The following is a 115,343-nucleotide window of genomic DNA, read 5'->3' on the forward strand; positions in this document are numbered from 1 at the left end:
GGTAATAAGTGGTGTTCACAAGTAGAATAAACAGTAATGTTTTTTTCTACCAGCATTTCGCCATACTTATAATTATTGTCGAAAGTAGAAGCTTTTGGCTGTTTTGAAGGGTTGAGGCCACCAAAAATCTCTTTTACAAACATTTTTGCAACTCTGTTTGGAGTTCCCTTTATGCTGTCGTCTGTCAAATCCATTCCAAGAGTTTGTAGAATGTTTTCAACATCTTTTTTTATTTTTTCTATTTTTTCTTCATCGCTTAAGACAAAGGCGTCTTCTCTTAATGGGTTTTTTGCATTACTGCTGAAATGACTGTCACCTATTTCGTCTAAAAAATCTTCGTTATTTATCATTAAAAACTACTATTATAGTGGGTATATCTTTTTAAGACGGTAAAGATAATTAATAAATAGGAAACCTTTTCAATCGTTTTTATTATTAATTACTCCTTTTTTGTATAAATATTAAATTAAAGCTAAACCAGGTTTCTTTAAAAACACAAAAGACAATAACTTAATTAGTTATTGTCTTTCAAAGTCCGTATTTAACTCTTGTTATTTTTTGTTGTAAGCGGTAAGTGCTTCTTTTAATATATTTACAGCGGTTATTAAATCTTTTTTATTTAATACATAAGCAATTCGAACCTGATTCAAACCCATTCCGGGAGTCGAATAAAAACCTGCTGCCGGTGCTACCATTACAGTTTCTCCGTTCAAATCATAACTTTCCAGAAGCCATTGCGCAAAATCTTCAGAGTTGTCTATTGGCAACTGTGCAATACAATAAAAAGCGCCTTTAGGCTTGGTTACGATTACACCTTCAATTTTGTTTAGTTCCGTAATCAAAGTATCGCGACGACTTTTATATTCTGAAATTACTTCATCAAAATAACTTTGAGGCGTGTCTATTGCAGCTTCACAAGCTATTTGTTCAATTGTTGGCGGACTCAGACGTGCCTGGGCAAATTTCATTACTGTTGCTAAGACCTGCTTGTTTTTTGTTACTAAACAACCTATTCTGGCACCACACATGCTGTAGCGTTTTGAAACAGAATCGACCATGATCACATTTTGCTGCACATCTTCTAGATTCATTACAGAAAAATGCTCATCATCTCCATCATACAAAAATTCACGATAGACTTCATCGGCAATTAGATACAAATCATGCTTTTTTATTAAGCCTGCCAATTGTTTAATTTCTGCTTCTGTATATAAATATCCAGTCGGATTTCCGGGATTGCAAATCAGAATGGCTTTTGTCTTAGGTGTAATTAATTTTTCAACCTCATCAATACTTGGCAAGGCAAATGCAGTTTCAATTGTAGAAACAAGTGGGACTACAGTTGCACTTGTTGAGGATGCAAAGGCATGATAATTCGCATAAAAAGGTTCCGGTATAATGATTTCATCTCCGGGATCTGTAATTGTGGCCAGTGCAAAAAGTAAAGCTTCAGAGCCACCTGTAGTTACAATGATGTCTTCTGTATTAACGTTTACATTTTGGCGCTGGTAAAATTGAGCTAATTTTTTTCTATAGCTTTCATATCCTGCAGACGGACTGTATTCTATAAGAGTCAAATCAATATTTTTTACCGCCTCGATGGCCACTTCGGGTGTCTTGATATCCGGTTGACCAATATTTAAGTGATACACTTTGCGCCCTTTTTTCTTTGCTAAATCTGCAAAAGGAGCCAGCTTTCGTATCGGAGATTCGGGCATATTTCTACCCTTGTGTGAAATTGTTGGCATGAGTATAAATTATTGAAGTGCAAATTTGCATTTTTTTTTCGGATTTAAGGTAAACAATAGATGGAGTTGTAAAAATGTAACAATAATCAGTTTTTTTAGTAATTTTATAATAAAAATTGTCAATGAAAAAATATATCTTATTGTTTTTTTTGCTTTTGACATCTTTTATATCAGATGCTCAGGATGATTTTTTAATTGAGAGGAATAAAAAGAAAGTAGTAATCCCTTTTAAACTAATTAATAATTTAGTTTTTATTCCAATTAAGGTGAATGGCATTGAATTGAACTTTTTATTAGATTCTGGGGTTGATGAAACAATTTTATTCAGCATGGAAGATAAAAAAGAGGTTAGTTTTAAAAATGTAGAAAAAATTAAACTTCGTGGATTAGGGAGTGAAGAGGAAATTGAAGGCTTAAAATCAACAAATAATATTCTGGTAACGCACGGTTTAAAATCGATTAATCATTTGGTTTATATTATTTTAGATCAGGACTTCAATCTGTCTTCACATGTTGGAATTCCGGTTAACGGAATAATAGGATACAAATTTTTTAAAAATAATGTAGTAGAAATTAATTATCAAAAGAAAAAAATTTTCGTACATCAAAATAATGAGAATGTTAGAAATAACTTTGATAAAAACTTTAAAACAATACCTATTACTATTGAAAGGTCTAAGCCTTACGTTATGGCTTCGGCGATGGTTTCAGGTAAAAATATTCCGGCAAAACTACTTATAGATATTGGTAATAGCGATTCATTCTGGGTTTTTGAAAATGACAAAATTAAATTACCAAAAAAGAATTTTCCTGATTTTCTGGGAAAAGGGTTTAGTGGTGACATAGAAGGTCATAGAGCCAAAATTTCTAACTTTTCGCTTGCTGATTTTACATTTAAAAATCCAATTGTTTCTTTTCCGGATTCAAGCTCTATAAAAAATGTAAAGATGGTTGCAGACAGGGTCGGTTCAGTTGGAGGCGAAATTCTAAAAAGATTTACTATTGTTTTGGATTATGCTGATAAAAAAATGTATCTGAAAAAAAACAATAAATTTAACGAACCTTTCACTTACAACAAAAGTGGAATCACAGTTCAGCATAATGGTTTGCAATGGGTGCAGGAAACCGTACATTTAGAGACAGTACGTGTAGGTAACGCAACAGATGAAAATTTTAACGGTAAAAACAATAATGATTTCAGGTATAAATTTCAATTGAAGCCAATTTTTGAAATTGTTAATGTACGTAAAAAATCTGCAGCGGAAAAAAGTGGAATACAAAAAGGAGATGTTATCATTAGTATTAATAATACTAAGCCTTATAAATATACATTGCAACAAATTAATAACCTTTTGAAATCAGAAGAAGATATCTGGATTAATTTAGAAGTTGAACGTAACAGTGTATTGTTAAAATTCCGTTTTCGATTAGAGGATGAATTGTAGTTTTTCTTTTTTTATTTTGTTTTGTATTTGATAATAAGAATGTTATCGTTTTGTTTTGTAAGATTAAATAGGTTTGTTAAATAATTTAAGTATTTTTAACGAAAATTTAATTAGTCTATGATTAAAAAATACTTTTCCTTCATTGCTTTTAATCTTTATTTCCTTGTTTTTCTATTAAATCCGACTAAATTTTTTTCTCAATGTGCGGGCGTGGATTCTTCGGCTCCTTTTGAAGTTTGTGATATTGCTAATAGCAGCAGTCAGGCAATAGATTTGTTTCCCTTATTGGGAGCTACTGCTGTTCCGGGTGGTACGTGGTCAGATGATGATAATTCAGGAGGTTTAAATGAAACTACTGGCGTTTTAAATGCGCAGAAGATTCTTGTTAGTGGACTATTTCATTATACCTATACGGTTGAAGGGATTAATGGCTGTTCAGATAATTCATCAACTATCGAAGTCATTATTGGTGGATACGCAGGTTTTGCAGAAAAAGCTTCAGCGTGTAGCGATGATACTGGATTTAATCTTTTTCAGATATTCAATGGGAATAGCCATTTGAGTCCTCAGTCTGAAGGAAGCTGGTATAATGATACGAACAATACCCCATCACCAAGTGTGATCAATGCGACAACCTTTTCTCCCGGAACTTATAAATTTACATACACCATTGCAGCTATTGGAAGCTGTCCTGCAGTTTCTTCAACAGGGTTTGTAACTATTTTTAGATCTCCGGAACCCGGAAAAGCTACGCCATTAATATTATGTGAAGACAGTGATTTCTCAATATATTCTAATCTTGATCTGAATGATAGGATTTCTGGAGAAGATCCAGGAGGAATATGGACTGATAATAACGGTGTAGGGCAGATTACTTTTACAAAAGATCATAATATAAATGTGCAGCAAATATTTGATACTTATGGCATAGGTGAATATTTATTTACTTATACTGTTTTGCCTACAAGTCCAGTGTGTAAAATAGAAAGTGCTGGTGTAAGGATTAAAATTGAAAAGAAATATGATTTTACAGGAGCAAAAATTGAAGTAAAAAATGATATTTGCGAATCTGACATTCAAACAGCCACCTATTCAGCCACAATAACTCAGGGAGTTCAAAATATTCTTAATGGACAATTTTATGTTACCTATAATGTTTCAGGTCCTAATGGTGAAACCAAAACCATACTAGCCGGATTTACTAATGGGGTTTTAACTTTTCCCCTAAGCTCAAATTATTTTCGACAGCCAGGCAGTTTTACAGTCAGAATTATAAATATTGAGGCGTTTGGCAGTGAAAAGGGCTGTGTAAACATTATCAATGACCTATCAGATGTTTTACATGTTTATAAAATACCTGTTTTAAACGGAGCTGTTTTAACACCGGCCGTAACCTGTCAAAATAAAAGTACTCAGGCAATAATTTCAAATGCTTCGGGGTTAGAAGATGGTGATTATAGTATTAAGTATAATGTTTCAGGGTCAAATACAGCAACAGGTCAATCTGCTGCCATTACTGTTTTAGGAGGGAACGCAAGTTTTACAATTCCTTCAAACTTAAATTCTAATAGTGGGAATTCAATTATTACGATTACCAATATTACTAATGCTGCAACACCATACTGTACCAATACGGCTAATATAAACGGGAATTTAATTATAAATAAATTACCAGATGCATCGAATCTTAAGGTTGAAGTGTTGGATGATTGTATTAATAAACCTTTTAAGGCTTCAGTTTCAGGCTTAGGTACGCTTACAGATGTTACTATTTCATATCTTTTATCAGGCAGTAATACTGCAGCCTTACAAACTATTAGTTTAGCGGCTACAAATGGAAAAGCAGACTTTATAATCCCGGCTGTGTTATTGCCCAATACAGGGCCAACTGCTATATCGATTGTCAATCTGGTAAATAATGACAATTCCTGTGATGTTGATTTGACAACAGTTTCTGATGCTTTTGCGCTAAATCCTATTCCGGTTGCCCCAACTGCAGCGGACCAGTCTTTTTGTAAAATTGAAAGAGCTACAATTGCAAATTTAGTCCCAAACGGAAGTAGGTACAAATGGTATAATTCATCAGCTCTTACCACACCTTTGGCTAATACGTATGTTTTAAAAACAGAGGATTATTGGGTAACTGAAACTTCAGCAGCGGGGTGTACCTCACCTGCTACTATGATTAAGGTTACAGTAAGCGATTCATCAGCACCAGTTTTAGATGCTGATGGACAAAATTTTTGTGGTTTAGAAAATCCTGCTATTTTAGATTTATCTAATAACACCAATGTGGCATCAACAGTAGTCTGGTACGATGCTTTAAGTAATGGTAATTTGCTTGCTGCGTCAACGCCCCTAACAGACAATACAACTTATTATGGTTTCGACATATCAGCCTCTACAAATTGTATTTCAGAGGATCATTTAGAAGTGAAGGTTTCCCTGAGTCATTGTGATGAAACCGAATACGAAACATTTTTTGTTCCGGACGGATTCTCACCAAACGGAGATAATGTAAACGATACTTTTAAAATCCTTAAAATCGATTTTTTATATCCAAATTATTCTCTCGAAATTTATAATCGGTACGGCAATGTTATGTTTAAAGGAAATAGAAATAAACCGGATTGGGATGGTAGAAATTTAGAAGGAGGAGGTTTTGGTGACGGAGTAGCGCCAAATGGGGTCTATTTTTATGTTATCCATTTTAATAAAGATAATAAACCGCCTCAGCAAGGTCATCTTTATTTAAATAGATAATCCTTCATTTACTTTTAATATCATCTCAATGAAAAAAATAATACTTTATATAAGTTTCCTTTTTTACGTTACATTCTCATCTGCCCAGCAAGATCCCGAATACACACATTATATGTATAATATGAGTGTTGTGAATCCGGCTTATGCAACCGGTACTGCTGCTATGATGAACTTAGGAGGTTTATACAGGACACAATGGGTTGGAGCAGTAGGTGCACCAAAAACATTTACCTTTTTTGGTCATACCGCTTTAAGCGAAAAGATTGAAGTTGGTGCTTCTTTAATTTCAGATGATATTGGGGATGGCGCAAAAAAAGAAAATAATTTCTATGCTGATTTTGCTTATGTACTTCAATTACAAGGAAAAAATAAACTTTCTTTAGGGTTGAAAGCTGGGTTTACTTCTTTGCAGACCAATTTTAACGGATTTCGTTTTACAGATCCCTCAACAGATTTGGCTTTCGCCGAAAATATAAATGTTACAAAACCCAATATTGGAGCAGGTGCGTATTATTTTACAGATAAATATTATATAGGGTTGTCTGTTCCGAATTTATTGAGTTCAAAACACATTGAAGAAAAATCAGGGATAAATGCTTTAGGGTCTGAAGAAATTCATACTTTTTTAACCGCAGGATATGTTTTTCAGATTAATGATGCCTTCAAATTAAAACCTGCATTTATGTCCAGATTTGTCTCCGGTGCCCCCATTTCAGTGGATATAACAGCCAATGTTTTGTATAATGATAAGTTTGAACTGGGAGCTGCATACAGATTAAATGATGCCGTAAGTGCTTTGATGAATATAAATATTACTCCGTCTCTTAGAATTGGATATGCTTATGATTATACTGTTTCAAATTTGGGACAGTTTAATTCAGGGACTCACGAGATTATGCTGCTTTTTGACTTAGATTTATTAGGAAAAGGATACGATAAATCACCAAGATTCTTTTAAAATGAAAAATATGAACAAACTACTCGTTATTATATTCGTATTTTCTATACAGTTTATAAAAGCCCAAGATCAGGATTTGAGCAGGGCTAGGCGTTTTTTTGACAGAACTTTTTATGCTGAAGCTATTGTTTTATATGAGAAATTAGCTGATGAAAAACCTTCGCAGGAAGTCATTAAAAACCTCGCGGATTCCTATTATTATACGAACGATTTGATAAAAGCGCAGCGTTATTACAGACTTTTAATTAAAAATTACGATAAAGATTTAGACCGAAATTACTATTTCAAATATGCCCAAACCCTTAAAGCTACAGAGAATTTGGCAGAAGCAGCCGAAGCTTTAAAAACATATTATTCAAAGTCTTCCAATACTGAAGATGTATCGAATTTTGAAAAAGAGATCAAAACATTAGAAAATGTTGCTGCAATTGGAAACCGTTTCGAAATTAAAAACTTAGCCATCAATACCCCAAATTCAGAGTTTGGAGCTGTAAAATACAACGACAGTCTGGTTTTTGCCGGAGTGAAACTAAAACCGGGATTGTTTGATAAAAAGTACAAATGGGACAATGCCACTTATCTGAATCTGGTTGCTGTTCCAATCAAAAATATAAATTCTGAGAATCAGATTACGCATTATTTTTCGAATGAATTAAAGACCGGAATGCATGAGTCGAATGCTGTTTTTACGAAAGATGGCAAAACAATTTATTTTACCCGTAATAATTCTAAAAACGGCAGCAAAAGAAAAAATGAAGAAAAAATTTCGAACCTGCAGATTTTTAAAGCGGAACTGGTTAACGGAAAATGGACTAATATTGTTTCGCTTCCTTTTAACAGTGACAATTATTCTGTAGAACATCCGGCATTAAGTGCTGATGAAAAAGTATTATATTTTGCTTCTGATATGCCGGGAACATTCGGCTCTTTTGATCTTTATTCGGTAAACATAAACCAGGGTGCTTTTGATACACCAAAAAATTTAGGTCCGATTATCAATACAGACAAAAGAGAACAATTTCCGTTTTTGTCCAAAGACAATAAACTTTATTTTTCTTCAGATGGGCATTTAGGATATGGATCTCTCGATATTTTTGTTTCTGAAATTGAAGGAAAAGAATACGAGAAACCTGTAAATATTGGATTGCCTGTTAATTCTAATTTAGATGATTTTTCATTTTACTTTAATTCCGATACTAAAGAAGGCTATTTTGCTTCAAACAGAAAAGGAGGAAAAGGAAGCGATGATATTTATCAGTTAAAAGAAATTAAGGATCTGGTAGTTGAAGATTGTAAACAGTTTATTACCGGAATCATAACAGATGCTGATACAAAACTAGCTTTAGAAAATGCAATTGTAGAACTTCAGGATGCAGAAAAAAATCAGCTGAACTTATTAAAAACAACTGCTGACGGAAAATTTAGCTTTACTGTGTCATGTGAAGCTTCTTATACGGTGTTAGCTTCTAGAGAAAATTATACGAGCAACTCAAAATCGTTAACCTCAGGCAAGACCAGAAACGTGAATAACGATGCTTCAATGACATTAAAATCGTTGGATATTATAAAGCAGGAAGAAAAGCAGATTGCAGAAAATAAAAGGAAACAGGAACTTATTATAGAAGAAGAAAATAAGAAAAAAGAAGCCCTTGTAATAATCGCTTTAAAAGAGGCAGAAAAGAAAGCCAAAGCTGACAAAATTGTTGCAGACGAAGTAAAGAAAAAAGAAAAAGTCAATCAGATTTTAGCTCAGGAAAAAGATGTTGTAAGGGATAAAGACAGACTTATTATTAAAACAGATCCTATTTATTTTGATTACAATATGTGGTATATCCGAAAAGAATCAAAAGTAGTTTTAGGAAGGGTAGTGGAGTTAATGAAGAAATATCCAGGAATGATTATCGAAATTGGATCACACACCGATTCGAGAGGAAATGCTAAATTCAATGAAGATTTATCTCAAAAGCGAGCGACTTCCACCAGAGAATTCATCATACAATCTGGTATTGATGCTAAAAGAGTAACAGCCAAAGGTTATGGTGAATCTGTACCAATTATAAAATGTAAAACAGATGATGCCTGTTCAGAAGAAGAACATGAGTTGAACAGAAGATCTGAATTTGTCATTAAAAATTTGTAGATTTCTGAATAATAAATTTAAAAAAGAAGCCTTTCCATGGCTTCTTTTTTATTAATTTTATGGGATAACCATGAAATTAAAAATATCAATTTATGAAAAAGCTAGTTTTATCCTGTCTGATTTTGTCTTTATCCGGACTGCAAAGTTGTAAAAATGAGGAAAAACAAAAAGAAGCTGAAGCAATAAATGCTGAAGCTGAAAAAGTGGTAAGTATACAATGTTATAAAGCAGTTTATGAAGACGATACTATTGATTTAAAATTGAATACTTTAAAAAATGGCAAAATAAGCGGAAACATGTCAATGAAAGTTTCGGGCGCCGCAGAAAGAATTGGCGAAATCAAAGGGGAATTTCATGGAGATACTTTATTTGCAGATTATACTTTTACAGAGAGAACAAATAAAAAAAACTTCAAAAATCCAATGGCATTCTTGAAAAAGGACAAACAGCTTATTTTAGGAAACGGAACCATGCAGACTACAATGGGCGTAACATATCTGGTTAAAGACAAACCGATTGACTTTGAACGTGTAAAATATAAGTTTGACAGCATTGATTGTGCTGGTAAGTAAAATGTTCAGGAAGTAAAAAGTGAAATGATTTTGCTTACTTCTAAAATAGTAAAGCCGTTTCAAACTAAATGAAACGGCTTTACTATTTCTTTAAAAATTATTTTTATAAAACTTCACCTTTAATTTTTAAGGCAACCCTTCCGTCAGGATAATTAACGGCATTAGTTTCAACAGTAATCGTTTTACGGATTGGTCCAGTAGCCATGTTATATTTTACGTCAATTTTTCCTTTTTTTCCTGGCTGAATAGCACCAGAGGGTTTTGTGACAATAATTGAACTCAATGTAGACTGAGCATCAATAATTAATAAGGGTGCATTTCCGGTATTGGTAAATTCAAACGAACGGACTGCGTTATCGCTCTTAGAAATTTTTCCGTAATCAATAGTGTTGTCCGGAGCTGAAAACTCAATTTTTGGACCGCTTTGAGAATAACCTGCTACGCTAAACAATACGATTACAATAAATTTAATAACATTTTTCATTTTGAAATTGTTTTTAAGATAGGAGTAAATATACTTTCTTTTAATTAATACACAAATTATTAATTCGTTTTTTATAGTGTACTTTATTATTTACTTTTGCTGTCAGTTACAAATACAAAAATTAAACCATTTTTTTATTTAATTGTTTAACCGTTAATTCGTTTAACCGAAAAACAGTAAAAACAATTAATAAGTGGTAACAAAACAATTAAACAGTTAAACGAATAAACAACCTATAAATGACAATTCCAGCACAATTTGACGCTAAGACGATTGAGAATAAATGGTATGATTACTGGATGAAAAACAACTATTTTCATTCAGAACCAGATCATAGAACACCGTACACCATTGTAATCCCACCGCCAAACGTCACTGGAGTCCTTCACATGGGACATATGTTGAATAATACCATTCAGGATGTTTTAATTCGTCGTGCACGTCTTAAAGGATTCAACGCTTGTTGGGTTCCGGGAACAGATCACGCTTCTATTGCAACTGAAGCAAAAGTGGTAGCAAAATTAAAAGCAGAAGGAATCAATAAAAACGATTTGACCCGCGAAGAATTCCTAAAACATGCCTGGGAATGGACAGATAAATACGGCGGAACAATCTTAGAACAACTTAAGAAATTAGGTGCTTCATGCGATTGGGAACGTACTAAATTCACGATGGATCCGGATATGTCTGCATCTGTAATTTGTTCTTTTGTTGATTTATACAACAAGGGATTAATTTACAGAGGCTACCGAATGGTAAACTGGGATCCGGAAGCCAAAACGACTTTATCTGATGAAGAAGTAATTTACGAAGAACAACAAGGAAAATTATTTTTCTTAAAATATAAAATCGAAGGTTCAGAAGATTTTTTGACTATTGCTACCACTCGTCCAGAAACTATCTTCGGAGATACTGCCATCTGTATCAATCCGAACGATGAGCGTTTTACACATTTAAAAGGTAAAAAAGCGATCGTTCCAATTTGTGGAAGAGTTATTCCAATTATCGAAGACGAATATGTAGATGTAGAATTCGGAACAGGATGTTTAAAAGTTACGCCTGCACACGATATGAACGATAAGACTTTGGGTGAAAAACACAATCTTGAAATCGTTGATATTTTTAATGAAGACGCAACTTTAAATAGCTTCGGATTACATTATCAGGGAAAAGACCGTTTTGTAGTTCGTACCGAAATTGCAAAAGAATTAGAAGAAATTGGAGCTTTAGCAAAAACAGAAATCCACTTAAATAAAGTTGGGACTTCTGAAAGAACCAAAGCCGTAATCGAACCAAGATTATCTGACCAATGGTTCCTGAAAATGGAAGAATTGGTTAAACCAGCAATCAAATCGGTTTTAGAAACCGGAGATATTAAATTACATCCTAAACGTTTCGAAAACACGTATGCGCACTGGTTAAACAATATTCGTGACTGGAATATTTCACGCCAATTATGGTGGGGACAACAAATTCCAGCATATTATTACGGAGACGGAAAAGAAGACTTCGTAGTTGCAGAAAACATCGAAGATGCATTAGCATTAGCAAAAGAAAAAACCAACAACCAACAACTAACAACCGACAACCTAAAACAGGATGTTGATGCGCTTGATACATGGTTTTCATCCTGGTTATGGCCAATGTCTGTTTTTGGCGGAATAATGGATCCGGAAAGTCCAGATTTTAAATATTATTATCCAACAAATGATTTAGTAACAGGTCCTGATATTTTGTTTTTCTGGGTTGCGAGAATGATTATTGCAGGTTACGAATATGCTGGTGAAAAACCATTTACGAATGTGTATTTAACGGGATTAGTTCGTGACAAGCAACGTCGTAAAATGTCTAAATCATTAGGGAATTCTCCTGATCCTTTAGATTTGATCGATAAATTCAGTGCAGATGGTGTTCGTGTAGGATTGCTTTTAAGTGCTTCTGCAGGAAACGATATTATGTTTGATGAGGAATTGTGTAATCAGGGAAAAGCATTCTCAAACAAAATTTGGAATGCGTTCAAACTGATTAAAGGATGGGAAGTTTCAGATACTATTCCACAACCAGAATCTTCAAAAGTAGCAATCGAGTGGTATGAAGCAAAATTACAGCAGACTTTAGTTGACATTGAAGACAATTTCGAGAAATACAGGATTTCAGATTCTCTTATGGCCATTTATAAATTGGTTTGGGATGATTTCTGTTCCTGGTTCCTAGAAATGATTAAACCGGCTTACCAACAGCCAATTGACAGCGTAACTTTCGCGAAAGCTATCGAAATGTTAGAAAACAACTTGAAGTTACTACATCCGTTTATGCCTTTCTTGACAGAGGAAATCTGGCAGTTAATTGCAGAAAGAACACCAGAAGAAGCTTTAATTGTTTCAACATGGCCTGAATTAAAACCTTTTGATGCAAAATTAATTGCTGATTTTGAAAACTCAATTGAAGTAATTTCCGGAATCAGAACGATCAGAAAAGACAAAAATATTCCGTTTAAAGATGGAATTGAATTAAAAGGAATCAACAGTGAAAATGTTTCAACGTATTTTGATTCAATTATAACGAAATTAGGAAACGTTTCTGCTTTCGAATATGTTTCTGAAAAAGTGGATGGCGCATTGTCTTTCCGTGTAAAATCAAACGAATACTTTATTCCGATTACAGGAAATATCGATGTTGAAGCTGAAATTGCAAAATTGACAGAAGAATTAAACTATACAAAAGGATTCCTGAAATCTGTTGAAGCAAAACTTTCAAACGAAAAATTCGTTAACGGAGCTCCGGAAAAAGTTTTAAATATTGAAAAACAAAAACAAGCCGATGCATTGGCAAAAATTGCTACAATCGAGCAAAGTTTAGCCGGTTTGAAGTAAAATCCAAACTTAGTTTTTAAATACAAAACCCGACAGATTTTTTAAAATTTGTCGGGTTTTATTTTGGACTAAAATGACTAGTTTTTATTCAAAAAATATATTCGACTTTTATGATTTTATATTTCAAAATGATATAAATTTAGTACGATTTTACACGGTCTAATTTTTGTTTTTCTAATGAAAAAAATCCTCTTTTTTGCCTTTATTTTTTGTCTCTTTTTATCTTGCTCGAATAAAATTGAGAATGTTGAAAAATCTATTTATTATTGGAAAAGCGATAGCTGGGATCTGAACCCGAAGGAAAGAGAGATTTTAAACAATTTAAAAGTCAGGAAACTTTATATTAAGTTTTTTGAAATTGATCATAATGAAGCTTATGGGGATTTTCCTGTTTCCAAATCGTCTCTGCACTTTTATCAGAAAGAAGATTTCGTTATTGTTCCAACTGTATATATTAAAAATGAAGTTTTTAAAAATACTAACAGAGAAAAGCTAGATACACTTGCAAACAATATTAATTTCCTTATTACTAAATATGTAAAAGATAAATTTGAAAGGGCAAATCCTGTAAAAGAATTTCAAATGGATTGCGACTGGACACTGACAACAAAAGAGAATTATTTCTATTTTTTGAAAAAACTAAAAGCTATTTCGAAGAAAGAAATTAGTTGTACATTACGATTGTATCCTTATAAGTATCCCGAAAAAATGGGCATTCCACCAGTTGATAAAGTGACATTGATGTGCTATAATTTAATCAATCCTTTAGAGGATCACTCTAAAAACTCCATTTTAGATATTGAAGAATTAAAGCTTTATCTCAATAAAAAAAGAAAGTACCCATTGCATTTAGATATTGCATTGCCAACTTATTCCTGGATGCAGGTCTACCAAAATGATCACTTTTATAAAGTAATTTACGGTGGACAGAAAGAGATTTTAAAATCTTTAAAAGAGATAAAACCTTTATGGTATGAAGTTACAAAAGATACTGTGGTTGATGACTTTTACTTAAGAATTGGCGACAAGATTAAATATGAGAATTTAACTCCTTTGAAAATTAATGAAGCAATCGAAATAATCAAAAAAAATGTAGATTTTGATGCTAATACTACAATTACCTTATTTCATTTAGACGAAGAACAATTAAGTAATTATAACAATGAAGAACTTTCTGCTTTTTATAGCAATTTTAGTAAATAACAGCATTTTTGCCTGCGGTTTTTATCCGTTTGGAGAAGATATCAGATACTCTTTTTTAAGTCCTGCAAATTTCAACTACTATTCTTATTCTGAATTTAATTATTCGTCTAATACATTTTATCCAAATGCAAACGGAGTTTATCCTGAAGGTACCATTGAAGAAAATGAAAAGCTTTGGATGGAATATTGTCACAATAAAATTTCTGTTGAAGCTATAAGAAATGTTTTATATAGTTTGAAAGAAGAGGATATTAATGAAAAATCTACGAATGAAATGCTTCAGTATTTTTATAAAACTAAAAATATCGAGGCTATTAATTATTTAAAGTTTGCTAAAACCTGCGAATTTTTTAATGGCGTATATGAAGATCCATGGGAAAGAAAGGAAGGTGCTTCGTTGCCAAAAAGAGAGGAGCTAATTGATAAAGCCATTTTTAATTCGAACAAAATAAAGAATAGGACACTTAAGTTGCGATATACCTTTTTAGCGATAAGACTTGCTTACTATAATAATGATTTCGATCAAATTAAATCCTTATTCGATACCGTTTTTAAATCTCAGAAAAAAGATATCCTATATTATTGGAGCTTGTATTTTAGGACATTTGCAGAAAAGGATAAGGCTTTGTCAAATTTTTACGCAGCTCAGGTTTTTGTAAATGCACCGGATAAGCGTTTTATGATTGCGCAGCAGTTTGATTCTAAAATTTCCTTAGATACTGTTTTAAAATATGCTAAAAATAACGAAGAAAGAGCAAATGTTTATTTTTTGGCAGGAATTAAAAAAAGTGATCAGGCTTTATTTTGTCTAGAGCAGGTATATAAGTACAATCCAAAGTTTGAGGGTTTATCTTTTTTGCTATTAAGGGAAATCAATAAAATTGAGGACTGGGTTTTTACACCCTATTATTCTTTGTTTAATCCATCGGTTTCAAAGTATAATTATTGGGCAGAAGAAGATAAAGATAATTCAATACAGGATATTCTAAATCGTGTACAAAATGACAGAGCTTACGCCGGCAAAGTATTACAGTTTGTAAATAATATAAAATTGAAAAAGATTAATGATCCGGTTTTATGGAAAATCGGCAAAGCGTATTTGTCATTTGTAACCCAAAATCATCAAAGCTGTTTAAATGAGATTACGGCTGTAGAAAAAAGTATTTTTGAGAAAGATTCTCTTTATGATCAAATTCAGATTATAAAAGCATTGGCATTAACTGCAAATCAGGAAATCGGAAAAGCTCTAATTTTAGAAGAAGTGAAACCAGTCCTTCTTAAAAATCAAAAAAATAAGAAATTCCTTTTTGCTATCGGGAGGGAATTAGAATATAAAAAGAATAGGACTGAGGCTGCTTTTCTGTATTCTAAACTTAACCATGAAAATACTGAATATGTTGGATATTACGATTCTGCCACAGCTGTTTGGAAAACTTTACAAAACAGAAAGAGTTCTTACAGGGATTTTTATACAGATTACTTTGATTATATTGATGTGATTTATTCCCCTGAAGATGTACAGGAAATAGTTGCGCAATTTGAAGATCAAAATAACATTTTAGATTCCTTTTCTAAATGGAAGCAAAGTTACATTAAAAATGAAATTCCAAGATTGTACGATCTGATTGGTACAAAGTATATTCGACAGAATAATTTAGAACTTGCTGCTGAATATTTTGGTAAACTTGATAAAGATAAATTAGCGAACTATTCTGACTGTCTGTGGGAAAAACCAAATTGCAAAGAATCGGATATGTTTGATGCAAATCCTTTTTTTGTGCTTAAATATACTCCTGAGTTTATCAGTCAGGACAAAATTTTTAAATTAAACAAAAGAAGTATTACAGAACACCTGATTTTGTATCTTAAAAAAGCAGCTGAGCCGAAGGAAGAAAATAAAGATTATTACTATTTCCTTGTAGCGAATGCTTATTACAATATGACACAAAATGGAAATTCATGGATGATGCGCCGCTACTATTGGCATCATTACACAGATGATGCTCCGTTTGAAGATGAAAGGGAATTTTATGAAAGCAACCTGGCGCAAAAATATTATCTTCTGGCATTAAAAAATGCAAAGACAGATCAGTTTAAAGCACTATGCTTAAGGATGATTGGGCGTTGCGAAAAGAATAAGCTTGAATATCAGAATCCAAATAATTATGATAACACAATCGAGAATTATGATGATTTTCTGTTGAGTAAAAACAAGTATTATCAGGACTTAAAATCAAACTATGCAGATGACTATGAAATCTTAATGTCTAGCTGCAGTTCTTTTGAAGAGTATTTCAAATCCAGAAGATAAAAAACAAACCCCGACAGATGCTTTAAATCCTGTCGGGGTTTTGTCTTTTTCAAAAACGTTTATTTTTTATTAAGCTCTGCAGCTTTTTGTTCCCAAAATGTTTCAAGTTTATTATAATCAATCGCAGCTGCGGGTTTTTGGTAAGATAACCTGCCGGATTCAAATGCCCGGACGAGAATGGTTTCTATCAGATAATCTTCGTTGACTTCAAAAGGTTTGTATTCCCGTTTTAAACTAATGTCAAACATATTCGCGGTAGCATTTGATACAAATGCCTTAAAACCGCTTTTTAAAGTTTTTACTAATTCGTATGTTGTTATTCCGGTCTGTCGATGGATAAGTTTCACTAAAATTTGTCCTTGTTTTCTGGAAAGCTTTTTTAATCTTGCTTCGAACTCATTATTGAGATAATCTTCAACTATTTTGAAATATTTTTTCTTTTCCCGGCTGGTTTTCAAACGCGCCATTCCGTTGTTTAAAGCCGTTAATCGGTCTGCCGCCAGTTTTGCATAAGGATAAACTTTGTAAACCCTGTTCTGAAGAATCAGAAACTGTTTTTTAGCTTCAGGATCCAGTTCTCCTTTTGAAATAACAATTTCCGCTAATTCAATTGTATCATTCAGAATCGAATCATTTTCAGTAAGCGTGTAGCCCATTTCACTTTCTTTTGGCGTAATCTGTGCTTTAGCAGCAAAAGAAATTAAAAGAAAACATAAAATACAGGTTGTAAATCTCATCGAATATATATTTAAGTGTAAAATTATACATTATATACACAACTGTAATACCAAATTTTTAATTTAGCAAAAAAATATTTTTATGAGTACAAAATCTATACTGAATGATACCTCAATTGCTTTTTTAGAAAGCTACCTAAATAACGCTTCGCCGACAGGTTACGAGAGCGAAGGACAAAAAATCTGGATGAAATACCTGGAGCCTTATGTAGATACTTTTATTACGGATACGTACGGAACTGCTGTTGGAGTTATAAATCCTGACGCTCCATTTAAGGTGGTGATTGAAGGTCATGCAGATGAAATTTCGTGGTATGTAAATTATATCACAGATGATGGTTTGATATATGTTATTAGAAATGGAGGTTCTGATCACCAGATTGCACCTTCAAAAAGAGTAAATATCCATACCAAAAAAGGAATTGTAAAAGGCGTTTTTGGATGGCCTGCCATTCACACCCGTTTGCGTGATAAAGAGGAAATTCCGAAACTGAGTAATATTTTTATTGATTTAGGATGTGAGACCAAAGAGCAAGTTCTGGAAATGGGGGTTCATGTGGGTTGTGTAATTACTTATCCGGATGAATTTATGATTTTGAACGAAAATAAATTTGTCTGTCGCGCCATTGACAACAGAATGGGTGGTTTTATGATTGCTGAGGTAGCTCGTCTGTTAAAAGAGAATAACAAAACACTTCCGTTTGGTTTGTATATTGTAAACTCAGTTCAGGAAGAAATTGGTCTTCGCGGTGCCGAAATGATTTCACAGCGAATCAAGCCAAATGTTGCTATTGTGACCGATGTTTGTCATGATACTACAACACCAATGATTGATAAAAAGGTGGAAGGCGATCTTAAAATGGGTAAAGGTCCTGTGATTGCTTACGCACCTGCGGTTCAAAATAATTTAAGGGATTTAATTGTAGATACTGCCGAAGAAAAAAATATACCTTTTCAGCGTCATGCTACTTCCAGAGCTACGGGGACAGATACAGATGCTTTTGCTTACAGTAATGGTGGTGTGGCTTCAGCATTGATTTCACTGCCATTGCGTTACATGCATACGACTGTAGAAATGGTTCATAAGGAAGATGTAGAGAATGTAATTCAGCTGATTTATGAATCATTATTGAAAATCGAAAACAATGAAACTTTTTCTTATTTTAAATAAGATGATTTAAAACGTTAATTTATTTTCAATATAGTACAAAGTATTCGTTTTTAAAAACAAGCATTTCCTCTTACTACAAATTACACAAATTACAGCAAATTTAATAATAGAATGTTGGTTAGTGATTACAGAACAACTAAACGACATTCTATGATTTGTGCAAATTTGCGTAATTTGTGGTTAAAAATATTTTGCCGCAAAACTGATTAAAATAAAAGTTAAAATAGATTGTTTTGAAAATGAATTAACTAAATAAAAAAAGCATGAAAATTTTACTGCTCGAAGACGATTTTACTTTATCCAAAGAAATAGCTGTATTCTTTGCTTCAAAAGAATTCGAGTGTGTGCCGTATTATGATGGAGCATTGCTTTTAAGGAAATATTTTCCTTATGAATATGATCTGATTATTCTCGATATCAATGTTCCCGGTATAAACGGAATCGAAGTTTGTGAAAAAATTCGCGAAACAGATAAAAAAACACCCATAATCATGCTGACTGCTTTCAGCGAAATCGAAGATAAACTGGCTTCTTTTGATAGTGGTGCCGATGATTATCTGGTAAAACCTTTCCATTTTGAGGAATTGTATGCAAGGATTTCTTCTCTTTTAAGGCGAAAAGAAATTCCACAAAAGGCAGAAGATAAGATTGAGATTCAGGATCTGGAAATTACAGAATCAGAAATGAAGGTATTCCGTGGAGGCGAAGAAATTAAATTGACACCTAAAGAATTCAAACTGATTTTGATTTTGGCTCAAGCCAAAGGGAAAGTGCTTTCAAAACAATTCATTGCTGAAAAACTTTGGGATTATCATATTGAAACCAATCAAAATACCATTGAAGTTTACATTAATTTTCTTCGAAAAAAAATTGACAAAGACCACGAAACCAAACTAATCCGAACAAAAATTGGTTATGGGTATTATTTAAGCGATCAGGAATGACATTAAAAAACAGGATATCACTATTAGTAAGTCTGCTCTTTACAATTCTTTTTGGGCTGGCTTCTACTGTGATTTTTGTTTTGTATTCTAATTTCAGAAAAGAAGAATTTCGGGATCGTTTAGAAATAAAAGCGCTTTCTAATATTAAACTTCTGGTAAATGTACAAGAAGTTGATGATCAGCTTTTAAAAATGATTGATCAGAACTCTATCAATAAATTGTATGATGAAAAAACACTGGTTTTCGATTCGCATTTCAAACTCATTTACAGCAGTATTGACGATGCCAAGATTGACTGGTCTGTCGACGATTTAAAATACCTGAAAAGGCACAAAACGTTTTTTAAACAACAAGGCGATTACGAAGTATATGGTGTTTTTTATGATACCAAAGACAGGGATTTTTACGCCTTAATATCGGCCACAGATGATTATGGCAAACGAAAATTGCTTTTTTTACGATATACCTTAATCATTTCTTATATCTTTTTTACTTGCATTTGTTGGGTTTTAACTTCTTTGATGGTAAAAAAAGCCATGAACCCGTTAAATATTTTTCATCAGAAGATTAAAAATATAAATGAGAACAATCTGGATACCCGCGTAGAATCGAAAAGTAATAAAAACGAAATTGACCTAATTGCAAATGAATTCAATTTTATGATGGACAGAATCGAGGTTTCGTATCAAAAACAAAAAGAATTCACTGCTCATGCTTCACACGAACTCAGGACTCCTTTGTCGAGAATAACATCACAAATTGAAAACACAATTGCGGATCCGGAAACATCCAGTAAAGGAAAAACTTTTTTAAACACTATTTTATCAGATGTCAATCATTTATCGGAACTGATCCATTCTTTACTGGTGTTGTCTAAAATTGATACAAAAACTTCTGCCAACGATGAAATACAACGAATGGATGAAATTCTGTTTTCGGCCATTGAAAATTTGAATAAAACCTTCCCGGATTTTGTTATTCTTTTTGAAATAGAAGAAAGTGATAATCTCGATACGGCTTTAGAAATCAAAGGAAATAAAAACCTTTTGGAAATTGCTGTGAGTAATGTCCTAAAAAATGCCTGTGTGTACTCTGATAATAAACAGGCAAAAGTAAAAATTAGTACGCAGGAAAATCATTTGATAATCTCGGTTTTAAATACCGGAAAAACGCTGAATGAAAATGAACAGAAAAATCTTTTCCAGCCTTTTATGCGTGGTGAGAATTCAAAAGGCACTTCTGGTTTCGGACTTGGGCTGCGTATTGTAAACCGCATTTTAATACTTCATAATGCAAAAATCAGGTATAGCGTACCTGTAGAAAAGACTAATTTATTTGAATTAATTTTTCATTAAATTAAGTATTCTTAATTTTTTTAAGCACTTTTTAAGGTCTTTCTTAAGGTGTCTTAAAGTCCTGCAATAGCATATTTGTATCAAATAAAAATGATACGATGAAAAAGTTATTTGCATTATTGCTGCTGATTGCCATGAATCAGATGGTTCTGGCTCAAAAAACCGTCACTTTAGAAGATTGTGAAAGTCAGTTTTTAAAAAACAACCTCTTCCTGCTGGCTTCGCATTACAATGTCGATGCTTCAAAAGCACTTACCATTCAGTCACGAATTTGGGACAATCCAGTGATTTCTGCAGAACTGAACTCCTACAATCCGGATCGGGATAAATATTTCGATATCGGGAAACAGGGACAGAAAGTATTTGGTATCGAGCAGCTGATTTATCTGGGAGGTAAAAAACGCAACGAAATAAAATTAGCACAAACCAATGAACAGCTTTCAGAACTGCAATTCAATGATTTGCTCAGAACCCTCAAACTGCAATTGCGTAAAAGCTTTTATACTGTTTATTACAATACTAAAAGTCTGGAAACCACAGACAAACAATTAGCTCATATTGAAGATTTAATTAATTCCTATTCAGTTCAGGCGCAAAAAGGCAATATTCCTTTAAGAGATGTTGTTCGTCTGCAATCGCTTTATCTGAATTTTAAAAATGAGCGAATGGAAGTAGTAAATAGCAACATCGAAGAACAGGCGAATCTGAAATTGCTTTTAAATTCTACTGATGAAGTTGTTCCGAATGTTTCAAAAGACGAATTCAGTAAATATTTAAAAACGATTGATTTCAACTTAAAATCTTTCGAAAATGAAGCTATTGCAAACAGACCTGATTATCTGGCAAAACAAAAAGAAATAGATGCCAATGAGCTAAATGTAAAATGGCAAAAATCACTTTCGGTTCCGGATATAACTTTAGGTGCGAAATACGATCAGCGAAGCGGCGCTTTTAATAATGAAGCGAATTTGACTGTTGGAATTCCATTGCCGCTTTGGAATCAAAACAAAGGAAATATCAAGTACGCAAAGACTATTCTGGAACAGTCAAAAATTGAAAAACAAAATTTTGAACTGCAGCTTCAGACTGAAATTACATCTGCCTGGAATAAATGGGACGAATCCCGTAAAAATTATGTTTTGATAAAACCAACAGTAAACTCCGATTTTGAAGCCGTTTACAACGGAATCTTAACCAATTTCCAGAAAAGAAATATCAGCTTATTAGAATTTACGGATTTTATGGAAAGCTACAATCAGGCAAATATTCAGGTAAACGAGTTAAAGAAAAAACTGGCGCTGTCTGCAGAAGAATTAAACAGTACAATCAACAAAGACTTATTTTAAAACCAAATAAAATGAAACATAAACTAATTATCGGAATTGCAATTGTGAGTTTATCCATCGCAGGCTGTAAAAAAGAAGTAGAGAATCCGCAGATCAATACCTCTTTTGCTTTGAGCGATAACATGCTGAAAACGACAACAACGGCAGTTGCACAGACACAGCCTGTAACCAACGAATTGAACTTTTACGGAAAAATCACTGCCGACAACAATAAAATGATTGATGTTTACCCACTTGTAGGCGGAAACGTAATGAAGGTAAATGTTGAACTTGGAGATTATGTAAAAAAAGGTCAGGTTTTGGCAACCATAAAAAGTACTGATATTGCTGATTTCGAAAAACAATCCCTTGATGCTAAAAGTGATTTGCTTGTAGCCAAAAACAACCTGAAAGTTGCCCAGGAATTATTTGACGGAAAATTAAACTCTGAAAGCGATGTGCTTCAGGCAAAATCAGAAGTAAATAAAGCACAGTCACAGTTAAGCAAAGTTCAGGAAACGTACAAAATTTACAACATTAAAGCAGGTTCTATTTACGAAGTAACAGCACCAATCAGCGGATTTGTCATTCAAAAAAGCATCAATCAGGATATGCTTTTGCGAAGCGACCGCTCAGAAAATATTTTTGACATTGCCGAAATAAGCGAAGTATGGGCAATGGCAAACATTAACGAGACGGACATCAATAAAGTAAAATTAGGAATCGATGCAGATGTTACGACTTTGAGTTATCCGGATAAAGTTTTTAAAGGAAAAGTAGATAAAATTTTCAACGTAATTGATCCGGAAACAAAAGCAATGCAGGCAAGGGTTAAACTACAAAATCCTGGATTTTTACTGAAACCGGATATGAATGCCAACATCAAACTGTCTTTTAAAGAAGACAAATCGATGATTGCAATTCCGAGTGATGCTATTGTTTTCGATAAAAGTAAAAATTTCGTCATGATTTTTAAAGACCGTCACAATATCGAAACCAGACAAGTTGAGGTTTACAGAGTGGTTGGAAAAATTGCCTATATCTCAAGCGGTTTAAAAGAAAATGAAAAAGTCATTACCAACAATCAGTTATTTATTTACCGTGCTTTAAACGAATAAGACATGAACAAATTCATACGAAATATTATTGCTTTTTCGCTCAAGAACAAAGCATTCACCTTTTTTTGGGTGGGATTACTGGCGGTTGCAGGATTTATTTCCTTCAAAAATATGCCCATTGACGCTTTTCCGGATGTAACAAATACCCAGATTATCATCATTACACAATGGAACGGAAAAAGTGCTGAAGAAGTAGAACGTTTTGTGACTTCTCCTATCGAAATTTCCATGAACTCGGTTCAGAAAAAGACAAGTGTGCGAAGTATTACCATGTTTGGATTATCAGTTATTAAAATCATTTTTGATGATGGGGTAGATGATACGTTTGCGCGTTTTCAGGTGAATAATTTGCTAAAAAATGTGACACTGCCGGATGATGTAGAACCCGATGTACAGCCGCCTTACGGTCCAACTGGTGAAATATTTCGGTATATTGTAAAGAGCGACAGTCGTGACAGCCGTGAATTATTAACGTATCAAAACTGGGTGATTGACAAACAGCTTCGTTCTGTTCCTGGTGTGGCCGATTTGAATGTTTTTGGAGGTCAGACTAAAACATACGAAGTTGGTGTTGATCCCGTTAAATTAGCGAAATACAACATTACACCGCTTCAGGTTTACAATGCTGTTGATGCAGGGAATTTAAATGTTGGCGGTGATATCATTGAAAAAAACGGACAGGCATTTGTAGTTCGTGGGGTTGGTCTTTTAAAATCCCGAAAAGACATTGAAAACATTATTGTTGATCAGGCTGGAGGAAACCCTATTTTGGTTAAAAACGTAGCTTCTGTTTACGAAAGCTCCATGCCAAGAGTGGGACAAACGGGTATTGGTAAGAATGATGATGCGGTTGAAGGAATTGTCGTGATGCGTAAAGGCGAAAATGCACAGGAAACTTTAGCGTTAATCAAAGATAAAATCAAAGATTTAAATGAAAATGTACTGCCGAAAGACATTAAAATAGAAACTTTTTATGATCGTGATAACCTGATGAATTTCACGACAGAAACCGTAATGCACAATTTATTCGAAGGAATTATTCTGGTTACCTGCGTTGTATTTCTTTTCATGGCCGACTGGAGGACTACTTTTACGGTTTCTATTGTGATTCCACTTTCGTTATTATTCGCATTTTTATGCCTGAAAATGATGGGAATGAGTGCCAATTTGCTGAGTCTGGGTGCTGTCGATTTCGGGATTATAATTGATGGAGCGGTGGTGATGGTCGAAGGATTGTTTGTGGTTTTGGATCACCGCGCACATCAACTTGGAATGACGGCTTACAATAAAATTGCAAAAGGAAGCCTGATTAAGAAAACCGGAACAGAAATGGGTAAAGCCATCTTCTTTTCTAAGTTAATTATCATTACTGCATTACTACCGATATTTTCTTTTCAGAAAGTAGAAGGAAAAATGTTCTCGCCTTTGGCTTTTACGTTAGGTTTCGCCTTAATGGGAGCTTTGCTTTTTACTTTGACACTGGTACCGGTTTTGTCACACATTCTTTTAAATAAAAATGTAAAAGAAAAGAACAACCCGTTCGTTAATTTTTGGGACCGAATTGTAGGGAAAGGTTTTGCCTGGACCTTTAAACACAAAGTAAAATCATTAGTTATTTCAATTTCGATTATTGCTGTAACTTTCTTTTCTGCGTCATTTTTAGGAACCGAATTTTTACCTCAGTTGAACGAAGGCGCATTGTGGGTAACAGCAGAACTGCCAATGAGTACCTCGCTTCCTGAAAGTGTACAGACAGCGGCAGTCATCAGAAAAGATCTGGAAACTTTTCCCGAAGTAAAGAAAGTGCTTTCGCAAACCGGCCGAAGCAACGATGGGACAGACCCGAACGGTTTTGGATTTATTCAGCTTCAGGTAGATTTGAAACCAAAATCAGAATGGACACGCAAAATCAATATGGATGAGCTGATCAACGAAATGGATCAAAAACTAAAAGTACATCAGGGAATTACCTATAATTATTCACAACCGGTTATCGACAACGTAGCCGAATCTGTAGCGGGTTTCAAAGCTTCAAATGCTGTGAAAATTTATGGAGATGATCTGGATAAACTTGACGAATTATCAAATGAGGTTTTAGCGAAAATCAAAAATATTCCGGGTATAAAAGACGTCGGAATTCTGAGAAATGTTGGCCAGCCAGAAATCAGTGTGATTTTGGACAGAGAAAAAATGGCTGCTTACGGAGTAACTTTAGGTGACGCTCAGGCGGTTTTAGAACTGGCATTTGGAGGGAAAACAGCTACTCAAAAGTATGAAGACGAAAAGAAATTTGATGTAAGGGTTCGTTTTTCTAAAGAATACAGAAAAGACGAAGAAGATTTGGCCGAATTAAAAGTGCCAACAATCAGCGGAGCTAAAATTCCGTTGAAAGAAATCTGTGATATTAAAACCGTTACCGGACCTGCTTTCATTTACAGAGACAATACCAAACGATTCATTGGGGTTAAATTCTCTGTTCGTGACCGTGATTTAGGAAGTACCATTGCGGAAGCGCAGGAAAAAGTAGCTCAGGTAAAAATGCCTGCAGGCTATACCACAGGCTGGACAGGTGAGTTTGAAAATCAGGTTCGTGCCAGTGCGCGTCTGGCCCAGGTGGTACCTATCAGTTTAATAGGGATTTTTGTCCTGTTATTTATCTTATTCGGAAATATTAAAGATTCACTGCTTGTTTTGGCCAATGTACCGTTTGCTGTTATTGGTGGAATCATCGCATTACATTTAACCGGAATGAATTTCGGAATATCAGCAGGGGTTGGTTTTATTGCCTTACTGGGAATCTGTATTCAAAACGGAGTTATCCTGATATCTGAATTTCATCATAATCTAAAGGCTAAGTTTTCACTCGAAGAATCTATTTTTATGGGTGTAAAAGCCAGAACCAGGGCCGTAGTGATGACTGCATTGATGGCTTCTATAGGTCTGTTACCTGCCGCCATTTCTACGGGAATCGGTTCTGAATCACAAAAACCTTTAGCGATAGTAATTATTGGAGGGTTAATTACCGCAACAGTCTTGACATTATTGGTTTTTCCAATTCTGTTCTGGATATTCAACCGTAAAAAGCATGCTCCAATTGAGTAAATAGTAATAGTTGGTTATTTTAATTTGGGGAAGAAAAAGCATCATTATTTTTAATGGTGCTTTTTTGAGTTTAAGAAAGGATGATTTTCATGAGCTCATCCTGTTGCCCTTAGATCTTTTATTCTATTCAAAAAAACGAGATCATAAAAGAATACCAGTACTATTGGGGCTAAAAAAATAAAACGGCCTTTGTTACAAAGACCGTTTTAAATACTAATTCAAAACTTTTAAAACTATTTGATTTACTTCAAACTTGACAAAATAGCAGCTACTTCTGTAGCATTAGATAATTGTGCATATTTCAAAGCTGTAAATCCTTTTTCATTTTTAATACCTGGTTTTGCTCCCTGTGCTAATAAGATTTTAACTATCTCAACTTTGTTGTAACGTGCAGCTGTCATTAAAGGAGTCATGTCTTCTGATATTTGATTTACATCAGCTCCGTATTCAATAAATTTCAAAACGATTTGAAGGTCTCCTTTTAAAATTGCCACATTTAGCGGTGAAGCATCGTAAGGAGAAGTTATAATTTTTTTCTCTCCATTAAAAGATTTAAAATCTGCAGCTAAAGAAACATTTGTAAAAGCTACTAAAGCTACTCCTAAATAAACGATTGATTTTTTCATAATGATTGTTGTTTTTTGATTGATTAATGATGATGATTTTTAATTCTGATGTAAAGGTAATCCAATTTTTGTATTATGTATTACAAGGTACTATGTTTTAACTATTTCTTAACATTTACATAATGAAATAAGCCATTTAAATTGTTTGCTATCTATATAGACGGTAAATTATTATTTTCGTTACAGTAGTTTTGATAATTTTACAAAAGACGTTGTAATTGTTAAATTTTTTAAATGCAAGATTTTATTTATTTAAATTTACATTTTCAGACTAATCTTAAATAAGCTATATTTAATTGCGACATTTATATGAAAAAAATAATACTCACCTTAACTGTTTTGATGTTGATACTTTGCCTGAACAGTTGTAATTCTCAAAAGAATTATGATTATGCTGTAACCAAAAATTATAAACCGGACGATCCGGAACTCTATAAAAAGATTATAATTATGGACAGTATTTTCTTTGGACTTTATAATTCCTGCGATAAGAATCTTGAGAAATATGGGGATTTTTATTTAGAGGATATTGAATTTTATCATGACAAAGGTGGACTGATGACTTCTAAAAAAGATATTATAGAAGGTACTCAGAAAAATGTTTGTGGGAAAGTTACCCGTGAATTAGTAAAAGGAAGCGTTGAGGTGTATCCAATAAAAGATTATGGAGCTTTGGAAATTGGCCTGCATGAATTTCATAACAATACTGAACCAGCAAATACAGAATCAAAGGCCGGAAGATTTATGATCTTTTGGAAAAATGTAAACAATGACTGGAAAATAGCAAGAGTAGTAAGTTTACACTAATGCTAAAATAATAAATGCCTTGCTATTATATGGCAAGGCATTTATTTGTAATTATAATGTTGATAGTTCTAAATAATAATTTTAAAACCTAAAATTACTCTCTTGATCTAAGATATTCTAATACATTTTTTTCAATACGTTGATCAATATTGTTAATATCAGCTTTAATGAATTTTTCTCCTAAAATGTTCTCGTATAATTCGATATATCTTTCGGACACTGATTCGATGTAAGCATCGGTCATTTCAGGAATCTGCTGACCTTCCTGTCCCTGAAAACCATTTTCGATCAGCCAGCGGCGTACAAACTCTTTTGATAATTGTTTTTGTTCTTCACCTTTTTCCTGTCTTTCGGCATATCCGTCAGCATAAAAATAACGTGAAGAATCCGGAGTATGTATTTCATCAATTAAAACGATAACACCTTCTTTCGTTTTTCCAAATTCGTATTTCGTATCCACTAAAATCAAACCGCGCTCAGCAGCAATTTCTGTTCCTCTCTGAAATAAATCACGGGTAAATTTCTCCAGGACAATATAATCTTCTTCAGAAACAATTCCTTTTGCAAGAATGTCTTCACGTGAAATATCTTCATCATGCGAACCATTATCAGCCTTTGTCGTTGGTGTGATAATAGGTTCAGGGAATTTATCATTTTCTTTTAAACCTTCAGCCATTGTAACTCCACAGATTTGTCTTCTGCCTGCAGCATATTCTCTCGCTGCGTGTCCTGAAAGATAACCTCGAATTACCATTTCAACTTTGAATGGTTCACACAAATGTCCTACAGCAACGTTTGGATCCGGAGTTGCAATCAACCAGTTTGGAACAATATCTTCTGTCAATTCCATAAATTTTGTAGCAATCTGGTTCAGGATTTGTCCTTTGTACGGAATTCCTTTTGGCAAAACCACATCAAAAGCCGAAAGTCTGTCAGTAGCTACCATTACTAAAAGTTCGTCGTTGATATTATAAACTTCCCTCACTTTTCCTCTATACACTGATTTCTGATTTGGGAAATTGAAATTTGTGGTTGTGATTGTATTGCTCATTGTCTTTTAGTTGTGTTTTTATGAATGCAAATTTAAAACTATTTAAAAGAGCAAACAAATGTTTATTTGTTGGTAGTTTATTGTTAATAGTTTATAGTTTTTGATGTAAGAATTAATTCCCATCAACGATAAGCGATTAACTAAATTATTGTTTTAAAAGTGTCGAGTTAAATAAATTTAAGATCCGACTGTACTCATCTATCCAGGAATAAGTTTCTTTAAAACCATGTGCTTCAACCGGGAAAGAAGCCAGACTCCAGTTCTTTTTTTCTAATTCAATAAAACGCTGAGACAAACGTACAATATCTTTGTATTCAACATTGTCGTCTACCATTCCGTGCAGCATTACTAAATTTCCTTTTAGATTATCAGCGTAATAAATAGGAGAACTTTTCTTGTAAGCTTCAGGGTCTGTTTCAGGGAAATTCAAAATATTGCCAGTATATCCGTGATTGTAGTGCGCCCAGTCTGTAACAGATCTTAGTGCAGCTCCAGAAGTAAATTCACCAGGAGTGGTGAGCATTGCCATCAGCGTAATAAAACCACCATAAGAGCCGCCGTAAATACCAACCTTAGTTGTATCAATACCATATTTTTCTACTAATACTTTTTTACCATCTAATTGATCAGATAAATCTTTCCCTCCCATAAAGCGGTAAATTCCTGTTCTGAAATCTCTTCCATAGCCGTCGCTTCCTCTGTAATCAATATCCAAAACAGTGTAACCTAAATCGGTTAAAAGATTATGGAACATATATTCTCTGTAATAATTGCTCCAGAAATTATGGGCATTTTGAAGATAACCAGCACCGTGAACGAAAATGATAGCGGCTTTATTCGCAATTTCAGCTTTAGGGATATATAATCTTGCATTTATTGGAGTTCCGTCCTGTGCTTTAAATATAATAACTTCCGGCTCTCTCCATTGATACTTTTTAAAATCTTCTGAGACTGATGATGAAATCTGCTGTAATGTAGTATTCTTTTTATTTTCGGCTACATAAAAATCCCATGGGATATTTTTATACGAATAGCGAACTAAAAGTGATTTTTCGTCTGGTGAAAGTACTACTTCATGCGCACCATCTTTGGTTAAAATGGGTTGCAAAACACCATCAGCAAGAGCTAATTTATAAAAACTTCTGTTTCCCGGATGTGTAGTGTTGGTACTCAAATAGAATGCTTTTTTGTCCTTTGACAAGGTTACATCCCTAATTTCCCATTTTCCAGTGGTAAGCTGATTCTTCTTTTTTGTTTTTACATTATAAGTGTACAAATGAGAAAAGCCAGTAGCTTCAGACTGATAATAAATAGTTTCATTGTCTGCCAAAAAGCCAAGAGTACCGGAATCAAATGAATAAGAGGGAATTCCCGGACCGCCAATCCAGGCTTCGTCGTGCTGATGTTCAATTTCTTCAAAGGTTCCTTTATCAAGATTTAGATTTACCAGCCATCTGTCTTTATTATCCTGGCTTCTGATTTCAACAATGGCTAATGAACCGTTTTGATTATAGACAGGTGCCTGAGCAACAATTGGTTTGTCTTCTTTGGCTTTGTTTTTCAGGTTATCATATTGCTCATAATATTTAGGAGTATCCTGAATATGACTTAAATTTGAAAAATTCACATAATAAACAGAATCTTTTGCAACAGAATAAATTCCGAATTTCGTTTTTACAAAATTAGATGTTGAAACTTTCTCTTTAGTTTCAGGGGTTTGATTGTATCCATCAGCAGTGATAAAGACTTCCATTTTTTCTCTTTTTGCTTCTGTCTCTTCTACTAACATGAAAGTAGCAAAATCGCCATTTGGATTTACTTTTAAACTATAAAAATCATCTTTCCCATAAAAATATTCCCTGGCAAAATCAGATTTTACAGCTTTAGCTTTGGCAAGATTCCATTGCTTCTTAGCTTCTTTATCTCTAATGAATTGAAATAACTCTTTTTGCTGTGTATTCAGGAAAGTTTCTTTTTCTGGTTTTGTTTCTTTTTTATTTCCTTTATTAAAATTGGTGATTTGTAAAACCGTTCCTTCTTTCGTATCAAACTTAAAAACATTATTATTCTGTTCAAAAAACAGAATTCCGGACTGGCTGCCTAATTCTAAATTACTTAATGCAACAGATTGCTGAATTAGTTTTTTTACAGTTTTTGAATGGATTGAATAGGAGTATAAACTTCCTTTTTCTAAAAAATAAACAGTATCTGACCCTGGCTTTGTTTTAAAGTCCAGTTGAGAAAATGCAGCTTCTTTTGGTGTCGCCAATTCCGGTTTAGCCATTCCTTTTTGCCAGAAATAAGTGCTGGCTCCCAATTCATCTTTTGGATTCCATTCAAAATAGATTTTTTTACCGTCCAGAGACCAGCGCCCGTTTGTTGGTTGATTTCCAATAAAAGATTCGCCTTTCATTATTTCTTCTAACTTCAGTTTTTGGCTATTTCCAATAATTGCAAAAAATGAAAAGATAAGGATAAAAATGTTTTTTGTCATTATAATACTTTTTGTAAAAACAAAAGTACATTACGAAACTATTAAAAAATGATTTTTTATAAAATTCTTTGTAAAATACCTAATTGAATAAAAAAAATCCCTGAATAAGTATTTCAGGGATTCTGTATTTGATGAAAATATATTTATAGGTTAACCTTCTACAAGCTCTTTATTCAAAATTCCGGAAGCGATGTACTTTGCTACACCATCTTCTGCATTGGTTTTTATAACTTCTAAATCCGGCAGGGTTTCTTTCAACAGAGCAGGGGCATTTCCCATAATCAAACCTTTTCCTGATGCGGATAACATCTGAACATCGTTGAAGCCATCACCAAATGAAACGGCTTCAGACAATGTAAAGCCTTCTTTTTCAAGAACCATTTCGATTGCAACGGCTTTATCTACAGCTTTATCCATGAACTCCAGACAAGTCGGTAAACTGAAAGCGTGATGCAGATGTTCTGAAGAATTAGCCAAAACAGCATCTTTCAGTTTTACTAATTTTTCATGATTATCACATGAGAAGAAAATTTTGATGGCACCAAAATCTTCCAGGGTTTTATAATCAACCAATTCAGGGCGATACTTTAATTCGGCCTGAAAAGCATTTAATCTTTCATTTATTTTATTGGTCTGCCAAAAATTTTCTTTAAATAAAACCACGGTGATTTCAGGATCTATTTCAACATTTAAGGCAGCTTTTACAACCTCGCTGTCTAAATTGAACGAAAACAATTCTTCTTTTTCAGGCGAATGAATTCGGGCTCCGTTTGAACTCACTAAATAAACCGGTACTTCAAGTGTTTCAATTATAGCCATTGCATCAAGATGATGGCGGCCAGTAGCAATAACAATAAGATAATTTTGATTGTGAAGTTCCTGAAAAATGGATTTAGTGTAATCTGAAATTCTGTGTTGAGGGTTGAGTAAAGTTCCGTCAAGATCACTTACTACAACTTTTATGTTTTTAAGCTTAGTCATGTTAATAATCAAATATTTATGATTTGCAAAATTAAGCTTTTATGTGGGAAGCCCAAAGTTATAAACGTTCTGAAGCCAGAAATAAGGCAAGTTTATTATTTATTTAACTATTTGTTTTCATATGTTAACTTTATTTCTTTTCTCTTCCATTAGAGAAAAAAATGTTGGTTTGGCTTTATTGTTTCTGCTTTAAATAATCTGAAGGAGAAATTTTATAGTACTCCTTAAAGCAGGTACTAAAATAGCCTGCACCATTAAATCCGGCTTTGTAGGCAACATTGGCGATATCAGTTTCTCCTGCATCAAGATATTGTCTGGCTCTTTTCAGACGCATTTCACTGACAAATTCTACAGGAGTTATATTGGTAAGGCTTTTAAATTTTCTGTTGAATGTTACTCTTGACATATTCAATGTATTTGCAATTACATCAATATTGAATTTTGGATTGGTCATACCATCTTCGACAATAGCAATAATATCTTTTAAGAATTGCTCGTCTTTGGTTGTAATGATAATTTCCCCGGGTTGTAATTCGATTGTTTTCAAATTCGATTGTAATTGTTCGAAAATTTTCTTTCTCGATTTAATTAAATTTTGAATGGAAGCAATCAAAAAATCAGTATCAAAAGGTTTCGTAATGTAATAATCTGCTCCATAGTGCAAACCTTCTATTTTACTTTGAACAGATGATTTTGCAGTTAATAAAATGACCGGAATGTGACTGGTCTCCATTTTATTTTTTAACGCATCGAGCAATTCAATCCCATCCATTTCAGGCATCATTACATCACTTAAAATTAAATCCGGAAGCTTGTTTGAAGCAATTACCAAACCTTCTTTTCCATTTTCAGCTTCCAGTATTTGATAAAAATGCTGCAGTTGATTTTTTAAAAATGACCTTAATTCATAATTATCTTCTACAATAAGAATTACAGGTAAAGTTGCATCTGAATTATCCTGTAAAACCTGATTTTGACTGATTTTTTTATTGTCAATTGAATGTTCCACTAATTTATGTTTGGATAAGTTTTTATTATAGCTGTTGTTTTGGAAAATTCCCTGTTTTAAATCAATTACTACAGAAACGGTTAGGCCTCCCTTTTCATTATTGAAGGCATAAATGCTACCCTGATGCAATTGCACATATTCTTTACAAAGAGCAAGACCAATGCCAGTTCCTACGTTTTTATTTTTGCCGGAATCTGTTTCGTAATATAGTTTAAAAATATCCTTCAGCTTGCTTTCATCAACACCGGAGCCCTGATCTGAAACATTGATTTTTAAAACAGTATTATTTTCTAATTTCACTTCAACTGTAATAATGCTGTTGCTGGGAGAAAATTTAATTGCATTAGACAACAAATTATAAATAATGATATCCATTTTTTCTTTATCCAGATTTACAATAAGGGTTTCAGAATTGCATTCTGTCTTAATTTTTATATTTTTTTCATATGCTGCCTGAGAAAATAAAGTATTTATTTCGTTTACAAAAGAGACCATTTCAACAGGTTCAATATTAAGTTCTTCTTTGCCGCTTTGTACTTTTCTAAAATCCAGCAGCTGATTCACAAATCGTACAAGTCTGTTTGTGTTTTTTCGTACGGTCTCTATATATTCACTTTCTAAAGGAGTTAAATTTTTGCTTTTAGCGATTTCATTTATAGGGTTAACAATTAAGGTGAGAGGAGTTCTTAATTCGTGAGAAATATTTGTGAAGAAACTCAGTTTTAGCTCTGTCATTTTTTGTTCTACAATAATTTTGTTTCGCAGACGAATCATTGAAAAAGCTATCCTTCTGCCGGTTTCGAGCAATAACAGAATAAGGATTACATATAAAAAATAAGCAAAATTGGTTCTCCAAAAGGGAGGGGCAATCGTAAAAGTTAAGTTCTTGTGTGGAGTAGCAGTGTACAATTCTCTATTTAAGCATTTTACTTCAAACGTATAATCTCCAGGCGGCAAATTGGTAAAGGTTGCTTTTTTTTGGTTTTTGACCTCATGCCATGTATCATCAAGGCCTTTTAACCGGTAAGCATACAATTGTTTATTATTTGATACGTAATCTAATACAGTGTAATAGATGCTAATAGTGTTTTCGGTATAGTTTAACTGAATATTGTTGGTGTAATTAATATCACTTTCTAAAGGATATTCTGCCGATTTTACATTTGAGTTTTTATTGTTGATTTCAAAGCCCGTAAAAACCATTTTTGTATTGGTTTTTTGGTTTTCTATTTTTTTTGGATTGAAAGTCAAATAACCATTTCTGTTACCGAAAACTAAGTTGCCATTCAGTAATTTTATTCCGGCAGATTCAGAAAAACCAGTTTTAACTAAACCATCATAAGAATCATAATTTTTAAAAATATGATCTTGTAAATTGAATTTAGAAATGCCGTTTTCCGTTGCAAGCCATAGGTTTTTCTGATCATCTTCTGCCATGCTCAGAATAAAATCACTTGGTAAGCCATCGTCTTTTGTAAAGTTTTTAAATTTTAAACCATTCCTTTTTTCAATAACCTGACTGAGTCCGCCGCCAGCCGTTGAAATCCACATTTTCTTAGCCGAATCTTTGAAGATAAACAATACATCATTACTGCCAAGACTGAATTTGTCTGAAGGAGTTTTTTCATATCTGTGGAATTTTATTTTTGCAGGATTGTAATCCCCAGGATTAAATGTCACTAATCCATTTGTTGTGGCAACCCAGATCTGACCTTTATAACCATCAGTTAAATACCTGACTTTATTGGATTCAATAGCGGGGTAGTTTTTAAAGTGATGTATAAAATTATATTCACCATTTTTTTCTTCCAGTAAATTGATTCCGTTATCATACGTCCCTATCCAGATTCGTCCTTTTTTGTCTTCTAAAACAGAATAGATTTCATTACTGCTAATACTTGCGGAATTATTTTTGTCAGCTTTAAACTGCTTTAATTTGTACTGAGAATTTTGCGCATTGACGGGAATGGCCTTAAATAAGCCATTTCCTTTTGTCCCTAGCCATATATTTCCTTTGGAATCTTCTCTGATGCAATATACAAGACCAATTTGATCTGTTCTGTAATTGGTAAACGGGTTTATTAATTCTTGGTTTCCTTTATAGATTTTTAATTTCCCTGCTTTTGATGACAGCCATAACCGGTTATTTTTATCGCTAAAGACGACTCTGATTTCATTTTCCGTTTTGATTTTACTGTTGGGTATTAAAAGCTGTTGCTGAAAATTATTTTTCTGAAAAATGATTTTATTAATTCCTCTGTCGGTGGTGCTCATCCAGAGAATTCCGACTGGATCAAAATACAGAGTAGTGACGATATTTGAAAACTTTTGATTTTCATCTTCAGGATTGTTAAAAAAGTAATCCAGGCGATTGGTTTTTTCGTTATAATATCCGAAACCGCCACCTTTTAATTTTACCCAGACTCTGTCGAAATTGTCCTCAAAAATCTCAAAACTATTTTTTAGATTTAAAAAAGAAGCATCTTTCTGCTGAGAAAAAAAAGCAGTTTTACTTTCTTTCGGCTTTACCATAAAAACACCGTGTTTGTCTGGTTCAATCCATAACAAGCCTTTTTTATCCTGATAAATTCGATGCAGCGGTGAGTCAGAAACTTTGAGATTAGATTCGATCTTTAATGTTACTGTATTAAATGTAATCAATTCTCCATCATCAGTAGTAATTATTAATAAGTTCTCGTTTTTGGACTTTATTATAGCGTTGATAGCTGTTTTTGCAATCGTTGTTTTTTTATGCTTCTTTTGAATTTTATTATAATGAATTAAATCACCTTCGTCAGTTCCAAACCAGGCACTATTGTCTTTTATCAAACAGCATTTTACATTATTGTTTTTTAAGATAGTATTGCTTTTATATCCTTGTTTAGAATTTGAGATATTGTCTAACCCTTTTTCAGAACCTATCCAGACAGAATGATCAGTGTCTTTAAAAATAAAATTTAGATTGTTGGAAGATAAATAAGAATTGTTTTTTGAATTTTGTTCGAAATGAGTAATCTGAATTTGCTTATTCGCTTTTTTTTGTGCTAAAAAAACACCGTTGCCAATAGTTGTCAGCCAGACATTGCCTTTATTGTCAGTAATAATATTGTCAAATTCAATTTTGGTGGTTCCTAAAATAGCTGCAATAGAAAGAAATGTTTCAGTTCGTTTATCAAATCTGTAAATCTGATTATCATATACTCTGAGCCAGATATATCCAAAAGCATCTTCTTTTATAATATCGATTCTGTTATTACTCAGGTTGCTATTGTCCCCAGCAATAGCTTTATAGGTTACGAAATTTTTTCCGTCAAACCTGTTGATGCCATTCCACGTAGCAAACCACATAAAACCTTCCTTGTCTTTTATAATATCTCTGATGACATCATGAGAAAGCCCGTCCTCTGTGGCATAATTTTCTATTTTACATTTTACTTGTGCAGATGTTTTGCTGAAGAAAATAACAGATAAAAGTGCAATTAAAAGTTTAACCGGTAAAAGGTTCTTCATTCGTAATTCTGGTTTTAGTTTGGTGTAGTAAAGTTTAGTTTGTATTTAAAAGAAAAACTATTGTATTGATTAGTCTTTTTCAATTTAATTACTGCATAAAAATAACTTTAAAAATAAAAATTGGCAATCAGAACCCCATCAAACACAGCTAATGATAAAAAAGTGGAAGTAAATGACCAAAATTTGAAAGCCATTATTCTTTTATTGAAATAGTTTTGACGCAAGGTATTAATTAATTAAAAAATTGGCATTAAAAATACAGTATTGATTTTTTATCAATGCATAAAATATGTAATCTGTTATAAATGATGAATTTTATTAATTAGTAAGAAACTTTACGAAACAACCAATAACTAACTATCTAACTTTATGAAAAAACTCGACTTTTTTGTCCTTCTGTTTATAGGACTTCTATTTTTTAATACAGGTACCGCGCAGAGCTTTAGCCCGGATATTGTAGTAGATATTAATGGATCCGGAAATTTTACTTCAATACAGGCTGCAATTGATGCCGCACCTGCCGGAACGCCAACTATTATTTATGTAAAAAGAGGTTTGTACGACAAGGAAAAACTATTAATTCCTGCCAATAAAACCAATTTAACCCTAATTGGGGAGAGCAGGACAGAAACTATTATCTCTTATGATATTTATAATTGTAATGATGGAGGTGACGGTCTGTGTCCTGATGCTAAAGTAGCACTTTGGGCGTCAAATACAAATTTAGTGGCAACGGCAGCAACACTTACTATTATGGCAAATGATTTCAGGGCAGAAAACATAACTATCCGAAATACCGCCGGACCAGTTGGACAGGCACAGGCACTGACACTTCGTGCAGACCGGAATATATTTGTCAATTGTGATATAGCGGCTTATCAGGATACTATTTATTTCTGGACAGCCGAAACTTCACGGGCTTATTTCAAATCCTGTATGATTCTGGGGCGTACTGATTATATCTATGGTCGTGGAGTTGGCGTTTTTAACGAATGTGAGATTAGAAGCTTCGGTGGGGCATGGATAACAGCGCCTTCAAGTGAAGAGTCGCAGACTTACGGTTTTGTATTTTATAAATGTAATTTAACATATCAGCCAAATAGTCCGAGATTAGGTGATGATGGTATGAAAATTAAATTCGGACGCCCATGGCATCAATATCCAAAAGTTACGTGGCTCTATTGTACAATGCCCGCAGAAATCGATCCTCTGGGCTGGGGAGATAAATGGAATATGGCTTATGCCGATACTGACTCAAGACTTAAATTGTATGAGTGGATGAATACTGGTCCTGGTGCTGATATGAGCGGAAGAGCAAACTGGGTAGGTATTCGACCTTTAGCAGATCTGACGGAAGCCAATTTATATGAGCCAAAAATTGTACTGGCAGGTACTGACAATTGGGATCCTACAGCAATAGCTCCAACGGTTACTGTCTATAATTGGGATGGGGGTGCTGCGAATACCGGATGGCTTGAGGCAGATAACTGGAATCCGAATATTGTACCGGTCGCATCAGAAGCTGCAAATGTTGACGGAAATTTTACAATAAGTGCTAATGGCGGAAATTTTGCCGCGGATTTGAATTTATTGAACGGAGCAGCAATTGATGTTTCTGCCAATAGTTCAACAACCTTGCTTACACTTAACCAGGCATCAATTTCCACTACTACCAGTGTATCTTTATCAGGAAATATCAAGACTAAAGGAGATGTCACAATTAACAGTTCTGCTAACCTGAATCTGACAGCTATAATAAGCGGTGTCCACCAGATAACTAAAAGCGGTTCAGGAATAGTTCAGTTCAATAGTAATAATTCAGGTTACATAGGGAATTTAGTTATTCAGACAGGCGAACTTCAGGCTAAAATTGCCAATTCATTAGGAAAATCACCAAAAATAACCGTAAAAACGAATGGAAAACTAACTGTTGATTTGAGTACTGCAGTTGATGTGAAAACAGCACTTTATACAGAAGGAACAGCTTCTGTTGTTCTGAATCAGGATATCACAATTAATGAATGGTATATTGATGGTGTCTTACAGCCAGTTGGTATTTATACAGCTGCTACAAATGCATCCACAATTAGTGGAACAGGTAAAATAATTATCGGAAGACCAAGTGAGTTTGGTTTCTTAGGCGGACTTTGGGATGATGTAACGAAATATTCTCCGGCCTTATTACCAAAAGCAGGTGAAAAAGTGAATGTGAACAGCGGTATCACTATTGAAACCACACTCACCACATTTGAAGGGGATATGTATGTAAAAACAGGTGGAACAATTCGTTTGAGACAAATAAAAGATTCCAAATGTTTAGGGCCGGTAAGAATGGCTCAGGGATCTACTATAACATATGCAACAAGTGGTACAGGTTTCTATCTGAATGCCCCAATTGTTTTAGAGGGAGATGTTTCCCTAACTATGAGTAGTAATAATGTGGCAGGAAACACAATGGATTTACCGGGAACATTTTCAGGAAGCAGTAAAATTATTGTTCGCAACATAAGGGATTTTGCAAGTGCAGCAACGGTAAAATTAGGAGGAGATAACAGTAATTTTACAGGAATCTGGGATTTGACTTTTGCTGCTGCAAATGCTGGAGGTTCATCTGCAGTCAACGGAACTGTTGAAAATGCTTTCGGTAAAGGGATAATCAATCTGGCTTTCAATAACAAAGCTATTTTCAATCATGTAAAATGTGCCGGAGACGAATTAAATATGAATATAACCGGTTCTTCTGCTTCAGCGGTATTAAACGTTGCCGTTGCAGTTAAGAAATTTACGCTAAACGAAACGCAGCTGGCAAACGGAACATACAATTCCATTACACATCCGGGACTGCTTACGGGCACAGGATCAATTACAGTAAATTCGGGAAGTCTGGGTTTAGATGAAAATGTTTTTCTGGAGTATGGTATGTTGAAAGTAAACGGTATTATTGAGGATCTTGATGTTTACAATCTTGCAGGACAACGCGTTTATCGTACAAAATCTGCCGTTACAGAAATAAATCTGAATAATCTGAAAAACGGAATCTACATTGTTCGTTATAAAATCAGTGGAAAACAAGGAGCTGTCAAGATTTATAAAAAGTAAGATTATAAACTTATTACATTAAACCAATACCACAAAAAAATATATGTTTTTCATATACACAATAATTACAAAATAAAATCCAAAAATGAAATTAGTTTTATCAAAATTATTTGTTGTTGCTTTATTTTTTTACAGCATCATCTCGGCAAATGCACAAATTACGCTTCACACTATTGGCGATTCTACAATGGCAAATTATGACGAAAGTACTTCAGATATAAGAGGCTGGGGAATGATGTTCCAGCAGTTTTTCAATTCAGGAGTTACAGTTAATAATCGCGCAAAAAATGGAGCCAGCAGTAAAAGTTTTTATATGGAAGCTCCGTATTGGACAACCGTAAAGCAACAGATAAAAGCCGGAGATTATGTCATCATTCAGTTTGCTCATAATGACGAGAAAAACGGAGGGCTTGACGGCGGAACAGATCCTGCCAATCCTCTTAACGGAACAGATTATAGAGGTACAAATCCGCAAACAACTTATAAAGATTATCTTAGAAAGTATATTGATGAAACGCGTGCTTTGAATGCTACTCCTATCTTGGCCACGTCTATGTGTAGAAAATATTTTAGTGGAGGCACAATTACTCGTAAAGGACTTCATGATTTAGGTCCGGACTTTAGCCTTCCGGCAACAGACCATACTTATGATTATGCTTATGCTATGAAAGAAGTTGCAACAGAAAAAGGCGTACAGCTTATCGATTTGACTACCTTAACCAAAACCTTAGTTGAATCTTATGGAGATGCTGCCAGTACTGCCCAGCTTTACGTTTCTGCAGATTCTACACATCCAACAGCGTTGTTAGGGACACTAACCGCAAGATTATGCGCTCAGGAAATGGTTAAACAAAATATTTTAGCATCTAATATCAATACATCAACAGATGTTTTAATCAATCCGACTAATTGTGATTTTGGGGATGCCTATACCGGTCAGACCCTTACGAAAGAAGTAACTATTACAGGTTTTGACCTTTTACCAGCTACAGGAACATTTACGCTTTCTGTTGATAATGGTTTTTTAATTGCACCAAACAAAACGGATACTTTTAGTTCTACTATCAATATGAACTATACTGGTGGAAATCTTGCTTTTACAAAGTTTTATATTTCAGCAACACAATCTGTTGGAGGTAATAAAACAGGGACACTTACAGTAACAAACGGAAGCGTAACAAAAACAGTTCCGCTAAAAGCTAATTTTATTACATTAACAGGAGGTACTGAAGTGAACCTTATCTGGGGATTAACTGCTAATGATACTTATGTTTTACAAGGACCAGCCGTTGCTTTGGACCAGTCACAGACAGGTATGTCAGTTCAGTCTTATGCAGCGCCTGCCAATTCTCAAACTGCAAGCACGACATGGCCGGCGGGAAGCGGTTATGACACGACAAGAAAAACTCAAAGGAATGAACCACCAGGAGGCAGTTGGCCTGCCGGAGAAATTGATGAGGTGTCAACACGTTATACTCAGTTCGGAATTTCTCCTGCTGCAGGAACAGAATTAAATGTTGATTTAATAAGTCTATATGTTGGTGCAGCAGGAGGAAACGGTATGAGATGCCGTATTTCATATTCTACGGATGATTTTGTAACCACATCTGTTGTTGGAGAGTTGACGAGTATGACATCAAATACAATGTATGCTGTCTCAAAAATTCCGGTACTTAAAATACCTTATGGAAAAACCTTAAAAGTTCGTGTTTATCCATGGTACAATACTGCAGCAGCTACTACCGGAAAGAGAATTTGTCTTTCGGATGTCAGAATTCATGGAGTTGCTCTTCCTGCAACTAGTCTGGGTACTGATGATTTTTCAAAAAGCCAATTAAAATGGATGGTAAAAGATGGTTTTATGAAGATAGAAAATGCACCGGAAAACAGTAAAATCAAAATCTATGATTTAAACGGAAAACAAGTGCTTAAATCAACCAGCATAAGCAATGATTCAGATGTAGAATTGCCAAAAACAAAAGGAATTTATATTGGTAAAGTTGAATCTGTGGAGGGAGTAAAAACAATTAAGTTTTTAGTTCCTTAATCAAATGTAAGGTTCATAATACAATTGATGTTATTTGAGAAGCCATCGGAATTTATCTTCTGATGACTTCTCAATTTCTTAAAAAAAATATTCGTTTTGCACCTTTTTTTGAAAACGTACAAAACGAATATTAATAAATGTTAAAACACAATTCACGATTTACATTTAATATTTCAATAAAAATTAAATCAATCGTGATTCTCTATTTGCTTATAAGCATCAATAACTTTTTTAACCAGTCTGTGACGTACGATGTCTTTGTCATCCAGATAAATAATTCCGATTCCTTCAATATCCTTCAGTACCAAAATAGCTTCTTTCAGACCAGAAATAGTTCTTCTTGGCAAATCGACCTGTCCCGGGTCTCCCGTAATCATGAATTTTGCGTTTTTCCCCATACGGGTCAAAAACATCTTCATCTGTGAGTGGGTGGTGTTTTGGGCTTCATCCAGAATTACAAAAGCATTATCTAATGTACGTCCGCGCATAAATGCCAAAGGCGCAATCTGAATAATTCCTTTTAAAATGTAATCTTCGAGTTTTTCGTTTGGAAGCATATCACGCAAAGCATCATAAAGCGGCTGCATGTACGGATCGAGTTTTTCCTTCATATCCCCGGGTAAAAAACCAAGATTTTCGCCTGCTTCGACCGCCGGACGTGTAAGGATGATTCTTTTGACTTCTTTATCTTTCAGCATTTTTACTGCCATTGCAACACCCGTATACGTTTTTCCGGTTCCTGCAGGACCAATAGCAAACACCATATCATTTTTTTTGATTGTATCAACAAGTAATTGCTGATTAGGCGTCATGGCTTTTATAATTTTACCGCCAACTCCATGAACCAGTATTTTGTCATGATCTAATGATTTTCTTTCATCCTGACCATCGCTCATAATCACACGTTCAATTACGTTATCATCAATGTTGTTGTATCGGGTAAAATGAAGCATAAGCCTCTGAAATCTTTTTTCGAATTCATCTAAAACTTCTTTTTCGCCAAAAGCCTTTAAAGTGGTCCCTCGTGCTACGATTTTAAGCTTTGGGTAGTACTTTTTAATTATTTCCAAATGGCTGTCATGAGCGCCCCAAAATTCTTTAGGAGCGATGTCTATTAGCTCAATTATTCTTTCGTTCAAATGAGGTAGTTTTTAATTAAAAATAAATTTGTCTGCAAATCTACTGTCGGGTATGTTTATATCTTTAAAGGCAAATTGCATTTTCTTTCTTTCAATTTGCATTAAGTATTATTAGCTTTGCATTTCTCAAATTTAATGAAAATTAGATTTAAATACTACCAATAGTTATAAACAAAAATATGTCAATAATTACCCTTACTACCGATTATGGCTTGAAAGACCACTTTGTTGGTTCGTTGAAGGGTAAAATTCTTTCTGAAATTCCGGAGGCAAAAATCATAGACATTTCACACGATATTGATCCATTCAACACTGCTGAAGCAAGTTACATTATTGGTGCGTCCTATCTGAGTTTTCCTAAAGGAACTGTTCATTTAATTGGCGTCGATATTGAATTAAATAAAGAGAATCAGCATATCGCCATGCAGTGGAATGATCACTACTTTATTTGTGCTGACAACGGGATTTTAAGTATGCTTACACAAAAGATTGTGCCGCAGAAAATTGTCGAAATTAATATCTATGATCGTTTTCCTGCCGATTATACTGACTTGGATGTTTTTATACAAGTAGCTTGTCATATTGCCAAAGGCGGTTTGTTAAATGTCATTGGAAAAGAAATCACAGAGATTAAAGAAATAAACGAATTGCAGGCAGTAGTTTCAAACGATGGCAATTCACTTAAAGGATATGTTATTTACATTGACCATTTTGGAAACGTAGTGACTAATATTTCTAAAAAGCAATTTTTGGAGGTTGCCAAAGGCCGTCCTTACGAAATTGTTATGAATCCTAAAAGTATCAAAACGATTTTGCCCAATTATTCTGCGATTGCCACTTCGGATAAGTATCCTATAAAAACATACGAAGGCGAAAAGCTGGCTATTTTTAATGAAGCCGGTTTCCTGGAAATAGCTATTTTTAGAAGCAATCCTTCAAAAGTTGGTTCTGCAAATAGTTTATTAGGACTGAATTACAGAGATGTAATTACTCTTAATTTTTTTTAAGGAAGATTTTTTATAACATTACCGAAATGGTTTATGAGGAAAATTAAAGATATAAAACAAGGTGATTTGTTTACATTTATTGCTGCTGATAGTAGATATAAACTTCTTCTTTGTACAAATATTTATAGTCATAAAAGTCCACATTATTTTTCATTTTGTGCCTTAAATTATGATGAAATTGAAAAGCCTACAATTGAAATTATTGAATATTGTGATTTCTTCGGAGTTGCAAATGCTACAAAAAATAATTTTTACAACCATTCAGATGAAGAGTTAGAAATAATGTGGTCATTTCATCCGGAAATAAAGCCATATTTATTAGGTGCGTATAATTTTATTATCTGGAAAAAAGATTTCATGAGTTTTTACGATAATTTTGAATTTATTGATAACATGAAAGTTATGAATAATATTGATAAAAATGGTAATGGTAGCGTGAATGCAAGTAGTTGGGATTATTTAAGAAAATCTTTCAATGAAAAATTTAGCGAAATAATGAAAGAAAGAGGACAAATAGCCTTTAGATTAAAATCAATAATTAGAGATTAGAACTAATAGAATTTATAATGAAAAGAATAATCTATTTTGGTATTTTTGCGCCCTTGTAAAGCTTTGGCTTTTGATAACAAGGCAAATACATAAAAAAACAATCAAACGAATAAACGTTTTTACATGAAATCAATCATTTTACGGGAAATAAAATCCTTTTTTGGTTCTCCAATAGGCTATTTGGTCATTGCTGTTTTCTTAATCAGCAACGGGCTGTTTTTATGGGTTTTTGAAGGAGATTATAATATTCTAAATACGGGTTATGCAGATTTGACTCCATTCTTCACTTTGGCACCATGGATTCTAATTTTCCTTATTCCGGCAGTAACAATGAGAAGTTTTTCTGATGAAAAAAAACAAGGAACACTGGAATTACTGCTGACTAAACCATTATCAATTTGGGAAATTGTAAACGGAAAATTTTTAGGTGCTGCATTTTTGATTATCCTGGCAATAATTCCAACATTTATATATGTAAAAGTGATTTCAAATCTGGGCTTCCCTGAAGGAAACATCGATATGGGAAGTACAATTGGTTCTTACTTCGGGTTATTATTTCTGATTGCAGCTTATTCAGCTATTGGAATTTTTACTTCAACACTTTCAGAAAATCAAATTGTGGCCTTTATCATTTCTGTTTTTTTATGTTTTTTCTTTTATTACGGCTTTGAGGGGCTGGCTTCTCTGATTCCTGGATTTTCTGGTTTTATTTCTGTTTTAGGAATGCAGGACCATTTTAAGAGTATGAGCAGGGGAGTAATTGATACCCGCGATGTAATTTACTTTTTAAGCATTACACTTCTGTTTTTGTCATTTACAGTTTATCAATTAAAATCTTTTAAAGCCTAATGAAACCATCTGCTCAAATAAATATCAAGACGTTATGGATCACAATTTTTGTTTTAGTTGTCCTGAATGTATTAGGCTCTTTGTTTTTTTATCGATTTGATTTAACAAAGGACAAAAGATATACTTTATCCGAAACTTCTTTAAAGATTGTAAAACAAGTTGAAAATCCAATGTCTATAAAAATTTATATGGACGGAGGAGATCTTCCACCTGATTTTAGACGTTTACAGCAAGAAACCAAACAGTTATTAGAAGAATTTCATGCCTACAATAAAAATATAGTTTTTGAATTTGTGAATCCGATGGAAAATGAAGAAGAAAGTATAGATTTAACAGAATCTCTCTTCAAAAAAGGATTAACTCCAATTAATTTGACTGTTGATGATAAAGGAAAACAGTCACAGGAAATGGTTTTTCCATGGGGTATTGTGGTTTATAATAATAAAGAAGTAAAGATTCCATTATTGAAAAACAGAATGGGGGCTTCAACTACACAAAAAGTAATCGGTTCCATTCAGCATCTGGAATATTCAATTGCAGATGCTATTAATAAAATAACCAAAGACAGGCAAAAGAAAGTAGCTATCATAAAAGGAAATGGGGAAATAAATGAGATTCATATCGCTAAAATGCTGATGCAGATTCGCGAAAGTTATTACATAGGGCCTTTTACCTTAGATTTAGTTTCCAAAAATCCAATAAAAAGTTTAGATGCGCTAAAGAAATATGATTTAGCAATTATCGTAAAACCTACTGAAGCTTTTTCTGATGAGGAAAAGCAGGTTTTAGATCAGTTTATCATGAATGGCGGAAAATCATTGTGGCTTATTGATCAGGTAGCTGCAGATATGGACAGCCTTTACAATCAGGCAGGGGCAACTCTGGCTTATCCAAGGGATTTGAATCTGAATGATATGTTCTTTAAATACGGATTCAGAATCAATCCTGATTTGGTAAAAGACGAACAGGGAAGTCCAATAAAATTAGCAACCGGAGAGCAAGGAAGTGCAACACAATACCAGGATTTTATTTGGAAATTTTCCCCGCTTGTTTCGCCTGAAAGCAAACATCCGATTGTGAAAAATTTAGGCGGAATCAAATTTGACTTTGCCAGTCCAATAGATACATTGAAAAACGGAATTAAGAAAACTGTTTTATTGCAGTCATCACCTTATTCCAAAAAAATAGGAACGCCGTTTGAAGTCAATTTAGGCATTGTTTCAGAGCAGACTTCTCCGAAGGACTATCTTAATAAAGGAAATATACCAATGTCGGTTTTACTAGAAGGAAGTTTTCATTCGGTTTTTGAAAATCGTGTTTTAGCTTTCAAAGAAAATTCATTTTTAGCAAAAGGAAAACCTACTAAAATGATTGTTGTTTCTGATGGTGATTTGGCTAGAAATCAATTGGATAAAAACAGAATGCCAGTGGAATTGGGTTACGACCAGCGTTCAGGAAATTTATACGACAATAAAGATTTTGTAATGAACTGTATCAATTATTTGCTGGATGATACAGGACTTATTAACATTAGAAGTAAGGATTTAGATTTGCCTTTATTGGATAAAGAGAAAGTTTATGAAAATTATACCCAGACGCAATTCATAACTATCGGACTTCCAATCTTAGTTTTGTTGGTTTTCGGTCTTCTGTTTACCTATATCCGAAAAAGAAAATACAGCAAATAGATGTTAATAAAAAAATTGTAAAACTAAGATTGTTTACGATATATTTGTAATCCTTATTTTTAAAGTTTAAATAACCAATAAATAGGCTCAAAAATTAAAAACAAACAGATGAAATTTATAGTATCGAGTTCTTACTTATTAAAACAATTACAAGTTTTAGGTAGTGTAATTAACAGTAACAATACGTTGCCTATTTTGGACAACTTCTTATTTGAACTTAATAATGATGAGTTGACAGTTTCTGCTTCAGATCTTGAAACTACAATGTCAGCAACATTATCAATCGATTCTAAGAGTAAGGGAAGTGTAGCTGTTCCGGCAAAACTTTTACTTGAAATTTTAAAAACATTTCCTGAGCAGCCTTTAGCCTTTACAGTTGAAGATAATAACACAGTGGAAATTAGTTCTAATTCAGGAAAGTATGCATTAGCGTATGCTGCCGGAGAAGAATTTCCTAAATCAGTAAATCTTGACGACCCATCTGTGACTATCGTTCCGGCAGATGTATTGGCTACTGCGGTAAGTAAAACTATTTTCGCAGCTGGTAATGATGATTTGCGCCCGGTAATGTCTGGAGTTTTCTTTCAGTTTTCACCGGAAGGATTAACTTTTGTAGCTACAGATGCTCATAAATTGGTGAAGTATGCACGTACGGATGTAAAAGCATCTCAGGTTGCAGATTTTATTATGCCTAAAAAACCTTTGAATATTTTAAAAAGTATTCTTGGAAGTTCTGATGCTGAAGTAAAAATTGAATACAACGATTCAAATGCAACTTTCTCATTTGATAATTATATTTTGATGTGCCGTTTAATTGATGGAAAATATCCAAATTACGAAGCAGTGATTCCAAAAGAAAATCCAAACAGATTAATGATTGACCGTTCTTTATTTTTGAGTTCTGTTAAGCGTGTCGCGATTTTCTCAAATAAAACTACGCATCAAATTCGTTTAAAAATCGCCGGAGCTGAATTAAATGTTTCTGCTGAAGATATTGATTATTCAAACAAAGCTGAGGAAAGATTAACTTGCGATTATCAGGGTGATGATCTTCAAATTGGTTTCAATTCACGTTTTTTAACAGAAATGCTGACTAACCTACAATCAGATATGATTATGTTAGAAATGTCATTGCCTAACAGAGCCGGAATCTTAACTCCAGTTGATGGTTTGGAAGAGGGAGAAACTGTTACAATGTTGGTAATGCCTGTAATGTTAAATAGTTAACATCACAATTGCTTTTTGTTACAGGGGTGTTTTTTAGTTTCAAATTAAAGATTTATCATTGTAAAAAAAAATATCGCTATTAACCAACCATTTTTTATACCTAGAAACCGCAATTCTTAATAAGAGTTGCGGTTTTTTATTTTGTTATTTCAGGTTTCAATTTAGGTGTTAGTCTTTTCTCATGAAACAGAAGTTATAAATTGAGCTAAGTTTTAAATATGACTTTCCGAACTTTATGTTTAAATGTAAGTCTGAAAAAATTATTGTGCTTTGTGCCTAAATTTTGTACAAAATCATTTTATATGAAACCTGAAACTTGAAACAATTCTCTAACTTTGCAATATGAAAATAGAAATTTGGTCGGATATCATGTGTCCGTTTTGTTACATAGGAAAAAGACAATTAGAAAAGGCTTTAGCAGAATTTCCAAATGAGGAGTTTGAAATTGAATGGAAAAGTTTTCAACTCGATTCGTCAATAACTCCTCAGAATGGCAAAGATATTTATACTTTTTTAGCTGAACGTAAAGGTATTTCAGTTGAGCAGTCAAAAGAAATGCATAAAGCGGTTGTTGAACGTGCGAAAAATGTTGGTTTAGATTATCATTTTGAGAAAGTAATTGTTTCGAATTCACTAACAGCTCATCGGATTATACATTTAGCAAAGACCAGGAAACTCGGTGATGAAATGGAAGAGGTTTTCTTTAAAGCATATTTTACTGAAGGAAAAGATTTAAATGATGCTTCGACTTTAATAGAGTTAGGGATTCAGGCAGGTTTAGATGAAAAGGAAGTTCGGAAAGTAATAGAAAATGAGAGTGTGTTTTTGAATGATGTGCAAAATGATATTGCCGAAGCACAGCAAATTGGAGTACAGGGGGTACCTTTTTTTGTTTTCGATAGAAAATATGCTGTTTCAGGAGCGCAGCCTGTTGAAGCTTTTGTACAAACAATTAATGAAGTCAGGAATTAACCTTGGACATTTAAAAATATTAATCCCGATAGTTAATTAAAATTATCGGGATTTTTTTTCATATATATAAGAGAGAAACTTTTGTAGTAAAACGAAAGCTCTGAATTCAGGGATTAAAAATGGATTATTGATTTAGATCAGGAGCTGATCCCGCTATGCGCTTCAATCTTTTGAGCCGAACCCCGGCTCAAAAAGGATTTTCGCTACTATCGGGGCTATGGAACAGTTTTCAAAAGATAATTAGAGTTCAGAAAAGCGATTGAAAAGTTAATAAATGTATAAGAACGACAATTGAGAACGTATGTAAATTGTCAAAACGATATTTAAACAATGAAAAGTCTTACAGATCAATAAAAAAGTTCAAAATGTAAGGAAGCTGTTCCCAGTGAGTTAAGAGAAAGGATTGAAAAAGATGGAAAAAATATAAAAAAAAGGGTTGGAAATGTAAATAGATGTGCTACTTTTGCACCCGCAACAGCGAAGGCGTTCATCGAAATACTGACAAGAATAAGGAATCGAGGTTTTAGAAATAAAACAAAAAAAAGATTCAAAAAAGCTTGTGAGATTTGAAAATGCTTTTTACATTTGCACCCCGCAAAACACGGAAGTTCATTGAGAGACTGGTAGGAAAAACGAAGAGATTGAGATTGAAAAAATTTCAAAAAAAACTTTAAATTTTTCTTGCAGGAAACAAAAAGAATTTCTACTTTTGCACCCGCTTTGAAACACAAGCGAAAATAAAAAGAAGATACGTTCGTAGACATATTGAATTGACAGCCGTCTTAACAGAGATGTTAAGGCAAAAGAAATAAGAGTAATGGAATCGTTAGATTCGAAAAAGAACCGATAGATATTCGTCGTGATATAATATTAAAATATACGATGAAGAGTTTGATCCTGGCTCAGGATGAACGCTAGCGGCAGGCTTAACACATGCAAGTCGAGGGGTATAGCACTTCGGTGCTAGAGACCGGCGCACGGGTGCGTAACGCGTATGCAATCTACCTTTTACAGGGGGATAGCCCAGAGAAATTTGGATTAATACCCCATGGTATAGTGAGTTGGCATCAACCTACTATTAAAGTCACAACGGTAAAAGATGAGCATGCGTCCCATTAGCTAGATGGTAAGGTAACGGCTTACCATGGCAACGATGGGTAGGGGTCCTGAGAGGGAGATCCCCCACACTGGTACTGAGACACGGACCAGACTCCTACGGGAGGCAGCAGTGAGGAATATTGGACAATGGGCGCAAGCCTGATCCAGCCATGCCGCGTGCAGGATGACGGTCCTATGGATTGTAAACTGCTTTTATACGAGAAGAAACACTGATTCGTGAATCAGCTTGACGGTATCGTAAGAATAAGGATCGGCTAACTCCGTGCCAGCAGCCGCGGTAATACGGAGGATCCAAGCGTTATCCGGAATCATTGGGTTTAAAGGGTCCGTAGGCGGTCTAGTAAGTCAGTGGTGAAAGCCCATCGCTCAACGGTGGAACGGCCATTGATACTGCTGGACTTGAATTATTAGGAAGTAACTAGAATATGTAGTGTAGCGGTGAAATGCTTAGAGATTACATGGAATACCAATTGCGAAGGCAGGTTACTACTAATGGATTGACGCTGATGGACGAAAGCGTGGGTAGCGAACAGGATTAGATACCCTGGTAGTCCACGCCGTAAACGATGGATACTAGCTGTTGGGGGCAACTTCAGTGGCTAAGCGAAAGTGATAAGTATCCCACCTGGGGAGTACGAACGCAAGTTTGAAACTCAAAGGAATTGACGGGGGCCCGCACAAGCGGTGGAGCATGTGGTTTAATTCGATGATACGCGAGGAACCTTACCAAGGCTTAAATGTAGTTTGACCGGTTTGGAAACAGATCTTTCGCAAGACAAATTACAAGGTGCTGCATGGTTGTCGTCAGCTCGTGCCGTGAGGTGTCAGGTTAAGTCCTATAACGAGCGCAACCCCTGTTGTTAGTTGCCAGCGAGTCATGTCGGGAACTCTAACAAGACTGCCAGTGCAAACTGTGAGGAAGGTGGGGATGACGTCAAATCATCACGGCCCTTACGCCTTGGGCTACACACGTGCTACAATGGCCGGTACAGAGAGCAGCCACTGGGCGACCAGGAGCGAATCTACAAAGCCGGTCACAGTTCGGATCGGAGTCTGCAACTCGACTCCGTGAAGCTGGAATCGCTAGTAATCGGATATCAGCCATGATCCGGTGAATACGTTCCCGGGCCTTGTACACACCGCCCGTCAAGCCATGGAAGCTGGGGGTGCCTGAAGTCGGTGACCGCAAGGAGCTGCCTAGGGTAAAACTGGTAACTAGGGCTAAGTCGTAACAAGGTAGCCGTACCGGAAGGTGCGGCTGGAACACCTCCTTTCTAGAGCCCCATATGTTAGTGGCAACACACGTTGGGGATAAAAGATGGATATTTTGAAGTTTCTGAATCGTAAGGTTCGATTACTCTTGCTGTTAATTTAAAAAAATAATGAAAATTAAGTAAAAACAGAGTCTCGTAGCTCAGCTGGTTAGAGTACTACACTGATAATGTAGGGGTCGGCAGTTCGAGTCTGCCCGGGACTACTCTTTTAACTTAAAAAAGGAAATTTTAGAGGTTGAGGCCTTATGAGCAATAATTCATAACTCATAACTAATAACTCATCACTAAGAAAATGGGGGATTAGCTCAGCTGGCTAGAGCGCCTGCCTTGCACGCAGGAGGTCAACGGTTCGACTCCGTTATTCTCCACGAAACTATCATGAAAATGGTAAGTTAAAGTTCATTGACATATTGAGATAAGAAAAATTTAAAAAGTAGAAAGCGTTTTTTGTTTTTGTAGTAATACAAAGAGCAAAAAACAAAAAAAAACGGTCATTCTTAATTGAATGATTGGTACAATAAGCAAAATAAGGGCGTATGGGGGATGCCTAGGCTCTCAGAGGCGATGAAGGGCGTGATAAGCTGCGAAAAGCTGCGGGTATGGGCACACACCATTTGATCCGCAGATACCCGAATGGGGCAACCCACTATGTTGAAGACATAGTACACCGATAGGTGGGCAAACCCGCTGAACTGAAACATCTAAGTAGGCGGAGGAGAAGAAAACAAAAGTGATTCCGTAAGTAGTGGCGAGCGAACGCGGATTAGCCCAAACCAATTTTGTTACGGCATGATTGGGGTTGTAGGACCACGATATTTTATGTACACGGAACCGGAACTGACTGGAAAGTCGGGCCATAGAGGGTGATAGCCCCGTATGGGTAACAAGTATAATAGATAGTGGTATCCTGAGTAGGGCGGGGCACGTGAAACCCTGTCTGAATTTGGCGGGACCATCCGCTAAGGCTAAATACTCCTGAGAGACCGATAGTGAACCAGTACCGTGAGGGAAAGGTGAAAAGAACCGTGAATAACGGAGTGAAATAGATCCTGAAACCATACGCTTACAAGCGGTCGGAGCCCTTTCGTGGGGTGACGGCGTGCCTTTTGCATAATGAGCCTACGAGTTAACGTTGCTGGCAAGGTTAAGTGGTTAAGCCACGGATCCGTAGCGAAAGCGAGTCTGAATAGGGCGCTTTAGTCAGTAGTGTTAGACGCGAAACCGTGTGATCTACCCATGGGCAGGTTGAAGCTGTGGTAACACACAGTGGAGGACCGAACCGGTTGACGTTGAAAAGTCTTCGGATGACCTGTGGGTAGGGGTGAAAGGCCAATCAAACTCGGAAATAGCTCGTACTCCCCGAAATGCATTTAGGTGCAGCGTTATTTTAGTTATATAGAGGTAGAGCTACTGATTGGATGCGGGGGCTTCACCGCCTACCAATTCCTGACAAACTCCGAATGCTATATAATGATTGATAACAGTGAGGGCTTGGGTGCTAAGGTCCAAGTCCGAGAGGGAAAGAACCCAGACCATCAGCTAAGGTCCCCAAATATATGCTAAGTTGAAAGAACGAGGTTTGTCTGCCCAGACAGCTAGGATGTTGGCTTGGAAGCAGCCATTCATTTAAAGAGTGCGTAACAGCTCACTAGTCGAGCGGACGAGCATGGATAATAATCGGGCATAAGCATATTACCGAAGCTATGGATTTACAAGCAATTGTAAGTGGTAGGGGAGCATTCCAGCAGGGTTGAAGGTGTATCGTAAGGTATGCTGGACTGGCTGGAAAAGAAAATGTAGGCATAAGTAACGATAATGCGGGCGAGAAACCCGCACACCGAAAAACTAAGGTTTCCACAGCTATGCTAATCAGCTGTGGGTTAGTCTGGTCCTAAGGCGAACCCGAAAGGGACAGTCGATGGCCAACGGGTTAATATTCCCGTACTACTAATTACTGTGATGGGGTGACGGAGTGATGAAAGCGCCGCGAACTGACGGAATAGTTCGTTAAAGTACCTAGCTATAAGATCTATAGGCAAATCCGTAGATTTTGGTGAAATACGATAGTACTCGGAGTCTTCGGACAAAGAGATAGTGCGCCTAAGGGCTTCCAAGAAAAACCTCTAAACTTCAGGTAATTAGTACCAGTACCGTAAACCGACACAGGTAGTTGAGGAGAGAATCCTAAGGTGCTCGAGAGATTCATGGCTAAGGAATTAGGCAAAATAGACCCGTAACTTCGGGAGAAGGGTCGCCCCGAGCAATCGGGGCCGCAGTGAAGAGGTCCAGGCGACTGTTTATCAAAAACACAGGGCTCTGCAAAATCGTAAGATGAAGTATAGGGCCTGACACCTGCCCGGTGCTGGAAGGTTAAGAGGAGATGTTATCTTCGGAGAAGCATTGAATTGAAGCCCCAGTAAACGGCGGCCGTAACTATAACGGTCCTAAGGTAGCGAAATTCCTTGTCGGGTAAGTTCCGACCTGCACGAATGGTGTAACGATCTGGACACTGTCTCAGCCATGAGCTCGGTGAAATTGTAGTAACGGTGAAGATGCCGTTTACCCGCAGTGGGACGAAAAGACCCTGTGCACCTTTACTATAGCTTAGTATTGACCTTGGATAAATGATGTGTAGGATAGGTTGGAGACTATGAAGCGGCGTCGCCAGGCGTTGTGGAGTCATTGTTGAAATACAACCCTTTGTTTATCTGAGGCCTAACCCCGTGTTGCGGGGGACAGTGCTTGGTGGGTAGTTTGACTGGGGTGGTCGCCTCCAAAAGAGTAACGGAGGCTTCTAAAGGTTCCCTCAGTACGCTTGGTAACCGTGCGTAGAGTGCAATGGCATAAGGGAGCTTGACTGAGAGACATACAGGTCGATCAGGTACGAAAGTAGAGCATAGTGATCCGGTGGTTCCGCATGGAAGGGCCATCGCTCAAAGGATAAAAGGTACGCCGGGGATAACAGGCTGATCTCCCCCAAGAGCTCATATCGACGGGGGGGTTTGGCACCTCGATGTCGGCTCGTCACATCCTGGGGCTGGAGAAGGTCCCAAGGGTTGGGCTGTTCGCCCATTAAAGTGGCACGCGAGCTGGGTTCAGAACGTCGTGAGACAGTTCGGTCTCTATCTACTGTGGGCGTTAGAAATTTGAGTGGATCTGATTCTAGTACGAGAGGACCGAATTGGACTAACCTCTAGTGTATCTGTTGTCCCGCCAGGGGCACCGCAGAGTAGCTACGTTGGGAAGGGATAAGCGCTGAAAGCATATAAGCGCGAAACCCACCACAAGATGAGATTTCTTTTAAGGATCGTGGAAGATGACCACGTTGATAGGCTATAGATGTAAAGGCAGTAATGTCATAGTCGAGTAGTACTAATAATCCGTAAGCTTATGTACACCCTTTTCCTCCCGTCCAAAAGACGGGAGGGAGAAACTTTCTAAACTATTTATATTTTTTATCTCAGTATGTTAAGATATTTGCTCGACGCGAGCGGTTATAAGTCAGGTGTTATAAGTGAAAACTAAAAACAATAAACTACAAACCAAAAACCTTAAGGTGGTTATTGCGGCGGGGCTCACCTCTTCCCATCCCGAACAGAGAAGTTAAGCCCGCCTGCGCAGATGGTACTGCAGTTTTGTGGGAGAGTATGTCGTCGCCTTTCTTTAAGAACCCTATTCTGAAAATGAATAGGGTTTTTTGTTTAAAATGAGGTACCTTAGCTCAGATGGTAGAGCAATGGACTGAAAATCCATGTGTCCCTGGTTCGATCCCTGGAGGTACCACAAAATGCTCGGATGGTGAAATTGGTAGACACGCTGGACTTAAAATCCAGTGGACAGAAATGTCCGTGCGGGTTCAAGTCCCGCTCTGAGTACTAAAAAAAAGCGCAATTACTTATACAGGATCAATGCGAAAACCTGTGGAGGTTTAAAATTGTATTTACTTTATTTGGATCTCCTCCGCATTTTTCAACTATATCCTTGATAATTAAAACTTTTAATTCTTGTGCAAACTTCAATTTTGCAATTTTATATCCTTTGAGTTCATTGAGTTTTTTATAAACCACTAATAAAATAGCTGTTATCAAAGTCATATACATTATTACTTTTACTCCATTGATATTTCTGCTTAACAAATGACTAAAATTTAGATTCTGTTTTATAATTTAAAAAACACTTCTATTTCCCATCGTTGTTTATAAATTTCTGCCACATCCTTTGTTGTTAAGGTTTTACTGTTAGTCAAAAAAATAAAACACTTCACTATTTTCCTTTTCTTTTGCAACGATTAACCGCAGGAATTTTTGACTTTTTTTATTTCGTTTGTCATATAATTTTACCTCTAAATCTTGTTCTAATAGTAATCTTTCTGTTTTTTTCATCAATTTCAAATTCTTTAATCGTTTCAAAACGAGTCTAATTATTCAATCTTGTTACAAAGGTTAAATTATCCTCGTTGAACTCTTCAAATGTTGCTCTTGCTTGAATGCCTCTGTCAAAAACTAAAATATTATCCACACTTAATGAACATTCTTTTATCAATTCTTTTAAAGCAAAATCCTCGGAAACAAACGGCTGTTCTGTAAAAATTTTTGAATGAACCGGTATGTTTGAAAATGCTATGCTAAATTTTACAAATTTCTTGTCTCCTTGTTTATTAATTTGCATCCCTTCTTTTAATAATTTAGAAGAAATACTAACCAGCGTGGAATCAAAAGAAATAATATTATGTTTTTTCTTCAAATATTTATCTTGATACTTTTTTAGGCAACTATTGAATATTGCTTCAAAATAATCAGCGTTTATATTTACCATCGGTCTCTGATCGAATTGTATTTTACTCCTTGATAACTTGTATTGGCAATACTTTTGAACGCCAACGAATGATAAAATTCTTCCATTACTCGCAAACTATTGTGTTTGATGTTTAACATCGAAAACAATAGTAATTGAAACATCGTTTGTCCATGAAGTTTCTTTACTTGATGGTCAACATTATAAACGAGTGATAACTTCTCTAATTCTCTTTGCGGAATATATTCTAAAACTTCTTCTAATTTCATAAGTCTGTTTTAGACTCAAATATAATAACTTTGAGGTTTCGAACACTTATGGTTCAAGTCCCGCTCTGAGTACAAACTAAGCTTCAATCGGCTACTTGCTCATTGGAGTTTTTTTTATTGAAATTGCAGCCTTAAAAACTAAAAGCTTCTCGCTTATCCAATATTGCGTTAGGGATGGAAGCGGCATCCTTTTGCTTTTTCCTTTAAAAAGCAAAAGATACAGCGTACAGCCCGGCCCATAGGGAAACGCCATAAAAATATAGATACTAAAAAGTTCAAATAAAAGAGTAATACCTAAATAATCTTAGACATTATTAAAAAGCATTTTAAAGGCGATATTAAAAAAATTATAATACCAATTTTTTAAAATAAAAAAACCTGCAAAGTAAGTTTGCAGGTCTAATAATTATTATGATTTAAATATGTTTATTTAATCAAATCAAAACTTCTCTTTACAAAAGCTGTAAGTTCTTCTCCTTTTAATAAATTTTGAGACAATTTGGCAAGATCTAAAGCTTGTTTTACCAAATTTTCCTGTGTTGATTTATCTTCGGTGTTTAAAATATTCGAAGCCAAATCAGAATTAGTATTTACTACTAAATTATACATTTCCGGCATATTGCCCATTCCAAACATTCCACCACCACCAGACTGGCTCATTTCTTTCATTCTACGCATAAATTCTGGCTGAGTGATTATGAATGGTGCAGCTTGACTGTCCATCGCTTCTAATTGAACAGAGTATGCTTTTGGAATGTAAGCTTCTAATGAAGTTTTCAAAGTTTCTTTTTCTTCATCAGATAATTTAGAAATTGTATTCTCATCCTTTTTAATTAGATTGTCAATATGATCAGAATCTACACGAACAAAAGTCAGATCTTTGTTGTCACCTTCTATTTTCTGAATTAAATGAGATATAATAGGAGAATCTAAAAGTAGTACTTCATATCCCTTTTCTTTTGCTGTTTGAATATAAGAGTGCTGAGCATCTTTATTTCCTGCGTATAGAACTACCAGTTTACCATCTTTATCTGTTTGATTTTCTTTTATCTTCTCTTTTAATTCTTCAAGAGTAAAATAGGTGTCATCTACAGTTGGGTACAATACAAATGCACCAGCTTTTTCATAGAATTTATCTTCGGATAGCATTCCATACTCTAAAACAATTTTGATATCGTTCCATTTTTGTTCAAAATCAGCACGATTTTCATTAAATAAAGCTTTTAATTTATCAGCTACTTTACGTGTAATATAGTTTGAAATTTTCTTTACTGCACCATCAGCTTGTAATCCTGAGCGAGAAACATTTAGTGGTATATCCGGAGAATCGATAACTCCTTTTAACATAGTTAAAAATTCAGGTACAATTCCTTCAACATTGTCGGTAACGTAAACCTGATTTTGGTACAATTGAATTTTATCTTTCTGAATTTGCATATCAGAACCTAATTTAGGAAAGTATAAAATCCCTGTTAAGTTAAATGGATAATCTACATTTAAGTGAATGTTAAATAACGGTTCTTCAAATTGCATTGGATATAATTCTCTGTAGAAGTTTTTGTAATCTTCATCAGATAATTCAGAAGGTTGTTTTGTCCAGGCAGGATTTGGATTATTAATGATGTTGTCAGTTTCAACTGTTTCATTAACGTAATCTTCAGGTGCATCTTCTGGTTTTGGAAGTGTTTCTGTTCTTGTTCCAAATTTAATCGGAATAGGCATGAATTTATTATATTTATTCAATAACCCACTAATTTTAGAATCTTCTAAAAACTCAAGAGAATCTTCTGCAATATGCAAAATAATTTCAGTACCACGTGAAGTTTTGTCAGCTGGTTCTAAAGTAAATTCAGGGCTTCCGTCACAAGTCCAGTGTGCAGCTGGTTCATCTTTATACGATTTTGTAATGATTTCAACTTTTTCAGCCACCATAAAAGCAGAGTAGAAGCCAAGACCAAAATGTCCGATGATTCCGGAATCTTTCGCAGAGTCTTTATATTTGTCTAAAAACTCCTCAGCACCAGAAAAAGCTACCTGATTAATGTATTTTTCAACTTCATCAGCAGTCATTCCTAAACCTTGATCGATAATGTGGATTTTTTTACCTTCTTTGTCCACTTTAACTTCAATGATTGGATTTCCATACTCTACTTTTGCTTCCCCAATGCTAATCAGGTGTTTTAATTTTAAAGTAGCATCTGTACCATTCGATACCAGCTCACGTAAGAAGATTTCGTGATCGCTATATAAGAACTTTTTGATTAAGGGAAAGATGTTTTCTACGGAAACATTAATTTTACCTGTTGTCATATTTTTTAATTTTTTAGTTTAATTAGATGATTTTCACTTATTCAAATTAAATACCAATTTTTTTATAGTGACAAAATGTCGGATGTGTTAATTTTGAAAGAAAATAATCTGATTTTGGAACTGAATATATTTTCATGAATTGTATCTTTGTGATACAATAATTGTTAAATGTGTAAGTAATAACTTAAATAATTCTACAAAATGAAGAAATTTATTTTCATTTGCATGATGTCCACGATCTTATTTGCGTGTAAATCAGCTTCATCAACTAATGCTTCTACAGAAGCAACAGAAATTTCAAAGAAACTTGACAGACCAACTCAAGTTGCTATCAAAGGAAATTGGGTACTTACAAATGTTTCTTATGCGGGATCTGATTACATTAAGGTAAATTCTTTTGATCTTGCAGATTCTAAATGTTTCATCGGCAGTACCTGGAATTTTATTTCCAACAATAATAAAGGTACAATGACATTGAATTCTCCGAGTTGTACAGCATTTACTTCTCCAATTGTCTGGAGTATTAATAATCAGGGACTTTTTGTGTTGAAAATTGTTGATCCGGGAACAAAATCAAAAAATGTCAGAACAGGATACTTGCTAAAAGTGGCAGGATTAACTGATAATTCATTTCAGTTGATTGATACAATTAATGTTGGTGGACAATCTAAAGATGTCACTTACCAATTTCAAAGATCTAATTAATTTTAAAGAAGAATAAAAAAAGATGAAAAAGATAACAGTTTTAGGATTGAGCAGCTTACTTGTATTAGTTAGTTTATTTGCAAGCTGCGATTCAGTTAAAAATGCTAATAATACTCAAAAGGGTGCCGGAATTGGTGCCGTTGCAGGAGGTGTAATTGGAGCTGTATTAGGTAATAATTTAGGTAAAGGCGGAAACGCTGCCCTGGGAGCTGCAATTGGAGCTGCTGTTGGTGGAGGTACAGGAGCACTTATTGGAAATAAAATGGACAAACAGGCTCGTGAAATTGATCAGGCTTTACCAGGTGCTGATGTTGAACGTGTAGGTGAAGGTATTCACTTAACGCTTAATGAAAATGCTGTTCGCTTTGATACCAATAAATCAACTTTGACTTCACAGGCAAAAGCAAACTTAGATAAATTAGTTCCGGTATTTAATGAGTATGGAGATACTGATATTCAAATTTTTGGATATACGGACAATACTGGTAAACCAGAATATAATTTAACTCTTTCAGGACAAAGAGCTGCATCTGTAAAAGCTTATTTAGTTTCAAAAGGATTACAGTCAAGCCGTTTTAAAACTTCAGGTTTAGGAATTGCTGATCCGATTGCATCTAATGAAACTGTTGAAGGAAGATCTCAAAACCGTCGTGTTGAGTTTGCAATTACTGCAAATGATAAAATGGTCAATGAAGCTAAAGCGCAGGCTGGAAAATAATTAAATTGCAATAAAATTTATTAAAAGCTGTTTCTTAATTGAAGCAGCTTTTTTTTGCCTTTCGAAATTAAACATTGTAAATTTGAACTCTCAATTAGAACACATGCTTGACATTCAAAATATTTCATTTTCGTATACCGATAAACCCGTTATAAAAAACGTTTCTTTTAGCATAAATAAAGGAGAGAACATTGCTATTATTGGTGAAAGCGGCTGTGGAAAAAGTACGCTTTTAAAACTTATATATGGACTATATGATCTGGATGAAGGAAAAATTTTTTACGAAGAGAAACCAGTTTTAGGTCCAAAATATAACTTAATACCTGGAATGCCTTACATGAAATATCTGGCTCAGGATTTCGATTTATCGCCTTATGAAACAGTTGCTGAAAACGTAGGAAAGTTTCTTTCTAATGGTTTTGCCAATATGAAAAAGCTGCGTGTTCAGGAGCTTTTAGAAATGGTTGAGATGGAGCAGTTTTCAAATGTTAAAGCGAAATTTTTAAGTGGCGGACAGCAGCAAAGAGTAGCATTAGTTCGTGTTTTGGCATTAGAACCTGAAGTAATTTTGCTTGATGAACCTTTTAGCCAGATTGATGCTTTTAGAAAAAATGCCTTACGCCGAAATTTGTTCCGGTATTTAAAGCAGAAAAAAATTACCTGTATTATTGCGACACATGACAGTACTGATGCTTTATCATTTGCCAATGAAGCTATCGTTATGCGCAACGGTGAAATTATTACTAAAGGTAATCCGGCGGAAATTTATACAAATCCATCTTCGAAATATGTTGCATCTCTTTTTGGCGAAGTTAATGAAATCCCAACTCATTTATTGCGGCTTTCCGAAGATGAAACTGAAAAAGCATTAGTTTATCCGCATCAGTTAATCATGGTTGAGCATTCTGATTTGGAAGTTAAAGTGAGAAGAACGTATTTTAGAGGGAATCATTATTTGATTGAAACTGTTTACAAAAGACAATTGATATTTTTTGAGAACGAGTTTGATTTACCTCTTGAAATAACTATTTTCTTGGGGCTTAATACTTAACGGAATAATACATCATGAATATCTTCTGTTTTGTCAAAAACACTTTTTGCAAAAGGACAAAGCGGAATAATTTTCAGTCCATTATTTCTGGCATAATCTACAGCCGCCATAACTAGTTTTTTACCAACCCCCTTTCCGTTAAATTCTTCATTTACTTCAGTATGGTCAATGATGAATTTTGCATCTCCGGCCCAGGTATAAGTCATTTTTCCAGCTTGTTTGTCGTCTTCTATAGCTTCAAAATAGCCTCTTTTGATATCGTTTATTTGTTTGATTTCCATGATAATTAAATTATAGTTGTTTGTATTTTAATAGTGTTGGTAAGTGTTTTATGAATTGGACATTTATCGGCAATTATATGCAGTTTTTGTCTTTGGCTTTCATCAATCTCTCCTGTTATTTCAATTTTCCGGGTGAATAATGAAACATTTTGTTCGCTGTCTTTTTCTAAATCTACTTTGATATCAATTTCCGAAACATTCCATTGTTTTCTGTTGATATACATTCGTAAGGTAATTAAAGTACAGGAAGCTAAAGCAGAAGCCAAAAGTTCAGACGGACTAAAACCTAAATTTTTCCCTCCAACTTCCTGTGGTTCGTCTGCGATTACAATATTCCCGCTGGCTGATGTTATTTCTGTGCGATACAATCGTGTATCTATTTTTGCTGATAATGTTTCCATAGTTATTTAATTCTTGGTTCTGGTAATGGGACAAATTCGGTTTCTCCCGGAACTTTAGGGAAAGTCTGTGCTGTCCAGTCTTGTTTGGCTATCTCGATAAGGTTTTTATCAGAAGATACGAAATTCCAAAAGATAAAATGTTCCTCAGGAAAAGGTTGTCCGCCAAAAATATATACAGTTGAATTGGCTGCAATTTCAAACTCACAAAGCGTACTGTCATTAGTAATCAAAATTTGTTTTGGATCGTAAACGTGTCCATCGCTTTTAATGTTCCCTTCTAGAATGTACAAACCACTTTCTCCGAATAAATCTTTTCCGATATTGATTTTTCGAGCTTCCTTGCTTTTAATCTCAATAAAATATAATGGACTGTAGACAGGAACCGGAGATTTTTTCCCGAAAGCTTCCCCGGCAATCAGTTTATATGAAACGCCATTTTCTTCCCAGGCAGGAATATCCTGACCTTCAACATGAGTGAAATTCGGATCCATCTGTTCCAGTTCTTTAGGAAGCGCCACCCAAATCTGCAATCCGTGAAGCATTTTGTCTGAATGTCTTAAATATTCGGGAGTTCTCTCAGAATGAACAATACCTTTCCCGGCTGTCATCCAGTTTACGGCACCTGGTTTTATTTCTAATTCAGTTCCTAAACTATCGCGGTGCATAATGCTTCCTTCAAACAAAAAAGTGAGCGTAGAAAGTCCAATATGCGGATGGGGCGGAACATCCATATTTTCGTATTGATTTAAATGTGCAGGTCCCATATGATCGATAAATACAAATGGTCCAACGGCTCTTTTTTCACGGAAAGGTAATAATCTGCCTACCATAAAATTGCCAATGTTGGCAGCACGTTCCTCGATAATTAAACTAATATTTGACATAGTTGATTTTATTTTAAAACAAAATTACAGCAGTGGTGCGAGTGTGTCACTTAATTTAGATTAAGAAAAGTCATTATAGATTTGTATTTATAAAAATAAGAAATAAAAGACATTGAACTATACAAATTATAACAAATCAATTTATGCTAAGTTGAGAAATATGTTTTAATTAATCAGTTCAAATTCTAAAACGTCACTTTCAGTTCCATTAATTATAATCGATAAGTGATGAATTCCTGTATGAAAAACACGGGTTGTAATCAGTTTAAAAGACTGGTTTCTTTCAATTTTCGTTGATTGGTTCGGAGAATATTTTTTTTCACTGATTTTAAACACTTTCTTAGCCAGATGTCCTTTAGCTTTTTTGTAATGAACCGCATATTCTAAACGAACTGTTTTAGGTTCTTCATTTTTGTTGTTTATATGGAAATGAAATTGCAGATAATCTCCAATTTTTACAACAGGTGTTTTGATTTCAAAAGATGAAAGTTCAATATTCGTACTTTCTAAGCCGTAATGACTTAAAATTTCAGGGTGTCCCTGCTTTAATAAAGTGCGGCATCCATGTTTGATGATTCCATCAGTTTCTTTGCTATGATTTTTCCATCTGGAAGCGATTTCGAGTACCATTTCCGGATTATCTTTTGCAATATCGTTCAAATTATTGGCAACACTTCTGCGAACATATTCTGAAGGATCATTTTTTAAATTTTCTAAAATAGGAAGAATAGAAGTTGGATCTTTTTTCAGAAAAGGAATTGCCATTGCCCATGGTAATCTTGGTCGTGAACCTTCACTTGCTAATCGGCGTACATGGTGATTGTCGTGTAGAGACCATTTTATCATTTCGTCAATCATTTTTTCTTTATATTTTAAAATAAAAGGACGTACAGCAAACTCGCAACTTATAAACTTTGTTATGGAAACGAAAGCTTTTACTGAAGTTTCAAAATCATCTAAACCGTACATTTCGATGTAGTCGGCAAAAAAAATAAAAGCCAGATTGCCATCGGTAAAACTATTTTTCTTTAGGTTTTCGATTATTTTGTCAATTAGAGCAACTGCTTCAGGGAAATTTTCAGGCATAAACTGATGCAGAACAACTGTTGTGTGCTTCATCCGGTCTTTCCATTCTTTTTGAATAAAATTACCTTCGTAAATGGCATCGATGAATTCCTGTTTTTGAAATGAAGGATGTACTTGGGCGACAGCCTGTCCAAATTTTTCGTAAAATGTAACGGAGTATATGTCTTTAATTAATCCCATGAGTTTTTATTTTGAATCAACTTCAAAGATATTTAATGTTGTTATTAGTGTAGAACAAAAAATAAAAATGTTTAAATCTGAAAGATTAAGTTTCATTTATAAGAACTTATTTGCTCCATATGTTGATGCTGAATGAAAGATAAATAACAAGCGTATTTGACTTTTCGAGTTGAAGTAACTTTCAAATCCACAAAATAAGTCCTATTTTAGCATCTTAATAAAATTTAAGAAAATGATTAGCGAAGCAGAATTTCAAACCGAATTACAATTATTGATAAGTAATGCAATTCGGGAAGATGTAGGTCCGGGAGATTTTAGTTCATTGGCATGTATTCCTGATACTGCAAACGGACAAGCTAAATTATTGGTAAAGGATCAGGGTATAATTGCGGGAGTCGAACTAGCTAAAATGATATTTCAATACGTTGACCCAAAATTGAAAGTGAAAACTTTTATTGAAGACGGTTCTCACGTGGAATATGGTGAAGTTGTTTTTGAAGTTTCAGGAAGTTCACAAGCTATTTTGAAGGCTGAAAGAGTGGTTTTGAACACCATGCAACGCATGTCTGCAATTGCTACGAAAACAAATCATTTGATGCAGCTTTTAGAAGGAACTGGCGCTAAAATATTAGATACACGTAAAACGACTCCCAATTTCAGAGTGGCCGAAAAATGGGCGGTAAAAATCGGGGGCGGAGAAAATCATCGTTTTGCTTTGTATGATATGATAATGTTAAAAGATAATCATATTGATTTTGCCGGAGGAATTACATTAGCAATAAATAAAACAAAAGAGTATTTAAAAGCTAATAACCTGGATTTAAAGATTATTGTTGAGGCTAGAAATCTGGATGAAATCCGTGAAATCTTATTGAGCGACGGAGTTCATAGAATCTTAATTGATAACTTTAATTATGAAGATACGAAAACTGCGGTAGCATTAATTGGTAACAAATGCCAGACAGAATCTTCAGGTAACATCAGCGAAAAAACGATTCGTGAATATGGACTTTGTGGTGTAAATTATATTTCATCAGGTGCTTTGACACATTCAGTTTATAATATGGACCTTAGTTTAAAAGCTTTCTAGAAACAACTTATCGTAGTAAATTAGAGTTTGTAATCTAAAATTTAGACTCAACTAACTAACACTATTCTATATGTCGCAGGAAATAGGAAATCGTCTGGAGAAAATGCCAATTGTGCGTTTTTTGGTTCGATTTTTAAAGAATATTAAATTACCATGGTTAGAAGGTTTTTCGTTGTATGATTTACTCGAAATGTATATTTTGGGTATCCTGGAAGGGGCTTTTTCATACCATGCCAGTGCAGTCTCATTTAGTTTCTTTATGGCTTTATTTCCTTTTGCGCTATTCATCCTCAATTTGATTCCTTATATTCCAATTGAAGGATTTCAGAATGATTTTCTACAGTTTGTGCAACAGGGAGTTCCGCCAAATACCTACGATGCGATTAGTAAAATAATAAGTGATATTTTAAATAATAGTCACTCAGGCTTATTGTCATCGGGATTTTTGCTTTCAATTTTTTTGATGGCAAATGGTATTAACGGTATTCTTAGCGGTTTCGAATCGTCTAAGCATGTTTTTGATAAGCGTGGCTTTTTTAGTCAATATTTAGTAGCAATTGCGATTTCGCTTGTAATGACGATTATATTATTTGTAACTGTTGCTACAATTGTTGTTTTTGAGGTGTTCATTCAAAAAACGATGATTCAGGATGTGCTGAGCGACCGAATTCCTTTGATTATTTTAGGAAGATATTTGTTTGTTATGCTGATGATTTTGATAACAACTTCAATATTATTGCGTTATGGAACCAGACAATATAATAAGGTCCCTTTTATTAGTATAGGGTCAGTTTTTACAACAGTATTAATTGTTATATCTTCGTTCTTTTTTGGGATTTGGGTTATAAAATTTTCGAAATACAACGAACTTTATGGTTCTATTGGCACATTATTAATTCTAATGTTTTATATTTGGATAAACTGTATGATACTGCTGCTGGGGTTTGAACTCAATGCTTCGATCAGGAAATTAAGACAAAAAAATAAATAGGATTATGAAAAATTTGATATTAGCCATTGGTGTTTTTTTTCTAACTTTAAATACTGTTCAGGCGCAAAGTGTTGTTGGGAAATGGAAAACAATTGATGATGAAACTGGCGAAGTAAAATCAATAGTAGAGATTTATGAAAAATCCGGAAAAATCTACGGAAAAGTTGTAGATATACTACGTGCTGATCATAAAAAAGATGTATGTACAAAGTGTGATGGAGCCGAAAAAAATAAGCCTATTTTAGGTATGATAATTATTAACGGACTTAAAAAAGACGGCACTGAATATAATGGAGGAACAATTTTAGATCCAACAAATGGAAAAAAATACAAGTGCTATATTACTCTCGATTCTGCTGATAAATTAAAACTACGTGGTTATATTGGGATTTCTATTGTAGGAAGAACACAATACTGGGCACGAGTTAAAAATTAATTTAATAAAATGCGAAATTTAGCATCCATAATTTTATTCTTAGCAACACTATTTGATAGTTCGGGACAATCTAAGAATTCACCATTACAATTAAGTCATCTTACAGGTGACTTTTATGTTTATAAGACATTTCATGATTACAAAGGAACACTGGTTTCTGCAAATGCGATGTATCTTGTGACAGATAAAGGTGTTGTTTTGTTTGATGCGCCCTGGGATGAAACGCAGTATCAGCCTTTATTGGATAGTATAAAAACAAGGCATAATAAAGATGTAGTAATGTATTTCGCAACACATTCTCATGAAGATCGGGCAGGAGGTTTGAATTTTTACAGACAAAAAGGAATTAAAACGTATACCATAAAAGCGACAGATCAAATTCTTAAGTACGATAACAAAAAAAGAGCCGAATTTATAATTCCGAATGATACTACTTTTACAGTTGGGCAACATACCTTTGAAGTTTATTATCCTGGAAAAGGGCATGCTCCGGATAACGTTGTAGTTTGGTTTGATAAAGAGCAAGTACTTTATGGAGGCTGTTTTGTTAAAAGTACAGAAGCAAAAGATTTAGGCTACCTGGGTGATGCAGATGTGAAAGAATGGGAAAAATCAATCCAAAAGGTACAAGCGAAATTTAAGAATCCAGTTTATATTATCTCGGGCCATGATGATTGGACGAATATAGGATCTTTAAAGCATACTTTGAAAATGGTTCGGAAATACAATACTGCACAATCTTCGGGTAAAAAATAATTCATCAATTTTAAAATAATTACATGTTTTTTGTCGAAGTTGTTTTACCTCTTTCTTTAGCTAAAACCTTTACGTATCGTATTTCTGAAGCTGAATTCCATTTTATTAAAAAAGGAATGAGGGTAGCAGTACCTTTTGGTAAAAGCAAAATTTACACAGCATTGGTTATTGATCTGCACCAAAATGAACCAAGCTTGTATGAAGCGAAAGAAATCCATCAGATATTAGACGAAAAGCCAATTGCAACCGAAATCCAGATTAAACACTGGCTTTGGATCGCAAACTATTATATGTGCGGGATTGGAGATGTGTATCGTGGTGCTTTTCCTGTCGGATTATTATTGGAAAGCGAGACGATTATTTCGCATAAACCAAATGTTACGGTAAAGGATAGTGAACTTTCCGATGATGAATTTTTGATTTATGAAGCTTTACATCATCAAAGTTCACTTAAGGTTCAGGATATCATTTCAATTCTGAATAAGAAAAATATACTTCCGGTTCTTCAAAAAATGATTTCAAAAGATATTATTGTTTTAGAAGAAGAAATAAAAGAAAGTTATAAGCCAAAATTGGTTCGCTATGTAAAACTGCATTCGAAATATGAATCGGACAGTGGTTTAAATGAATTGTTAGAAATACTGAAAAATGCCAATAAACAAAAAGAAATTGTTTTAGCATATTTTCAAATTAGTGCTTCAGAAAAAAAGCCTATTACAGTAAAGAAATTGACTGAGGTTTCAAATTCGACATCTACAGTTGTAAAAGCATTAATTGAAAAAGAAATTTTTGAAGAATATTATTTACAGCATGACAGAGTTTCTTTTGAAGGAAGGGCTTCAGAAAAACAATTATTGTTAAGCAAAGCCCAGGATACAGCTTTAACTGAAATTAAAAATAGCTTATCAGAAAAAGAGGTTTGTCTGCTTCATGGTGTTACTTCAAGTGGCAAAACAGAAATATATATTAAGTTAATTGAGGAGTATTTAGAAACAGGAAAACAAGTTTTATATCTTTTACCTGAAATTGCACTCACGACACAATTGGTTTCCCGTTTGCGACTTCATTTTGGTGATAAAGTAGCTGTTTTTCATTCTAAATACAGTAATAATGAAAGAGTAGAAGTCTGGAAACAGACACTCGAAAATTCAGAAAAGGCTCAAATTGTAATAGGGGCGAGGTCAGCTTTGTTTTTACCTTTTAATAATCTGGGTTTATTGATTGTTGACGAAGAACATGAACAGACTTTTAAGCAGACTGATCCTGCACCAAGATTTCATGCCCGTGACGCGGCAATTGTTTTGGCCAATTTTCATGGCGCCAAAGTGCTTTTAGGATCTGCAACTCCAAGTATTGAGACTTATTATAATACTCAAATTGAAAAATTTGGTTTGGTTACGATTACGGAACGTTATAATAATGTACGAATGCCGGAAGTTGTTTTGGTAGATTTAAAAGACAAGCATTTTAGGAAAAGAATGACAGGGCACTTTAGCGACCTTCTGATTGAGGAAATTGCTGAAGCATTGTCTTTAGGAGAACAAGTGATTTTGTTTCAAAACAGGAGAGGCTATTCTCCTGTAATAGAATGCCTAACCTGTGGTCATGTGCCGCATTGCCAGCAATGCAATGTAAGTCTGACTTATCATAAAAACAAAAATCAACTGCGTTGTCATTATTGCGGTTATTCAATAGCAAAGCCAACGCATTGTCATAGTTGTTCCAGTATTGACTTGACTACAAAAGGTTTTGGTACAGAACAAATAGAACAAGAACTGCTCTCTCTTTTTCCGAAAGCAAAAACAGGAAGGATGGATCAGGATACAACTCGCGGAAAATTTGGTTTTGAAAAAATCATAGATACTTTTAAAAATAGAGAAATAGATATTCTAGTTGGTACCCAAATGCTCGCCAAAGGACTAGATTTTGATAATGTAAGTCTGGTCGGAATTATGAATGCCGATAATATGCTGCATCATCCTGATTTCAGGGCTTTTGAACGCAGTTTTCAGATGATGACACAAGTTGCAGGAAGAGCCGGAAGATCTGAAAAACAAGGGAAAGTGGTGATTCAGACTTATAATCCAAATCATAATACAATTCAACAGGTTACGATGCATAATTATGCAGGTATGTATAAGGAACAATTGTATGACAGGAAAATCTATAAATACCCTCCTTATTTTAGAATTATAAAACTGACTTTAAAGCACCGTGATTTTGATAAATTAAAAGAAGGTACGATGTGGATGTATCAGGTTTTAAGCCAAAATTTGAATATGCCTGTGTTGGGTCCGGAAGAACCGGCAATTAACAGGATAAGAAACGAATATATCAGAACAATTTTGATTAAAATTCCTCACAATGTTCCTTTAGGAGCAACAAAAAAAACTATTCAGAAAATGTTGAATAGTTTTGAAGCAGTTCCGCAATACAGAGCTATAAAGGTAGTTGTAAATGTAGATTTTTACTAATTATTTACGGCGTTGACAACGCTCTTACTAAATCTTCTTTTTTGTTTCGGCTAAGTGGAATCTTAGTGATGCCAATTTCTGCAAATTTGCTGTTGAAGCGTTCCACTTTATCAATGTTAATAATATATGATTTATGAACACGGATAAATTTTTCTTTTGATAAATCATTCTCAAAAGATTTCATTGTTGATAATACCAAATTGCTGTCATCTTCAGTAACAACCCTTACATAATCTCCAAATGCTTCAATCCATTTGATTTTTGATGTGAAAATTTTAAGTTTCTTAAGGTTGCTTTTGATAAAAATGTGTTCGCCTTCTTCTTCCTTTACTTCTTTCTTAAGTATATGCATGTCAATTGCCCTTTTCACAGAAGCATTAAAACGCTCAACGGCTATAGGTTTTTGAAGATAATCTGTTGCATCATAGTCAAAAGCCTTCAATGCATATTCAGCTTTAGAAGTAATAAATATGATCTGAGGTTTTGATTTTAAACCATCAAGAAAGTCAAAGCCGTTAATAACAGGCATTTCAATATCCAGAAATATTAAATCGATATTGTTTAAAGACATACAACTTTTTGCCTCAATTGCATTAGAAAAATCACCAATCAGGTGTAAACCAGGATGATTGTTGACTAATTTTGCAATAATTGCCCTCTGTATAGAACTATCATCTACAACAACACAGTTTAGTTTCATAAGAGTTAGATTTAATAAATTCAAGTTTACAATAGTAAATGTATTATTTTTTTGGAAAAAAAACTAAGATGGATGCCTGTTTTTTGCATTTCAACGAATAAAAGAAAAAAAATGTTGGTTATTAAAATATAATGGTTACTTTTGCACCCAATTTTAACAAATAAATATTGTATTTATGAATCATTATGAAACTGTTTTCATTTTAAATCCCGTTTTATCTGAAGTTCAGGTAAAGGAAACAGTAACGAAATTTGAAGAATTTCTTACTAGTAGAGGAGCTGAAATGGTATCGAAAGAGGATTGGGGTCTTAAAAAAATGGCTTACGAAATCCAAAACAAAAAAAGTGGTTTTTATCACTTATTCGAATTCAAAGTAGCTGGAGAAGTTCTGATTGCTTTTGAAACTGAATTCAGACGTGACGAAAGAGTTATGCGTTTCCTTACTGTAAGTCTGGATAAACATGCTATTTCTTGGGCTGAAAGAAGAAGAGCTAAACTTAAATCTACAAAAGCTTAATTATCATGGCAACATTACAACAATCTGCTTCAGGAAAAAAAGACGGGGATATCAGATATCTAACGCCTTTAAACATAGAAACTAACAAAACTAAAAAATATTGTCGTTTCAAAAAATCAGGAATCAAATATATCGATTATAAAGATGCTGATTTCTTATTGAAATTTGTTAATGAGCAAGGAAAAATTCTTCCTCGTCGTTTAACAGGAACTTCATTAAAATACCAAAGAAAAGTGTCTGTAGCTGTAAAAAGAGCTCGTCACTTAGCTTTAATGCCATACGTGGCCGATTTATTAAAATAGTATAAAAAAACTCTAGGCGCTGGTTTCTGTAAGGCAGAACCTAACTTCTAAAAATTATAAGGACAACAACATGGAAATTATTTTAAAACAAGACGTACAAAATTTAGGATTTAAAGATGATGTAGTATCTGTAAAACCTGGTTATGGCCGTAACTTTTTGATTCCTCAGGGTTTTGCTACTTTAGCAACTCCTTCTGCTAAAAAAGTTTTAGCTGAAAACCTAAAACAAAGAGCACACAAGGAAGCTAAAGTTGTTGCTGATGCAAAAGCGTTAGCTGAAACTTTAAAATCTCTTGAAATTAAACTTACTGCTAAAGCTGGTGGAGAGAAACTTTTTGGTTCTATCACAAACATCGATATTGCAGAAGCTTTAGAGAAATCAGGTAATGCTATTGATAGAAAATTCATCACTAGTGGTATCGTAAAACGTACTGGAAAATACTCGGCAAGCATCCGTTTACACAGAGATGTTATTGTTGATTTACCATACGAAATTGTTGCTGAAAAGTAATAACATTTAATAATATTAAAAATCCCGATGTACATCGGGATTTTTTTGTTTTAAGAAACGAATAATGATTATTGGGATAAGTTGTTGCTAATAATTATAGAGAAATATAAAGTCTAAAAAAAAAATGAAATACGCAAGATTGACAAAAGAACAGTTTGATGAATTACATGCAGAATTTGCAAGTTTTTTAGCTACGCAAGCTATTGACAAAGCAGAATGGGATTCTTTAAAATTGAATAAGCCAGAAGTTGCTGAACAGGAATTGGATGTTTTTTCAGATTTAATTTGGGAAGGCGTTTTGTCAAGAGCAGAATTTTTAGAACATTTTTCTAAAAATCATATTTTTTTATTTCAATGTTTGGAAACTCATGTGCAATCTATTGTATTGAAATCCTTAGCTCCGGAAATTGATTTCCTGACTAAAGATGGTTTGCAATGGTTGAGTGATAATATGTTTACAGATGTGATAGAAATGAAAACAGGAAAGAAAATTTTTACTGAAGATCGAAATTTTTCGATTTTTGAATTAATAAAACAAGGTGCTTTTTTAAGCGATGGGCAATTATTTAAACAAATTAATTCAATTTTAGAATCATAGTACTTTCTGTTTTGATATTTAGATAGTTAAAGGTTTTTTTTGTTTTTTTTAAGTTTTCTAATACTTTCAACTTTTCTTTAATCTTTTTTTTGTTTCTCTACCGATATTTTTACCTGTTTTTTTGCGGTTACTTAAATGTGAGTGTTGATTTTTTATTGAGCAAATAACTTTACTTTTTACGTATAAATATATTTTTTATAACTTTTTTTTATTTTATTAAAATGAAATTATAGAAAAATAATCATTTTTTATTGATGCTTCAAGAAATAGAAAGTGGCATTGGTTACGGAGAAACCCGATTAATTAATAAATTTAAAAATGGTGTAAAATGTACTGAAGAAGAACATTTATTAAACCGGCGCTCGGATTTCATCATTATTAAAAAATAAATTAGTGTTTTTTATTTAGGTTTTTGATTATCACTTTTAAAAGTGCAGAAAGTAAAACCATTTGGGAGCTGGTTTTTTTTTAATTCTTTTTTAAGAATAATGGACAAGAAGAAAATCAAATTGCAAATTTTGCAACTTGATTTTTGATTTTATAAAAGTTTTAGTTTTTAATATTTTACAATAAAAAATAATCCTAATTTTGAGATTGGGTTTTTATACATTATAATCAGTACTATTTTTAATATTTATGAGTATTCAGGAGACAATTCAGAATTTACGAAACGAACTTAATCAACACAACTACAATTATTATGTGCTTGATGATGCTACAATTTCTGATTATGATTTTGATACTAAACTAAAAGAGCTTCAGGATTTAGAAAAAAAACATCCTGAATTTTTTGATGAACATTCTCCGACTCAAAGGGTAGGCGGAATGGTGACTAAAAATTTTAAAACCATAGCACATCAGTTCAGAATGTACTCTTTGGATAACTCTTATTCAAAAGAAGATTTAGTAGATTGGGAAAATAGAATCCAGAGAGTTCTTGGAAATGTCGATTTACAATATACCTGTGAATTAAAATATGATGGGGCTTCAATAAGCATTACATACGAAAACGGAAAACTGGTTCAGGCTTTGACACGTGGAGATGGTTTTCAGGGTGATGAGGTTACAAATAATATTAAAACCATTAAATCAGTCCCATTGCAATTAAAAGGGAAGTATCCTGATAAGTTCGACATTCGTGGCGAAATCATCCTGCCTTTAAAAGGTTTCGAAAAAATGAATCAGGATTTAATTGAAATTGGTGAAAGCCCATATTCAAACCCAAGAAATACAGCTTCCGGAAGTTTAAAGCTACAGAACAGTGCTGAGGTTGCTAAACGTCCTTTAGAATGTTTATTGTATTCGGTTACAAGCAATAATTTACCTTTTTCTTCTCAAATTGAAGGGTTACAATTAGCAAGAGAATGGGGATTTAAAGTGCCAAGTGAGGCGAAATTAGCCAATACGATGCAGGAAGTTTTTGATTTTATTGATTATTGGGATACCCATCGTCACAAATTGCCTTACGAAACAGATGGTGTCGTGGTAAAAGTAAACAGTTTCCGTCATCAGGAAGAATTAGGTTATACAGCAAAATCACCTCGTTGGGCAATAGCATATAAATTTAAAGCAGAACAGGTTTCGACCAAATTAAAATCAATTTCGTATCAGGTGGGCCGTACAGGTGCAATTACTCCGGTGGCAAATTTAGAGCCTGTTCAATTGGCAGGAACAATTGTAAAAAGAGCTTCATTGCATAATGCCGATCAAATCGAAAAATTAGATATTCGAATAAACGACACTGTTTTTGTTGAAAAAGGAGGCGAAATTATTCCGAAGATAATTGCTGTGGATTTAGAACAGCGTCCTCAAGATTCACAAAAAACGCATTATATTACTCATTGTCCGGAATGTGAAACAGAATTGGTTCGTACAGAAGGCGAGGCAAACCACTATTGCCCGAATTTCTATGGCTGTCCACCGCAGATTATAGGCAGGATCCAGCATTATATTTCGAGAAAAGCTATGGATATTGAAGGTCTTGGCGGTGAAACAGTAGCCTTACTTTTCAAAAATGGCCTGGTTCATAATTATGCTGATTTATATGAATTGAAAGTAGAAGACATTTTGCATTTGGAAAGAATGGCGCAAAAATCTGCTGAAAATCTGGTAAACGGTGTTGAAAAATCAAAAGAAATTCCGTTTGAAAGTGTTCTTTTTGCATTAGGGATTCGTTTTGTAGGTGAAACTGTTGCCAAGAAGTTAGCCAGACATTATAAAAATATTGATGCACTAAGTAAGGCTTCTTTAATGGAATTGATTTTAGTAGATGAAATTGGAGAACGAATTGCAAAAAGCGTTATAGAATTTTTCGAGAATGAAGAGAATCAAAAAATAATTGAACGATTAAAAAGATATGGTGTTCAGTTTGAAATCGTTGAAAAAGTAAATCCTGATGCAACCAACAAGTTTTTAGGAAAAACCTTTGTAGTGTCGGGAGTTTTTACTGAGTTTTCAAGAGATGAATTAAAGAAAACCATAGAAGATAACGGCGGTAAAGTGGGAAGTTCAATTTCTGCCAAAACAGATTTTGTAGTAGCTGGGGATAATATGGGACCGGCAAAATTAGAAAAGGCAAATAAATTAAATATTCAAATACTATCTGAACAGGAATTTATAACCAAACTGAATGAAAGCGAGTAGACCGTCATTGATTTTATACTCGATTGCATTTTTTTTTACAATCGTGTTTGATATTCTTCAATATGATTATCTGACGGTTTGTATGAAATCGATTGTCATTCCTTCTGTTTTCTTTTATTTTTATTCGTCAAATAATTTTAAAATTGATACAACTCAGATTTTAATTTTTGCTTTATGCTTTGTTGGAGAAGTATTTCATCTTATGGATGTAGAAATTTCTACTCTTGGATCTTCAATATGCTTTCTGTTTGTTTACTCTATATTAATCAAAAAAATCATTGTTGAAAAGATAAAACTTAAAAGAGCAGACCTGTTGCCTGTAGCTATGGTAATCTTAATTATTATCTATTTATTGTTTTCTGTTTTAAGTTTGCAGTTTGACAAAATCAAAGACTTTCAATTTCTATACTCTATTTACGGTATTGTATTAAGTGTGTTAGGGGTTATTTGTTATACAAAATATATAACCAGAGGAACTTACGTTAGTTTACTGCTAACAGTAATGATTACCTGTTTTATAATTTCTGATATCTTTTTTATTTTTAATGAATATTTCTCCTACTCTTTAGTATTAATCCTAATTAGGGACATTGCGCAGATTCTGGCGTACTTTTTTATGGCAAAATATTTTATAGTATCAAATAAAAAGAGGGTTAAACAATAATTGATTTCCCTTGATTAGTATGTGACTTATTTTTGTCAAAATAAAAATCGATCCGGCCTAAATTTATTCCGTAGCATCCTACCTGATTTATCAGAACATCTTCGCCAGCTTTATTTTTTACAATAGTAGGTTTGTCCAAAAAGGTATGTGTATGACCGCCAATAATCAAATCAATGTCTTGTGTCAGTTCGGCTAATTTTAAGTCACAAATTTTTGCCTCGTTTTCTTTGTATTTATAGCCCAGGTGAGAAAGACAGATGACAAGGTCACATTTCTCTTGTTTCTTTAACAATTGCGTCATATCCTGCGCAATTTCTACAGGATTATTGTAAACAGTTTCCTTGTACATTTTTTTGTCAACCAATCCTGCAAGTTCTATTCCTAAACCAAAAACACCGACCTTAATTCCGTTTTTATTGAAAATTTTATATGGTTTTACAAGTCCGTTCATGATTGTGTTTTTAAAATCATAATTCGAGCAGATAAAATCAAAACTGGCATGCGGCATTTGTGCGTACAATCCATCAAGACCATTGTCAAAATCATGGTTTCCAATTGCAGAAGCATCATATTTCATCATGCTCATTAGTTTGAATTCAAGTTCTCCACCGTAATAATTGAAATAAGGGGTTCCCTGAAAGATATCTCCGGCATCTAGTAAAAGCACATTTGGATTTTCTTTACGAATAGTTTCAATAAGCGCAGCTCTACGTGATACACCACCTTTGTTTGGATTACGAGGGTCATCAGCCGGAAAAGGATCTATATGGCTGTGCACATCGTTAGTGTGCAGAACAGTTAGGTGTTTTATATCGTTTGTTTCAAAACTGCTCAATGACAGACCCAGGCTTAATAAAGCCGTACCAGCAGCAGTTTTCTCAATAAATTCTCTTCTTTTCATTTTGTGTTTTTTTTACGAAAACGCCGGTTTTTTATTTTGGATTCAAGTGTTTGATTATTCTTCTGTAATTCTAATATTTTTTGGAATAGGAATCGTATCTACTTCTTTAAAATAATCAATTAATACATTTCGAAGTTTATAGTCCAGGTCATATTTCTGTAAAGCTTTGAGGAAAAAATTCATGCTGTCCCCACCATTTGCCAGATAATCGTTTGTTGCCACATAATACGTTTTAGTAATGTCAAGAGGTTTTTCCTGAATTTGAATATTTTTTGCAGTATTATCTTTTGAAATTGTAAAAGTCATACCGGCTAAAGGGTGGGCTTTCTTTTGCTTAATTATATCCGAAGCCATTTCCAGAATCTGGTCACCTTTTAAAGCGAGGACAACTAAATTGTTTTCAAATGGCATAATTTCAAAAGCAGTTCTTGTTGTTACATTTCCTTTAGGCAATATAGCCCTTATTCCACCATGATTTAGCAAACATAAATCGATGTCTTTTTTTTCACGGATCTTAAAAACCTGATTTGCTTTTTGTAAACAAACATCAGCTATTAGGTTTCCAATATTGGTTTGCCACTTTCCAATACTTTTGTCAAGTGTTTCCGGACAATAAGCTAATACACTGTCTAAATCTTTATTGATGTGATCACGATAAGGTTTAATAAAGTTTTCTATCTCAGGTGTCTGATTATTTTTTTCAGAAATAGGAAGTTGTTTTCCTTCTATTTTATCTAGATAGTAATTTTTTTTACTGCATGATAAAGTAAATAAGAATGTTAAGAATATAACAAAAAGTTTTAAAAATCCGTTATACTTTTTTAGTTTTACCATCTTAAATGAGACTTAAATAATTAATTTTGTAATCTGGTAAAAGTACTATGTTTTTAAATTACTTAAAGGATTTTTTTATAAAAAAAACATTAAAAAATAATTTACGTAATGTAAAAAAAGAAGTATTTACCAGTAATATAAAAACAATTGGCTTGTTGCTTGATGAGAGTGATTTCAGGCATTCAAAAGCACTTATTGAGGAGTTAGTTTCTAAAGGGATTGATTCTGAAAGAATTAAAATTGTGGTGTACAGAAATAAATTTAAGGATAAAAAAATATATTCTTTTCCAACTTTTTCCAAAAAGCACATAGATTGGAAAGGGGATAGCAAAGTGGATTTTTTAACTGAATTTATTGAAACAGAATTTGATCTTTTGATTAGTTATTATGATGTTCAGAAACCCATTTTGAAACTGATTACGAATCAATCAAAAGCAAAATTTAAAGTAGGATTTGCATCAATAGATAAAGTTATAAATCGGTGGATGATCAATACTTCTTTAAGTAATTATAGACTTTTCGTTTTCGAATTGTTCAGGTATTTAAAAAATATAAAGTAAAAATATAATTTAGATTATGCAATCATTAATAGGAACAGGTGTTGCCCTTGTCACTCCATTTAAAACAGATTTTTCAATTGATATCGAAGCTTTGCACCGAATCGTTAATTTTTCGATTGATGGAGGAGTAGAATATCTTGTAGTTATGGGTACAACTGCTGAAAATGCGACTTTAACACAAGACGAAAAAGAATTAGTTATTAATACTATTGTTGAAGTTAATAACGGAAGATTGCCTTTAGTTCTTGGAGTTGGGGGTAATAATACTATGCAGGTTGTGGAGGAATTAAAAACAAGGGATTTTTCTGCCTTTGAAGCTATTCTTTCTGTTTCTCCCTACTATAATAAACCTACGCAGGAAGGAATTTATCAGCATTTTAAAGCCATTGCAGAAGCTTCTCCAGTTCCGGTAGTTCTATATAATGTTCCGGGAAGAACATCAAGTAATATGGCGCCTTCAACAGTGGTTCGTCTTGCAAATGATTTTGACAATGTTGTAGGGATAAAAGAAGCGGCAGGAGACATGGCTCAGGCTTTACAACTGATTAAAAATGCGCCAAAGGATTTTCTGGTAATCTCAGGAGATGATATGATCGCTTTACCAATTGTATTGGCTGGCGGGGCAGGAGTTATATCGGTTATTGGACAGGGATTCCCAAAAGAATTCTCAGAAATGATTCGTTTAGGCCTGAACCGAAAAGTAAATGAAGCTTTTAAAACCCAATACTTATTGTCTGATTGTATTGATATGATTTTTGAACAGGGAAATCCTGCCGGAATTAAGCATGTGTTCCAGTCTTTAGGAATTGCTGATAATACGGTTCGTTTACCATTAGTTTCAGTTGATGAATCATTAGCAGACCGATTAGATAAATTTGTAAAAGCAGCATTAAAATAAATACAATAATCCCCGTATTTTATTGTATCAAAAAATATTTTGTAGTAGCTAAATTAATAACTAAATTTGCCACCGAAACTTCGGTGTGATTTTGCTTTGGCATAATTGTCTAAGAAATCATAATAAAAGTAAAAAAATGAAAAAACTAGTATCGCTGTTAATTGTTGTTGTCCTTTTTTGCTCTTGTAGTGATTATCAGAAGGCATTGAAAAATGAAGATGTTGCGGCAAAATTTGAAATCGCAACAAAGATGTATGAGGCAGGGAAGTATAATAAAGCAATTAGACTTTTTGAGCAATTAGCACCTACATACAGAGGGAAGCCTCAGGCAGAAAAACTATTCTATATGTTTTCTCAGTCTTATTATAAAACAAAACAGTATTATTTAGCAGGTTACCAGTTTGAAAGTTTTGTTTCGGGTTATCCTCGAAGTGAAAAAGTTCAGGAAGCTGCTTTTTTAGGAGCTTACAGTTATTCTAAATTAACTCCTGTTTATAGTCTTGATCAGGCAGATACAGTAAAAGCATTAGATAAATTACAAGCTTTTATTGATAATTATCCAAACTCTGAATATATTGTTCAGGCGAATGAGGCTGTTAAGGTATTAAGTGGAAAGCTTGAAAAAAAGGCATATGAAAATGCAAAAGGGTATAACACTATTTCTGATTATAAATCGGCATTAGTGGCTTTTGATAATTTTATCGCTGATTATCCAGGAACTCCATTTAAAGAAGATGCGTTGTTTTATAAATATGATTCAGCATACCAATTAGCAATAAACAGTATTCCTGCTAAAATGGAAGAGCGTTTAAATGTTGCAAAAGTGGCGTATAACAACTTGTTGAAGTTTAAAAGCGATACAAAGTATAAAAAACAGGCAGACGAAATGAATGCCAGGGTAGAAACAGATTTACAAAAATTTACTAAATAAATAAAGTCATGGATTTAAAAAAGACGAATGCTCCTGTAAATACAATAACTTACAATAAAACAGTTATTGAAGAGCCAACAGGAAATGTGTATGAGGCAATCACTATTATGGCTAAAAGAGCAAACCAGATTAATTCTGAAATTAAAAAAGAATTGACTGAGAAATTAGAAGAATTTGCTACTTACAATGACAGTCTTGAAGAAGTTTTTGAAAATAAAGAACAAATTGAAGTTTCTAAATTTTACGAAAAATTACCAAAACCACACGCTTTAGCTGTTCAGGAATGGTTAGACGGTAAAACATACCACAGAAGCTCAAACAAATAATACAGTACAATGTCAGTTTTAAACGGTAAGAAAATTTTACTGGGGGTTTCCGGTGGAATAGCAGCCTATAAAACAGCCTCATTAGTACGACTCTTTATAAAAGCAGGTGCACATGTTCAGGTGATCATGACACCTGCTTCTAAGGATTTTGTAACTCCACTTACATTATCTACCTTATCAAAAAATCCTGTATATTCCAGTTTTTTTAATGAAGAGGATCAAGATGCAGTCTGGAATAATCATGTTGATTTGGCACTTTGGGCTGATCTTATGATAATTGCTCCTGCTACAGCCAATACGTTGTCAAAAATGGTAACGGGAAATAGTGATAATCTTTTAATCGCGACTTATTTATCTGCTAAATGTCCAGTTTATTTTGCTCCGGCTATGGATTTGGACATGTACAAACATCCTTCAACTTTATCTGGTTTTAATACTTTAAAGCAATTTGGAAATCTAATGATTCCAGCTGAAAATGGCGAGTTGGCAAGTGGTTTGTCAGGTGAAGGAAGAATGGCAGAACCTGAAAACATAGTCTCTTTTTTGGAAGCTGATTTAGAAAGTAAGCTTCCTTTAAAAGGAAAAAAAATACTTGTAACTGCGGGTCCTACATACGAAGCAATAGATCCGGTGCGTTTTATTGGAAATCATTCTTCAGGAAAAATGGGCTTTGATATAGCAAAAGCAGCAGCTAATCTTGGTGCTTCGGTTATATTGATAACAGGACCTACTCACTTAAAGGTTGAAAATTCTTTGATTAAAGTTATTAATGTCGTTTCTGCCCAGGAAATGTATGACGCCTGCCATTTGAATTTTGATGATGCTGATGTAGCTATTGCTGCTGCCGCAGTAGCCGATTATAAACCAAAGTTCGTTGCAGTTCAGAAAATTAAGAAAGCTGCTGATGAGTTTTCAATCGAACTGGAAAAAACAAAAGATATCTTGTCTTCTTTAGGAAAAATTAAAAAAAATCAATTTTTAATTGGTTTTGCTTTAGAAACTGAAAATGAAATTGAAAATGCTAAGTTGAAAATCCAGAAAAAAAACTTAGATTTGATTGTTTTAAATTCGTTGCAGGATAAAGGGGCAGGTTTTCAATATCAAACTAATAAAGTTACCTTTATAGATAAGGAATTTAAAATTGAACCAATGGATTTAAAATCAAAAGAATCAGTTGCGGTTGATATTTTAAATAAAGTTATAGGGCATTTTTATGAGTAAATTAGTTACTTTTTTATTGTTTTTGTTTTTTGGTTTTGCACAGGCACAACAGTTAAATTGTACAGTTACTATAAATACAGAAAGGCTGCCAAATCCAAATTTACAGGTCTATAAAACACTTCAGGCTTCTTTGACTGAATTTGTCAATAAAACAGACTGGATGGGAGCTGTTTTGAAACAAAATGAGCGAATTAACTGTTCCATGTATATTACACTTTCTTCACATAATTCTGATCAGTTTTCAGGGACAATACAGGTACAATCTTCAAGATTAATCTATAATTCTACCTATTCTTCTCCTGTTTTTAATTTTAACGATAAAGATTTTAATTTCAGGTATACAGAATTTGAACCTTTGTTGTATAATCCAACTACATTTGAGTCTAATTTAATATCGGTAATATCCTTTTACAGTTATATGATCTTAGGGATGGATGGTGATACATTTCAGTTCGCAGGTGGAAATCCCTATTTTGAAACCGCCCAAAATATTGCCAATATTGCACAGCAAGGCGGCTCCAAAGGATGGACCCAGTCAGATGGACTCCAAAACCGATATTTCCTGATAAATGATATGCTTGCTCCTGTTTATTCAGATTTGAGACAAACTACTTTTTTATATTATTCAGGATTAGATATAATGAATCAGGATTTGAAAGAGGCAAAAGAAAAAATAAAATCTTCATTAATGTTAATAGGTAAACTGAATTCGGTTAAACCAAATGCCTTTTTGACAAGAGTATTTTTTGATGCAAAATCAGATGAGATAGTATCTGTTTTTTCAGGGGGACCCAGTATTACAATTACAGATTTAGTGGAAAATTTAAACAGGGTTTCACCTTTAAATTCTACAAAATGGTCTCAAATAAAATACTAACTGAATTTATACTTCAATAATTTTACTTTTAAAGCTATATGATTACTTCGCTGTCAATTAAAAATTATGCCTTAATTGAAAAACTTTCTATAGATTTTTCGAAAGGGTTTTCTATAATAACAGGAGAAACCGGAGCTGGAAAATCAATTATTTTAGGAGCTTTAGGATTGGTTTTAGGCAAGAGAGCTGATTTGACTTCCCTTAAAAACAAAGAAGAAAAATGTGTCATCGAAGCGCAGTTTGAGATTTCTAAATACAATCTGAAAGATTTTTTTGAATTGAATGATCTTGATTATGAAAATGAAACAATCATCAGACGTGAGATTCTTCCTTCTGGTAAATCACGTGCATTTATTAATGATAGTCCTGTAAATCTTCAGGAATTACAGGATTTGAGTGTGTTTTTGATTGATATTCATTCGCAGCAGCAAACCCAGGAACTTTCAGATGAAGGAGTGCAGTTTAAAATCATTGACGCAATTGCTCAAAATTCAGGAATTATAGATTCTTATCAAAAATCGCTAAAAGTATATAAATCAGATAAATCAAAATTAAATGCTTTGCTTAAAAAACAAAGTGATGCAGGTAAGGAGCAGGAATACAATACTTTTTTATTGAATGAACTAGTCGCTGCAAAATTAAAATCAGGAGAACAAGAAGAACTGGAAGCTGATTTTGAAAAGCTGAATAATGTTGAAATTATAAAGGAATCTATAGATAAATCATTAGCAATTGCAAATGAAGAACAATTTGGTGTTATTCATAATTTGAATGAAATTAAAGCCTCGTTGCAAAAAATTGCAGCTTTTTCATCAGAATATCAAAGCTTGTTTGACAGAATCACAAGCGTAGCAATAGAATTTGACGATGTCTCGAAAGAATTGCAAAATGCAGCAGATAAATTATTAAATGATCCCGAGAAATTAGAGTTAGTAAATCAGAAATTGCAGTTGATCCATAATTTACAGAAAAAGCATCAGGTTACTACTGTAGATGAATTGTTGCAAATTCAGTCAAACTTGGAAAAATCTGTGTTGGAATTAGGTAATATTGAAGAAGAAATAGCAATTCTGTCGAGATCGATCGAACAAAAAACGGAAGAGTTAGATTTGTTTTCAGCTAAAATCCATCAAAATAGAAAAGAAGCAATTCCGGTTTTATCGAAACAGCTAATTTCAATATTGGAAACATTGGGAATGCCCAATGTTCAGTTTAAAATGGAATTAACAGCATCGGACACTTATTTTCAAAATGGAAAAGATGAGTTGCAATTTTTGTTTTCTGCAAATAAAGGAACTGACTTCGGCTTACTGAAAAAAGTTGCTTCTGGTGGAGAAATGTCTCGTATAATGCTGGCAGTAAAGGCAATATTGGCACAATATTCTAAATTGCCAACTTTAATTTTTGATGAAATAGATACAGGTGTCTCCGGGGAAATTGCTATTAGAATGGGAGAGATCATGAAAGAGATGAGTACCAAGATGCAAATATTTGCCATCACACACTTACCTCAGATTGCGGCTAAAGGTGACTCTCATTTTAAGGTATTCAAATCTACAATTAATGATGACACTCAATCAGAATTAAAGCTTTTGTCTCAGGACGAAAGAATTACAGAAATTGCTCAAATGTTGTCAGGAGCCAATATATCTGATTCTGCACTGAATCATGCAAAACAATTATTAAGTTAAAATAGAAATGGAAAGCCTTAGTTATTACGAAAATCAATTTATAAAAGCAGATTCATTAATCTCTGACGGGAATATTGCTGAAGGAAAAGAATTGCTTGAAGAAATATTGTCTCAATATCCGGATTTCGGTAAAGCGCATAATCATTTAGGGTGGATTTATTACAATAAGCTGAGTAATTATGATAAAGGAATTTATCATTATAAACTGGCTATGAAATTTGAACCTAAATATCCTGCACCTTATTTAAATTATACTTACCTGCTTATTGATATCGGAAGGTATGAAGAAGCGAAAGAACATATTAACTTTACTATGAAGACTCTGGAAAATTTCGATTCATCATCTTTTAATAGTGAATTGGGAAGGATGGCAGAGTATGAGAATCAATATATAGCTGCTTATAATTACTATAAGTTAGCCAAAAAGAATGCTTTAAATCCTAATTTTATAGACAATATGGATGCAAATATGAAAAGGGTTAAGGATAAAATGTCTATTTTTGAAAAATTAAAATTGAAATTGAATTAATACAATAAATAATTACAAGATGATCATAGAACCTAGAATGAGAGGATTTATTTGTTTGACATCACACCCAAAAGGATGCGAGCAAAATGTTAAAAATCAAATTGAATATATCAAATCAAAAGGACCTATCGAAGGTGCTAAAAAAGTATTGGTAATTGGTGCTTCAACAGGTTTTGGATTAGCTTCAAGAATTACAAGTGCTTTCGGATCTGATGCAGCAACTATTGGTGTGTTTTTTGAAAAACCATCTGCTGAAGGTAAAACTGCTACACCGGGCTGGTACAATTCTGCGGCTTTTGAATCAGAAGCTCATAAAGCCGGATTATATGCAAAAAGTATCAATGGAGATGCTTTTTCAAATGAGGTAAAGCGAGAAGCCTTAGATTTGATAAAAGCAGATTTAGGACAAGTAGATCTTGTAATTTATAGTTTGGCATCTCCAGTACGTACAAATCCTAAAACAGGTGTAACACATCGTTCAGTTTTGAAACCGATAGGGCAAACATACACTAATAAAACGGTTGATTTTCATACAGGAAAAGTTTCTGAGGTTTCTATAGCTCCTGCTAACGAGGAAGATATTGTTAATACAGTTGAAGTTATGGGTGGGGATGACTGGGCGATGTGGATTGAGGCTTTAAGAAATGAAAATTTATTGGCTGATGGCGCTAAAACTATAGCTTATTCGTATATCGGGCCGGAACTAACAGAAGCAGTTTACCGTAAAGGAACTATCGGTCGTGCGAAAGATGACTTAGAAGCTACAGCTTTTACTATTGCTGATAGTTTGAAATCAATAGGAGGAACAGCTTATGTTTCTGTTAATAAAGCTTTAGTGACACAATCAAGCTCTGCAATTCCGGTTGTACCTTTGTATATTTCTCTTTTATATAAAGTGATGAAAGAAAAAGGAATTCATGAAGGTTGTATTGAGCAGATTCAGCGTTTGTTTAAAGACAGATTGTATGCCGGGACAGAAATTCTTACTGATGATAAAGGAAGAATCAGAATTGATGACTGGGAAATGCGAGAAGATGTTCAGGCAGAAGTGGCAAAACTTTGGTTGGAAACTACCACGGAAACGTTACCGGCTATTGGTGATTTAGAAGGATATAGAAACGATTTCTTAAATCTGTTTGGTTTTGAATTTGCCGGAATAGATTATAAAGCAGAAGCAAATGAAATGGTTCAGGTAGAAAGTATTAAATAATTTGTTTAAATCATTATAAAGGAAAACCATCAACTCAAAGTTGGTGGTTTTTTTATGAATAAAACTTATCTTTGCGCAAAATTTTAAATTTATAAAACTGTCCTTAATTCCCATGTCCTAATTATGGTTTTTTCTTTAATTATACCCGTTTATAATCGCCCGGATGAAGTAGATGAGCTTTTAGAAAGTTTAACGAAATCTGATTATAATGAAGCTTTTGAAATTGTTCTTGTTGAAGATGGATCTTCAATTCCTTGCAAGAGTGTAGTAATGAAATATCAGGGAAAACTAAACATATCCTATTACTTTAAGCCTAATTCAGGACCAGGGGATTCCAGGAATTTTGGGATGATAAAAGCGATAGGTAATTATTTTATTATTTTCGATTCTGATTGTATCATTCCTTCCAATTATTTGACAGAAGTCCGTAAAGAATTAGATAGGGAATATGTAGATTGTTTTGGTGGGCCTGACAAGGCTTTGGATAGCTTTTCAGACATACAAAAAGCAATTAATTTTGCTATGACTTCTTTTTTGACTACAGGAGGAATTCGTGGTGGTTCTGAGAAAATCGGGAAGTTCCAACCAAGAAGTTTCAATATGGGGATTTCAAAAAAAGCTTTTGAAGCATCAAAAGGTTTTGGGAATATTCATCCTGGTGAAGATCCCGATTTATCTATCAGATTATGGAATTTAGGTTTTGAAACGAGATTATTTCCTGATGCATTTGTTTATCATAAACGAAGGATAGACTGGGAGAAGTTCTCTATTCAGGTAAATAAATTTGGAAAAGCAAGACCAATATTGAATAGCTGGTATCCGGAACATAATAAACTTACTTTTTTCTTTCCTTCTTTTTTTATGTTGGGATTATTATTAGCTTTTTTATTGTTAATTTTAAATATTGATATTTTATTACAAATATATTTTGTATATTTCGTTATAATTTTTCTTACATCTAGTGTTGCTAATAAGAGTTTTAAAATTGGATATCTTTCTGTAATTGCTGTTTGGAAACAATTTTATGGTTACGGAATAGGTTTTTTAGAATCTTTTGTAAAAATTATTATTTTAAAGAGAAAGCCTCAGCAAGCTTTTCCTAATATGTTTTTTAGAATATAACATGGCAAAGATTATTGGTTTGACAGGAGGCATTGGAAGTGGAAAGACAACTATTGCGAATTATTTTAAAGAAATGGGTGTGCCTGTTTATATAGCTGATGATAAAGCAAAGGAAATAATGCAGTCTCAATCCATAATTAATGAAATCAAAACTGTATTTGGTGACGTGATATTTGAAAATGAAGTGCTTAACAGGGCAAAATTAGCAGATATTGTTTTTAATAATGCCGATAAACTTAATCAGTTAAATACTATTATACATCCGGCTGTTAAGCAAGACTTTGAATTATGGCTTCAAAAAAATAAAAATTATGATTATGTAATTTATGAAGCAGCAATTTTATTTGAGAGTGGGAGGTACAAAGAATGTGATGTTGTTGTCACGGTTACAGCGCCTGAAGAAATAAAAATTGAAAGGGTTATAAAACGTGACAAAACAAGTAGGAAACAGGTCTTAGAAAGAATGAATATGCAATGGAATGATGAAAAACGCATTCCTATGAGTAATTTTATTATCTTTAATGATACTCATGAAAATGCAAAGCAAGAAGTTGTTAAAATTCTTAAAATTTTAAATATAAAACAAAATCATTCTTAAATGTTAATATTTGGTTAATGTATTATTTAGTATATTGTTAAAATATTAATTTTGTTTCGATGAATAAATTATTTTTTAGAATACTTGTTTTGCTAATGAGTTTATCCTTAATTGGGATAATTCTGGTTCAGGTATATTGGTTCAATTCTTCGTTAGAGAATAATGATGAACAGTTTAAATATCATGTAACGCAGGTAGTTAGTGATGTTTCAGAAACACTTGCAAAACTGGAAGAATATAGTTTTCGGGATAAAATCAATCATATAAGGGATAGTACAGGTAAAATTCCACAAAAAGAAGATTTGCTGGAAATTTTATTTGTTCAAAGAAATACTAAAACAAATAAAACTATTGTTTATAAAAATAGTATTACTTCTGAAAAGTATGATACAAATGGATCAATTTTTAATAAAAAATTCAATTCAGACGGTTTTAAAAGTTTTAGTTCAAAGAGATTGACAGAAGTGTACAATAATAATATTATTGATAATTCAGTTTTAAATCAAAGTACAATTCCAGATATAAAAGTTGAAAAAGATGGTAATCTTGATATTTTAAATAAAGCTCAATTAACAATTACATCTAATGATTATGCGTCAATATTACCAATAGATGAAAGAATTACCAAAGATAAATTAAATTCTCTTTTAAAGAAAGAACTTAAAGAACATGGTATAAAAACTAAATTTGAGTTTGGAATTTATAGCAATGGTATTCCTACAAAAGTTAAGTCGGATGGTTTTCATTATGATAAAGATGCGACTTACAGTATTCCTGTCTTTACAGACAATGAAGGGAATAGTAAGTATGAGCTATTAGTTACTTTTCCGTATAAAAAGAAGTTTCTGTTATCTCAACTGGTAAGCATTACAATACTATCTATAATTTTTACATTAATTATTGTAATCGCATATACAAGTGCTCTAAATCAGTTAATACGACAAAAGCAAATATCTGAAATTAAAACAGATTTTATAAATAATATGACGCATGAGTTTAAAACTCCTATTGCTACCATAAATTTAGCTCTTGATGCGATTCGTAACCCCAAAATTATTGAAGATAAAGAAAAGGTATACCGTTATCTTCAAATGATCAGAGATGAAAATAAAAGGATGCATGCTCAGGTTGAAAATGTACTCCGAATTTCGAAACTGGAGAAAAAGGAACTAGATATCACCAAAGAGCCTACTGTAATTCACGATATTATTGAAGATGCAATTGAACATGTAAATTTAATTTTAGAAGACAAACAAGGTACAATTGTAAAACATTATAATGCGGCAAGAACTACATGCCTGGTCAATGAAGTTCATTTTACAAATGTATTGGTTAATATATTAGAAAATGCTATAAAGTATTCTCCGGATGTCCCTGAAATAGAGGTTTTTACAGAGAATATTAAAGATATGATCCTGATAAAGATAAAAGACCATGGGCTAGGAATGAGTAAAGTAGCTCAGAAGAGAGTTTTTGAGAAATTTTACAGGGAACATACAGGAGATCTTCATAATGTAAAAGGACATGGCTTGGGGCTTGCGTATGTAAAAAGAATAGTTGAAGACCATAATGGTCAGGTTTATGTAGAAAGCGAAAAGGGAAAAGGAAGTACCTTCATAATAAAAATACCACTAATAAATTAAAATATGGAAAATATTAATAAAAGAATACTTTTAGTAGAAGACGACCTTAATTTTGGTGCAGTTCTTAAAGATTATTTAATGCTAAATGACTTTGAAGTTACGTTAGCAAAAAATGGTATGGAAGGTTTCGAAAAATTCAAGAAAGACGTTTATGATTTATGTATTCTTGATGTAATGATGCCTTATAAGGACGGTTATACTTTAGCTAAAGAAATCAGGGAAAAAAATAGTGAAGTGCCGATTATTTTTTTAACGGCAAAATCTATGAAGGAAGATGTTTTAAAAGGATATAAGGCGGGTGCTGATGACTACCTGAACAAACCTTTTGATTCTGAAGTTTTATTGATGAAAATCAAAGCTATTATTCAAAGAAAATCATCTGATACAAAAGCAGAGCAAGTTCAGTTTGAATTTAATATTGGTAAGTTTCATTTAAATTCTAAATTAAGATTTTTAACCTTTCAGGATGAAGAGCCAATAAAGTTATCTCCTAAAGAAAATGAGTTGCTTAAAATGCTTATTTTGCACGAAAATGACTTAATGCCAAGAGAGTTAGCCTTGACGAAAATCTGGAGAGATGATAACTATTTTACATCAAGAAGTATGGATGTTTATATTGCGAAACTTAGAAAATATCTAAAAGCCGATGAAGATGTTGAAATTTTAAACATTCACGGAGAAGGTTTTAGACTTGTAGTTAAAAGTAAAGCAGTATCTGAATAAATTTAAAAAAGCTCTGAAAACTCAGAGCTTTTTTTATGGATTAAATATTTTAAATTTAAATCAGGTTAACGCTTAATGTGATTTCCGTTTTTAGTAGTTTAGAAATTGGGCAAATTTCTTTTGCTTTAGCTGCAATTTCTGAAAACTTTTCAGCAGTTATGGAAGGAACTTTTCCTTTCAGTTCTAAGTGAATTAAAGTAATAGAACCATCTTCAAAAGTAACTGTTGCTTCTGTAGATAAATCGTCTGCAACAAATCCCTCTTCGTTTAATAAAAAGCTTAATTGCATTGTAAAACAGCCAGAATGTGCTGCTGCAATAAGTTCTTCAGGATTGGTTCCTACTCCTTCTGCAAATCTTGTTTTGAAAGATAATTGTGCATTATTTAGAGTTGTACTTTGTGTGCTTATTAATCCGGTTCCTTCCATGCCGGTTCCTTTCCAGTTTGCGTTAGCTTTTCTTGTAAATTTCATTTTGTACTTATTAAAGTTAATAATTATATATTTAAATTGCCAAATGATGACCTTTTCAAATATAGTCAATATTTTACAGATTAGTTTTATTAATTTGTTGCTGGAAAGTAAATTAATTAAAAAAGGTGTAATGAAAAATTTTCTCATTACACCTTTTTTATGATTAAATTTTTTTTAAAAAAAACTATTCCTGATTTAGGTTTCGTAACTGTTTAAGTTTGTCTTTCCATAGTTCAAGACTTTCTTTATGGATAGCAATGTTTTTGCGAACTTCAAGAACAATCGAGTTTTCTTTTTTTGCATTTTTAGTATTCGTAAAGAACTGAATGTTATTTTCTAATTGGAATATTTCATTCTGTACTTCTTCAATTTTACGCATTATAAAAATCTTTTCATTATCTAATTTTCGCGTATCATTGCTTTCAGATAAAGAATCAATCCTGTTTGAAAAACGCATCATTTCAGTATCCTTCTTGCTTAAGCTTAGTTTTTCAAAAAGAGCATCTAAGATTTTATTGAATTTACCCTCAATGTGGCGTCTTGAAAAAGGAACTTTTCCGAATCCTTTCCAGGTTTCAATATGTAATTTAATAGCATCTAAATCTGTTTTGTGATCGCCAGTAAGTTCAAATGTTCTTAAAGTATCTAGGTATGCTTTTTTATTGTCAAATGCAGCAACTTCTTCTTCGTTTTCTTCAGATTTGTGTTCTTTTAATTTGTCAAAATAATGGTTGCAGGCGTCTTTAAATTCTTTCCAGATTTTGTCTGAATATTTTTTAGGAACATGACCAATTTGTTTCCACTCTTCCTGAATTTGTTTCATGATTGGAGTAGTAGCATTAAAATCAGTGCTTTCCTGTAATTCCTTTGCTTTTTCAACCAAGGCCATTTTTTTATTTAAATTGTCGTTTTGATCTTTTTTGATGTCTTTATAAAACGAGTTTTTAAAAGAATTAAAATTTCTAACGGCAGTTTTAAATGCAGCCCAGGTTTGTTCGTTTACGTCACTTGGTACTTTTCCGGCAGCAAAAAATTCATTTCTAAGTGCTTCAACTTTTTGTATTTGTACCAGCCATTGCGAATGGGAACCTACTTTTTCAGTGGCTAAAGTTTCAATTGAAGCAATGATTTCTTTTTTAATTTCAAGATTTTTTTGCTCGTTTTCTCTTTGGCTTTCGAACAAAAGTTCCCTTTTATCGTGTATTTTTTTAGTTAGCTCACTAAATTTATTCCAAATCGTATCACGATGTTCTTTCGATACAGGACCAATATCTTCTTTCCAGATTCTGTGTAAATCCTGTAATTCACGAAATGCCTTATTAATGTCTGGCTCGCTCACTAATTCTTCAACACGGGTAATTATCTTTTGTTTTTGTTCAAGATTGTATTTGAAATCAAGGTCTCTTGCTTCACGGTCTAGATGAAGATAATCATAAAAATTCTCAACATGAAAATGATAATTGTTCCAGACATGATTGTACTTGTCTTTTGGAATCGCTCCGGCGTTTTTCCATCTCTCTCTTAATTCATTAAAATGTTTGAGAGTGTCTTTGATATTTTCCTGTGGATTTATAAGTTCTTTTAGTTCCTCTACTATAGCAAGTCGGATTTCTAAATTTGATTTTAAATTACTTTGTAAATTTTTAAAGTGTGCATTTCTTTTTTCTCGAAATATGTTATAATATTCGTCGAACTTCGATTTTAAAGGAGAGTGATACTGAAATTCTTCATTAGGATCCTGATTTGAAGCATTGAATTCTTCTTTTTTCTCTTCTATAAAGTGATTGAATTGAAGTAAAAATGATTTTTTAATTTCTTCTATATGATCTTTTACAGACATAACTTTGTCTGTGTTTACAAGTTTTTTTAATTCATCAACAAGTTTGTCTAACGAAAAAGTATCATAATCCTCCATAGGAATATCATGACGTTCCTTTAGTGTCTCGTCTTCGCTTTCTTCAGCATTAGAATTTGTTATAGCATCTAATACTTCCTGATGATTTGTTTCTTCAGCTTGAATATTTTCTGTTGTTGCTTCAGAAATTGATGTTTCTGTTGCATCATTTTGTGAAGAATCATTCAGGTTGATTTCTGATTTTCCATCTGCTTTCTGCAGGTTATCATTCTTTTCTTCTAACATTTTTAAATGTATAAGGTTATATTTTAAACATTGCGAAAGATAGTAAAGGTGTTTCTAAATACAAAATAAATCGTTTGTTTATGTGTTTTTCGATTTAAAAATCTCATTTATTTATAGGATGTAACTAATTAAGGAGAAATTTAATTTTTCAAATATATGTTAGAGTTTGTTTTAAACAAAAAAAACTGCCTACACTTTTGAGACAGTCTCTTTTTTGTATTTGTATGAAAAAATCTTTATTGCTGCTTAGCAGAGGTTTCAATCTCAAAAATCAAAGTTGCATTTGGCGGAATAACTCCACCGGCACCTTTTTCTCCATAGGCTAAATTTGAAGGAAGAAAGAAGATGGCTTTGTCTCCGTCTGTCATCATATCAAGTGCTTCAATAAATCCAGGAATCATGCCGTCTTTTTTTCCTACAGTAAAAGGAAAAGATTTATAACCTCCCTGTACATCCCTGTTAGGATTATATTTTCCGTATGCTTTTTCTACATTTGGCATACTGCTGTCAAAAAGATTTCCGTCTTCAAAATATCCTGCGTAATGAAAATAAATCGTAGATCCTTCGGCACCTTTTACGCCAGTTCCTTTTTGTGTAATTACATATTTTAAACCAGAAGCAGTTGTTGTGGCTTTAGCTTTCATAGCTTCAAAATAAGCCGCTTTTTCTTTAACTACTTTTTGCGCTTCTCCTTTTTTAGCTTCTTCCTTTTTAGCATCATCAGCAATAACTTTTAATGCATCAAATTTTTTGGCAGCAGCACCTTTGCGTGTAATGGTAATTTTTGTCATGATATCATCCTGAACAATTTTATTCACATTGTCCATTCCTGAAACTACATGGCCAAAAATAGTGTGTTTTCCGTTTAACCACGGAGTTTCTTTGTGTGTGATGAAAAACTGGCTTCCATTAGTCGCCGGACCGGAGTTGGCCATTGCCAAAATACCACCTTTATCAAATATTAATTCTTTAACGAATTCATCTTTAAAAGAATATCCAGGGCCTCCTGAGCCGTTACCGTCAGGATCACCTCCCTGTATCATGAAATCATTGATTACTCTGTGGAATTTTAATCCGTCATAAAATGGTTTTCCTTTCAGTTTTTCCACTTTAACATTAGGATTTTTACCTTCAGCCAAAGAAATAAAATTGGCAACCGTTACAGGCGCTTTTACATATTCCAGAGTTAAAACAATATCACCTTTTGTTGTTGAAATTGTAGCAAAAATACCTTCGTTAGGATTTTCCTTCGGAGTTACTTTTGCCTGTGTTTTTGTTGCAGGTGCTTTTGATTTTGCTGCAGGTTTTTTAGTGGTTTGCGCTTCAATATTAAGTATTGTAAGGCAAAATAGAAATAAAAATTTAAATTTCATTATATTTAAAATTATGTGTTTTTAAGTGTTATTATGGCTTTTCTAATAATTGAATTTCGAAAATAATATTAGCATTTGGCGGAATAACACCACCTGCTCCGGTTTCGCCATATGCGAGATGTGACGGAATAAAAATAACGGCTTTATCGCCAAAAGAAAGCTGCTCAATTCCTTCAATAAATCCAGGAATCAAGCCTTGTTTGTTTCCGGCCGTAAAAGGTATTGGCTGATATCCGTTTGCATCGGCTTTTGCCTGAATAAATTTTCCAAATGTTTTTGAAATCTCAGGAGAACTGGAATCAAATAAAGTACCATCTTCTAAAAAACCTGAGTAACTAATGTAAACTTGCGTACCTGCAGCTGGTTTTTTGCCTGATCCCTTTTCAGTAATCACATATTGTAAGCCACTATTTGTTTTTGTAGTTTTTGCTTTTAAAGCGTTCAACGATGCTGCTTTTTCTTTTTGAACTCCGGCATATTTACTTTGCTCTTTTGCAATTTCTGAAAAATAATCATGGAATACTTTTACTGCGTCAAACTTTTTGGCATCTTCACCATTTCTGATAATAGTTACAGAAACAACAGTATCGTCCTGAAGAATCTTATTGACTACCTCCTGATCTTTTGCATCAACAACATGTCCAAAAATAGTATGTTTATTGTCTAGCCATGGAGTTTCTACATGTGTAATGAAGAATTGGCTGCTGTTTGTTCCCGGACCGTTGTTAGCCATTGCCAGAACACCAGGTTTATCAAATTTTAGATCTGAGAATTCATCTTTAAATTTATAACCCGTATCTCCAGAGCCTGTTCCTTCCGGATCTCCGGTCTGAATCATGAAATTTTCAATAACCCTGTGAAATTTCAATCCATCAAAAAAAGGCTTTTTTTTCAGGTAATCTTTCGTTACAAATTCATTCTTTCCTTCTGCTAAGGTTATAAAATTAGCAACAGTTACAGGTGCTTTTTTATAATCTAATGCAACTATAATATGCCCTTTGTTCGTTTCAATATCAGCATATAAACCATCAGGTAAATTGCTGTTTTCGTTTTTACAGGAGTAAAATGAAGTAACGGCTAATAGTAATAGTAAAATACTCTTTTTCATTTTTAAAATGTTGTTTTATGGGTTTAATGTGTCTTTTTTAGCTGCAGCCGATGGTTTTGCTGCTATAGGTTTTGGAGTTTGTTTCGTTGTAGTTTGTCTTGTGGAGTCTCTAGCGATAGTTCCTGTTGCATTAGGATCCGGAACGAAATTGCGTAGCGTGACTGTGCAGATTAACGACTGATTGGTTCCGATTTTTTTGTTGTCTCCGTGATATCCATACGCAATATGGGATGGGAACAGGAAAGTTACAGTTTCGTTTTTATGCATCAATTTGATTCCGTCTCTCAATCCCATCATGATGTCTTGTTTATCTACATAATAGGTTTGCGGGCCAAGTTCGGCTTCAGAATAGATAATTTTGCCCTCAATGTCTTTTATTTCTAAATTAAAATAGGCAATATCTCCTTTTTTAGGGGTTTGCGTATCCGTTAGATTTTTTTGGTCATAAGTTAGCCAATATCCTTTTCTGGTGGCGTAGTATTTTACTTTTGGATTGTTTTTGATAATTTTTTTTATCACATCCTCTTCACTCGCAACCAGTTTTTTGTTTCTGTCGGCCGATTTTTTCATAAAGGTACCGGAAGCCTGGGAAATAGGTCTTCGGGCTTCTTCGTGATGTTTACAACCAATGAATAAAACAGTAAAAAGCATGGTATAAATGCTTCGTTTTAAGTAGTTCATATTAGGCTATTTTTAGTTTAGTTACTAAATCTTCAAACTTTTTCAGGGTTTCTTCCATTGAAACTTCTGATCTTCCGCCGGCAGCATTGATATGTCCGCCACCATTAAAATGATCTCTTGCAAACTGATTTACATCGAATCCGCCTTGTGAACGAAAAGATATTTTAATAATGTTCTCTTCTTTATTTTCGATGAAAATAGCCGTAAAAACAATATCTTTTATGCTTAATCCATAATTTACAATTCCTTCTGTATCACCTTTTACATAATTAAAAGAATCCAATTCTTCCTGAGTCAGGGATGTATAAGAAGTTTTATGTGCCGATAGAATTTTCATATTCTGCAAGGCTCGTCCCAGCAGTTGTAGGCGACTGTACGAACTATTATCAAATAATAAAACGGGTATTTCGGTATTATCTGCTCCTAAATCAATCAATTCTGCTACTATACGATGCGTGTTTCCTGTTGTTTTAGGAAAGCGAAAGGAACCTGAATCAGTTAATATTCCGGTATAAATGCAGGTTGCAATAGTTTTGTCTATGTCTTCTTTTTTGTTTAAAAATAAAATGAAATTATAAATCATTTCACAAGTTGAACCAAAAGAAGTATCAGAATAGGTGTAAGCTGCATAATCATGTGGCTTTTCATGATGGTCGATCATGATGAAAGGAGCTGTCAGTCTGGCTAAAGTATGTTCCATTTCACCCGTACGATGAAAAGCATTAAAATCAAGTGTAAAAATCAGCTCAGCCTCTTCTAATATTTTCGTACAGTTTTGAGTGTCTTTTTCAAATATTTGTACAGTTTCAGAACCCGGTAGCCACGCTAAGAAATCAGGAAAATCATTTGGAGCAATCACCGTTGGCTGATGATTGTTTTTTAATAAAAAATGGTATAGTGCCAAGGTAGAACCCATAGCGTCGCCATCTGGTCCTCTGTGCGGAATTATTGCAATTTTCTTTGGGGCAGCAAGCAACAATTGTATTGCCTGAATATCTTGTATTTTCATAGTGTGCGAATTTACATTTTTTTAATGTAATGCTGAAATCATTTTATAGATTAACACACTTTTACAAATTATGAGTCAGGAGTTAGAAGTTTTGAAATTTCGATTTTTTTGATTTGAAATTTATCTTTTGATACAACTTATATTTGGCACCTTTTACAATTTGAGACTTATAAATACCAACAGAACCCGAAGAAAAATAAGCAACTGTACAGGCTATAGCAATAAATATCCCTGGCTGAAATCCAAATAATTCCATTCCCATAATAGTGCAGGCAATTGGGGTGTGCGTAGCACCTGAAAATACGGCTACAAACCCCAGACCAGCCAAAATCGCAATTGGCATTGGGATAATAATGGACAATGCGCTTCCTAAAGTAGCACCCACAAAAAATAAAGGTGTTACTTCGCCACCTTTAAAACCGGCACCCAAAGTGAATCCGGTAAACAATATTTTAAGTAAAAAATCATACCACGGATTAGCATTTGAAAACGAATCTACAATTACCGGAACACCTAACCCTGAGAATTTTGTGAGTCCGAAACCAGCAATGGCAATGGCTAAAATGATTCCTCCCATAAAAGGTCTTAATGGCGGAAATTTTATTTTTTTTGAGAAAAAAGAACTCCAAAAATGAACATTTCTGGAAAAAAGCAAAGCAGCTAATCCGGATAGTATTCCAATAATAATCGTGTAAAATAATGTAGTGAGATTAAATTCTGGAACAACCGGAATACTATAATGTGTATGTTTTACCTGCCAAAATTCAACAGTAAAATAAGCAATATATGCCACTAAAAATGACAAAACGATACTTTTAAAATTTATTTTACTGAAATATAAAACTTCGAGCGCAAAGATAGCGCCTGCTAAAGGTGTTCCGAAAACGGATGCAAAACCTGCACTGATTCCAAGAATAATCAGAATTTTTCTTTCGGAATGATTTAATTTGAAAAGTTTTGTGAATTGATCGGCGATAGCACCGCCCATTTGTACAGCAGTTCCTTCACGTCCGGCAGATCCGCCAAATAAGTGAGTAAGTAACGTTCCTAAAAGTACTAAAGGAGCCATTTTAAGCGGAATTACTTTCTGAGGTTTTTCATATTCCTCTAATAGCAAGTTATTGCCTTTTACAACAGATTCGCCCCAATAGTAATAACTGAATCCAACTAATAATCCGCCTAAAGGCAACAGCCAGATAATCCACTGGTGTTGAATTCTAAATTGTGTAACAAATTCTAGTGAAACTAAGAAAAAAGCTGATGCAGATCCTGAAAAGCAGCCAATTAAAACACAAATGAAAATCCATTTTAAAATTGTCAGAAGTGCTTCTTTTGGTTTTTGAAAGTTCATTTAAAAAGATTTGCCACGAATTTCACCAATTAAAATGAATTTTAAAAGTCTGTGATGAAATTCGTGGCAAAAAAAAATTATTCCTGTACTACAGCTGTAAATTCAATTTCAACTAAATATTCAGGTGCAACCAATTTGCTGATTTCATAAAAACCGGTAGTTGGTTTAACATCTTTGAAAAAAACGGCATGCGCTCTGGCAACATCTTCAAAAGTAGCAATATCAGTTGTGAAAATTCGGGTCCTGATAACGTCTTTCATTCCAACATTCAAATCTTCTAATACTTTTTCAATACGTTCCAGAATATTATAAGTTTGTGCATAAGCATCATCAGCTTTCACTTTTTCGCCATCAACAATAGCCACAGTGCCGGAAACTTCAATAATATTGCCAATTCTTACGGCACGACAATATCCCATTTTGTCTTCCCACGGTGATCCTGTTAAGATGTTTTCTCTTTTCATTATCTTCTGTTTTATGAATTTGTTTTTATAAATTTTAAAACGAATTCAGGTTAATTAAATTGCGTTGCAATTTATAAAATATGCCGTCAAAAAGGGATAAAAATTATTTGAAATCATGCTGTAATTCGTTCTTTTTTGTGATATTTAAGTGACGAATATATAGCTATTCGATTTGATGTTGTTCAAAAAGCCGGAGTCTGTTTTGAGCAGCATTCAGGTTTTGCTGCAAAACCTCAATCTTGTTTAATAAATGCGCTATGGCATCAATTCCTTCAAGATTTATTTTAAGATCATAATGCAGCCTGATCATTTTCTCTACCGTAGGTAACTGTTCAGGGTGCAGATATTCATCTTCATCTAAAACAATAATTTCAACAAGACCATAATTGTTCAGCTCTGTTATAAAAGTATTTTCAATTTCGTGATACAGACAAAATTGTTGGATATGAATTAAATTTTTGTTACTCATGATTTCTTATTTTAGATAATTCCTGAAATAATTCTTTTTCCCTTTCGGATAATTGGGTTGGTATTTTTAATTTATAAGTAATGAATAAATCACCAAACTGACTTTCCTTTTTATACACAGGGAATCCTTTTCCTTTTAGCTTCACTTTTGTTCCCGTTTGTGTTTCTGCCGGGACTTTTATTTTTACTTTTCCATCAAAAGTTTTGATATTAATCTCACCTCCTAAAATGGCAGTATATAAATCAAGATCTACATCGGCATAAAGATTATTGCCTTCGCGTTTAAAATCAGAATTGTTTTCAATCAAAAAAGTAATATACAAGTCGCCATTAGGTCCTCCGTTTGCTCCTAAACCACCATGTCCCGGTATTTTTATGATTTGACCATTTTCTACACCGGCAGGAATTGTGATTCGGATATTTTTACCATTTACAGTTAAATTTTGTTTGTGAGTTGTATATGCAGACGCCAGATCTAATTGTAATTCGGCATTAAAATCCTGACCGCGGTATTTTGACTGTCTTCCGGAGCTTCTTCCTGAGCCATACATTGAATTGAAAAAATCTGAAAAATCATTTTCAGAGAAATTACTCCCGCCAAAACCTGAAAAGTCCTGACTGGCCTGCTGGCGTCCGGAATATTGCTGTTGATTCGGATTATAGCCGGCTTTTTCAAATTCATCTGCATGCTGCCAGTCTTTTCCATACTTATCATATTTTTTACGATTTTCAGGATTGCCTAAAACTTCATTGGCTTCATTTATTTCTTTGAATTTTTTCTCAGCTTCTTTATCATTCGGATTCAAATCGGGATGGTGTTTCCTTGCCAGTTTTCTGTAAGCTTTTTTTATATCAGCCTCGGTTGCTGATTTCGTTATTCCTAATGTTTTATAATAGTCGATATAATCCATTTTTCTGAATTTTTGAGATGTATAAATTTAGATAATTAAGTTAAGAATAAGTTGTTAATTATCAAAATGATGATGGCTCTTTTAAAGCAGTAAAATGATTAGGTTTTCCGAATCAGTTTTGAAATTTGACTTTTTTGAGTGAAATTTTTTTTTATGAAATAACACTAAAGTGGCAGGTTTTTTGATTCCAAAAATTAGCTTAACAGAGTGTTATAAAAGTCATAAAGTTGTACCTGCAAATTAAATTATGCTATTTTTGCGATATAAGATTTTTGATTTTATAAAATTTTAAAGCCGATTCGATAACCACTTTTTCAATGAAGCATATTTTATTTTTCATATTGTTTTTTACAGCACTGACAGTTTCTGCACAGGGAGAATTTAATTCGGGTTATAAATCTATCCCTGCTCCAAAGTTTGATGCTAAACCTAAAAAACTTCCTGCTCCTGAAGTTAAGAATCCAGAGTCACAAAATACCGATATTCCAAGTATCAAGACTCCAAACATTTTTGATAATATCAGTATAACTCCAAAATCCAGATTTACTATAGGAGAAGAAAAAAGCAATTTTTCGATGTCAACAGAGAATAAATTTGCTAATCCTGGAGATCGTTATATTCCTAAAATGGAAAAGGATCTCGATAAAGCTTTGAGAGAAGCGGGATTAAAAGAAGGAAGGGGAGAACTTGTTAAGAAAAATATTTCTTTAGGTGAAATAAAGACTAAATCTGCTTATTTTATTGTGAAATTAAGGGATTTTGGAGCCATCGATGGGGATTTGGTTAAAATTTCTTCTAATGATCAGGTTATCCAAAGCCAATTATTTCTGGAAAGTAATTTCAAACAAGTAAAAATAATGCTTGCAAACGGTTTTAATAAGCTGGATTTTGAAGCATTAAATATAGGGTCTTTAGGAGGGAATACTGCCGAGATTCAGGTTTTTGATGATAAAGGGACATTAATTACGAATGATTACTGGAACAATCTTGCAGCCGGGTTTAAAGCTACAATTATTGCAACTAAAGAGTAATTTTTTTAGAAACTAAGATAATAAGGTTCTAAGATGCTAAGTGAAAACTTTAGTCTTAGAACCTTTAATTATTTAACTATAAAGAAAACTTAGTGTTTCCGGATTTCAGCACTTCAGCTTAAAAAGGATCAGCAGTAACCCTGAATTTCATATCGGCTTTAATTGTTGCATCCTTTGTTAAGGTTTCTTTTAATGTAACTTTTGTTCTGATTTTGTAACTATTTGCTTTGATGTATTGATCTAACCTTTTATCAGTACAAATCAAGTCAATTTCATTTGTTGATACATTAATGTTATCCTGATAGGCTAGTTCTATTTCGTTAGTATCAGTTGTAGAGATATATAAATGTATTGATTTTAAAAATGTGAATGTTTTATCTGTTGGATCAGAAATTGATAATTTCAAAGATCTAAGTTTAACATCTTTTACTAAGTTTGCTTTAGTTTTGTTATTTTCAAATTCGGAAGAAGAATTTGTAGTTACTTCAGGCGTAATAATTTCCGATGGCAAATTGATTGGTGAGGTACTTTTGATTTTGATTGAGGCTTCATTCGAAATATTGAAAGTTAATAAATCATCAATGGCATCACATGAAGTTAAAAAAATCGACAGGCAAACTGTCAAAGCAATAAGTTTTGATTTCATATTCAATATTAATTGGTTTGTCTGTAGATACGAAATTGCTAAAAGTTTGGATTTGCCTTTTTTTTTAAAATCCTAATTTTTTTATTCATTTTAAAGATAATGCCTCAGACTATTAGTAAATTAGGTGTATGTGTTTAAGAAAGAAAAAAAAATAAAAATCAATTTTTCAATTTCGAATATAAAAAGTATTTTTGCGCATGCAACACAACGTACTTATTTTAGATTTCGGATCGCAATATACTCAGCTTATTGCGCGTAGAGTTCGCGAATTAAATATATTCTGCGAAATTTTTCCTTACAATCACTTTCCTAGTGATTTATCACCTTATAAAGCAGTAATTTTAGGAGGAAGCCCTTTTTCTGTTCGTGCAGAAGATGCTCCACATCCTGATTTATCGCAAATAAGAGGTAAACTTCCAATGCTTGCAGTTTGTTACGGTGCACAATATTTAGCACACTTTAGTGGTGGTGAAGTAGCAGCATCTAATACAAGAGAATATGGCAGGGCGAATTTATCTTATATAAAAGACAATGAAACTTTCTTTGAGGGAGTTTCAGAAAACAGCCAGGTTTGGATGAGTCATAGCGATAGTATCAAAGCGCTTCCGGCAAATGCTGTAAAATTAGCAAGCACGCATGACGTAGAATTCGCAGCTTACAAAATTGAAGGCGAAACTACTTATGCAATTCAGTACCATCCGGAAGTTTTCCATTCCACAGATGGATCAAAAATGCTGGAGAACTTTTTAGTAAAAATTGCTGAAGTTCCTCAAAACTTTACACCAAATGCTTTCGTAGAAGAAATGGTAGCAGAGTTGAAAGAAAAACTAGGGAATGATAAAGTGGTTCTTGGTTTATCTGGCGGAGTTGATTCTACAGTAGCAGCGGTTTTATTAAACAAGGCAATTGGGCAAAATTTATACTGCATTTTTGTTAACAACGGACTTTTACGTAAAAATGAATTCCAAAGTGTATTAGATCAATACAAAGGCATGGGGTTAAATGTAAAAGGTGTTGATGCAGGAGATCGTTTCCTTGGCGAATTAGCCGGAATTAGTGATCCTGAAACCAAACGTAAGACAATTGGTCGTGTGTTTATTGAAGTTTTTGATGATGAATCACACTTATTGGAAGACGTAAAATGGCTGGCACAGGGAACTATTTACCCAGACGTAATCGAGTCGGTTTCTGTAAAAGGACCATCTGCGACAATTAAATCGCACCATAATGTTGGGGGATTGCCGGATTATATGAAATTAAAAATTGTAGAACCGCTTAGAATGCTTTTCAAAGATGAAGTACGACGAGTAGGCGCTACATTAGGAATTGATCCGGAATTATTAGGAAGACATCCTTTCCCGGGACCTGGATTATCAATTAGAATATTAGGAGACATTACTCCTGAGAAAGTTCAGATTTTACAGGATGTTGATGCTGTTTTCATCGAAGGATTAAAATCATGGGGACTTTATGATAAAGTCTGGCAGGCAGGAGCAATCCTTCTTCCGGTAAATAGTGTTGGTGTGATGGGTGATGAGCGTACTTACGAAAAAGTAGTAGCCCTTAGAGCTGTTGAATCAACAGATGGTATGACAGCTGACTGGGTTCATTTACCTTACGATTTCCTGATGAAAGTGTCAAACGACATTATCAACAAGGTAAAAGGCGTGAATCGCGTTGTTTACGATATTAGTTCAAAACCACCTGCAACAATTGAGTGGGAATAATAGCATAATTTAAAATTAAGGTCTTACATTTGTAAGGCCTTAATTTTTTATAACCTACTATTTATGAGAGAACTTTTAACGATTTCTCTTGCGTTTATTTTGTCTTTTAACAAAATAACTGCGCAAGATTCGATTATTGAACACAAAATTCAAAAAGGGGAAACGGCTTATTTTATTGCCCAAAAATATAAGGTTTCTGTAGATGAAATTTACAAACTCAACCCCGAATCGCAAAACGGAATCAAAGACAATCAAATTATTAAGATTCCCGTTCATTCTCTGCAAAAAATAAATCAGGACCAGCAGACTGTTCATATTGTTGGTGAAAAAGAAACATTGTACGGTTTGTCAAAAAAATATAATGTTTCTGCAGAAGCACTTCAAAATGCTAATCCAATTCTTGTCAGCGGACTTCAGATAGGTCAGGAATTAATAATTCCTAATAATGCTTCTAACGCTTCAAAAACTGAAATTACCACATCTTCTAAAGTAAAACATCAGGTTCTTGCTAAAGAATCATTGTTTAGTATTGCCAGACAATACAATGTTTCGGTTCAGGATCTTGAAAACTTAAATAAAGATTTACTCCTAAACGGATTACAAATTGGTCAGACGATTGCGATTCCGAGCAAAAGAAAAACGCTCGACGGAAGGGTTCGTGTCATTAATCAGGAAACTGTTTTTCATGTGGTTGAGCCGAAAGAAACTAAATTTTCCATTTCTAAAAAATACGGTATTTCAATTGATCAACTCGAATCCCAAAATCCTGAAATCGTAAACGGACTGGTTGTTGGGAATAAATTAGCTATCAATACTACAGCAATTAAACCAGCTAATGAAAGCGAAGAACTGATGCTGGCTCTTGCTGAAAAACAAGTTGTGGTTGAAAAAACCAAAGTTAAAATGGCTGAAATTGATGATTTAAAAGACAGATTGGTTGTTCAGAAAGAAATGAATCAGAAGATTATAAAAATTAATGATCTGAAAATGAATCTGAATGATCTGAATGGTTCTAAAGAAAATTCGGTTGAAAAACTGCGATTGGTTTTAGAGGCAAATAAAAATGTGCAGGATATTTTAATGGCAAAATTAGATTCATTGGTCAATACGATGAATAATGATTTAGTTGAATTAAAAAGGATGGATATTCTGAATGTGGATGAATCAAAACGATTAGAAAAACAATCGTATGAGAGTATTGGTAAAACGACTGAGCTTTCTTCGGGGCTTAAAAAGGAATTAGCTGAAAACCGAAAATTATACGCTGATTTAATGAATAAAGTTGAAAAAATAGCTGTTGAGGAAAATCAGGAGTATAAGAAAAAAATCCGCGAAAGCGAAAAAAAGAACAATGCTACCTCAATACAGCAGCGACTTTCATTAGAAGAAATCAAACGCTATAAAATTGAACAGGAACAGGGAGATATAAAAAATCAGCTTTTAATTGCAAAAATTGATTCACTTGATATTCAGAAAAAAATTGAAGTAAAACGTCATATCAGTAAAGCTTCTTATTACAGTATGGAAGCCAGAAAATTTGATGATAAACTGGCTTTGATAAAACTAAAAAAATATCAGGATGAAGCAATTAAAAATCAAAAAAAATCGGATTTAGCTGAAGTTTCAAAAATAATTTCTCTGCAAGAAATGAAAAAGGAACTCAAGGAAAATCCATTTAAAAACGAGAAAAATATAAAAATTGAAGTTTTTGATAATCTTAAAGAAGTTTCAAATGGATATTATTTGGTTTTAGGTACATTTACAGATGCTGCCCCAAGAGATCAATTTATCATGAAACTCATTGATTCAGGAGATTTTAATGCGAGTTTTTTCTTTAATATTAACAGCCTTTCTTATTATGTTTATTCTGATAAATACGATAATATGGAAGAAGTGCTGTATCAATGCAAGAAAAAGGAAGAAGATGAGTTATATAAAAATATCATTATTGCTAAGGCAGAAATTGATCTCAGGTAATAATTAGTAAAGAATTAACTTTCGGTCTGATTTTTGTTTTAAGCAGAATTTAGTATCTTGTTCACATAAAGAATAATTGTTTTTAATATCTATTTATGAAATATTTTTTCACCGTATTTTCTATTGTTTTTTTTATGACGTGTTCTGCTTTTTCTCAGGGAAAAGTGATTAAATACACTGTTTCAGCAGGAGAAACAATCAATCAGATTGCGCAAAAATTTAAGGTTACTCCTTATGATATTTATGAATTAAATCCTGATGCGAGAACTTCTTTGAAACCGAACACGGTTTTATTGATTCCGAATAGCAGCGGAAAAACAGCATCTGTCAAAAAAGATGAAAATTCCGTTAAAAAGAACGGAAATACTAAAGAAGTTGTTCATGAAGTACAACCAAAGGAAACTTTTTTCAGTATCGGAAAAAAATATGGTGTTTCTGAAGAAGATTTGAAAGCTGCGAATCCGTTTTTGGAAAAGTCAGGTGTTCAGATTGGTCAGAAATTGGTAATTCCGGCAAAAGGTTTTGCTTCAAAAAGTGCTTCATCATTGGATAAAAAAGCAAAAGATAAAGGAACTGAAAAATATGTTTACCATGATGTTGTGGCAAAAGAAACTAAATTTTCTATTGCAAAAAAATACAACACCACTATTGAAGATTTAGAAAAACGCAATCCTGAAATTGTTTCGAATTTGCCTATTGGATACAGATTAACTATAAAAGGAATAGCTCCAAAATCAGAAACGACAGCTTCAGTCGCAAATGCTGTAAAACCTGCTGAGCCTTCAAAAAAAGTAACTACTTATATGGAGTATCAGGTAAAGCCTAAAGAAACGTTTTACAGTTTAGGAAGAATATTTCATCTCACCCAGGAGGAGTTAACGGAATTAAATCCATCTCTTTCGGAAGGTGTAAAAGAAGGTATGGTGATTAAAGTTCCGTCAGGTTATTTAGCTCCTGTTCCAATTGTAAAAGAAGAACCAAGACAAGAGACAGAAAAGCCAACAGAAAATAAAGGCGGAATTCAAATTCTTGAAAAGGTAAAATCTGCTGACCCAGAAGTAGTAGAATTAAGCAAAAAGAGGGGGCAGAATGAACGCAAAAAGCTGGTTTTGTTATTGCCTTTTAATATAGCTAAAATTCAAAATGATACTGTAGGATTTGCTAATCGTGTAAAAACGGATAAGTTTTTAAATATGACGCTGGATTTTTATTCAGGGGCAATGATGGCAATTGATTCGGCAAAAACTTTGAAACTCCCAATTGATATTTCAATTTATGATTCACAGGAGACAAAAAGTACTTCGAATATTCCGAGTCTGATTACGCAAAATAAATTGCAGGATGCCGATGCAATTATAGGTCCATTTTATCAAACTAATGCAGAAACCACAGCTAATACACTGCGTCTGCATAATGTACCTGTGATTTCGCCTTTGTCGAAAGATGCTGCGAACCCAATTGATAACTTGTATCAGTCAATACCAACAACTGATGTGGTCAGAAATACAGTTTTTGATTATATGCGTTCTAAAAATGGTAATATTGTAGCTGTAGTTGATAAGAAAAAGGAATCAGTTATAAATTATATCAAACAAAACCAAAAAGGAGTTGCCTTTGCCTCCTTAACGGAAACAGGAGGTTTGGATGTAGCCAGTCTGAAAAGTTTATTAATGCCGAATAAAATGAATTATGTTGTAATGGAGACTGCCAATACAGCCATGGTAAAATATACGATTAAAGCTCTGATTGAAGCACAAAAAACATGTCAGATACAGTTGGTGATTTTAGAGCCAAACAGTACTTTAGATACTGATGAAATCTATTTTGAAAATCTGGTAAAATTAAAATTGATGTATCCGTCAGTTTCCCGCGAAAGCGACGAATCAAGGGTTTTAATTTTTGAAAAGGAATACAGGCTGAAAAATAAAGTAAATCCAAATACGTATGCAACACGTGGATTTGATGTAACTTTTGATACCATGATGCGTCTGGTTCAGGGGAAAACATATCAGGAAACAGCAGATTTAATGACAACTGAGCAGGTTGATAATAAATTTCAATATTATAAAAAAGAAGATGGCGGACACGCAAATAAAGGTGTTTACATTTTATATTACGATTCAGATTTAACTTTAAAAGTAGCAAATTAATGACATCCAAAGTAACCTATTTAGGCGATTTAAGAACAAAATCAATACATGTACAATCGGGAAGCGAAATCATCTCGGATGCACCATTAGATAATAACGGAAAAGGAGAGGCGTTTTCTCCAACAGATACTGTGGCAAATGCTTTAGCAAGCTGCATGTTCACTATTATGGGAATCAAAGCCCGTGATTTAAATGTAGATTTAGTTGATTCAACTGCCGATGTAACTAAAATAATGAATGCTGAACCAAGAAGAATTGGTGCTATTGAAATTGTTTTTGAACTGATAAGTAATGCTGATGAAAAAAGCAAAACAATCTTAGAACGTGCTGCAATGACATGTCCGGTATTTTTGAGTCTTCACCCGGATATTGAAAAAAAAGTTACTTTCAACTGGAAATAAAAAATACAATTACAGCATTTAAAGAAGCAGGAAAGAGATATTCTTTTTTCTTGCTTCTTTTTCTTTTTAAAAATGGAACAAGATAAAAAACAACTTATAAAATTAGCCCATACTAAAATGCCATTCGGCAAATACGAAGGCCGTTTTTTAATTGATTTACCTGAATATTATGTGGTATGGTATCATAATAAAGGTTTTCCGAAAGGAGAGTTGGGACAGCAGCTTCAGCTTATTTATGAGTTAAAGCTAAATGGTCTTGAGGAGCTCATCCGTACTATTAAAAAACAATATCCAAAGCCGGTTTAAATACATTCTTCAAAAATATTCCTAATTAAAACTTAAAATTGTCAATTACAAAAACAAGTAATCGTTCTGTTTAAAAATTTGCAAAATTATCTCAATCCTGAATAGAGAAATTGTCTAATTTAATTTGTACTTTTGCCAAGTTTTTTACACAACTACAATACAAACAATTACAGAATGAATCAAACAAAATATATTTTTGTTACAGGAGGTGTGACCTCTTCATTAGGAAAAGGAATTATTGCGGCATCTTTGGCAAAATTGTTACAAGGAAGAGGATATCGTACTACTATCCAGAAATTTGACCCCTATATTAACGTGGATCCGGGAACATTGAATCCTTATGAACACGGAGAATGTTATGTGACAGATGATGGAGCTGAAACAGACTTAGACTTAGGGCATTACGAGCGTTTCCTAAACGTTCCTACTTCTCAGGCTAATAACGTAACCACAGGTAGAGTTTATCTTTCAGTTATTGAAAAAGAAAGAAGAGGGGAGTTTTTAGGAAAAACGGTTCAGGTTGTTCCTCATATCACAAACGAAATTAAAGACAGAATGCAGTTGCTTGGTAAATCAGGCGATTATGATATTGTAATTACTGAAATTGGCGGAACTGTAGGTGATATTGAATCTTTACCTTACATAGAATCTGTTCGTCAATTGGTTTGGGAGTTAGGTGAAAACAACGGAATTGTGATTCACTTGACGTTGGTTCCATTTTTGGCTGCTGCGGGTGAATTAAAAACAAAGCCAACACAGCACTCTGTTAAAACGTTAATGGAGAGCGGTATTAAAGCAGATATTTTAGTTTGCAGAACTGAGCATGAATTATCTCAGGAATTGCGTCAAAAACTGGCTTTATTCTGTAATGTTAAAAAAGAAGCGGTTATTCAGTCAATTGATGCTTCAACAATATATGAAGTCCCAAATTTAATGCTTGAAGAGGGATTAGATGTTGTTGCTTTAAAGAAATTAGATTTACCTAAAAAAGCTGCTCCGGATTTAAAAACATGGAATACTTTTTTACGAAGATTAAAAACACCAAAACAAACTGTAAATATCGGTTTGATTGGGAAATATGTAGAAATGCAGGATTGTTACAAATCTATTTTGGAGGCGTTCATACATGCTGGTGCTGCAAATGAAACAAAAGTAAATGTAATTTCTATTCACTCAGAACATATTAATATTGATAATGTGGCTGAGAAATTAGGTCCATTAGACGGAGTTTTAGTCGCTCCGGGATTTGGCGAAAGAGGGATTGAAGGTAAAATTGAAGCAGTTCGTTATGCACGTGAAAATAATATTCCGTTTTTTGGAATTTGTTTAGGAATGCAGATGTCTGTTATCGAATATTCCAGAAATATCTTAGGTTACGCTGAAGCGAATTCTACTGAGATGAATGATAAAACAAAACATCCGGTAGTAAATTTGATGGAAGATCAAAAAACAGTTACAGATAAAGGTGGGACGATGCGACTTGGAGCCTGGAAATGTGAAATCAAACCAAATACTCTGGCACACAGAATTTATGGCGAAAAAATGATTTCTGAGCGTCACCGTCACCGTTATGAATTCAACAATAAGTATAAAGACGAATTGGTAAAAGCAGGTTTGATTGCTTCCGGGGTTAATCCTGATACTGGTTTAGTAGAAATTGTGGAATTGGAAAACCATCCATTTTTTATTGGCGTTCAATACCACCCGGAATATAAAAGTACGGTTGCGAACCCACATCCAATTTTCGTAAACTTTGTAGCTGCTGCTGTAAATGCACATAAAAAATAATAATTCATTCTAAGAGGTGTAACTTTTAAATTAAACGGATAACTAATAACCTCAAACGAATCACTTTTTTAAAAATAATGGAAGAAAAAAAATTAGACCTTAATTCAATAATTGGTTTTGTACTGATATTCGGAATTTTGATTTGGATTATGTATCAGAATCAGCCTTCTGAAAAAGAAATTGCTGCTGAAAAAGCCAAAAAAGAATTAGTAGCTAAACAAGAAGCTCAGGCAAAAGCTGATAAAGCAAAAACTGCAGCGCTACCGGCTGTGGCTACAACTCCCGGAGATACAATTCAATTGGCGCAATTGCAAAAAACATTAGGTGGTTTTGCTTATTCTGCAACACTTCCTTCTGCAAAAGAGTCTTTTACTACGATTGAAAACGAAAAGATAAAACTTAAAATCGCTAATAAAGGTGGTTATATTGTTGAAGCAACTTTAAAAGGATTTGAAAAATTCAAAAAAGGATCAGGTCAGTTAGTTGAATTAATTAAGGATAATAATTCTAATCTCAATATTCAGTTACAAACGACAGACAACAGAACTTTGAATTCTAAAGATTTATTTTTTGAACCTACGCTGACTAAAATTGGTGCAGATCAAATTTTATCGATGCGTTTGAAAGCAGGTGCTAATGAATTCCTTGAATATAAATATATACTAAAACCAAATGATTATTTAGTTGGTTTTGATGTTCGTTCCCAAGGGTTGAATAAAGTTTTGAATTCTTCCAAACCAGTTGATTTGCAATGGGATTTAAAGACCTATAGAAACGAAAAAAGTATTTCTTACGAAAATCGTTATGCAGAGATTTACTATAATTATGAAGATGGAAAAGAAAGCTATGTAGGGCAGGGAGATAATAAAGAAGAAACTCCTGAAAAAGTTGATTATATTGCATTTAAGCAACATTTTTTCACTTCAATTTTGCAGACTAATACTTCTTTTGAAAAATCAAAATTAGTTTCTCAAAATTTAGTAAAAGACGAAAAAATAGATACTGTTTATACAAAACAGTTCAAAGCAAATGTTCCTCTGGCTTTCACAAACGGTGAAATTGATTACAAAATGAGCTGGTATTTTGGACCGGCTGATTATAAAGTTTTAAAATCATATGATAAAAACTTTGAGAAAATCATTCCTTTAGGATGGGGGATTTTTGGCTGGATTAATAAATGGATTTTTATTCCATTGTTTGGATTCTTAAGTTCAACAATTGGATTGTCATTAGGAATTGCAATTATCATCTTTACCATTATAATTAAATTGGCAATGTCGCCAATTACATATAAATCATTCTTGTCGCAGGCAAAAATGAAGGTTTTAAGACCTGATATTACTGAATTGGGAGAGAAATACAAAAAAGATCCAATGAAGAAACAGCAGGAGACAATGAAATTGTACAATAAAGCAGGAGTAAATCCAATGGCAGGTTGTATTCCGGCATTGATTCAGCTTCCTTTTATGTATGCATCATTTCAGTTCTTTCCTTCTGCTTTTGAGTTAAGACAAAAAGGTTTCCTTTGGGCTGATGATTTATCATCTTTTGACTCTGTTTTAAAATTACCATTTCATATTCCTTTATATGGGGATCATATCAGTTTGTTCCCGATTTTGGCAGCAATAGCTATTTTCTTCTACATGAAAATGACCTCAGGAGATCAGCAGATGGCAGCTCCGCAGCAAGAAGGAATGCCGGACATGGCAAAAATGATGAAAATCATGATTTACGTTTCGCCACTAATGATGTTGATTTTCTTCAATAGTTATGGCGCAGGATTGAGTTTGTATAACTTTATTTCCAACTTGATTACAATCGGAATTATGTTTGTAATTAAAAACTACATTGTAGACAGCGAAAAAATCCACGCTCAAATTCAGGAAAATAAACAAAGAGAACCTAAAAAGCCAAGTAAATTCCAACAGCGTCTTCAGGAAGTAATGGAGCAGCAGGAAGCAGCTAAAAAAGCTCAAAACAAAAAGAAATAATGTTTCGCAATAATTATTGCAATAAAAAAGGTCGAATTTTTAATTTCGACCTTTTTTACATAAAATTTTGATGTTAATTTATTCCCATTGAGACAAGTCTTTTCTATAGGTTTTTCTTTGACAATGAATTGTTGGATTAAAATTCTTCCACAAAAGGTGGATGGCATTATTTTCAAGTAATTCGGGTGTTCTGATGCAGTTACGGATGCCTTTTTCTGAGAAGGTTTTATAATATTCGTCAAAGATAATCGCCGTAACGCCTTTGTTTTGATATTCAGGATGGATTCCGATAAGGTAAAAAACAACGTCCTTACTGTGTTTTTTTGCCCTTAATAAATGAAGAAAACCAAATGGAAAGAGCTTTCCTCTTATTTTTTGTAAAGCTTCAGTAAAACTTGGCATTACAATACTGAATGCTATTAAATTATCATCTTTGTCTACCACAAACTTAATATATTCAGGATTGATAAAACTAATATATTTCTTTTTAAAATACTCTTTCTGGACATCAGATATCGCAACAAATGAAGCTAATTTTTCATAGGATTCATTAAATAAATCAAACATTTTGTCCACATGGGGCATAATGTCTTTTGTCTTTGTAAAAGTTAACGCTCTTAAGCCATATCTCTTTTTAATGAGTTCTTGTGCTTTTTGGAAAAATTCTGGTTTAACATTTGAGAAAGGGAAAATGCTTTCTATATATTGTTTTTCAACCTGAAAGCGTAATTGCTCAAAATGTGAAACATAGTAAGCATGATTGTACCAGGTAATCATTGTTCCGACCTGGTCAAAGCCTTCTGTTAAAACCCCAACTTTGTCTAAATTTGAAAAACCCATTGGGCCTTCTATATGTTCCAGATTATTCTGTTTACCTAATTCATACACTTTTTCCAGTAAGGCTTTAGTAACTTCAATGTCATCAATAACATCAAACCATCCAAAGCGTACTTTCTTTTTATGCTGATTATTTACTTCTGCCCAATTAATAATAGCTGTAATTCTTCCAACAACTTTATCATCTTTATAAGCCATGTAAAAGTAAGCCTCGGCATTTTCAAAAGCAGGGTTTTTTGTTTTGTCAAATGATTCTAATTCATCTGCAATAATAGGTGGCACCCAATATGGATTATTCTTATATAGGGAAAAAGGAAATTTGATGTATTCTGTTAATTCCTTTTTTGTTTTAGCTTCTTTAATTGTAATCATTAACTTGTTTTTTATTATTTCAGAAATTAAAAGTATTTAAGGGGAAATTAAGGCTTTTTCTCATATTTTGCCTTTCTTTTACGCTCTTTTTCCTGATAGTCTTCTTTCGGATCTGTCTTATCCTGTGCTTCTAGCTCTTCTTTAGACATTTTGTCCTTTTTGTTTTTATTTTTAGGTTTTTTTATTTTACCTACCCTTGTTAACTCTTCTTTGTGCATGTCATCGTATCGGATAGAAAAACCAATTCCGCCATAAAGTAATGAAGGAGTGTTTTTTAAATTTTTGCTTACAGAAGCATCAATTTGAACGTTTCGTGACAATAAGTAAGCTGCACCTCCTCTAAAGATTGCATCACTGTATAAATCACTTTTGTACCCCTGATTTTCTACAAAACCAGACCATTTTTTGTTAAAGCCTCTTGTTAAGGTTATTATATAGCCGTATCCTGAATTGTCAGTGCCGATATAGTCAGCAATGAGGTTAGATACTAATACCCATTTGGCACCAAAATGGTGTTGGGTAGCTAACATTAATTTTGGGGAAACGCCGGATTCAGTTGAATAATAATTGAGTATATTAGAATTGTAAGCATATGGATTGTTCTTTAATACAATATTAGCACCCGCAAAGATCGAAACTGCCGGAATCAATTGACGCCACCTAAATTTTTTATTTGAATAACTATAAATGTTGATGTCTTCTTTGTAATTTTTGTATGGATCATAAATTAAGTATTTAGCCCCTAAATAAGTCTGCCTTAGATTACTTTTCTTAAAACGGGTTGCCGGAGTTGTAAATTTTTCATTTTGATATTGAATGTCAGCTATGAATTCAAGTTCTTCGAGAAAAAGGCCCCAACGTAGTGTAAAATCAGTGCCAAAACCAGAAGCTTCGTAATTTTGTGTATCATGTTTTTCATATATTCCGTAAAAACCAGCTTCAGCCTGAATGACAGACTTTCCAACTGAGAAAGCAGACATAGTTTCGCCTGGGCGATTAGAGTTTATAACATCTGTATATTGAGCAAAAAAGTATTGTGGGAATAATAAAAATAGGCAAGCTATTAAAAAGTTTTTAATTTTTAACATATATGTATTTTTTGATTAAAAAGTAATAACGTTTTCAAATGTACTATATTTTATTATTTATTTAAGATTGATATTTTAATTTTGAACGATGGTTTTATTAATTTTGAAAAAAATTATACGATTATGCAAGAAGCATCATTTTCAGGTTTCCTTAAAACCATAATGTGGGTAATAGCTTTTTATTATATTTTTAAATTTCTGGCTAAAATATTTTTACCTGTATTGGTGAAAAAGGCGGTAGAAAAAGCAGGGGAAAATTTTCAAAGGCAACAGCAATATAGTCAGGATAATTCATGGCAAAGAGCCAGAAACAACAATAATGATGAGATAATCATCAACACTGCTAATGCAAAAAAGCCTCGGGAGACCAAAAAAGTAGGCGATTATGTTGATTACGAAGAAATAGATTAAGTTTGTATCCTGTAATAATCAGGATTCATCATTTAACCAAACCACCCAAAATTGAAAATAGTAAATAAGTTCTATCCGCACGCCCTTGTAATTCTGGGCTTTATTCTCGTTTCGTTAATTTATTTTTATCCTGTCCTTCAGGGAAAACAAATTTTTCAGTCTGATATTGCTCAATATACAGGAATGGCAAAAGAGCAAAATGACTTTAGGGCTGCCGAACACGCTGAACCCTATTGGACCAATTCTGCTTTTGGAGGAATGCCAACATATCAGTTAGGAGCAAATTATCCAAATGATTTTGTGGGTAAACTAGATGATGTTTTGCGTTTTTTACCGCGTCCTGCTGATTATTTATTTTTATACTTTTTAGGTTTTTACGGTTTGCTTCTGGTTTTAAAGACAGATCCGTTAAAAGCATTTATTGGTGCAATTGCCTTTGGTTTTTCAACTTATTTAATTATAATTCTCGGTGTTGGACATAATGCAAAAGCCCATGCAATTGCCTATATGCCATTAGTT

The 115,343-nt window shown here is 33.7% G+C and carries 96 protein-coding genes, 4 tRNA genes and 3 rRNA genes (2 of these 103 only partly in view); 67 read left to right on the forward strand and 36 right to left on the reverse strand.

What is annotated here, in order from left to right; genetic code table 11:
- Positions 1 to 350, reverse strand: partial view of a GTP cyclohydrolase I FolE gene (gene folE, locus OZP09_RS18670; protein WP_269235165.1) — the 5' portion only. Its footprint begins 322 nt before the window's first position; the window shows 350 of its 672 coding nt (coding positions 1–350); the start codon lies at positions 348 to 350; its stop codon lies beyond the left edge, outside the window.
- A 201-nt stretch (positions 351 to 551) separates the two neighbouring features.
- Positions 552 to 1,748 carry a pyridoxal phosphate-dependent aminotransferase gene (locus OZP09_RS18675; RefSeq protein WP_281309807.1) on the reverse strand — a complete coding sequence of 399 codons (1,197 nt, stop codon included), beginning with the start codon at positions 1,746 to 1,748 and terminating at the stop codon, positions 552 to 554.
- Between the two features lie 122 nt (positions 1,749 to 1,870).
- Here OZP09_RS18675 and OZP09_RS18680 point away from each other — a divergent pair, with 122 nt between their 5' ends.
- The 5 genes from OZP09_RS18680 to OZP09_RS18700 all read left to right on the forward strand — a co-directional run bounded on the left by OZP09_RS18680 (position 1,871) and on the right by OZP09_RS18700 (position 9,626).
- Positions 1,871 to 3,193 carry a PDZ domain-containing protein gene (locus tag OZP09_RS18680; RefSeq protein WP_281309808.1) on the forward strand — a complete coding sequence of 441 codons (1,323 nt, stop codon included), beginning with the start codon at positions 1,871 to 1,873 and terminating at the stop codon, positions 3,191 to 3,193.
- A gap of 117 nt (positions 3,194 to 3,310) precedes the next feature.
- Positions 3,311 to 5,956: a gliding motility-associated C-terminal domain-containing protein gene (locus tag OZP09_RS18685; RefSeq protein ID WP_281309809.1), complete on the forward strand. Its 2,646-nt coding sequence runs from the start codon at positions 3,311 to 3,313 to the stop codon at positions 5,954 to 5,956.
- A gap of 28 nt (positions 5,957 to 5,984) precedes the next feature.
- The gene (locus OZP09_RS18690; RefSeq protein ID WP_269235170.1) at positions 5,985 to 6,914 is read left to right on the forward strand and encodes a PorP/SprF family type IX secretion system membrane protein; all 930 of its coding nucleotides are present in this window, start codon (positions 5,985 to 5,987) and stop codon (positions 6,912 to 6,914) included.
- A 10-nt stretch (positions 6,915 to 6,924) separates the two neighbouring features.
- A complete protein-coding gene (locus OZP09_RS18695; protein ID WP_269235171.1) occupies positions 6,925 to 9,054 on the forward strand; it encodes an OmpA family protein in 2,130 nt (709 codons plus the stop codon).
- Positions 9,055 to 9,146: 92 nt separating this feature from the next.
- Positions 9,147 to 9,626: a hypothetical protein gene (locus tag OZP09_RS18700; protein WP_269235172.1), complete on the forward strand. Its 480-nt coding sequence runs from the start codon at positions 9,147 to 9,149 to the stop codon at positions 9,624 to 9,626.
- A 103-nt stretch (positions 9,627 to 9,729) separates the two neighbouring features.
- On the opposite strand, the gene OZP09_RS18705 is transcribed toward OZP09_RS18700, so the two are convergent.
- On the reverse strand, positions 9,730 to 10,110 hold the full coding sequence (locus OZP09_RS18705; RefSeq protein WP_269235173.1) for a DUF1573 domain-containing protein: 381 nt from the start codon (positions 10,108 to 10,110) through the stop codon (positions 9,730 to 9,732).
- 239 nt (positions 10,111 to 10,349) lie between these two features.
- Between OZP09_RS18705 and OZP09_RS18710 the strand changes: the two genes are divergently transcribed.
- The 3 genes from OZP09_RS18710 (at position 10,350) to OZP09_RS18720 (ending at position 16,497) form a co-directional block, all read left to right on the forward strand.
- On the forward strand, positions 10,350 to 12,983 hold the full coding sequence (locus OZP09_RS18710) for a valine--tRNA ligase (protein ID WP_269235174.1): 2,634 nt from the start codon (positions 10,350 to 10,352) through the stop codon (positions 12,981 to 12,983).
- A 177-nt stretch (positions 12,984 to 13,160) separates the two neighbouring features.
- Complete coding sequence (locus tag OZP09_RS18715) at positions 13,161 to 14,186, forward strand: hypothetical protein (protein ID WP_269235175.1); 1,026 nt, start codon at positions 13,161 to 13,163, stop codon at positions 14,184 to 14,186.
- Positions 14,146 to 16,497 (forward strand): hypothetical protein, encoded by a 2,352-nt coding sequence (locus OZP09_RS18720; protein WP_269235176.1) that lies wholly within the window; start codon positions 14,146 to 14,148, stop codon positions 16,495 to 16,497. Before OZP09_RS18715 ends, OZP09_RS18720 begins: the two co-directional genes overlap by 41 nt.
- 59 nt (positions 16,498 to 16,556) lie before the next feature.
- Here OZP09_RS18720 and OZP09_RS18725 read toward each other — a convergent pair whose 3' ends face one another.
- Positions 16,557 to 17,234, reverse strand: a complete 678-nt coding sequence (locus OZP09_RS18725) for a DUF4294 domain-containing protein (RefSeq protein ID WP_281309810.1) — start codon at positions 17,232 to 17,234, stop codon at positions 16,557 to 16,559.
- 82 nt (positions 17,235 to 17,316) lie between these two features.
- On the opposite strand from OZP09_RS18725, the gene OZP09_RS18730 reads away from it, so the two are divergent.
- From OZP09_RS18730 to OZP09_RS18755, 6 genes are all read left to right on the forward strand, one after another.
- Positions 17,317 to 18,405: a M42 family metallopeptidase gene (locus tag OZP09_RS18730; RefSeq protein WP_269235177.1), complete on the forward strand. Its 1,089-nt coding sequence runs from the start codon at positions 17,317 to 17,319 to the stop codon at positions 18,403 to 18,405.
- A gap of 263 nt (positions 18,406 to 18,668) precedes the next feature.
- On the forward strand, positions 18,669 to 19,349 hold the full coding sequence (locus OZP09_RS18735) for a response regulator transcription factor (RefSeq protein WP_281309811.1): 681 nt from the start codon (positions 18,669 to 18,671) through the stop codon (positions 19,347 to 19,349).
- The gene (locus OZP09_RS18740) at positions 19,346 to 20,704 is read left to right on the forward strand and encodes a sensor histidine kinase (protein ID WP_269235179.1); all 1,359 of its coding nucleotides are present in this window, start codon (positions 19,346 to 19,348) and stop codon (positions 20,702 to 20,704) included. Before OZP09_RS18735 ends, OZP09_RS18740 begins: the two co-directional genes overlap by 4 nt.
- Before the next feature lie 98 nt (positions 20,705 to 20,802).
- Positions 20,803 to 22,050, forward strand: coding sequence for a TolC family protein (locus tag OZP09_RS18745; protein WP_269235180.1), 1,248 nt, complete (start codon positions 20,803 to 20,805; stop codon positions 22,048 to 22,050).
- 11 nt (positions 22,051 to 22,061) lie between these two features.
- Positions 22,062 to 23,147, forward strand: a complete 1,086-nt coding sequence (locus OZP09_RS18750; RefSeq protein ID WP_269235181.1) for an efflux RND transporter periplasmic adaptor subunit — start codon at positions 22,062 to 22,064, stop codon at positions 23,145 to 23,147.
- A gap of 3 nt (positions 23,148 to 23,150) precedes the next feature.
- Positions 23,151 to 26,249 carry an efflux RND transporter permease subunit gene (locus OZP09_RS18755; RefSeq protein ID WP_269235182.1) on the forward strand — a complete coding sequence of 1,033 codons (3,099 nt, stop codon included), beginning with the start codon at positions 23,151 to 23,153 and terminating at the stop codon, positions 26,247 to 26,249.
- A gap of 242 nt (positions 26,250 to 26,491) precedes the next feature.
- On the opposite strand, the gene OZP09_RS18760 is transcribed toward OZP09_RS18755, so the two are convergent.
- Entirely contained in the window at positions 26,492 to 26,875 is a 384-nt protein-coding gene (locus OZP09_RS18760; RefSeq protein ID WP_269235183.1) for an ankyrin repeat domain-containing protein, read from the reverse strand.
- A gap of 309 nt (positions 26,876 to 27,184) precedes the next feature.
- On the opposite strand from OZP09_RS18760, the gene OZP09_RS18765 reads away from it, so the two are divergent.
- Entirely contained in the window at positions 27,185 to 27,682 is a 498-nt protein-coding gene (locus OZP09_RS18765; RefSeq protein WP_269235184.1) for a nuclear transport factor 2 family protein, read from the forward strand.
- Between the two features lie 94 nt (positions 27,683 to 27,776).
- On the opposite strand, the gene OZP09_RS18770 is transcribed toward OZP09_RS18765, so the two are convergent.
- The 4 genes from OZP09_RS18770 to OZP09_RS18785 form a co-directional block, all read right to left on the reverse strand.
- Positions 27,777 to 28,733 carry a phosphoribosylaminoimidazolesuccinocarboxamide synthase gene (locus OZP09_RS18770; protein ID WP_269235185.1) on the reverse strand — a complete coding sequence of 319 codons (957 nt, stop codon included), beginning with the start codon at positions 28,731 to 28,733 and terminating at the stop codon, positions 27,777 to 27,779.
- Between the two features lie 145 nt (positions 28,734 to 28,878).
- The gene (locus OZP09_RS18775) at positions 28,879 to 31,227 is read right to left on the reverse strand and encodes a S9 family peptidase (protein ID WP_281309812.1); all 2,349 of its coding nucleotides are present in this window, start codon (positions 31,225 to 31,227) and stop codon (positions 28,879 to 28,881) included.
- Between the two features lie 150 nt (positions 31,228 to 31,377).
- Positions 31,378 to 32,208 (reverse strand): Cof-type HAD-IIB family hydrolase, encoded by an 831-nt coding sequence (locus tag OZP09_RS18780; RefSeq protein WP_269235188.1) that lies wholly within the window; start codon positions 32,206 to 32,208, stop codon positions 31,378 to 31,380.
- 175 nt (positions 32,209 to 32,383) lie between these two features.
- Complete coding sequence (locus OZP09_RS18785) at positions 32,384 to 36,727, reverse strand: hybrid sensor histidine kinase/response regulator transcription factor (RefSeq protein ID WP_281309813.1); 4,344 nt, start codon at positions 36,725 to 36,727, stop codon at positions 32,384 to 32,386.
- Between the two features lie 369 nt (positions 36,728 to 37,096).
- Between OZP09_RS18785 and OZP09_RS18790 the strand changes: the two genes are divergently transcribed.
- Together OZP09_RS18790 and OZP09_RS18795 are read left to right on the forward strand one after the other, a co-directional pair.
- Positions 37,097 to 39,826, forward strand: a complete 2,730-nt coding sequence (locus OZP09_RS18790) for a pectinesterase family protein (protein WP_269235195.1) — start codon at positions 37,097 to 37,099, stop codon at positions 39,824 to 39,826.
- A gap of 85 nt (positions 39,827 to 39,911) precedes the next feature.
- Positions 39,912 to 41,873, forward strand: a complete 1,962-nt coding sequence (locus OZP09_RS18795) for a GDSL-type esterase/lipase family protein (RefSeq protein ID WP_269235196.1) — start codon at positions 39,912 to 39,914, stop codon at positions 41,871 to 41,873.
- A 188-nt stretch (positions 41,874 to 42,061) separates the two neighbouring features.
- On the opposite strand, the gene OZP09_RS18800 is transcribed toward OZP09_RS18795, so the two are convergent.
- On the reverse strand, positions 42,062 to 43,012 hold the full coding sequence (locus tag OZP09_RS18800; RefSeq protein WP_281309814.1) for a PhoH family protein: 951 nt from the start codon (positions 43,010 to 43,012) through the stop codon (positions 42,062 to 42,064).
- Positions 43,013 to 43,191: 179 nt separating this feature from the next.
- Between OZP09_RS18800 and OZP09_RS18805 the strand changes: the two genes are divergently transcribed.
- The 13 genes from OZP09_RS18805 (at position 43,192) to OZP09_RS18865 (ending at position 55,572) form a co-directional block, all read left to right on the forward strand.
- Positions 43,192 to 44,019: an SAM hydrolase/SAM-dependent halogenase family protein gene (locus OZP09_RS18805; RefSeq protein WP_281309815.1), complete on the forward strand. Its 828-nt coding sequence runs from the start codon at positions 43,192 to 43,194 to the stop codon at positions 44,017 to 44,019.
- Between the two features lie 33 nt (positions 44,020 to 44,052).
- Positions 44,053 to 44,568 (forward strand): hypothetical protein, encoded by a 516-nt coding sequence (locus tag OZP09_RS18810; RefSeq protein WP_269235198.1) that lies wholly within the window; start codon positions 44,053 to 44,055, stop codon positions 44,566 to 44,568.
- Between the two features lie 123 nt (positions 44,569 to 44,691).
- Positions 44,692 to 45,417: a gliding motility-associated ABC transporter permease subunit GldF gene (gene gldF / locus OZP09_RS18815; protein ID WP_281309816.1), complete on the forward strand. Its 726-nt coding sequence runs from the start codon at positions 44,692 to 44,694 to the stop codon at positions 45,415 to 45,417.
- A complete protein-coding gene (gene gldG / locus OZP09_RS18820; RefSeq protein ID WP_269235199.1) occupies positions 45,417 to 47,105 on the forward strand; it encodes a gliding motility-associated ABC transporter substrate-binding protein GldG in 1,689 nt (562 codons plus the stop codon). Before gldF ends, gldG begins: the two co-directional genes overlap by 1 nt.
- 108 nt (positions 47,106 to 47,213) lie before the next feature.
- Complete coding sequence (gene dnaN / locus OZP09_RS18825; RefSeq protein WP_223680970.1) at positions 47,214 to 48,332, forward strand: DNA polymerase III subunit beta; 1,119 nt, start codon at positions 47,214 to 47,216, stop codon at positions 48,330 to 48,332.
- Between the two features lie 342 nt (positions 48,333 to 48,674).
- On the forward strand, positions 48,675 to 49,304 hold the full coding sequence (locus OZP09_RS18830) for a DsbA family oxidoreductase (protein WP_269235200.1): 630 nt from the start codon (positions 48,675 to 48,677) through the stop codon (positions 49,302 to 49,304).
- A gap of 879 nt (positions 49,305 to 50,183) precedes the next feature.
- Positions 50,184 to 51,697, forward strand: a 16S ribosomal RNA gene (locus OZP09_RS18835).
- A gap of 129 nt (positions 51,698 to 51,826) precedes the next feature.
- Positions 51,827 to 51,900, forward strand: a tRNA-Ile gene (locus OZP09_RS18840).
- A 91-nt stretch (positions 51,901 to 51,991) separates the two neighbouring features.
- Positions 51,992 to 52,065 (forward strand) — tRNA-Ala (locus tag OZP09_RS18845).
- A gap of 147 nt (positions 52,066 to 52,212) precedes the next feature.
- Positions 52,213 to 55,093, forward strand: a 23S ribosomal RNA gene (locus OZP09_RS18850).
- A 156-nt stretch (positions 55,094 to 55,249) separates the two neighbouring features.
- A 5S ribosomal RNA gene (gene rrf / locus OZP09_RS18855) occupies positions 55,250 to 55,359 on the forward strand.
- Together the 16S, 23S and 5S rRNA genes with 4 tRNA genes alongside form the textbook arrangement of a ribosomal RNA operon.
- A 48-nt stretch (positions 55,360 to 55,407) precedes the next feature.
- A tRNA-Phe gene (locus tag OZP09_RS18860) sits at positions 55,408 to 55,480 on the forward strand.
- 6 nt (positions 55,481 to 55,486) lie between these two features.
- Positions 55,487 to 55,572, forward strand: a tRNA-Leu gene (locus tag OZP09_RS18865).
- A gap of 30 nt (positions 55,573 to 55,602) precedes the next feature.
- On the opposite strand, the gene OZP09_RS18870 is transcribed toward OZP09_RS18865, so the two are convergent.
- The 6 genes from OZP09_RS18870 to htpG form a co-directional block, all read right to left on the reverse strand.
- Positions 55,603 to 55,791: a hypothetical protein gene (locus tag OZP09_RS18870; RefSeq protein ID WP_269235201.1), complete on the reverse strand. Its 189-nt coding sequence runs from the start codon at positions 55,789 to 55,791 to the stop codon at positions 55,603 to 55,605.
- A 65-nt stretch (positions 55,792 to 55,856) separates the two neighbouring features.
- Complete coding sequence (locus OZP09_RS22700) at positions 55,857 to 55,961, reverse strand: transposase (protein WP_432419441.1); 105 nt, start codon at positions 55,959 to 55,961, stop codon at positions 55,857 to 55,859.
- Positions 55,936 to 56,079 (reverse strand): hypothetical protein, encoded by a 144-nt coding sequence (locus OZP09_RS18875; RefSeq protein WP_269235202.1) that lies wholly within the window; start codon positions 56,077 to 56,079, stop codon positions 55,936 to 55,938. The genes OZP09_RS22700 and OZP09_RS18875 overlap by 26 nt, the downstream gene beginning before the upstream one ends.
- A 34-nt stretch (positions 56,080 to 56,113) precedes the next feature.
- Entirely contained in the window at positions 56,114 to 56,512 is a 399-nt protein-coding gene (locus OZP09_RS18880) for a hypothetical protein (RefSeq protein ID WP_269235203.1), read from the reverse strand.
- A complete protein-coding gene (locus OZP09_RS18885; RefSeq protein WP_269235204.1) occupies positions 56,506 to 56,760 on the reverse strand; it encodes a hypothetical protein in 255 nt (84 codons plus the stop codon). Before OZP09_RS18885 ends, OZP09_RS18880 begins: the two co-directional genes overlap by 7 nt.
- A gap of 426 nt (positions 56,761 to 57,186) precedes the next feature.
- Positions 57,187 to 59,070, reverse strand: coding sequence for a molecular chaperone HtpG (gene htpG, locus OZP09_RS18890; protein WP_269235205.1), 1,884 nt, complete (start codon positions 59,068 to 59,070; stop codon positions 57,187 to 57,189).
- A 201-nt stretch (positions 59,071 to 59,271) separates the two neighbouring features.
- Between htpG and OZP09_RS18895 the strand changes: the two genes are divergently transcribed.
- The 3 genes from OZP09_RS18895 (at position 59,272) to OZP09_RS18905 (ending at position 61,544) form a co-directional block, all read left to right on the forward strand.
- Positions 59,272 to 59,775, forward strand: coding sequence for a lipocalin family protein (locus tag OZP09_RS18895; RefSeq protein ID WP_269235206.1), 504 nt, complete (start codon positions 59,272 to 59,274; stop codon positions 59,773 to 59,775).
- 22 nt (positions 59,776 to 59,797) lie between these two features.
- Positions 59,798 to 60,493 carry a YiaD family glycine zipper/OmpA-like lipoprotein gene (locus OZP09_RS18900; protein ID WP_269235207.1) on the forward strand — a complete coding sequence of 232 codons (696 nt, stop codon included), beginning with the start codon at positions 59,798 to 59,800 and terminating at the stop codon, positions 60,491 to 60,493.
- A 103-nt stretch (positions 60,494 to 60,596) separates the two neighbouring features.
- Positions 60,597 to 61,544 carry an ABC transporter ATP-binding protein gene (locus tag OZP09_RS18905; protein WP_281310771.1) on the forward strand — a complete coding sequence of 316 codons (948 nt, stop codon included), beginning with the start codon at positions 60,597 to 60,599 and terminating at the stop codon, positions 61,542 to 61,544.
- On the opposite strand, the gene OZP09_RS18910 is transcribed toward OZP09_RS18905, so the two are convergent.
- The 4 genes from OZP09_RS18910 to OZP09_RS18925 form a co-directional block, all read right to left on the reverse strand.
- Positions 61,541 to 61,825: a GNAT family N-acetyltransferase gene (locus tag OZP09_RS18910; protein WP_278009154.1), complete on the reverse strand. Its 285-nt coding sequence runs from the start codon at positions 61,823 to 61,825 to the stop codon at positions 61,541 to 61,543. The genes OZP09_RS18905 and OZP09_RS18910 overlap by 4 nt on opposite strands.
- A 5-nt stretch (positions 61,826 to 61,830) precedes the next feature.
- Positions 61,831 to 62,226 (reverse strand): OsmC family protein, encoded by a 396-nt coding sequence (locus OZP09_RS18915; RefSeq protein ID WP_269235208.1) that lies wholly within the window; start codon positions 62,224 to 62,226, stop codon positions 61,831 to 61,833.
- A 2-nt stretch (positions 62,227 to 62,228) separates the two neighbouring features.
- Positions 62,229 to 63,110, reverse strand: a complete 882-nt coding sequence (locus tag OZP09_RS18920; protein ID WP_281309817.1) for a pirin family protein — start codon at positions 63,108 to 63,110, stop codon at positions 62,229 to 62,231.
- A 165-nt stretch (positions 63,111 to 63,275) separates the two neighbouring features.
- Positions 63,276 to 64,376, reverse strand: coding sequence for a DNA alkylation repair protein (locus tag OZP09_RS18925; protein ID WP_281309818.1), 1,101 nt, complete (start codon positions 64,374 to 64,376; stop codon positions 63,276 to 63,278).
- A gap of 232 nt (positions 64,377 to 64,608) precedes the next feature.
- Between OZP09_RS18925 and nadC the strand changes: the two genes are divergently transcribed.
- From nadC to priA, 5 genes are all read left to right on the forward strand, one after another.
- Positions 64,609 to 65,466: a carboxylating nicotinate-nucleotide diphosphorylase gene (gene nadC / locus OZP09_RS18930; RefSeq protein ID WP_269235211.1), complete on the forward strand. Its 858-nt coding sequence runs from the start codon at positions 64,609 to 64,611 to the stop codon at positions 65,464 to 65,466.
- Positions 65,467 to 65,536: 70 nt separating this feature from the next.
- Positions 65,537 to 66,457 (forward strand): YihY/virulence factor BrkB family protein, encoded by a 921-nt coding sequence (locus OZP09_RS18935; RefSeq protein ID WP_269235212.1) that lies wholly within the window; start codon positions 65,537 to 65,539, stop codon positions 66,455 to 66,457.
- 4 nt (positions 66,458 to 66,461) lie between these two features.
- On the forward strand, positions 66,462 to 66,893 hold the full coding sequence (locus OZP09_RS18940; protein WP_281309819.1) for a DUF2147 domain-containing protein: 432 nt from the start codon (positions 66,462 to 66,464) through the stop codon (positions 66,891 to 66,893).
- Between the two features lie 9 nt (positions 66,894 to 66,902).
- On the forward strand, positions 66,903 to 67,649 hold the full coding sequence (gene bla-B1-FLAV / locus OZP09_RS18945; protein WP_281309820.1) for a subclass B1 metallo-beta-lactamase: 747 nt from the start codon (positions 66,903 to 66,905) through the stop codon (positions 67,647 to 67,649).
- A gap of 23 nt (positions 67,650 to 67,672) precedes the next feature.
- Entirely contained in the window at positions 67,673 to 70,123 is a 2,451-nt protein-coding gene (gene priA, locus OZP09_RS18950; RefSeq protein ID WP_269235213.1) for a replication restart helicase PriA, read from the forward strand.
- A gap of 4 nt (positions 70,124 to 70,127) precedes the next feature.
- Here the strand turns inward: priA and OZP09_RS18955 are convergent, their stop codons facing one another.
- Entirely contained in the window at positions 70,128 to 70,823 is a 696-nt protein-coding gene (locus OZP09_RS18955; RefSeq protein ID WP_223683024.1) for a LytR/AlgR family response regulator transcription factor, read from the reverse strand.
- Positions 70,824 to 70,998: 175 nt separating this feature from the next.
- Here OZP09_RS18955 and rpsF point away from each other — a divergent pair, with 175 nt between their 5' ends.
- The 6 genes from rpsF to OZP09_RS18985 all read left to right on the forward strand — a co-directional run bounded on the left by rpsF (position 70,999) and on the right by OZP09_RS18985 (position 76,058).
- Complete coding sequence (gene rpsF, locus OZP09_RS18960; protein WP_007810575.1) at positions 70,999 to 71,340, forward strand: 30S ribosomal protein S6; 342 nt, start codon at positions 70,999 to 71,001, stop codon at positions 71,338 to 71,340.
- Positions 71,341 to 71,345: 5 nt separating this feature from the next.
- On the forward strand, positions 71,346 to 71,642 hold the full coding sequence (gene rpsR / locus OZP09_RS18965; protein ID WP_007138295.1) for a 30S ribosomal protein S18: 297 nt from the start codon (positions 71,346 to 71,348) through the stop codon (positions 71,640 to 71,642).
- Positions 71,643 to 71,712: 70 nt separating this feature from the next.
- Entirely contained in the window at positions 71,713 to 72,153 is a 441-nt protein-coding gene (gene rplI / locus OZP09_RS18970; protein ID WP_223683025.1) for a 50S ribosomal protein L9, read from the forward strand.
- Positions 72,154 to 72,277: 124 nt separating this feature from the next.
- Entirely contained in the window at positions 72,278 to 72,751 is a 474-nt protein-coding gene (locus OZP09_RS18975) for a DUF6495 family protein (RefSeq protein ID WP_269235214.1), read from the forward strand.
- A 636-nt stretch (positions 72,752 to 73,387) separates the two neighbouring features.
- Complete coding sequence (ligA, locus tag OZP09_RS18980; protein WP_281309821.1) at positions 73,388 to 75,394, forward strand: NAD-dependent DNA ligase LigA; 2,007 nt, start codon at positions 73,388 to 73,390, stop codon at positions 75,392 to 75,394.
- Entirely contained in the window at positions 75,381 to 76,058 is a 678-nt protein-coding gene (locus tag OZP09_RS18985) for a hypothetical protein (protein ID WP_281309822.1), read from the forward strand. The genes ligA and OZP09_RS18985 overlap by 14 nt, the downstream gene beginning before the upstream one ends.
- Here OZP09_RS18985 and OZP09_RS18990 read toward each other — a convergent pair.
- A complete protein-coding gene (locus OZP09_RS18990; RefSeq protein WP_269235216.1) occupies positions 76,048 to 76,959 on the reverse strand; it encodes a bifunctional metallophosphatase/5'-nucleotidase in 912 nt (303 codons plus the stop codon). The two genes, OZP09_RS18985 and OZP09_RS18990, sit on opposite strands and share 11 nt — an antisense overlap.
- 54 nt (positions 76,960 to 77,013) lie before the next feature.
- A complete protein-coding gene (locus tag OZP09_RS18995) occupies positions 77,014 to 77,793 on the reverse strand; it encodes a 5'-nucleotidase C-terminal domain-containing protein (RefSeq protein WP_281309823.1) in 780 nt (259 codons plus the stop codon).
- A 47-nt stretch (positions 77,794 to 77,840) separates the two neighbouring features.
- Between OZP09_RS18995 and OZP09_RS19000 the strand changes: the two genes are divergently transcribed.
- The 13 genes from OZP09_RS19000 to OZP09_RS19060 all read left to right on the forward strand — a co-directional run bounded on the left by OZP09_RS19000 (position 77,841) and on the right by OZP09_RS19060 (position 90,122).
- Positions 77,841 to 78,353 carry a DUF6913 domain-containing protein gene (locus OZP09_RS19000; protein WP_269235217.1) on the forward strand — a complete coding sequence of 171 codons (513 nt, stop codon included), beginning with the start codon at positions 77,841 to 77,843 and terminating at the stop codon, positions 78,351 to 78,353.
- Between the two features lie 16 nt (positions 78,354 to 78,369).
- Positions 78,370 to 79,251, forward strand: coding sequence for a 4-hydroxy-tetrahydrodipicolinate synthase (gene dapA, locus OZP09_RS19005; RefSeq protein WP_269235218.1), 882 nt, complete (start codon positions 78,370 to 78,372; stop codon positions 79,249 to 79,251).
- 136 nt (positions 79,252 to 79,387) lie between these two features.
- Positions 79,388 to 80,182, forward strand: a complete 795-nt coding sequence (locus tag OZP09_RS19010; protein WP_269235219.1) for an outer membrane protein assembly factor BamD — start codon at positions 79,388 to 79,390, stop codon at positions 80,180 to 80,182.
- Between the two features lie 8 nt (positions 80,183 to 80,190).
- The gene (locus OZP09_RS19015; protein WP_008463064.1) at positions 80,191 to 80,508 is read left to right on the forward strand and encodes a DNA-directed RNA polymerase subunit omega; all 318 of its coding nucleotides are present in this window, start codon (positions 80,191 to 80,193) and stop codon (positions 80,506 to 80,508) included.
- 9 nt (positions 80,509 to 80,517) lie between these two features.
- A complete protein-coding gene (gene coaBC, locus OZP09_RS19020; RefSeq protein ID WP_281309824.1) occupies positions 80,518 to 81,729 on the forward strand; it encodes a bifunctional phosphopantothenoylcysteine decarboxylase/phosphopantothenate--cysteine ligase CoaBC in 1,212 nt (403 codons plus the stop codon).
- Positions 81,722 to 82,606 (forward strand): type IX secretion system protein PorD, encoded by an 885-nt coding sequence (gene porD / locus OZP09_RS19025; RefSeq protein WP_269235220.1) that lies wholly within the window; start codon positions 81,722 to 81,724, stop codon positions 82,604 to 82,606. The genes coaBC and porD overlap by 8 nt, the downstream gene beginning before the upstream one ends.
- A gap of 38 nt (positions 82,607 to 82,644) precedes the next feature.
- The gene (gene recN, locus OZP09_RS19030; protein ID WP_281309825.1) at positions 82,645 to 84,297 is read left to right on the forward strand and encodes a DNA repair protein RecN; all 1,653 of its coding nucleotides are present in this window, start codon (positions 82,645 to 82,647) and stop codon (positions 84,295 to 84,297) included.
- A gap of 7 nt (positions 84,298 to 84,304) precedes the next feature.
- Positions 84,305 to 84,826, forward strand: a complete 522-nt coding sequence (locus OZP09_RS19035) for a tetratricopeptide repeat protein (RefSeq protein WP_269235222.1) — start codon at positions 84,305 to 84,307, stop codon at positions 84,824 to 84,826.
- A gap of 19 nt (positions 84,827 to 84,845) precedes the next feature.
- The gene (gene fabV / locus OZP09_RS19040) at positions 84,846 to 86,036 is read left to right on the forward strand and encodes an enoyl-ACP reductase FabV (protein WP_281309826.1); all 1,191 of its coding nucleotides are present in this window, start codon (positions 84,846 to 84,848) and stop codon (positions 86,034 to 86,036) included.
- Positions 86,037 to 86,159: 123 nt separating this feature from the next.
- Positions 86,160 to 87,158, forward strand: a complete 999-nt coding sequence (locus tag OZP09_RS19045) for a glycosyltransferase family 2 protein (protein ID WP_281309827.1) — start codon at positions 86,160 to 86,162, stop codon at positions 87,156 to 87,158.
- Position 87,159: 1 nt separating this feature from the next.
- Positions 87,160 to 87,756, forward strand: a complete 597-nt coding sequence (gene coaE, locus OZP09_RS19050; protein ID WP_269235224.1) for a dephospho-CoA kinase — start codon at positions 87,160 to 87,162, stop codon at positions 87,754 to 87,756.
- Positions 87,757 to 87,815: 59 nt separating this feature from the next.
- Complete coding sequence (locus OZP09_RS19055; protein WP_269235225.1) at positions 87,816 to 89,399, forward strand: sensor histidine kinase; 1,584 nt, start codon at positions 87,816 to 87,818, stop codon at positions 89,397 to 89,399.
- Positions 89,400 to 89,402: 3 nt separating this feature from the next.
- Positions 89,403 to 90,122, forward strand: a complete 720-nt coding sequence (locus OZP09_RS19060; RefSeq protein ID WP_223683044.1) for a response regulator transcription factor — start codon at positions 89,403 to 89,405, stop codon at positions 90,120 to 90,122.
- A 55-nt stretch (positions 90,123 to 90,177) separates the two neighbouring features.
- Here the strand turns inward: OZP09_RS19060 and OZP09_RS19065 are convergent, their stop codons facing one another.
- The 10 genes from OZP09_RS19065 to OZP09_RS19110 all read right to left on the reverse strand — a co-directional run bounded on the left by OZP09_RS19065 (position 90,178) and on the right by OZP09_RS19110 (position 100,099).
- Positions 90,178 to 90,594, reverse strand: a complete 417-nt coding sequence (locus OZP09_RS19065) for an OsmC family protein (protein ID WP_223683045.1) — start codon at positions 90,592 to 90,594, stop codon at positions 90,178 to 90,180.
- Between the two features lie 184 nt (positions 90,595 to 90,778).
- Complete coding sequence (locus OZP09_RS19070; RefSeq protein ID WP_281309828.1) at positions 90,779 to 92,734, reverse strand: DUF349 domain-containing protein; 1,956 nt, start codon at positions 92,732 to 92,734, stop codon at positions 90,779 to 90,781.
- Between the two features lie 236 nt (positions 92,735 to 92,970).
- Complete coding sequence (locus OZP09_RS19075; RefSeq protein WP_269235226.1) at positions 92,971 to 94,107, reverse strand: peptidylprolyl isomerase; 1,137 nt, start codon at positions 94,105 to 94,107, stop codon at positions 92,971 to 92,973.
- Between the two features lie 31 nt (positions 94,108 to 94,138).
- On the reverse strand, positions 94,139 to 95,215 hold the full coding sequence (locus tag OZP09_RS19080) for a peptidylprolyl isomerase (RefSeq protein ID WP_281309829.1): 1,077 nt from the start codon (positions 95,213 to 95,215) through the stop codon (positions 94,139 to 94,141).
- A gap of 15 nt (positions 95,216 to 95,230) precedes the next feature.
- Entirely contained in the window at positions 95,231 to 95,896 is a 666-nt protein-coding gene (gene gldI / locus OZP09_RS19085) for a gliding motility-associated peptidyl-prolyl isomerase GldI (RefSeq protein WP_281309830.1), read from the reverse strand.
- A 1-nt stretch (position 95,897) separates the two neighbouring features.
- Entirely contained in the window at positions 95,898 to 96,905 is a 1,008-nt protein-coding gene (locus OZP09_RS19090; protein WP_269235227.1) for a DHH family phosphoesterase, read from the reverse strand.
- An 82-nt stretch (positions 96,906 to 96,987) separates the two neighbouring features.
- Positions 96,988 to 98,256 carry a voltage-gated chloride channel family protein gene (locus tag OZP09_RS19095; protein WP_281309831.1) on the reverse strand — a complete coding sequence of 423 codons (1,269 nt, stop codon included), beginning with the start codon at positions 98,254 to 98,256 and terminating at the stop codon, positions 96,988 to 96,990.
- 77 nt (positions 98,257 to 98,333) lie between these two features.
- Positions 98,334 to 98,720: a RidA family protein gene (locus tag OZP09_RS19100; protein ID WP_269235228.1), complete on the reverse strand. Its 387-nt coding sequence runs from the start codon at positions 98,718 to 98,720 to the stop codon at positions 98,334 to 98,336.
- A 163-nt stretch (positions 98,721 to 98,883) separates the two neighbouring features.
- A complete protein-coding gene (locus OZP09_RS19105) occupies positions 98,884 to 99,189 on the reverse strand; it encodes a chaperone modulator CbpM (RefSeq protein WP_269235229.1) in 306 nt (101 codons plus the stop codon).
- Entirely contained in the window at positions 99,182 to 100,099 is a 918-nt protein-coding gene (locus tag OZP09_RS19110; RefSeq protein ID WP_269235230.1) for a J domain-containing protein, read from the reverse strand. The genes OZP09_RS19105 and OZP09_RS19110 overlap by 8 nt, the downstream gene beginning before the upstream one ends.
- A 317-nt stretch (positions 100,100 to 100,416) precedes the next feature.
- On the opposite strand from OZP09_RS19110, the gene OZP09_RS19115 reads away from it, so the two are divergent.
- Entirely contained in the window at positions 100,417 to 101,130 is a 714-nt protein-coding gene (locus OZP09_RS19115) for a hypothetical protein (RefSeq protein ID WP_269235231.1), read from the forward strand.
- A gap of 118 nt (positions 101,131 to 101,248) precedes the next feature.
- On the opposite strand, the gene OZP09_RS19120 is transcribed toward OZP09_RS19115, so the two are convergent.
- The gene (locus tag OZP09_RS19120) at positions 101,249 to 101,776 is read right to left on the reverse strand and encodes a hypothetical protein (protein WP_269235232.1); all 528 of its coding nucleotides are present in this window, start codon (positions 101,774 to 101,776) and stop codon (positions 101,249 to 101,251) included.
- A gap of 197 nt (positions 101,777 to 101,973) precedes the next feature.
- Between OZP09_RS19120 and guaA the strand changes: the two genes are divergently transcribed.
- The 7 genes from guaA to yidC all read left to right on the forward strand — a co-directional run bounded on the left by guaA (position 101,974) and on the right by yidC (position 112,116).
- Complete coding sequence (gene guaA, locus OZP09_RS19125) at positions 101,974 to 103,503, forward strand: glutamine-hydrolyzing GMP synthase (protein WP_281309832.1); 1,530 nt, start codon at positions 101,974 to 101,976, stop codon at positions 103,501 to 103,503.
- 63 nt (positions 103,504 to 103,566) lie between these two features.
- Positions 103,567 to 105,480 carry a lytic transglycosylase gene (locus OZP09_RS19130; RefSeq protein ID WP_269235233.1) on the forward strand — a complete coding sequence of 638 codons (1,914 nt, stop codon included), beginning with the start codon at positions 103,567 to 103,569 and terminating at the stop codon, positions 105,478 to 105,480.
- Between the two features lie 95 nt (positions 105,481 to 105,575).
- A complete protein-coding gene (locus tag OZP09_RS19135; protein WP_281309833.1) occupies positions 105,576 to 107,630 on the forward strand; it encodes a PBP1 and LysM peptidoglycan-binding domain-containing protein in 2,055 nt (684 codons plus the stop codon).
- A complete protein-coding gene (locus tag OZP09_RS19140; protein WP_281309834.1) occupies positions 107,630 to 108,031 on the forward strand; it encodes an OsmC family protein in 402 nt (133 codons plus the stop codon). The genes OZP09_RS19135 and OZP09_RS19140 overlap by 1 nt, the downstream gene beginning before the upstream one ends.
- A gap of 72 nt (positions 108,032 to 108,103) precedes the next feature.
- Complete coding sequence (locus tag OZP09_RS19145; RefSeq protein WP_223681620.1) at positions 108,104 to 108,337, forward strand: DUF3820 family protein; 234 nt, start codon at positions 108,104 to 108,106, stop codon at positions 108,335 to 108,337.
- 174 nt (positions 108,338 to 108,511) lie between these two features.
- Entirely contained in the window at positions 108,512 to 110,125 is a 1,614-nt protein-coding gene (gene pyrG / locus OZP09_RS19150; protein ID WP_269235236.1) for a CTP synthase, read from the forward strand.
- Positions 110,126 to 110,202: 77 nt separating this feature from the next.
- Complete coding sequence (gene yidC, locus OZP09_RS19155) at positions 110,203 to 112,116, forward strand: membrane protein insertase YidC (protein ID WP_281309835.1); 1,914 nt, start codon at positions 110,203 to 110,205, stop codon at positions 112,114 to 112,116.
- A 78-nt stretch (positions 112,117 to 112,194) separates the two neighbouring features.
- Here the strand turns inward: yidC and OZP09_RS19160 are convergent, their stop codons facing one another.
- A complete protein-coding gene (locus OZP09_RS19160) occupies positions 112,195 to 113,325 on the reverse strand; it encodes a GTP cyclohydrolase (RefSeq protein WP_269235237.1) in 1,131 nt (376 codons plus the stop codon).
- A 47-nt stretch (positions 113,326 to 113,372) separates the two neighbouring features.
- On the reverse strand, positions 113,373 to 114,413 hold the full coding sequence (locus OZP09_RS19165) for a transporter (protein WP_269235238.1): 1,041 nt from the start codon (positions 114,411 to 114,413) through the stop codon (positions 113,373 to 113,375).
- A 123-nt stretch (positions 114,414 to 114,536) separates the two neighbouring features.
- On the opposite strand from OZP09_RS19165, the gene OZP09_RS19170 reads away from it, so the two are divergent.
- Both OZP09_RS19170 and OZP09_RS19175 read left to right on the forward strand, forming a co-directional pair.
- Complete coding sequence (locus tag OZP09_RS19170) at positions 114,537 to 114,824, forward strand: DUF4834 family protein (protein ID WP_223681614.1); 288 nt, start codon at positions 114,537 to 114,539, stop codon at positions 114,822 to 114,824.
- Positions 114,825 to 114,875: 51 nt separating this feature from the next.
- A protein-coding gene (locus OZP09_RS19175) for a YfhO family protein (protein WP_281309836.1) crosses the window boundary here: on the forward strand, positions 114,876 to 115,343 show its start. It continues 1,992 nt past the right edge of the window; the window shows 468 of its 2,460 coding nt (coding positions 1–468); its start codon is at positions 114,876 to 114,878; the stop codon falls past the right edge of the window.

Source organism: Flavobacterium flavigenum, from assembly GCF_027111255.2.
Taxonomy (GTDB): domain Bacteria; phylum Bacteroidota; class Bacteroidia; order Flavobacteriales; family Flavobacteriaceae; genus Flavobacterium; species Flavobacterium flavigenum.

What these genes read in the sequence shown, in the direction of transcription:
- OZP09_RS19140 (WP_281309834.1), top strand. Translation starts at nt 107,630, where the DNA reads ATGACATCCAAAGTAACCTATTTAGGCGATTTAAGAACAAAATCAATA.
- OZP09_RS18725 (WP_281309810.1), bottom strand. Translation starts at nt 17,234, where the DNA reads ATGAGATTTACAACCTGTATTTTATGTTTTCTTTTAATTTCTTTTGCT.
- priA (WP_269235213.1), top strand. Translation starts at nt 67,673, where the DNA reads ATGTTTTTTGTCGAAGTTGTTTTACCTCTTTCTTTAGCTAAAACCTTT.
- OZP09_RS18755 (WP_269235182.1), top strand. Translation starts at nt 23,151, where the DNA reads ATGAACAAATTCATACGAAATATTATTGCTTTTTCGCTCAAGAACAAA.
- OZP09_RS18795 (WP_269235196.1), top strand. Translation starts at nt 39,912, where the DNA reads ATGAAATTAGTTTTATCAAAATTATTTGTTGTTGCTTTATTTTTTTAC.
- OZP09_RS18905 (WP_281310771.1), top strand. Translation starts at nt 60,597, where the DNA reads ATGCTTGACATTCAAAATATTTCATTTTCGTATACCGATAAACCCGTT.
- OZP09_RS18730 (WP_269235177.1), top strand. Translation starts at nt 17,317, where the DNA reads ATGAGTACAAAATCTATACTGAATGATACCTCAATTGCTTTTTTAGAA.
- nadC (WP_269235211.1), top strand. Translation starts at nt 64,609, where the DNA reads ATGATTAGCGAAGCAGAATTTCAAACCGAATTACAATTATTGATAAGT.
- OZP09_RS18715 (WP_269235175.1), top strand. Translation starts at nt 13,161, where the DNA reads ATGAAAAAAATCCTCTTTTTTGCCTTTATTTTTTGTCTCTTTTTATCT.
- OZP09_RS18910 (WP_278009154.1), bottom strand. Translation starts at nt 61,825, where the DNA reads ATGGAAATCAAACAAATAAACGATATCAAAAGAGGCTATTTTGAAGCT.
- OZP09_RS18745 (WP_269235180.1), top strand. Translation starts at nt 20,803, where the DNA reads ATGAAAAAGTTATTTGCATTATTGCTGCTGATTGCCATGAATCAGATG.
- OZP09_RS18870 (WP_269235201.1), bottom strand. Translation starts at nt 55,791, where the DNA reads ATGACTTTGATAACAGCTATTTTATTAGTGGTTTATAAAAAACTCAAT.
- OZP09_RS18955 (WP_223683024.1), bottom strand. Translation starts at nt 70,823, where the DNA reads ATGAAACTAAACTGTGTTGTTGTAGATGATAGTTCTATACAGAGGGCA.
- OZP09_RS18925 (WP_281309818.1), bottom strand. Translation starts at nt 64,376, where the DNA reads ATGGGATTAATTAAAGACATATACTCCGTTACATTTTACGAAAAATTT.
- guaA (WP_281309832.1), top strand. Translation starts at nt 101,974, where the DNA reads ATGCAACACAACGTACTTATTTTAGATTTCGGATCGCAATATACTCAG.
- OZP09_RS19170 (WP_223681614.1), top strand. Translation starts at nt 114,537, where the DNA reads ATGCAAGAAGCATCATTTTCAGGTTTCCTTAAAACCATAATGTGGGTA.
- OZP09_RS18995 (WP_281309823.1), bottom strand. Translation starts at nt 77,793, where the DNA reads ATGGTAAAACTAAAAAAGTATAACGGATTTTTAAAACTTTTTGTTATA.
- OZP09_RS18900 (WP_269235207.1), top strand. Translation starts at nt 59,798, where the DNA reads ATGAAAAAGATAACAGTTTTAGGATTGAGCAGCTTACTTGTATTAGTT.
- gldF (WP_281309816.1), top strand. Translation starts at nt 44,692, where the DNA reads ATGAAATCAATCATTTTACGGGAAATAAAATCCTTTTTTGGTTCTCCA.
- OZP09_RS18690 (WP_269235170.1), top strand. Translation starts at nt 5,985, where the DNA reads ATGAAAAAAATAATACTTTATATAAGTTTCCTTTTTTACGTTACATTC.
- coaE (WP_269235224.1), top strand. Translation starts at nt 87,160, where the DNA reads ATGGCAAAGATTATTGGTTTGACAGGAGGCATTGGAAGTGGAAAGACA.
- OZP09_RS18805 (WP_281309815.1), top strand. Translation starts at nt 43,192, where the DNA reads ATGTCAATAATTACCCTTACTACCGATTATGGCTTGAAAGACCACTTT.
- OZP09_RS18720 (WP_269235176.1), top strand. Translation starts at nt 14,146, where the DNA reads ATGAAGAACTTTCTGCTTTTTATAGCAATTTTAGTAAATAACAGCATT.
- porD (WP_269235220.1), top strand. Translation starts at nt 81,722, where the DNA reads ATGAGTAAATTAGTTACTTTTTTATTGTTTTTGTTTTTTGGTTTTGCA.
- OZP09_RS18740 (WP_269235179.1), top strand. Translation starts at nt 19,346, where the DNA reads ATGACATTAAAAAACAGGATATCACTATTAGTAAGTCTGCTCTTTACA.
- OZP09_RS18785 (WP_281309813.1), bottom strand. Translation starts at nt 36,727, where the DNA reads ATGAAGAACCTTTTACCGGTTAAACTTTTAATTGCACTTTTATCTGTT.
- OZP09_RS18780 (WP_269235188.1), bottom strand. Translation starts at nt 32,208, where the DNA reads ATGACTAAGCTTAAAAACATAAAAGTTGTAGTAAGTGATCTTGACGGA.
- yidC (WP_281309835.1), top strand. Translation starts at nt 110,203, where the DNA reads ATGGAAGAAAAAAAATTAGACCTTAATTCAATAATTGGTTTTGTACTG.
- fabV (WP_281309826.1), top strand. Translation starts at nt 84,846, where the DNA reads ATGATCATAGAACCTAGAATGAGAGGATTTATTTGTTTGACATCACAC.
- OZP09_RS19070 (WP_281309828.1), bottom strand. Translation starts at nt 92,734, where the DNA reads ATGTTAGAAGAAAAGAATGATAACCTGCAGAAAGCAGATGGAAAATCA.
- OZP09_RS19105 (WP_269235229.1), bottom strand. Translation starts at nt 99,189, where the DNA reads ATGAGTAACAAAAATTTAATTCATATCCAACAATTTTGTCTGTATCAC.
- OZP09_RS18695 (WP_269235171.1), top strand. Translation starts at nt 6,925, where the DNA reads ATGAACAAACTACTCGTTATTATATTCGTATTTTCTATACAGTTTATA.
- OZP09_RS18940 (WP_281309819.1), top strand. Translation starts at nt 66,462, where the DNA reads ATGAAAAATTTGATATTAGCCATTGGTGTTTTTTTTCTAACTTTAAAT.
- OZP09_RS18790 (WP_269235195.1), top strand. Translation starts at nt 37,097, where the DNA reads ATGAAAAAACTCGACTTTTTTGTCCTTCTGTTTATAGGACTTCTATTT.
- OZP09_RS18685 (WP_281309809.1), top strand. Translation starts at nt 3,311, where the DNA reads ATGATTAAAAAATACTTTTCCTTCATTGCTTTTAATCTTTATTTCCTT.
- OZP09_RS19015 (WP_008463064.1), top strand. Translation starts at nt 80,191, where the DNA reads ATGGATTTAAAAAAGACGAATGCTCCTGTAAATACAATAACTTACAAT.
- OZP09_RS19000 (WP_269235217.1), top strand. Translation starts at nt 77,841, where the DNA reads ATGTTTTTAAATTACTTAAAGGATTTTTTTATAAAAAAAACATTAAAA.
- OZP09_RS19080 (WP_281309829.1), bottom strand. Translation starts at nt 95,215, where the DNA reads ATGAAAAAGAGTATTTTACTATTACTATTAGCCGTTACTTCATTTTAC.
- OZP09_RS19035 (WP_269235222.1), top strand. Translation starts at nt 84,305, where the DNA reads ATGGAAAGCCTTAGTTATTACGAAAATCAATTTATAAAAGCAGATTCA.
- OZP09_RS18975 (WP_269235214.1), top strand. Translation starts at nt 72,278, where the DNA reads ATGAAATACGCAAGATTGACAAAAGAACAGTTTGATGAATTACATGCA.
- OZP09_RS18915 (WP_269235208.1), bottom strand. Translation starts at nt 62,226, where the DNA reads ATGGAAACATTATCAGCAAAAATAGATACACGATTGTATCGCACAGAA.
- htpG (WP_269235205.1), bottom strand. Translation starts at nt 59,070, where the DNA reads ATGACAACAGGTAAAATTAATGTTTCCGTAGAAAACATCTTTCCCTTA.
- OZP09_RS19075 (WP_269235226.1), bottom strand. Translation starts at nt 94,107, where the DNA reads ATGAAATTTAAATTTTTATTTCTATTTTGCCTTACAATACTTAATATT.
- OZP09_RS18880 (WP_269235203.1), bottom strand. Translation starts at nt 56,512, where the DNA reads ATGGTAAATATAAACGCTGATTATTTTGAAGCAATATTCAATAGTTGC.
- OZP09_RS19130 (WP_269235233.1), top strand. Translation starts at nt 103,567, where the DNA reads ATGAGAGAACTTTTAACGATTTCTCTTGCGTTTATTTTGTCTTTTAAC.
- coaBC (WP_281309824.1), top strand. Translation starts at nt 80,518, where the DNA reads ATGTCAGTTTTAAACGGTAAGAAAATTTTACTGGGGGTTTCCGGTGGA.
- ligA (WP_281309821.1), top strand. Translation starts at nt 73,388, where the DNA reads ATGAGTATTCAGGAGACAATTCAGAATTTACGAAACGAACTTAATCAA.
- OZP09_RS18885 (WP_269235204.1), bottom strand. Translation starts at nt 56,760, where the DNA reads ATGAAATTAGAAGAAGTTTTAGAATATATTCCGCAAAGAGAATTAGAG.
- OZP09_RS18765 (WP_269235184.1), top strand. Translation starts at nt 27,185, where the DNA reads ATGAAAAAAATAATACTCACCTTAACTGTTTTGATGTTGATACTTTGC.
- OZP09_RS19165 (WP_269235238.1), bottom strand. Translation starts at nt 114,413, where the DNA reads ATGTTAAAAATTAAAAACTTTTTAATAGCTTGCCTATTTTTATTATTC.
- OZP09_RS19065 (WP_223683045.1), bottom strand. Translation starts at nt 90,594, where the DNA reads ATGAAATTTACAAGAAAAGCTAACGCAAACTGGAAAGGAACCGGCATG.
- OZP09_RS18985 (WP_281309822.1), top strand. Translation starts at nt 75,381, where the DNA reads ATGAAAGCGAGTAGACCGTCATTGATTTTATACTCGATTGCATTTTTT.
- gldG (WP_269235199.1), top strand. Translation starts at nt 45,417, where the DNA reads ATGAAACCATCTGCTCAAATAAATATCAAGACGTTATGGATCACAATT.
- rplI (WP_223683025.1), top strand. Translation starts at nt 71,713, where the DNA reads ATGGAAATTATTTTAAAACAAGACGTACAAAATTTAGGATTTAAAGAT.
- dnaN (WP_223680970.1), top strand. Translation starts at nt 47,214, where the DNA reads ATGAAATTTATAGTATCGAGTTCTTACTTATTAAAACAATTACAAGTT.
- OZP09_RS18735 (WP_281309811.1), top strand. Translation starts at nt 18,669, where the DNA reads ATGAAAATTTTACTGCTCGAAGACGATTTTACTTTATCCAAAGAAATA.
- OZP09_RS19110 (WP_269235230.1), bottom strand. Translation starts at nt 100,099, where the DNA reads ATGGATTATATCGACTATTATAAAACATTAGGAATAACGAAATCAGCA.
- OZP09_RS19095 (WP_281309831.1), bottom strand. Translation starts at nt 98,256, where the DNA reads ATGAACTTTCAAAAACCAAAAGAAGCACTTCTGACAATTTTAAAATGG.
- OZP09_RS18705 (WP_269235173.1), bottom strand. Translation starts at nt 10,110, where the DNA reads ATGAAAAATGTTATTAAATTTATTGTAATCGTATTGTTTAGCGTAGCA.
- bla-B1-FLAV (WP_281309820.1), top strand. Translation starts at nt 66,903, where the DNA reads ATGCGAAATTTAGCATCCATAATTTTATTCTTAGCAACACTATTTGAT.
- OZP09_RS18750 (WP_269235181.1), top strand. Translation starts at nt 22,062, where the DNA reads ATGAAACATAAACTAATTATCGGAATTGCAATTGTGAGTTTATCCATC.
- OZP09_RS18935 (WP_269235212.1), top strand. Translation starts at nt 65,537, where the DNA reads ATGTCGCAGGAAATAGGAAATCGTCTGGAGAAAATGCCAATTGTGCGT.
- recN (WP_281309825.1), top strand. Translation starts at nt 82,645, where the DNA reads ATGATTACTTCGCTGTCAATTAAAAATTATGCCTTAATTGAAAAACTT.
- OZP09_RS19090 (WP_269235227.1), bottom strand. Translation starts at nt 96,905, where the DNA reads ATGAAAATACAAGATATTCAGGCAATACAATTGTTGCTTGCTGCCCCA.
- OZP09_RS19160 (WP_269235237.1), bottom strand. Translation starts at nt 113,325, where the DNA reads ATGATTACAATTAAAGAAGCTAAAACAAAAAAGGAATTAACAGAATAC.
- OZP09_RS18760 (WP_269235183.1), bottom strand. Translation starts at nt 26,875, where the DNA reads ATGAAAAAATCAATCGTTTATTTAGGAGTAGCTTTAGTAGCTTTTACA.
- dapA (WP_269235218.1), top strand. Translation starts at nt 78,370, where the DNA reads ATGCAATCATTAATAGGAACAGGTGTTGCCCTTGTCACTCCATTTAAA.
- OZP09_RS19135 (WP_281309833.1), top strand. Translation starts at nt 105,576, where the DNA reads ATGAAATATTTTTTCACCGTATTTTCTATTGTTTTTTTTATGACGTGT.
- OZP09_RS18700 (WP_269235172.1), top strand. Translation starts at nt 9,147, where the DNA reads ATGAAAAAGCTAGTTTTATCCTGTCTGATTTTGTCTTTATCCGGACTG.
- pyrG (WP_269235236.1), top strand. Translation starts at nt 108,512, where the DNA reads ATGAATCAAACAAAATATATTTTTGTTACAGGAGGTGTGACCTCTTCA.
- OZP09_RS19120 (WP_269235232.1), bottom strand. Translation starts at nt 101,776, where the DNA reads ATGAAATCAAAACTTATTGCTTTGACAGTTTGCCTGTCGATTTTTTTA.
- OZP09_RS18675 (WP_281309807.1), bottom strand. Translation starts at nt 1,748, where the DNA reads ATGCCAACAATTTCACACAAGGGTAGAAATATGCCCGAATCTCCGATA.
- OZP09_RS18770 (WP_269235185.1), bottom strand. Translation starts at nt 28,733, where the DNA reads ATGAGCAATACAATCACAACCACAAATTTCAATTTCCCAAATCAGAAA.
- OZP09_RS18920 (WP_281309817.1), bottom strand. Translation starts at nt 63,110, where the DNA reads ATGTCAAATATTAGTTTAATTATCGAGGAACGTGCTGCCAACATTGGC.
- rpsF (WP_007810575.1), top strand. Translation starts at nt 70,999, where the DNA reads ATGAATCATTATGAAACTGTTTTCATTTTAAATCCCGTTTTATCTGAA.
- OZP09_RS19010 (WP_269235219.1), top strand. Translation starts at nt 79,388, where the DNA reads ATGAAAAAACTAGTATCGCTGTTAATTGTTGTTGTCCTTTTTTGCTCT.
- OZP09_RS18680 (WP_281309808.1), top strand. Translation starts at nt 1,871, where the DNA reads ATGAAAAAATATATCTTATTGTTTTTTTTGCTTTTGACATCTTTTATA.
- OZP09_RS18990 (WP_269235216.1), bottom strand. Translation starts at nt 76,959, where the DNA reads ATGAAAAGAAGAGAATTTATTGAGAAAACTGCTGCTGGTACGGCTTTA.
- OZP09_RS18810 (WP_269235198.1), top strand. Translation starts at nt 44,053, where the DNA reads ATGAGGAAAATTAAAGATATAAAACAAGGTGATTTGTTTACATTTATT.
- OZP09_RS19045 (WP_281309827.1), top strand. Translation starts at nt 86,160, where the DNA reads ATGGTTTTTTCTTTAATTATACCCGTTTATAATCGCCCGGATGAAGTA.
- OZP09_RS18830 (WP_269235200.1), top strand. Translation starts at nt 48,675, where the DNA reads ATGAAAATAGAAATTTGGTCGGATATCATGTGTCCGTTTTGTTACATA.
- gldI (WP_281309830.1), bottom strand. Translation starts at nt 95,896, where the DNA reads ATGAACTACTTAAAACGAAGCATTTATACCATGCTTTTTACTGTTTTA.
- OZP09_RS19145 (WP_223681620.1), top strand. Translation starts at nt 108,104, where the DNA reads ATGGAACAAGATAAAAAACAACTTATAAAATTAGCCCATACTAAAATG.
- rpsR (WP_007138295.1), top strand. Translation starts at nt 71,346, where the DNA reads ATGGCAACATTACAACAATCTGCTTCAGGAAAAAAAGACGGGGATATC.
- OZP09_RS19055 (WP_269235225.1), top strand. Translation starts at nt 87,816, where the DNA reads ATGAATAAATTATTTTTTAGAATACTTGTTTTGCTAATGAGTTTATCC.
- OZP09_RS18775 (WP_281309812.1), bottom strand. Translation starts at nt 31,227, where the DNA reads ATGACAAAAAACATTTTTATCCTTATCTTTTCATTTTTTGCAATTATT.
- OZP09_RS19060 (WP_223683044.1), top strand. Translation starts at nt 89,403, where the DNA reads ATGGAAAATATTAATAAAAGAATACTTTTAGTAGAAGACGACCTTAAT.
- OZP09_RS19115 (WP_269235231.1), top strand. Translation starts at nt 100,417, where the DNA reads ATGAAGCATATTTTATTTTTCATATTGTTTTTTACAGCACTGACAGTT.
- OZP09_RS18895 (WP_269235206.1), top strand. Translation starts at nt 59,272, where the DNA reads ATGAAGAAATTTATTTTCATTTGCATGATGTCCACGATCTTATTTGCG.
- OZP09_RS19100 (WP_269235228.1), bottom strand. Translation starts at nt 98,720, where the DNA reads ATGAAAAGAGAAAACATCTTAACAGGATCACCGTGGGAAGACAAAATG.
- OZP09_RS18710 (WP_269235174.1), top strand. Translation starts at nt 10,350, where the DNA reads ATGACAATTCCAGCACAATTTGACGCTAAGACGATTGAGAATAAATGG.
- OZP09_RS18875 (WP_269235202.1), bottom strand. Translation starts at nt 56,079, where the DNA reads ATGAAAAAAACAGAAAGATTACTATTAGAACAAGATTTAGAGGTAAAA.